General features: G+C 66.4%; 108 protein-coding genes and 1 tRNA gene (2 of these 109 cut by a window edge). 56 read left to right on the top strand and 53 right to left on the bottom strand.

Going from position 1 to position 112155, the window contains the following annotated elements; genetic code table 11:
• Window positions 1-928 carry the 5' portion of a tyrosine--tRNA ligase gene (tyrS, locus tag ABQY74_RS18525; protein WP_039520941.1) on the bottom strand. Its footprint begins 284 nt before the window's first position, so 928 of the gene's 1212 nt are visible here — the first part of the coding sequence; its start codon is at window positions 926-928; the stop codon falls past the left edge of the window.
• Between the two features lie 171 nt (window positions 929-1099).
• Between tyrS and ABQY74_RS18530 the strand changes: the two genes are divergently transcribed.
• Together ABQY74_RS18530 and ABQY74_RS18535 are read left to right on the top strand one after the other, a co-directional pair.
• A complete protein-coding gene (locus tag ABQY74_RS18530; protein WP_016901948.1) occupies window positions 1100-2518 on the top strand; it encodes a M23 family metallopeptidase in 1419 nt (472 codons plus the stop codon).
• Window positions 2519-2798: 280 nt separating this feature from the next.
• Window positions 2799-3941, top strand: a complete 1143-nt coding sequence (locus ABQY74_RS18535; RefSeq protein WP_047127512.1) for an anhydro-N-acetylmuramic acid kinase — start codon at window positions 2799-2801, stop codon at window positions 3939-3941.
• Window positions 3942-4033: 92 nt separating this feature from the next.
• On the opposite strand, the gene ABQY74_RS18540 is transcribed toward ABQY74_RS18535, so the two are convergent.
• The 3 genes from ABQY74_RS18540 to ABQY74_RS18550 form a co-directional block, all read right to left on the bottom strand.
• Entirely contained in the window at window positions 4034-4261 is a 228-nt protein-coding gene (locus ABQY74_RS18540) for a hypothetical protein (protein ID WP_016901952.1), read from the bottom strand.
• Window positions 4262-4319: 58 nt separating this feature from the next.
• On the bottom strand, window positions 4320-5615 hold the full coding sequence (locus ABQY74_RS18545; protein WP_161961289.1) for an MFS transporter: 1296 nt from the start codon (window positions 5613-5615) through the stop codon (window positions 4320-4322).
• Window positions 5616-5856: 241 nt separating this feature from the next.
• Complete coding sequence (locus tag ABQY74_RS18550; protein ID WP_039524873.1) at window positions 5857-6657, bottom strand: exodeoxyribonuclease III; 801 nt, start codon at window positions 6655-6657, stop codon at window positions 5857-5859.
• A 119-nt stretch (window positions 6658-6776) separates the two neighbouring features.
• Between ABQY74_RS18550 and pyrE the strand changes: the two genes are divergently transcribed.
• The 10 genes from pyrE (at window position 6777) to ABQY74_RS18600 (ending at window position 14284) form a co-directional block, all read left to right on the top strand.
• The gene (pyrE, locus tag ABQY74_RS18555) at window positions 6777-7436 is read left to right on the top strand and encodes an orotate phosphoribosyltransferase (RefSeq protein ID WP_349794117.1); all 660 of its coding nucleotides are present in this window, start codon (window positions 6777-6779) and stop codon (window positions 7434-7436) included.
• 22 nt (window positions 7437-7458) lie between these two features.
• The gene (locus ABQY74_RS18560; RefSeq protein ID WP_100224744.1) at window positions 7459-8124 is read left to right on the top strand and encodes a hypothetical protein; all 666 of its coding nucleotides are present in this window, start codon (window positions 7459-7461) and stop codon (window positions 8122-8124) included.
• 115 nt (window positions 8125-8239) lie between these two features.
• Window positions 8240-9037 (top strand): ParA family protein, encoded by a 798-nt coding sequence (locus ABQY74_RS18565; protein ID WP_016901957.1) that lies wholly within the window; start codon window positions 8240-8242, stop codon window positions 9035-9037.
• The gene (locus ABQY74_RS18570; RefSeq protein ID WP_039510312.1) at window positions 9037-9966 is read left to right on the top strand and encodes a ParB/RepB/Spo0J family partition protein; all 930 of its coding nucleotides are present in this window, start codon (window positions 9037-9039) and stop codon (window positions 9964-9966) included. The genes ABQY74_RS18565 and ABQY74_RS18570 overlap by 1 nt, the downstream gene beginning before the upstream one ends.
• Before the next feature lie 33 nt (window positions 9967-9999).
• On the top strand, window positions 10000-10308 hold the full coding sequence (locus ABQY74_RS18575; protein ID WP_016901959.1) for a helix-hairpin-helix domain-containing protein: 309 nt from the start codon (window positions 10000-10002) through the stop codon (window positions 10306-10308).
• Window positions 10309-10351: 43 nt separating this feature from the next.
• Window positions 10352-11077 carry a suppressor of fused domain protein gene (locus ABQY74_RS18580; RefSeq protein ID WP_349794115.1) on the top strand — a complete coding sequence of 242 codons (726 nt, stop codon included), beginning with the start codon at window positions 10352-10354 and terminating at the stop codon, window positions 11075-11077.
• A gap of 48 nt (window positions 11078-11125) precedes the next feature.
• Window positions 11126-12091, top strand: a complete 966-nt coding sequence (locus tag ABQY74_RS18585) for an SDR family NAD(P)-dependent oxidoreductase (RefSeq protein WP_102251042.1) — start codon at window positions 11126-11128, stop codon at window positions 12089-12091.
• A 331-nt stretch (window positions 12092-12422) separates the two neighbouring features.
• A complete protein-coding gene (locus ABQY74_RS18590) occupies window positions 12423-13145 on the top strand; it encodes a glycosyltransferase family 2 protein (RefSeq protein ID WP_024940453.1) in 723 nt (240 codons plus the stop codon).
• Window positions 13145-13486: a lipid-A-disaccharide synthase N-terminal domain-containing protein gene (locus ABQY74_RS18595; protein ID WP_016901963.1), complete on the top strand. Its 342-nt coding sequence runs from the start codon at window positions 13145-13147 to the stop codon at window positions 13484-13486. The genes ABQY74_RS18590 and ABQY74_RS18595 overlap by 1 nt, the downstream gene beginning before the upstream one ends.
• A 264-nt stretch (window positions 13487-13750) precedes the next feature.
• Window positions 13751-14284 carry a hypothetical protein gene (locus tag ABQY74_RS18600; protein WP_349794113.1) on the top strand — a complete coding sequence of 178 codons (534 nt, stop codon included), beginning with the start codon at window positions 13751-13753 and terminating at the stop codon, window positions 14282-14284.
• A gap of 325 nt (window positions 14285-14609) precedes the next feature.
• On the opposite strand, the gene ABQY74_RS18605 is transcribed toward ABQY74_RS18600, so the two are convergent.
• Genes ABQY74_RS18605 through coaBC form a run of 3 tightly spaced genes read right to left on the bottom strand, consistent with a single transcriptional unit; the run spans window position 14610 to window position 18701 of the window.
• The gene (locus tag ABQY74_RS18605) at window positions 14610-16955 is read right to left on the bottom strand and encodes a phosphomannomutase/phosphoglucomutase (protein WP_065048540.1); all 2346 of its coding nucleotides are present in this window, start codon (window positions 16953-16955) and stop codon (window positions 14610-14612) included.
• Between the two features lie 13 nt (window positions 16956-16968).
• A complete protein-coding gene (gene dut, locus ABQY74_RS18610; RefSeq protein WP_016901966.1) occupies window positions 16969-17436 on the bottom strand; it encodes a dUTP diphosphatase in 468 nt (155 codons plus the stop codon).
• A complete protein-coding gene (coaBC, locus tag ABQY74_RS18615; RefSeq protein ID WP_104575419.1) occupies window positions 17433-18701 on the bottom strand; it encodes a bifunctional phosphopantothenoylcysteine decarboxylase/phosphopantothenate--cysteine ligase CoaBC in 1269 nt (422 codons plus the stop codon). The genes dut and coaBC overlap by 4 nt, the downstream gene beginning before the upstream one ends.
• Window positions 18702-18797: 96 nt before the next feature.
• Here coaBC and radC point away from each other — a divergent pair, with 96 nt between their 5' ends.
• The 5 genes from radC to ABQY74_RS18640 all read left to right on the top strand — a co-directional run bounded on the left by radC (window position 18798) and on the right by ABQY74_RS18640 (window position 23527).
• On the top strand, window positions 18798-19475 hold the full coding sequence (gene radC, locus ABQY74_RS18620) for a DNA repair protein RadC (protein WP_039524852.1): 678 nt from the start codon (window positions 18798-18800) through the stop codon (window positions 19473-19475).
• Window positions 19476-19561: 86 nt separating this feature from the next.
• The gene (gene argS / locus ABQY74_RS18625; protein WP_016901969.1) at window positions 19562-21250 is read left to right on the top strand and encodes an arginine--tRNA ligase; all 1689 of its coding nucleotides are present in this window, start codon (window positions 19562-19564) and stop codon (window positions 21248-21250) included.
• Window positions 21251-21295: 45 nt separating this feature from the next.
• Entirely contained in the window at window positions 21296-22177 is an 882-nt protein-coding gene (locus ABQY74_RS18630; protein WP_349794110.1) for an SPOR domain-containing protein, read from the top strand.
• 5 nt (window positions 22178-22182) lie between these two features.
• Window positions 22183-22731, top strand: coding sequence for a hypothetical protein (locus tag ABQY74_RS18635; RefSeq protein WP_349794108.1), 549 nt, complete (start codon window positions 22183-22185; stop codon window positions 22729-22731).
• Between the two features lie 40 nt (window positions 22732-22771).
• Window positions 22772-23527 (top strand): SDR family NAD(P)-dependent oxidoreductase, encoded by a 756-nt coding sequence (locus tag ABQY74_RS18640; RefSeq protein WP_349794106.1) that lies wholly within the window; start codon window positions 22772-22774, stop codon window positions 23525-23527.
• A gap of 165 nt (window positions 23528-23692) precedes the next feature.
• On the opposite strand, the gene ABQY74_RS18645 is transcribed toward ABQY74_RS18640, so the two are convergent.
• From ABQY74_RS18645 to speA, 4 genes are all read right to left on the bottom strand, one after another.
• Complete coding sequence (locus tag ABQY74_RS18645; RefSeq protein ID WP_349794104.1) at window positions 23693-24820, bottom strand: acyltransferase; 1128 nt, start codon at window positions 24818-24820, stop codon at window positions 23693-23695.
• A gap of 294 nt (window positions 24821-25114) precedes the next feature.
• Window positions 25115-26452 carry a glycosyltransferase gene (locus ABQY74_RS18650; protein ID WP_349794102.1) on the bottom strand — a complete coding sequence of 446 codons (1338 nt, stop codon included), beginning with the start codon at window positions 26450-26452 and terminating at the stop codon, window positions 25115-25117.
• Window positions 26445-30428, bottom strand: a complete 3984-nt coding sequence (locus ABQY74_RS18655; RefSeq protein ID WP_349794100.1) for an amino acid adenylation domain-containing protein — start codon at window positions 30426-30428, stop codon at window positions 26445-26447. The genes ABQY74_RS18650 and ABQY74_RS18655 overlap by 8 nt, the downstream gene beginning before the upstream one ends.
• A gap of 895 nt (window positions 30429-31323) precedes the next feature.
• On the bottom strand, window positions 31324-33210 hold the full coding sequence (gene speA / locus ABQY74_RS18660; protein WP_039524835.1) for an arginine decarboxylase: 1887 nt from the start codon (window positions 33208-33210) through the stop codon (window positions 31324-31326).
• Between the two features lie 233 nt (window positions 33211-33443).
• Here speA and speE point away from each other — a divergent pair, with 233 nt between their 5' ends.
• Window positions 33444-34301, top strand: a complete 858-nt coding sequence (speE, locus tag ABQY74_RS18665) for a polyamine aminopropyltransferase (protein WP_024939717.1) — start codon at window positions 33444-33446, stop codon at window positions 34299-34301.
• Window positions 34302-34395: 94 nt separating this feature from the next.
• Here speE and ABQY74_RS18670 read toward each other — a convergent pair whose 3' ends face one another.
• Window positions 34396-35007 (bottom strand): PH domain-containing protein, encoded by a 612-nt coding sequence (locus ABQY74_RS18670; protein WP_102584083.1) that lies wholly within the window; start codon window positions 35005-35007, stop codon window positions 34396-34398.
• Between the two features lie 206 nt (window positions 35008-35213).
• A complete protein-coding gene (locus ABQY74_RS18675) occupies window positions 35214-36041 on the bottom strand; it encodes a hypothetical protein (protein ID WP_228600083.1) in 828 nt (275 codons plus the stop codon).
• Window positions 36042-36650: 609 nt separating this feature from the next.
• On the opposite strand from ABQY74_RS18675, the gene ABQY74_RS18680 reads away from it, so the two are divergent.
• Window positions 36651-37325, top strand: a complete 675-nt coding sequence (locus ABQY74_RS18680) for an RIO1 family regulatory kinase/ATPase (RefSeq protein WP_039520988.1) — start codon at window positions 36651-36653, stop codon at window positions 37323-37325.
• Between the two features lie 358 nt (window positions 37326-37683).
• On the opposite strand, the gene ABQY74_RS18685 is transcribed toward ABQY74_RS18680, so the two are convergent.
• Window positions 37684-39666 carry a beta-N-acetylglucosaminidase domain-containing protein gene (locus ABQY74_RS18685; RefSeq protein WP_349794097.1) on the bottom strand — a complete coding sequence of 661 codons (1983 nt, stop codon included), beginning with the start codon at window positions 39664-39666 and terminating at the stop codon, window positions 37684-37686.
• Window positions 39667-40121: 455 nt separating this feature from the next.
• Window positions 40122-40460, bottom strand: coding sequence for a P-II family nitrogen regulator (locus tag ABQY74_RS18690; protein ID WP_016904463.1), 339 nt, complete (start codon window positions 40458-40460; stop codon window positions 40122-40124).
• Between the two features lie 191 nt (window positions 40461-40651).
• Between ABQY74_RS18690 and ABQY74_RS18695 the strand changes: the two genes are divergently transcribed.
• The 3 genes from ABQY74_RS18695 to ABQY74_RS18705 all read left to right on the top strand — a co-directional run bounded on the left by ABQY74_RS18695 (window position 40652) and on the right by ABQY74_RS18705 (window position 43257).
• Window positions 40652-40930, top strand: coding sequence for an accessory factor UbiK family protein (locus ABQY74_RS18695; RefSeq protein ID WP_039816672.1), 279 nt, complete (start codon window positions 40652-40654; stop codon window positions 40928-40930).
• 15 nt (window positions 40931-40945) lie between these two features.
• On the top strand, window positions 40946-42466 hold the full coding sequence (locus ABQY74_RS18700; protein WP_349794095.1) for a YifB family Mg chelatase-like AAA ATPase: 1521 nt from the start codon (window positions 40946-40948) through the stop codon (window positions 42464-42466).
• A gap of 281 nt (window positions 42467-42747) precedes the next feature.
• Window positions 42748-43257: a lipocalin family protein gene (locus tag ABQY74_RS18705; RefSeq protein WP_016904460.1), complete on the top strand. Its 510-nt coding sequence runs from the start codon at window positions 42748-42750 to the stop codon at window positions 43255-43257.
• A 595-nt stretch (window positions 43258-43852) separates the two neighbouring features.
• Here the strand turns inward: ABQY74_RS18705 and ABQY74_RS18710 are convergent.
• Window positions 43853-44029: a hypothetical protein gene (locus ABQY74_RS18710; protein WP_010374782.1), complete on the bottom strand. Its 177-nt coding sequence runs from the start codon at window positions 44027-44029 to the stop codon at window positions 43853-43855.
• A gap of 382 nt (window positions 44030-44411) precedes the next feature.
• On the opposite strand from ABQY74_RS18710, the gene ABQY74_RS18715 reads away from it, so the two are divergent.
• Window positions 44412-45971 carry an EAL domain-containing protein gene (locus ABQY74_RS18715; protein WP_104571139.1) on the top strand — a complete coding sequence of 520 codons (1560 nt, stop codon included), beginning with the start codon at window positions 44412-44414 and terminating at the stop codon, window positions 45969-45971.
• Between the two features lie 315 nt (window positions 45972-46286).
• Here ABQY74_RS18715 and ABQY74_RS18720 read toward each other — a convergent pair whose 3' ends face one another.
• Complete coding sequence (locus ABQY74_RS18720) at window positions 46287-47411, bottom strand: acyl-CoA desaturase (protein WP_024939708.1); 1125 nt, start codon at window positions 47409-47411, stop codon at window positions 46287-46289.
• Window positions 47412-47420: 9 nt separating this feature from the next.
• Entirely contained in the window at window positions 47421-48497 is a 1077-nt protein-coding gene (locus ABQY74_RS18725) for a ferredoxin reductase (protein WP_349794093.1), read from the bottom strand.
• A gap of 93 nt (window positions 48498-48590) precedes the next feature.
• On the opposite strand from ABQY74_RS18725, the gene fabR reads away from it, so the two are divergent.
• Both fabR and ABQY74_RS18735 read left to right on the top strand, forming a co-directional pair.
• Complete coding sequence (gene fabR, locus ABQY74_RS18730) at window positions 48591-49238, top strand: HTH-type transcriptional repressor FabR (protein ID WP_016902665.1); 648 nt, start codon at window positions 48591-48593, stop codon at window positions 49236-49238.
• Window positions 49239-49873: 635 nt separating this feature from the next.
• Window positions 49874-50686, top strand: a complete 813-nt coding sequence (locus ABQY74_RS18735) for a hypothetical protein (RefSeq protein ID WP_016902664.1) — start codon at window positions 49874-49876, stop codon at window positions 50684-50686.
• A 115-nt stretch (window positions 50687-50801) separates the two neighbouring features.
• On the opposite strand, the gene ABQY74_RS18740 is transcribed toward ABQY74_RS18735, so the two are convergent.
• Window positions 50802-51668 (bottom strand): alpha/beta fold hydrolase, encoded by an 867-nt coding sequence (locus ABQY74_RS18740; protein ID WP_349794091.1) that lies wholly within the window; start codon window positions 51666-51668, stop codon window positions 50802-50804.
• Entirely contained in the window at window positions 51668-52768 is a 1101-nt protein-coding gene (locus ABQY74_RS18745) for a DUF3182 family protein (protein ID WP_349794089.1), read from the bottom strand. Before ABQY74_RS18745 ends, ABQY74_RS18740 begins: the two co-directional genes overlap by 1 nt.
• On the opposite strand from ABQY74_RS18745, the gene ABQY74_RS18750 reads away from it, so the two are divergent.
• The 9 genes from ABQY74_RS18750 (at window position 52733) to ABQY74_RS18790 (ending at window position 58930) form a co-directional block, all read left to right on the top strand.
• Window positions 52733-52954 (top strand): hypothetical protein, encoded by a 222-nt coding sequence (locus ABQY74_RS18750; RefSeq protein WP_166769495.1) that lies wholly within the window; start codon window positions 52733-52735, stop codon window positions 52952-52954. The two genes, ABQY74_RS18745 and ABQY74_RS18750, sit on opposite strands and share 36 nt — an antisense overlap.
• Before the next feature lie 497 nt (window positions 52955-53451).
• Window positions 53452-53733: a hypothetical protein gene (locus tag ABQY74_RS18755; RefSeq protein WP_016902660.1), complete on the top strand. Its 282-nt coding sequence runs from the start codon at window positions 53452-53454 to the stop codon at window positions 53731-53733.
• A 42-nt stretch (window positions 53734-53775) separates the two neighbouring features.
• Window positions 53776-54042: a hypothetical protein gene (locus tag ABQY74_RS18760; protein WP_024939703.1), complete on the top strand. Its 267-nt coding sequence runs from the start codon at window positions 53776-53778 to the stop codon at window positions 54040-54042.
• A 94-nt stretch (window positions 54043-54136) separates the two neighbouring features.
• Complete coding sequence (locus ABQY74_RS18765; protein ID WP_024939702.1) at window positions 54137-54730, top strand: DUF4142 domain-containing protein; 594 nt, start codon at window positions 54137-54139, stop codon at window positions 54728-54730.
• 208 nt (window positions 54731-54938) lie between these two features.
• Complete coding sequence (locus tag ABQY74_RS18770; RefSeq protein ID WP_349794086.1) at window positions 54939-55826, top strand: TIGR01777 family oxidoreductase; 888 nt, start codon at window positions 54939-54941, stop codon at window positions 55824-55826.
• A 145-nt stretch (window positions 55827-55971) separates the two neighbouring features.
• Window positions 55972-56637 (top strand): response regulator transcription factor, encoded by a 666-nt coding sequence (locus ABQY74_RS18775; RefSeq protein ID WP_016902656.1) that lies wholly within the window; start codon window positions 55972-55974, stop codon window positions 56635-56637.
• The gene (locus ABQY74_RS18780; protein WP_024939700.1) at window positions 56634-57818 is read left to right on the top strand and encodes a HAMP domain-containing sensor histidine kinase; all 1185 of its coding nucleotides are present in this window, start codon (window positions 56634-56636) and stop codon (window positions 57816-57818) included. Before ABQY74_RS18775 ends, ABQY74_RS18780 begins: the two co-directional genes overlap by 4 nt.
• Window positions 57819-57917: 99 nt before the next feature.
• Complete coding sequence (locus ABQY74_RS18785) at window positions 57918-58208, top strand: hypothetical protein (RefSeq protein WP_024939699.1); 291 nt, start codon at window positions 57918-57920, stop codon at window positions 58206-58208.
• Window positions 58209-58267: 59 nt separating this feature from the next.
• On the top strand, window positions 58268-58930 hold the full coding sequence (locus ABQY74_RS18790; RefSeq protein ID WP_349794083.1) for a DUF3313 domain-containing protein: 663 nt from the start codon (window positions 58268-58270) through the stop codon (window positions 58928-58930).
• Window positions 58931-59427: 497 nt separating this feature from the next.
• Here ABQY74_RS18790 and ABQY74_RS18795 read toward each other — a convergent pair whose 3' ends face one another.
• Window positions 59428-60246 (bottom strand): histidine biosynthesis protein HisIE, encoded by an 819-nt coding sequence (locus ABQY74_RS18795; RefSeq protein WP_024939697.1) that lies wholly within the window; start codon window positions 60244-60246, stop codon window positions 59428-59430.
• A 242-nt stretch (window positions 60247-60488) separates the two neighbouring features.
• Here ABQY74_RS18795 and ABQY74_RS18800 point away from each other — a divergent pair, with 242 nt between their 5' ends.
• The 7 genes from ABQY74_RS18800 to ABQY74_RS18830 all read left to right on the top strand — a co-directional run bounded on the left by ABQY74_RS18800 (window position 60489) and on the right by ABQY74_RS18830 (window position 66821).
• Window positions 60489-61928: a Do family serine endopeptidase gene (locus ABQY74_RS18800; protein ID WP_024939696.1), complete on the top strand. Its 1440-nt coding sequence runs from the start codon at window positions 60489-60491 to the stop codon at window positions 61926-61928.
• Window positions 61929-62043: 115 nt separating this feature from the next.
• A complete protein-coding gene (locus tag ABQY74_RS18805; protein ID WP_006450942.1) occupies window positions 62044-62406 on the top strand; it encodes a hypothetical protein in 363 nt (120 codons plus the stop codon).
• A 3-nt stretch (window positions 62407-62409) separates the two neighbouring features.
• Window positions 62410-62898 (top strand): hypothetical protein, encoded by a 489-nt coding sequence (locus ABQY74_RS18810; protein ID WP_016902650.1) that lies wholly within the window; start codon window positions 62410-62412, stop codon window positions 62896-62898.
• On the top strand, window positions 62895-63278 hold the full coding sequence (locus ABQY74_RS18815) for a hypothetical protein (protein WP_016902649.1): 384 nt from the start codon (window positions 62895-62897) through the stop codon (window positions 63276-63278). The genes ABQY74_RS18810 and ABQY74_RS18815 overlap by 4 nt, the downstream gene beginning before the upstream one ends.
• A gap of 184 nt (window positions 63279-63462) precedes the next feature.
• Complete coding sequence (locus ABQY74_RS18820; protein ID WP_039521022.1) at window positions 63463-64569, top strand: AI-2E family transporter; 1107 nt, start codon at window positions 63463-63465, stop codon at window positions 64567-64569.
• A 100-nt stretch (window positions 64570-64669) separates the two neighbouring features.
• Window positions 64670-65407 carry an HAD family hydrolase gene (locus tag ABQY74_RS18825; protein WP_349794080.1) on the top strand — a complete coding sequence of 246 codons (738 nt, stop codon included), beginning with the start codon at window positions 64670-64672 and terminating at the stop codon, window positions 65405-65407.
• Window positions 65408-65450: 43 nt separating this feature from the next.
• Complete coding sequence (locus ABQY74_RS18830; RefSeq protein WP_016902646.1) at window positions 65451-66821, top strand: M17 family metallopeptidase; 1371 nt, start codon at window positions 65451-65453, stop codon at window positions 66819-66821.
• A gap of 56 nt (window positions 66822-66877) precedes the next feature.
• On the opposite strand, the gene ABQY74_RS18835 is transcribed toward ABQY74_RS18830, so the two are convergent.
• Window positions 66878-67633, bottom strand: coding sequence for an anti-sigma factor (locus ABQY74_RS18835; RefSeq protein WP_349794078.1), 756 nt, complete (start codon window positions 67631-67633; stop codon window positions 66878-66880).
• A complete protein-coding gene (locus tag ABQY74_RS18840) occupies window positions 67630-68145 on the bottom strand; it encodes an RNA polymerase sigma factor (RefSeq protein WP_016902644.1) in 516 nt (171 codons plus the stop codon). The genes ABQY74_RS18835 and ABQY74_RS18840 overlap by 4 nt, the downstream gene beginning before the upstream one ends.
• A 162-nt stretch (window positions 68146-68307) precedes the next feature.
• Here ABQY74_RS18840 and ABQY74_RS18845 point away from each other — a divergent pair, with 162 nt between their 5' ends.
• Both ABQY74_RS18845 and ABQY74_RS18850 read left to right on the top strand, forming a co-directional pair.
• Window positions 68308-69405: a catalase family peroxidase gene (locus ABQY74_RS18845; RefSeq protein ID WP_102584071.1), complete on the top strand. Its 1098-nt coding sequence runs from the start codon at window positions 68308-68310 to the stop codon at window positions 69403-69405.
• A complete protein-coding gene (locus ABQY74_RS18850) occupies window positions 69402-69944 on the top strand; it encodes a cytochrome b (RefSeq protein WP_016902642.1) in 543 nt (180 codons plus the stop codon). Before ABQY74_RS18845 ends, ABQY74_RS18850 begins: the two co-directional genes overlap by 4 nt.
• Before the next feature lie 154 nt (window positions 69945-70098).
• Here ABQY74_RS18850 and ABQY74_RS18855 read toward each other — a convergent pair whose 3' ends face one another.
• The 3 genes from ABQY74_RS18855 to ABQY74_RS18865 all read right to left on the bottom strand — a co-directional run bounded on the left by ABQY74_RS18855 (window position 70099) and on the right by ABQY74_RS18865 (window position 72938).
• Complete coding sequence (locus tag ABQY74_RS18855; RefSeq protein WP_104623848.1) at window positions 70099-70887, bottom strand: ThuA domain-containing protein; 789 nt, start codon at window positions 70885-70887, stop codon at window positions 70099-70101.
• Window positions 70888-71056: 169 nt separating this feature from the next.
• On the bottom strand, window positions 71057-71659 hold the full coding sequence (locus tag ABQY74_RS18860) for a response regulator transcription factor (protein WP_016902640.1): 603 nt from the start codon (window positions 71657-71659) through the stop codon (window positions 71057-71059).
• A gap of 91 nt (window positions 71660-71750) precedes the next feature.
• Window positions 71751-72938, bottom strand: a complete 1188-nt coding sequence (locus ABQY74_RS18865) for a sensor histidine kinase (RefSeq protein ID WP_184353561.1) — start codon at window positions 72936-72938, stop codon at window positions 71751-71753.
• A gap of 291 nt (window positions 72939-73229) precedes the next feature.
• On the opposite strand from ABQY74_RS18865, the gene ABQY74_RS18870 reads away from it, so the two are divergent.
• The 5 genes from ABQY74_RS18870 to ABQY74_RS18890 all read left to right on the top strand — a co-directional run bounded on the left by ABQY74_RS18870 (window position 73230) and on the right by ABQY74_RS18890 (window position 79356).
• Window positions 73230-74474 carry an efflux RND transporter periplasmic adaptor subunit gene (locus tag ABQY74_RS18870; RefSeq protein WP_349794075.1) on the top strand — a complete coding sequence of 415 codons (1245 nt, stop codon included), beginning with the start codon at window positions 73230-73232 and terminating at the stop codon, window positions 74472-74474.
• A 383-nt stretch (window positions 74475-74857) separates the two neighbouring features.
• Window positions 74858-75547 carry an ABC transporter ATP-binding protein gene (locus ABQY74_RS18875; RefSeq protein WP_024939051.1) on the top strand — a complete coding sequence of 230 codons (690 nt, stop codon included), beginning with the start codon at window positions 74858-74860 and terminating at the stop codon, window positions 75545-75547.
• Window positions 75548-75559: 12 nt separating this feature from the next.
• Entirely contained in the window at window positions 75560-76720 is a 1161-nt protein-coding gene (locus tag ABQY74_RS18880; RefSeq protein ID WP_039521041.1) for an ABC transporter permease, read from the top strand.
• 7 nt (window positions 76721-76727) lie between these two features.
• Window positions 76728-78053 (top strand): ABC transporter permease, encoded by a 1326-nt coding sequence (locus ABQY74_RS18885; RefSeq protein WP_372469974.1) that lies wholly within the window; start codon window positions 76728-76730, stop codon window positions 78051-78053.
• A gap of 187 nt (window positions 78054-78240) precedes the next feature.
• Complete coding sequence (locus ABQY74_RS18890; protein ID WP_349794071.1) at window positions 78241-79356, top strand: alpha/beta fold hydrolase; 1116 nt, start codon at window positions 78241-78243, stop codon at window positions 79354-79356.
• Between the two features lie 240 nt (window positions 79357-79596).
• Here the strand turns inward: ABQY74_RS18890 and rarD are convergent, their stop codons facing one another.
• Entirely contained in the window at window positions 79597-80508 is a 912-nt protein-coding gene (rarD, locus tag ABQY74_RS18895; RefSeq protein ID WP_349794069.1) for an EamA family transporter RarD, read from the bottom strand.
• On the bottom strand, window positions 80505-81401 hold the full coding sequence (gene yedA, locus ABQY74_RS18900) for a drug/metabolite exporter YedA (RefSeq protein ID WP_024939056.1): 897 nt from the start codon (window positions 81399-81401) through the stop codon (window positions 80505-80507). The genes rarD and yedA overlap by 4 nt, the downstream gene beginning before the upstream one ends.
• A gap of 86 nt (window positions 81402-81487) precedes the next feature.
• Between yedA and ABQY74_RS18905 the strand changes: the two genes are divergently transcribed.
• Window positions 81488-81904 (top strand): Rap1a/Tai family immunity protein, encoded by a 417-nt coding sequence (locus ABQY74_RS18905; RefSeq protein ID WP_046344903.1) that lies wholly within the window; start codon window positions 81488-81490, stop codon window positions 81902-81904.
• Window positions 81905-82029: 125 nt separating this feature from the next.
• Here ABQY74_RS18905 and ABQY74_RS18910 read toward each other — a convergent pair whose 3' ends face one another.
• The 7 genes from ABQY74_RS18910 to rocF all read right to left on the bottom strand — a co-directional run bounded on the left by ABQY74_RS18910 (window position 82030) and on the right by rocF (window position 88865).
• The gene (locus ABQY74_RS18910; protein ID WP_372470104.1) at window positions 82030-83682 is read right to left on the bottom strand and encodes a M28 family metallopeptidase; all 1653 of its coding nucleotides are present in this window, start codon (window positions 83680-83682) and stop codon (window positions 82030-82032) included.
• Between the two features lie 847 nt (window positions 83683-84529).
• The gene (locus ABQY74_RS18915; RefSeq protein ID WP_126968651.1) at window positions 84530-85474 is read right to left on the bottom strand and encodes an MBL fold metallo-hydrolase; all 945 of its coding nucleotides are present in this window, start codon (window positions 85472-85474) and stop codon (window positions 84530-84532) included.
• Between the two features lie 57 nt (window positions 85475-85531).
• Window positions 85532-86821, bottom strand: a complete 1290-nt coding sequence (locus ABQY74_RS18920; RefSeq protein ID WP_349794067.1) for a tryptophan--tRNA ligase — start codon at window positions 86819-86821, stop codon at window positions 85532-85534.
• 181 nt (window positions 86822-87002) lie between these two features.
• Window positions 87003-87212, bottom strand: coding sequence for a CsbD family protein (locus tag ABQY74_RS18925; RefSeq protein ID WP_016904514.1), 210 nt, complete (start codon window positions 87210-87212; stop codon window positions 87003-87005).
• 250 nt (window positions 87213-87462) lie between these two features.
• Complete coding sequence (locus ABQY74_RS18930; protein WP_016904515.1) at window positions 87463-87597, bottom strand: entericidin A/B family lipoprotein; 135 nt, start codon at window positions 87595-87597, stop codon at window positions 87463-87465.
• Window positions 87598-87679: 82 nt separating this feature from the next.
• Entirely contained in the window at window positions 87680-87832 is a 153-nt protein-coding gene (locus tag ABQY74_RS18935) for an entericidin A/B family lipoprotein (protein ID WP_006451340.1), read from the bottom strand.
• Between the two features lie 109 nt (window positions 87833-87941).
• Window positions 87942-88865 (bottom strand): arginase, encoded by a 924-nt coding sequence (rocF, locus tag ABQY74_RS18940; protein ID WP_026064823.1) that lies wholly within the window; start codon window positions 88863-88865, stop codon window positions 87942-87944.
• A gap of 482 nt (window positions 88866-89347) precedes the next feature.
• On the opposite strand from rocF, the gene ABQY74_RS18945 reads away from it, so the two are divergent.
• From ABQY74_RS18945 to tmk, 5 genes are all read left to right on the top strand, one after another.
• Complete coding sequence (locus ABQY74_RS18945) at window positions 89348-89800, top strand: roadblock/LC7 domain-containing protein (RefSeq protein WP_016904517.1); 453 nt, start codon at window positions 89348-89350, stop codon at window positions 89798-89800.
• A gap of 63 nt (window positions 89801-89863) precedes the next feature.
• Window positions 89864-90223, top strand: coding sequence for a hypothetical protein (locus ABQY74_RS18950; RefSeq protein WP_016904518.1), 360 nt, complete (start codon window positions 89864-89866; stop codon window positions 90221-90223).
• A 104-nt stretch (window positions 90224-90327) separates the two neighbouring features.
• A complete protein-coding gene (locus tag ABQY74_RS18955; RefSeq protein WP_349794064.1) occupies window positions 90328-91245 on the top strand; it encodes a hypothetical protein in 918 nt (305 codons plus the stop codon).
• A complete protein-coding gene (locus ABQY74_RS18960; RefSeq protein ID WP_016904520.1) occupies window positions 91242-91784 on the top strand; it encodes an ATP/GTP-binding protein in 543 nt (180 codons plus the stop codon). The genes ABQY74_RS18955 and ABQY74_RS18960 overlap by 4 nt, the downstream gene beginning before the upstream one ends.
• Window positions 91785-92290: 506 nt before the next feature.
• A complete protein-coding gene (gene tmk / locus ABQY74_RS18965; RefSeq protein WP_016904521.1) occupies window positions 92291-92968 on the top strand; it encodes a dTMP kinase in 678 nt (225 codons plus the stop codon).
• 180 nt (window positions 92969-93148) lie between these two features.
• Here the strand turns inward: tmk and ABQY74_RS18970 are convergent.
• From ABQY74_RS18970 to birA, 4 genes are all read right to left on the bottom strand, one after another.
• Window positions 93149-93224: transfer RNA gene (locus ABQY74_RS18970), tRNA-Thr, on the bottom strand.
• 32 nt (window positions 93225-93256) lie between these two features.
• Entirely contained in the window at window positions 93257-94150 is an 894-nt protein-coding gene (locus ABQY74_RS18975) for an SPOR domain-containing protein (protein WP_349794063.1), read from the bottom strand.
• A 153-nt stretch (window positions 94151-94303) separates the two neighbouring features.
• Complete coding sequence (locus ABQY74_RS18980) at window positions 94304-95032, bottom strand: type III pantothenate kinase (RefSeq protein WP_047127559.1); 729 nt, start codon at window positions 95030-95032, stop codon at window positions 94304-94306.
• Window positions 95029-96042: a bifunctional biotin--[acetyl-CoA-carboxylase] ligase/biotin operon repressor BirA gene (gene birA / locus ABQY74_RS18985; RefSeq protein WP_349794061.1), complete on the bottom strand. Its 1014-nt coding sequence runs from the start codon at window positions 96040-96042 to the stop codon at window positions 95029-95031. The genes ABQY74_RS18980 and birA overlap by 4 nt, the downstream gene beginning before the upstream one ends.
• Window positions 96043-96082: 40 nt before the next feature.
• Between birA and ABQY74_RS18990 the strand changes: the two genes are divergently transcribed.
• Complete coding sequence (locus tag ABQY74_RS18990; RefSeq protein ID WP_016902777.1) at window positions 96083-96397, top strand: hypothetical protein; 315 nt, start codon at window positions 96083-96085, stop codon at window positions 96395-96397.
• A gap of 8 nt (window positions 96398-96405) precedes the next feature.
• On the top strand, window positions 96406-97161 hold the full coding sequence (locus ABQY74_RS18995; RefSeq protein WP_349794059.1) for a M90 family metallopeptidase: 756 nt from the start codon (window positions 96406-96408) through the stop codon (window positions 97159-97161).
• Between the two features lie 147 nt (window positions 97162-97308).
• Here the strand turns inward: ABQY74_RS18995 and ABQY74_RS19000 are convergent, their stop codons facing one another.
• The 14 genes from ABQY74_RS19000 to aroE form a co-directional block, all read right to left on the bottom strand.
• Complete coding sequence (locus tag ABQY74_RS19000; protein ID WP_349780568.1) at window positions 97309-98496, bottom strand: DUF1501 domain-containing protein; 1188 nt, start codon at window positions 98494-98496, stop codon at window positions 97309-97311.
• An 84-nt stretch (window positions 98497-98580) separates the two neighbouring features.
• Window positions 98581-100062 (bottom strand): DUF1800 domain-containing protein, encoded by a 1482-nt coding sequence (locus ABQY74_RS19005; RefSeq protein ID WP_372470105.1) that lies wholly within the window; start codon window positions 100060-100062, stop codon window positions 98581-98583.
• Between the two features lie 231 nt (window positions 100063-100293).
• Window positions 100294-101664 carry an ATP-binding protein gene (locus ABQY74_RS19010; protein ID WP_024939071.1) on the bottom strand — a complete coding sequence of 457 codons (1371 nt, stop codon included), beginning with the start codon at window positions 101662-101664 and terminating at the stop codon, window positions 100294-100296.
• A 74-nt stretch (window positions 101665-101738) separates the two neighbouring features.
• A complete protein-coding gene (locus tag ABQY74_RS19015) occupies window positions 101739-102422 on the bottom strand; it encodes a response regulator transcription factor (protein WP_002808458.1) in 684 nt (227 codons plus the stop codon).
• A 71-nt stretch (window positions 102423-102493) separates the two neighbouring features.
• On the bottom strand, window positions 102494-102883 hold the full coding sequence (locus ABQY74_RS19020; protein WP_172641750.1) for a hypothetical protein: 390 nt from the start codon (window positions 102881-102883) through the stop codon (window positions 102494-102496).
• A 247-nt stretch (window positions 102884-103130) separates the two neighbouring features.
• Complete coding sequence (gene dusA / locus ABQY74_RS19025) at window positions 103131-104135, bottom strand: tRNA dihydrouridine(20/20a) synthase DusA (protein ID WP_349794055.1); 1005 nt, start codon at window positions 104133-104135, stop codon at window positions 103131-103133.
• Between the two features lie 451 nt (window positions 104136-104586).
• Complete coding sequence (locus ABQY74_RS19030; protein WP_016902784.1) at window positions 104587-104811, bottom strand: hypothetical protein; 225 nt, start codon at window positions 104809-104811, stop codon at window positions 104587-104589.
• Window positions 104812-105685: 874 nt separating this feature from the next.
• On the bottom strand, window positions 105686-106261 hold the full coding sequence (locus ABQY74_RS19035) for an ankyrin repeat domain-containing protein (RefSeq protein ID WP_349794054.1): 576 nt from the start codon (window positions 106259-106261) through the stop codon (window positions 105686-105688).
• 57 nt (window positions 106262-106318) lie between these two features.
• Window positions 106319-107824: a catalase KatB gene (gene katB, locus ABQY74_RS19040; RefSeq protein ID WP_172454273.1), complete on the bottom strand. Its 1506-nt coding sequence runs from the start codon at window positions 107822-107824 to the stop codon at window positions 106319-106321.
• Window positions 107825-108256: 432 nt separating this feature from the next.
• Complete coding sequence (locus ABQY74_RS19045) at window positions 108257-108766, bottom strand: DUF6624 domain-containing protein (protein WP_372470106.1); 510 nt, start codon at window positions 108764-108766, stop codon at window positions 108257-108259.
• A gap of 276 nt (window positions 108767-109042) precedes the next feature.
• Window positions 109043-111175, bottom strand: coding sequence for an ATP-dependent DNA helicase DinG (dinG, locus tag ABQY74_RS19050; RefSeq protein WP_349794051.1), 2133 nt, complete (start codon window positions 111173-111175; stop codon window positions 109043-109045).
• 255 nt (window positions 111176-111430) lie between these two features.
• Window positions 111431-111667, bottom strand: coding sequence for a hypothetical protein (locus ABQY74_RS19055; RefSeq protein WP_104555869.1), 237 nt, complete (start codon window positions 111665-111667; stop codon window positions 111431-111433).
• The gene (locus ABQY74_RS19060) at window positions 111664-112038 is read right to left on the bottom strand and encodes a hypothetical protein (protein WP_016902791.1); all 375 of its coding nucleotides are present in this window, start codon (window positions 112036-112038) and stop codon (window positions 111664-111666) included. The genes ABQY74_RS19055 and ABQY74_RS19060 overlap by 4 nt, the downstream gene beginning before the upstream one ends.
• Window positions 112028-112155, bottom strand: the final stretch of a protein-coding gene (gene aroE / locus ABQY74_RS19065; protein ID WP_349794049.1) for a shikimate dehydrogenase. The gene runs 724 nt beyond the window's last position; only the last 128 of its 852 coding nucleotides appear in the window; its start codon lies beyond the right edge, outside the window — the gene reads right to left on this strand; it ends in the stop codon at window positions 112028-112030. The genes ABQY74_RS19060 and aroE overlap by 11 nt, the downstream gene beginning before the upstream one ends.

A 112155-nucleotide genomic window follows, 5' to 3' on the forward strand; every position in this document is an offset into this window, starting at 1 on the left:
CCTGCTCCGCGGTAGCAGCGTCATGGAAACGCGCGGTGAGTTCGCGCGCCAGCCGCAATTTGACCTCACGCGGGTGCAGTTCACCCGAGGCGACCTGCGCCTTCAGGCGCTCTGCTTCGGCCACGCTGATGTCGAAAGACAGCAGATCGATCCAGCGCCAGGTCAGCTCGTCGCCGATCTTCATGGTCTTGGTGACGATGTCGATGGCCGGCTCGTTGATGCCGATGTAGTTGCCCAGCGACTTGGACATCTTGGCCACGCCGTCCAGGCCTTCCAGCAGCGGCATTGTCAGCACGACCTGCGGGGCCTGGCCGTAGTGCTCCTGCAGGCCACGGCCCATCAACAGGTTGAACTTCTGGTCGGTACCGCCCAGTTCGACATCCGCCTTCAGGGCGACCGAGTCGTAGCCCTGGACCAGCGGATACAGGAATTCGTGGATGGCGATCGGCTGCTGGCCAGTGAAGCGCTTGGCGAAGTCGTCGCGCTCGAGCATGCGCGCCACCGTGTGCTGCGCGGACAGCTTGATCATGTCCGCCGCGCTCATCTGGCCGAACCACTCGGAGTTGAAGCGCACCTCGGTGCGTTCGCGGTCCAGGATCTTGAAGACCTGCTCCTCATAGGTACGCGCATTGGCCAGCACATCGTCGCGGCTCAGCGGCTTGCGGGTGACGTTCTTGCCGCTCGGGTCGCCGATCATGCCGGTGAAGTCGCCGATCAGGAAGATCACCTGGTGCCCGAGCTGCTGGAACTGCCGCATCTTGTTGAGCAGCACGGTATGGCCCAGATGCAGATCCGGCGCGGTGGGATCAAAACCGGCCTTGACCCGCAGGGGCACACCTGATTTCAGTCGCGCTTCGAGCTGATCGAGCTTGAGGATCTCCTCGGCGCCGCGACCGATGAGTGCGAGGGATTCTTCGATAGTGGCCAACCACAGACTCCAGCGGCGTTTGCCGTCAACAACGTGAACGATGTTAAACGCGGGTTAATTCCGCGCCAAATGTAAATAAACGAACAGGCTCAATGGTTTGACGCGCTGTTACAGGCTGTCTATGGTACCGGCGATTGGGCTCGCACTTCGAGCCAGCGAGGAATTTGAACGATGCAGAACTCAGAGCAGGGCCGTGCACGCAAGCGGCGCTTCCACGAACGCCTCCACGTCCTCCACGACACTGCCCTGCATCGCAAGCTCAAGGCGCATCTCCCGGCGGCATTCAACGACCAATGGACACGCCGTCATTGGATCCATGCCAGCCTGTTCGCGACCATCGGTGCGCTGGTGGCCACGATTGTGCCGGGCTTCTCCAACGCCATCGACACCCCGCTGTCCAGCCATTCCACGCTGGCCTTGCCGCTGCCGCCGTTGGTGCCGAGCCGCAAGCAGCTGGCGCCGAGCACCGATTGGGAAATCCTGCAGGTCAAATCCGGGCAGACGCTGAGCACCTTGTTCGGCGAGTTGGGAATCCCGACCGCGGTGATGTACCAGGTACTGGCGCATCCGGGCACCAAGGAGGCGCTGACCAAGCTGCGTCCGGGTGCCGAGATTGCCTTCGATATGCCGACGCCGGGCGAGTTGCGCGCATTGCGCTTCGACCGCGACGACAGCCACCGCGTGGAGCTGCGCCTGCTGGGCGACAGCGTGCGCGAGAACGTCACCGAGCGGGCGACGACCACGCGCACGGTGGTGGCAAGCGGGGAAATCAGCAGCTCGCTGTACGCCTCGGCCGGCAAGTCGGGGCTGTCCCCGGCGGCGGTGTCGGTCATGACCGACGAGATCTTCAAGTACGACATCGACTTCGACAAGGATCTGCAGCCGGGCGATCGCTTCAGCGTGGTGATGGACGAAACCTGGCGCGAGGGCGAGCGGATCAATACCGGCGACATCCTGGCGGCGACCTTTACCACCGGCGGCAAGACCTACACCGGCTTCCGCTTCGAGCGTGCCGGCAAGCCGGCCGAGTATTTCGACATCACCGGCCGGCCGTTGAAGAAGAGCTTCATCCGTATGCCGGTGGCCTACAGCCGCATCAGCTCGACCTTTGGCGCACGCAAGCATCCGGTGCTGGGCACCATGCGCATGCACAAGGGCGTGGACTATGCGGCAGCCTCGGGCACGCCGATCATGGCTGCCGGCGATGCGCGGGTGGTGTTCGTCGGCACCCAGCGCGGCTACGGCAATGTGGTGATCCTGGATCACGGCAGGAACTTCAGCACGCTCTACGGGCACATGTCGCGCTTCGGCAAGATCAAGGCCGGCCAGCGCATCAACCAGGGTACGGTGATCGGCTATGTCGGCATGACCGGCCTGGCGACAGGCCCGCATCTGCATTACGAATTCCGCGTCGCCGGGCAGCAGCGCAACCCGATGTCGGTGACCATGCCGCCGCCCGAGCCCTTGCAGGGTGCCGAGCTGGCCGCCTTCCGCGCGCAGACGGCGCCGGCGCTGGCGCGTATCGAAGGCATGGAGAAGTTGATCTATGCCGACGCCGGCAAGCCTGCCAAGGGCAAGCCGCGCGGTTGATTAGGTACGGCTGATTTCTCAGCCGCCGACCTGGCCATCGCCGGTCGGATGGCTGCGGAGCGGTTCACGAAGGGTTTAGCTCACGCGATATCCCGGCCAGCGCCGGGGTAAGGTTGGCTACGAGTGGGAACCCGGACGCCGATGCGACAGTCGGCGCTGCGCGTGGAGCGCTGCCTGGCGAGCGCACAACCCATTGGCCCTGCCGCGAGACGTGCAGGGCCGGTTGACTCTCCCACCCCGGCTGCACAAGCTGCATGACCACTGTGCAACTGGCTCTGGCATGTCTGCTCCGGAACACCTGGAATCCCCGCTCTACCTGGGCCTGATGTCGGGCACCAGCGCCGACGGCATCGATGCCGCACTGGTGCGCTTTGCCGATGACAGCCATCGCCGCTGCGAACTGGTTGCCGGCACGACCGTGGCCTGGGAGCCGCAACTGCGCGAAACGCTGGTGATGCTGGGCCAGGGCGCCGACGTGATCGCCATCGATGCGCTTGGACACCTGGATGCGCAGGTGGGGCTGGCGTTTGCGGCCGCGGCCAATCAACTGATCCGCGACAGCGGCATCGCGCGTGGGCGCGTTCGCGCGATCGGCTCGCATGGGCAGACCATTCGGCATCGCCCCAAGGCCGATCCGGCCTTCACCTGGCAGATCGGCGATGCCAGCCGGATTGCCGAGCACACCGGCATCACCACGGTGGCCGATTTCCGCCGTCGCGATGTGGCTGCCGGCGGTCAGGGCGCGCCGCTGATGCCGGCCTTCCATCTGGCCATGCTGGGCACTGGCGATGAAGACCGCGCAGTGCTCAATCTGGGTGGCATCGGCAACCTGACGCTGATCCCGCGCGATGGCGCGGTGCTGGGCTTCGATACCGGGCCGGCCAATGCATTGCTGGACAGCTGGTGCCAGCAGCATCGCGGCACCCCGTTCGATGCCGACGGTGCATTTGCCGCCAGCGGGCGCGTCGATACCGCACTGCTGCAGGCGTTGCTGGCCGACCCGTGGTTTGCGCTGGCACCGCCTAAGAGCACCGGACGCGAGCAGTTCCATCTGGACTGGGCGATGCAGGCAATGCGGTCACTGGGAGACGTGGCGCTATCTGCGGCCGATGTGCAGGCGACCCTGCTCGAACTGACCGCGGCCAGTGTCGCCGACGCGTTGCTGCGGCTGCAGCCCGATACCCGCCGGGTGCTGGTGTGCGGTGGCGGGGTGCGCAATCCGGTATTGATGGCACGACTGGCGGCGCGATTGCCGGGCGTGGTGGTGGAATCCAGCGCGCGGCATGGGCTGGATCCGGACTATCTGGAGGCGATGGGATTCGCATGGTTAGCCGCGGAACTGCTCGCAGGCCGTGCGGCCAATCTGCCGTCGGTGACCGGGGCAGCCGGGCCGCGGTTGCTGGGAGCGATCTATCCGGCGTGACAGGCCTGGGTCAGTGCGAGCGCCCGCATTCGCACAGCATCCTCGCGCCGAGCGGATTGGCACGCGAGGCAGCGCTGGCTGACCGTTTGCAGCTAGGGACTATTCCCTGCCGGCAGCGCCTTGAGCGCGGCAATCGCTTCGGCCAGGGCATCGACTTCCGGGTGTTGCAGGCCGCCGGTGACTTCGTATTCGCTGGCGAACAGGCCCTGTTCGAGCAGATGCATCACGGTCTGATGCTGGGTCCAGCCGCGAGCGACGGAGATGCGACGAATCCTGTCCACCAGCAATGGATCGATGTCCCGCAACACCAGATCGGTCATGCCCTGCCTCGTGCACTGCGCTGCCCCGCCTGCATCATCGGCAACCTTGGCGGCCGTTTCAATCCGGGCGCCCATCGCGGGCATCCAGCCGCGGCCACAGCCAGGCGAGCAGGGCCAGCGTGGGAACCACGGTCAGGGCGCTGAGGATGAAGAAGGTGCTGTAGGAGGTGGCCTCGACCAGGAACCCGGACACACCTCCGGCGAATTTACCCGGCAAATTGGCCAGCGACACCAGCAGGGCGTACTGGGTGGCAGTGAAATTGCGATTTGTCAGCGATGACATGAAGGCCACCAGCACGGTGCCGGCGAACCCTTGAAACAGATTGTCGGCACTGAGTGCGGCGTAGAACGCCCACAATTTGCCGGGGTTCTGCGCCATCAGCAAAAACGCCAGGTTGGACAGCGCCACGCCCAGTGCGGCCACCAGCAGCATGCGACGGAAGCCGAACGCCGCCACCGCCGCACCGCCGGCGAACGCGCCGACGATGCCCATCCACACGCCGAACAGCTTGGACACTGTGGCGATGTCGGCCTTGGTGTAGCCAGAATCCAGATAGAACGGCCCGGCCATCACGCCGATCACCTGATCCGGGAATTTGAACAGGCCGACAAATGCCAGCAGGACGATGCCCAGCGCCAGCCCGTTGCTGGAGAAGAAACTGGAAATGGGCTGCCAGAATGCGCCGGCCACGTCGATGCGACGCACCACTGTGACCAGCGGCCGGTCCGGCTCGCGGCATACCAGGGTGGTGATGATCGGCAGCAGCATCAGCGCCGACATGGCTAGGTACGCGGAGGTCCAGTTGAGGTATTCGGCCAGGTACAACGCCCCGGCGCCACCGAGGATCAGGCCGATCCGATAGCCCAGGGTGTAAGTCGCCGCCAAGGCGGCCTGCGCCGTGTCCGGGGCGATTTCGATGCGGTAGGCATCCACCACCGAATCCTGCGTGGCGCCCCAGAACGAGGCGAACAGCACCCAGGTGACCAGGCCGGTGACACTCATGTCCGGGCGCGAAAACGCCAGTGCGAACAGGCCGGCGGTGACGCCGAGTTGCGAGACCAGCAGCCAGGAACGCCGGCGGCCCAGAAACGCGGTGATCGGGAACGCATAGCGGTCGATCAGCGGAGCCCACAGGAACTTGAGCAGGTAGAAGAAGCTGGCCAGGCTGATCAGACCGATGCTGCCCAGATCCAGCCCGACGTCGCGCAGCCGGGTGGACAGGGTCTGCGAGGCGATCAACAGGAACGGCAGACCGCTGCCGAAACCCAGCAGTGCCATGGTTGCAGCCGATGGCGTGGCGAAGGCCTGCCGGATGCCACGCAGTCCTTTGTAGTTGGGTACAGGCTTGGTCATGCGTGTGGCCGCTGGGAACGAGTGCTGATTGTTGCCGGGCGGGCAGTATCGCTAGCCTCTGCGCGGATTGACCTGCCGGAAACGCATGATTGGCTCCATGAAGGATCCACCGCCATCAGGCTGCGGCCAGGCACAGCCTGCACGCACTCGAGGTTGATCTCCACGCAGTGGCTGGAAGCACACCACTGGGGGGCCTGGCCAACCGTCCCCATGCTCGTCACTGCCAGCTGCGCGCCCTCACTCACTCCGCGTAATCCACGATGTACGGCGCGTGGTCGGAGAAGCGCTGCTCGCGGTAGATGGAGCAGGCCTTCACCTTGTCGCGCAGGCCGGGGGTGACCAGTTGGTAGTCGATGCGCCAACCGACGTTGTTGGTGCGCGCTGCGCCGCGGTTGCTCCACCAGGTGTAGTCCTGGCCCTGGGGATGCAGCACGCGGTAGGTGTCGACCCAGCCGCGGCCGCTGGCGGCGTTGGCGTCTTCCAGCGCATCGGCGCACAGGCCGTTGAGCCAGTCGCGCTCGGGCGGCAGGCAGCCGGAATTCTTCTGGTTGGACTTCCAGTTCTTGATGTCCAGCGCCGAGCGCACGATGTTCCAGTCGCCGCACAGCACGTACTGCCGGCCGCTGGCCAGCCACTGCTCCAGGATCGGCCGCAGCCATTCCATCACCTGGAACTTGTAGCCCTGGCGCAACTCGCCCGACGAGCCGGACGGGATATAGAAGGACACCACGCTGAGGTTGCCGAAGCGCGCTTCGACATAGCGGCCTTCTTCGTCGAACTCGGGCCAGCCCAGCGCGGTGCGCACTTCATCGGGCTCGTGCCTGCTGTAGATGGCCACGCCGCTGTAGCCCTTCTTGGTGCTGGCGTCGCGGAACCAGGCCTTGTAGCCGGTGGGCAGAAACTTGGGACCGGCCAGCTGATGCTCCTGGGCCTTGGTCTCCTGCACGCACAGCACGTCGGCGTCCTGGTCGGCGAACCACTCGAAGAAACCCTTGGTGACGGCCGAGCGCAGGCCGTTGGCGTTGAAACTGATGATGCGCATAGGCCGGGAATGGGGAGTCGGGAATAGGGAATCGTAAAGCCTACCCCAGCGCAGCTGCGAAGGCTGCCGAGGCGCGATGCGTTTACCATTCCCGATTCTCCATTCCCCCATTCCCGTCAATGACCGACCACCGCACCCGTTTCCTGCAGCTGGCCCTGGGCGCCGATGCCCTGCGCTTTGGCGAGTTCAAGCTCAAGTCCGGGCGGCTCAGCCCGTATTTCTTCAATGCCGGGCGCTTCGATTCGGGCGCCAAGACTGCGCAGCTGGCGCAGTGCTACGCCGATGCGATCGACGCGGCCGGGGTGGAGTTCGACCTGTTGTTCGGGCCGGCCTACAAGGGCATCCCGCTGGCGACCGCACTGGCCTGCGCCTATGCCGGACGCGGGCGTGACCTGCCGCTGGCGTTCAACCGCAAGGAAGCCAAGGACCATGGCGAGGGCGGCAGCCTGATCGGCGCGCCGCTTGAAGGCCGCAAGGTGCTGATCGTCGACGACGTGATCACCGCCGGCACCGCGATCCGCGAGGCACTGGGCATCATCCGTGGCGCCGGCGGCATTCCGTCCGGGATCGTGGTGGCGCTGGACCGGCAGGAGATCGCCTCCGAGCAGGATCGCCGCTCGGCTGCGCAGGCGGTGGCGGCCGAGGCCGGCATCCCGGTGATCGCGGTGGCCAACCTGGGCGACCTGCTTGCTTTTGCGGCAGGAAACGCCGACCTTGTCGGCTTCCGGGAACCGCTGCTGGCCTATCGTGGCCGCTACGGTACCGACACCACAGGCTGACGGCAGGCGACAGGGGGCTGCGATGATGCCGAGACACACCCGTTTGGCGTTACTCGCCGCCGTTGCGGCAGCCGTGGCCGCCGCGCCTGCCATCGCGCAGGACAAGCCGGCCGCGAAGAAGCTGTATTGCTGGAACCAGAACGGCGCCCGGGTGTGCAGCGATACGCTGCCGCCGGAGGCGGTCAATCAGGCGCGCGACGAATTCAACGCCAAGAGCGGCCTGCGCAGCGCCGAGGTGCAGCGCGCCATGAACAGCGACGAGCGCGCCGCAGCAGCCGCCAGCGAGCAGCAACGCCAGGCCGACCTGGCCGCCGAGCAGATGCGCCAGCGCACCGACCAGGCGATGTTGATGTCCTACCAGAGCGAGGACGACCTGCGCCGGGTGTTCAACGAGCGCATCGCCATCGTCGACAACAACATCCACACCGCGCGCTTCAACGTGACCAGCCTGCGCGAAGGGCTGGCCAGCATGCTGCGCAGCGCCGGCGACCGCGAACTGGCCGGCCAGGCGGTGGCCGACAAGCTGGCCGCCGACATCCAGCAACGCCATCGCGAGCTGATGGCGCAATTGCGTCTGCAGACCAGCTTCGAGCAGCAACGGGTGGCGCTGGACGGCGAGATCGCCGACATCCTGCAGCGCTACCGGGCGATGAAGGAGCCGCCGGCCGGCGCGGCGCCCACCGGCTGACCGGCGCAGCCGTCATTCCCGCCCGTGCAGCGCACTGCCGCGGGCGGCATTTCCCGATCCGACGCCCTGCCCGCATAATGGCCGGTCTTACTCCCTGCCCACGAGGCTCTCCCGCATGGCCCGGATCATCGCCATTGCCAACCAGAAAGGCGGCGTCGGCAAGACCACGACCGCGGTCAATCTGGCGGCCGGCCTGGCGCGCGCGCCCAAGCGTGTGTTGCTGGTGGATCTGGACTCGCAGGGCAACGCGACCATGGGCAGCGGCATCGACAAGCGCGATGTGGCCGCCTCGACCTGCGACCTGTTGCTGGGCGAAAACACCGCGGCCGAAATCCGGGTCACCGCGCCGGAAGGCTTCGACCTGCTGCCGGGCAACATCGACCTGACCGCAGCCGAGATCCAGCTGATGGATCAGGGCGAGCGCGAGCAGCGGCTCAAGCGCGCCCTGGCGCCGATCCGCGACGAGTACGACTTCATCCTGATCGACTGCCCGCCGGCGTTGTCGCTGCTGACGCTCAATGCCTTGACCGCTGCCGATTCGATCATCGTGCCGATGCAGTGCGAGTACTACGCGCTGGAAGGACTGACCGCGCTGCTGGAAACCATCGAGGCGTTGCGCGCCAACCTCAATCCGGCGCTGGAAATCGAAGGCGTGCTGCGCACGATGTTCGATATCCGCAACAACCTTGCCAATGCGGTGTCGGCAGAGCTGACCGAGCATTTCGGCGACAAGGTGTTCCGCACCATCGTGCCGCGCAACGTGCGCCTGGCCGAAGCACCCAGCCATGGCCAGAGCATCGTCGGTTACGACCGCACCTCGCGCGGTGGCGTGGCCTACCTGGGGCTGGCCGGCGAAATCGTGCGCCGCCAGAACGACCGCAACAAGGCCTACCGGCCCGTGGAGACCGTCTGATGAACAAGCCGATCCCCGCAAAGAAGCGCGGCCTGGGCCGTGGCCTGGAAGCGCTGCTGGGGCCGAAGGGCGCGGCCGCCGCCGCGGCGCCGAGCGCGGCCAGCGAGGAAGCCTTGCAGCCGGGCGACAGCCTGCGCCGGTTGCCGGTCACCCAATTGCAGCCGGGCAAGTACCAGCCGCGCAAGGAGATGGACGAGGTCAAGCTGGCCGAGCTGGCGGAGTCGATCAAGGCGCAGGGGGTGATCCAGCCGATCGTGGCGCGCGAGCTGGCACCGGGGCAGTTCGAGATCGTGGCCGGCGAACGTCGCTGGCGCGCCTCGCAGCTGGCCGGGCTAAGCGAAGTCCCAGTGGTGGTGCGCGAGCTGGACGACCGCACCGTCATCGCGATGGCGCTGATCGAGAACATCCAGCGCGAAGACCTCAACCCGCTGGAAGAAGCGCAGGCGCTGCAGCGCTTGATCGACGAATTTTCGCTGACCCACGCCGAGGCCGCCGGTGCGGTGGGCCGCTCGCGTGCGTCGGTGTCCAACCTGCTGCGGCTGCTGGAATTGCCGGTGGCGATCCGCGTGCTGCTGGAAACCCGACGCCTGGAAATGGGCCATGCGCGTGCGCTGCTCACCCTGGCGCCGGAGCTGGCCAGCAAGCTGGCGCAGGAAGCCGCCGACCAGGGCTGGTCGGTGCGCGAGGTCGAACACCGTGCGCAGCAGTTCGCCGCCGGCAAGGTGCCCGGCGCATTGCGCAAGGGCAAGCCGGCCGCCGCTGCGCCTCAGGCCGATATCGCCTCGCTGGAAACCGAACTGTCCGAATCGCTGGGCACCAAGGTGGTGTTCAACCACGGGCGCGGCGGCAAGGGCAAGCTGGTGATCCACTACACCGACCTGGACACGCTGGACGGCGTGCTCGAACGCCTGCGCCTGCAGCGCAGCTGAGCCTGTGCACCCGCACCAGGAGCATCCCCGGCAATGAATCCCGCCAAGGTCGATCGCAAGCACCTGCTGCATCTGACCGACCTGCCGAACGTGGGGCCGGCCTGCGAAAAGGATCTGCAGCGGATCGGCATCCGGGTTGCCGCGCAACTGCGCGGTCGCGATGCCTACGACATGTATGCGCAGCTGTGTCTGCGCACCGGCGTGCTGCACGACCCCTGCGTGATCGACGTGTTCCTGTCGATCACGCGCTTCATGCAAGGCGAGGCGCCACGGCCGTGGTGGGCGTTCAGCGCCGAACGCAAGGCAACCCTGGCCAGCGAAGCACCGCTCAGTCTGGGGTGAGTGCGCGCATGCGATCAGGTGCGGCCATCAACCGGAGCAACCCATGAGCACTGAAGACGACCAGATCAGCCCGGGCGGCAGCACGCTGATGCTGCACGCGCAGGAAAAGGCATTCGAGCCGGCACACGGCGGCGACTGCATCGAGCAGATCAGCGCACATATCGAGCAGCACCTGGGGCCGATCTCGGGAGTCCTGCACGAAATCATCTCCGACGCCGTGCATCTGGACGTGCATGTGGTGCCCGCCACCGCGGATGTCCCGTACCTGCGGCTGGTGACCTCGGGCATGAGCGACCGGCCGATGACCCTGCCCGAGGGTGTGGAAGCGCCGCAGTACATGGAGCTGATGCTGAGCCTGCCCGCCGATTGGCCGATGGACCAGCGCGACTTCGAAGACCCGCGCCACTACTGGCCGATCCGCCTGCTCAAGACCCTGGCCCGGCTGCCGCACAAGTTCGAGACCTGGCTGGGCTTCGGCCACACCATTCCCAATGGCCATCCGGCCGAACCCTACGCACCCGGCGTGCGTTTCGACGGCGCCATCGTGCTGCCACCGGTGAGCACGCCCGAGGGATTTGCGCGCCTGTCCATCGATGCCGACAAGACCATCGTGTTCATGACGGTGGTGCCGCTGTATCCGGAGGAGATGGCGCTGAAACTGAAGGACGGCAGCGATGCGCTGCTGGATCGCTTCGATGCCAGGGGGATTGGGGACATCATTGCGCTCGATCGCGTCAACGTCGCCAAAAAGCGCTTCGGGCTGTTCTGAGCGCCACCTGCCTGCCCGCCCGCTTCCGATATCTCCAGGACCACTGCAATGACCATTCTCGTCACCGGCGCCGCCGGTTTCATCGGGGCCTACACCTGCCGCGCGCTGGCTGCGCGCGGTGAATCGGTGGTGGGCCTGGACAACTACAACAGCTACTACGACCCGCAGCTCAAGCGCGACCGGGTAGCGGCGCTGTGCCCGGGCATCGACATCCGCACGCTGGACCTGACCGACCGCGACGGCCTGGCCGCGTTGTTCGACCAGATCCGGCCTACGCGCGTGGTGCATCTGGCCGCGCAGGCGGGGGTGCGTTACTCGTTGGAAAACCCGTCCGCCTACGTCGACAGCAACCTGGTCGGCTTCGTCAACATGCTCGAACTGTGCCGGCATCGGGGCGTGCAGCACCTGGTGTATGCCTCGAGCAGTTCGGTGTACGGCGATTCGGCCACCCCGCCGTTTTCCGAAGACCAGCGCGTGGACCAGCCGCGCTCGCTGTATGCGGCGACCAAGGCCGCCAACGAGCTGATGGGCTATACCTATGCGCAGCTGTACGGCCTGCGCGCGACCGGGCTGCGGTTCTTCACCGTGTACGGGCCGTGGGGCCGGCCGGACATGGCGCCGCTGATCTTCAGCCGCGCGGTGCTGGCGGGGCGGCCGATCGAAGTGTTCAACCACGGCAGGATGCAGCGCGACTTCACCTTCGTCGACGACATCGTGGCCGGCGTGCTGGGCGCGCTGGACACTCCCAGCGGCGAGCCAGTGCCGCACCGGGTGTTCAACCTGGGCAACCACACACCGGTGGAGCTGGAATACTTCATCGACGTGATCGCCCAGGCCGCCGGGCGCCCGGCCGAGAAGGTCTACCGACCGATGCAGCCGGGCGACATGATCCGCACCATGGCCGATACGCAGCGCGCGCACGCCGCCTTCGGCTTCGAGCCGGCCACTCCGGTCGAGCACGGCCTGCCGCAGGTGGTGGACTGGTGCCGCAGTTATTTCGGCGAGCGCGCCTAGGGCGCGCTTGCCACGTCAGCGCAGCGGCGCAGCGGCGCAGCGGCCAGGCAATCGCATATCGACGCGAGGTCGCGCCCGCAGCGACGGGCGTATCGGCAGGGCGGCGTGCTGGAGCGTTGAGCTTTCCGCGCCCTACCTGCACCATCCGGGCGAGGATCGCGATCTCCTCCAGGCTGCGCGAGTCCGGTTATTTAACGCGCTCGCACACGCTACAGGCCGCTTGGCGCTCGCTCCAGCGCACACAACGCAGGTTCGCTTCATGCCTGACTCAGACAGTCAGGGCACAATGCGCGATCTTTTTCGCTCAGCCTTCATCTGGCACCACGAATCCATGAGCCAACCCCAGCTTTCCGTCGTCGTCCCGGTGTTCAACGAGCGCGATAACGTCGCCGCCCTGGTCGGCGAGATCGTCGCCGCCTTGCGCGGGCTGGTGGCGTTCGAGATCGTCTATGTCGACGACCACTCGCGCGACGACACCCTGGCGGTACTGCAAGGCCTGAAGACCACCACGCCGGAACTGCGCGTGCTGCATCACGTGACCCAGAGCGGCCAGAGCACGGCGGTGCGCAACGGCGTCAAGGCCGCGCGTGCGAGCTGGATCGCAACGCTCGACGGCGACGGCCAGAACGATCCGGCCGACATTCCCAAATTGCTGACCGCACGCGCCAGTGCCGAGCCGCAGGTAAAGCTGTTCGCCGGCTGGCGGGTCAACCGCCAGGATTCGGGGTCCAAGCGCTGGGCCAGCAAGTGGGCCAACGCGATCCGTTCGCGCATGCTGCACGACAACACCCCCGATACCGGCTGTGGCATCAAGCTGTTCGAGCGCGAGGCGTTCCTCGACCTGCCCTACTTCGATCATATGCACCGCTATCTGCCGGCATTGATGCAGCGTGCCGGCTGGCGCACGGTGAGCGTACCCGTGCATCACCGCCATCGCACCGCCGGAGTGTCCAAGTACAACAACCTCAATCGCGCGCTGGTCGGCATCCGCGACCTGCGCGGCGTGGCCTGGTTGATCACCCGCAGCAAGCGCACCGTGGTGCAGGAGCGCTGATGGAACTGCATTGGCTGGACCAACCGCTGACCTGGCTGTACTGGACCGGGCTGCATGTCACCGGCTGGAAGCTGATCGGCTATGTGGGCGCACTGATGTTCGGCGGCCGCTGGCTGGTGCAGTTTGTCGCTTCCAAGCGCGCCGGCAAGCCGGTGATCCCGCGCATGTTCTGGTACATGAGCGTGGTCGGCAGCCTGATGACGCTGAGCTATTTCGTGTTCTCGGCCAAGCAGGATTCGGTGGGGGTGCTGCAGAACCTGTTCCCGGCGTTTACCGCGTTCTACAGCCTGTATCTGGATGTGAAGCATCGCGGCTGGAGGCGGGATCGGGCGGTGCATTGAGCGGGGAATCGGGAATCGGGAATGGGGAGTGGGGATTCGTCAGTGCGGCACGTCTGATCCAAGTCTCCAGCCTTTGAAGTGATGCTGGCTTCGTCACTGAGCCGATGGGGCACGCTGCATTGGCTCTGCTTTCGGTGGATAACGTCAGGGGCTCGCTAGTTGGGGTCAACGCGTTTTTTCGTACGTCGCGATGCGCTGGTTACCGACCTGGAATGAGGCCCGTGGCCGATGCCGCGGCTGTTTGCTCATCGGCATGCTGTGCCTATGTCCAGCGCGCTCCTCCATCGTCCGTTGTCCGGGTCGGCGCCGATTGCGGCGCATTGGCACCTGCAGCTGTACACGCATCAGCAGGTGCCGTTGTTTGCCGACTGGCGTTGCGCGCGGGCGGCCGCGGCCAGCCTTGCGGCGGCCGGTCATTGGCAGGGTGCGCAGTTGCTGTGCTGGGTGCTGCTGCCGGACAGTTGGTGCGCGCTGTTGCAGGCACCGGGCAAGGCTGCGCTGCTGCAACTGGCTGCGGTCGCACGACAGGCGGCTGCCGAGGCGGTCAATCGCGCGCGCGGCCGTGGCGGGACGGTGTGGCAGCCGCAGATGCAGGCGTCGGCGCTTGCGCCGACTGAGGACCACCGACAGTTCGCGCGCGCGCTGGTGGCGTTGCCAGTACGCGCAGGGCTGGCCGCGCAGATCGGCGGGTATCCGTACTGGGATGCGGTCTGGCTGCTGCACGGCCACGCTGCACACGGCGCCGCGATTGCAGCGCCTGATGATCGCGCACGTACGCCGGGTCCGGAAGGCGGGTGACCGTGATCGCGTGCATTCGTGCGGCTTGAGTCGGAAAGACTGATACGCGTCTTCGCCTGTCAGCCTTGCGGGATATCTGTGCGAGCGACGTCTGCTCGATCAACATTTGACGTCCAGCGGCGCCTGCTCGATCAACGTCTGACGTCCAGCGGCGCCTGTTCGGGCGGCGTCTGACGTCGACCGCCTACGCCTGTCGGAGCGGGCTGCGCACTGCGGTGATGGCCTGCATCTGCCAGCGCCCAGCACGGTGTGGTCGGCAGCTGTGGCGACGCGACCTGCCCTGCCAGTAAGCCGGCAGGGCAGTCGCCCGTGACGCACCGGCCGGTCAAAATTCCAGTGGATGATCCGGCAGCAGGGCCTGCAACTGGCTGCGGAACAACCCGCGAATCCGCTGCAGTGCGTCTTCGGTATCGGCCTCGAAGCGCAGCACCAGGATCGGCGTGGTGTTGGAGGCACGCACCAGGCCCCAGCCGTCGGCGAAGTCCGCACGCAGCCCGTCGATCGTCGACAGCCGCGCCGACTCGAACGGCGATTCCTCACCAGCCTGGGCACGCTCGACAATGCGCGCGACCAGCGCGTGCGCATCGCCATCCACCGGCACCTTGATTTCCGGGGTGGACACGCTTTCGGGCAGGGCGTCCAACACCTCCGAGGGGGTTTCCTCGCGCTGGGCCAGGATTTCCAGCAGGCGTGCGGCCGCATAGATGCCGTCGTCGAAACCGTACCAGCGCTCCTTGAAGAAGAAGTGCCCGCTCATCTCGCCGGCCAGTTCGGCGTCGGTCTCGCGCATCTTGGCCTTGATCAGCGAGTGCCCGGTCTTCCACATCAACGGGCTGCCGCCGTTGCGCAGCACGTGATCGGACAACTTGCCGGTGCACTTGACGTCGTAGATCACCAGCGCGCCGGGATTGCGCTGCAGCACATCGGCAGCGAACAGCATCAGCAGACGGTCCGGGAACACCATGGCGCCCTGCTTGGTGACCACGCCCAGACGATCGGCATCGCCATCGAAGGCCACGCCGATATCGGCATCGAAGCGCTGCACCATCTTGACCAGGTCGTCGAGGTTGTGCGGCTCGCTCGGGTCGGGATGATGATTGGGGAAGGTGCCGTCGATCTCGCAATACAGCGGGATGACCTCGGCGCCGATCGCTTCCAGCAGGCGCGGTGCGATATCGCCGGCCACGCCGTTGCCGGCATCCACCACCACCTTGATCGGGCGGTCCAGTTGCACGTCGTCGGCGATGCGCTGGATGTAGGCGTCGCTGATGTCGCGCTGTTCCAGATCGCCAGGCGTTGCCGCGGTGTGCAGGCGGCCTTCGTTGATGCGCTGGTGCAGTTCGGCGATCGCCGCCCCGGACAGGGTCTCGCCACCGATCACGATCTTGAAGCCGTTGTAGTCGGGCGGATTGTGGCTGCCGGTGACCGCCACGCAGCTGCCGGCGCGTAATTCGTAGGCGCCGAAATACACCACCGGGGTGGGCGCCAGGCCGATGTCGATCACCTGGCAGCCGGCGCGGCGCAGGCCGTCGATCAGGCCGTTGGCGAGCTCCGGGCCCGACAGCCGCCCATCGCGGCCGACCACCACCTCGCGCAGGCCCTGCGCCTGCATCACGCTGCCGATGGCCTGGCCGATCAACGCGGCGACGCCGGGGTTGAGGTCCTTGCCGACCACGCCACGGATGTCGTAGGCGCGGAACATCTCGGTGGCGACCTGCACGGCCGGCACCAGCGCCGGCGGCGCGGGCGGCGCATCTGCCTCCAGCGCGCGCGCTTGGCTGGCGAGGCTGGCGTCGTGCTGCAGGCTCTGGCTGAAGGTGGGTTCGTCGGCGGTTGGCTCGCCGGCCACGCGGCGACGCGGCAAGGCAACGCGGCCACGGCTGGCCAGCACCAACAGCACGGCGATGACGAGCAGCAGCGCGGCCACGATCGCACAGCCCACGGCGCCCAGACCCAGCGGGCCGTCATCGCGTTGCGGCACCGCGGCGGCCACGCGCAGGCCGCTGTTTCCCAATGGCCTGGCCAGGGTTTCGGCGGCATCAGCCAGCACCACATCGCCTTGCTGGGCGACGTTGTAGCTGCCCTGACGCAAGGCCAGGTACGCGCTGCCGGGCACTGCGATCGCATCCAGCGGGCCGGTCAGACGCAACAACGGCAGGCGCGCGTACGCCACCGCCGGCTGCGCGCCCAGGCGCACCGCTGCCGCCACACCGAGACGGACCTGCTTGGCATCGCGCACCACGTGCACCTGCGCACGCTCGGCCACCAGTGCCGACTCGAGCAGGCTCAGCCGCGCGTAACCGAAGTCCTTGGGATTGTCGTAGGCCGCAGCGAGGTCGCCAGACAGGACCTGCACATCCTCGGCGCCCTTGAAGCGCTCGCGGATGCTCGAGGCGGCGGCCAGCGCGTCGCCATTGGCCAACGCGGCGATGACCTGTGGCTGCTTGAGCACGGCGTCGAGCTGGCTGGCCTGCTGGGCCATTGCTCGGCTGATGTCCTGCACGGCGCGGTCGCGCGCCTGTTCCAGTTCCTGTGCAACCGCATCCTGGCGCCATTGCGTATAGCTGCTCCAGCCGAACCAGGCAGCCAGCAGCACCAACACCCCCCCCAACACCGGACCACTCGTACGCACGCTGGACATCGACTGCCTGCGCTCGTTCGCCTTGCTCATGTGACGTCCCCCGTCAGCGCACGCCGGTGTGGCCGAATCCACCCGCTCCCCGCGCGCTGTCGACGAAAGTATCCACCACTTGCAAGCCCACGCGCACGATCGGCAGGATCACCAGCTGTGCGATGCGGTCGCCCGGCTCGATGGTGAAGGCCTCACGGCCGCGATTCCAGGTGCTGATCAGCAGCGGCCCCTGGTAATCGGCATCGATGAGTCCGGTGCCGTTGCCGAGCACGATGCCGTGGCGATGGCCAAGGCCCGAGCGCGGCAGGATCACCGCGCACAGCTGCGGGTCGGCCAGATGGATCGCGATGCCGCTGGGAATCAGCGCCGCATCGCCGGGTTCCAGCGTCATCGGCGCTTCCAGCGCAGCGCGCAGGTCCATACCGGCGCTGGCGTCGGTGGCGTAGGCCGGCAGCGGCCACAGATCGCCAAAGCGCGGGTCGAGCAGCTTCACCTGCAAGGACTGGGTCGGGGTACTCATGCCTGCAATCTCTCCGCGATCAGGGCCAACAGCTGGTCGGCCAGTTCGGTCTTGCTGCTGCTGGGGAAGGCGCGCTCGCCGCCCTGCCAGTAAGCGGTGGCGGCGTTGTTGTCGCTTTCGAAGCCGCCGCCCTCGATCCCCACCTGGTTGGCGATGATCAGGTCCAGCCGCTTGGCGGCCAGCTTGCCACGCGCGTAATGCTCCACGTCGTGCGTTTCGGCGGCAAAGCCGACCACCAGCTTCAGCGCGCCGGTCTGCGCGGCGACCTCGGCCAGGATGTCCGGGGTGCGTACCAGTTCCAGGGTCAGCGTCTCGCCGGTCTTCTTGATCTTCTGCGCGACCACCCGCTTGGGGGTGTAGTCGGCCACTGCGGCGGCGCCGATGTAGATGTCGGCCGGGAACGCGCCCAGCACCGCATCGCGCATCTGCGCAGCCGAGCGCACGTCGATCCGCCGCACCCCGGCCGGGGTGGTCTGGTGCACCGGGCCGCTGACCAGCACCACGTCGGCGCCCTGGCTGGCGGCGGCAGCGGCCAGGGCATAGCCCATCTTGCCGCTACTACGGTTGCCCACGTAGCGCACCGGGTCCAGGTCCTCGAAGGTGGGGCCGGCGCTGATCACGATGCGCAGGCCGTCCAGTTGCGCGCTGCTGGGCACGAACGCCGGGGCGGCAGCAGCCTTGGAGGCGAGCGGCGCGGCGCGGCCGGCACCGCCGGCCAGGGCGGCGATGATCGTCGCCGGCTCGGCCAGCCGGCCGGGGCCGGACTCGCCTTCGGCCAGCGGGCCGTCCTCGGGACCGACCACGCGCACGCCGCGTGCGGACAGGGTCGCCACATTCGCCTGCGTGGCCGGGTGCAGCCACATGCGGTGGTTCATTGCCGGGGCCACGGTCAGCGGCGCGGTGGTGGCCAGGCACAGCGTGCTGACCAGATCGTCGGCCAGGCCGTGCGCCAGCCGCGCCAGCAGGTCGGCGGTGGCCGGGGCGACGATCACCTGATCGGCCCAGCGCGCCAGTTCGATATGTCCCATTGCCTGCTCGGCAGCGCTGTCCCACAGCGTGGTGCGGGTGGGCTGCCCGGACAGGGCCTGGAAGCTGAGCGGGGTGACGAATTGTTGCGCGCCGCTGGTCATGGCGACCTGCACCTGCGCACCGGCGTCGCGCAGGCGACGGACCAGTTCGAGCGATTTGTAAGCGGCAATGCCTCCGCCGACGCACAGCAGCAAGCGCTGTCCGTCCAGGGGGCGGGCCTGAGTGGAGCCGATCACGTCGGAGTCGTCCTACGGTTACAAGGACAACTAGATTAGCCGATGCCCCCGTCCGGCCTGATAGGCGTGAGCGATGAGCACCGGCAATCTCGCCATATGCACATTCACGACTGGCCCACCCACGAACGCCCGCGCGAGAAACTTCTGGCGCGCGGGGCGCCTGCCCTGTCCGATGCCGAGTTGCTGGCGATCTTTGTCGGCTCCGGCCTGCGCGGCCAGGACGCCGTCCAGACCGGACGCAATCTGCTGCTGCGCCACGGCCCGCTGCGCGTGCTGCTGGATCGCACGGCGCCCGCCCTGGCGCGCCTGCCCGGCCTGGGCCCGGCTTCGGCCTGCAAGCTCAGTGCAGCGCTGGAACTGGCGCACCGCCACCTGCTGAGCGCACTGGAACGCGGCGACGCGCTCAGCGACCCGCCCAGCGTCGGCCGCTACTTTTCGCAGCGGCTGCGTGCGCGCCCCTACGAGGTGTTCGCGGTGCTGTACCTGGACACCCGCCATCACGCCATCGCCTTCGAGGAAGTGTTCACCGGCACCATCGACGGGGCCGACATCCACCCGCGCGAAGTGGTGCGGCGGGCGCTACTGCACAACGCCGCGGCGGTGATCGTCGGGCACAACCACCCTTCAGGCAATCCGGAGCCGTCCGAGGCCGACCGCGCGGTCACCCGGCGCCTGCTGGATGCGTTTGAGCTGGTGGATATCCGCCTGCTGGACCACTTCGTGATCGGCGACGGGCGTCCGGTCTCGCTGGCCGAGCGCGGCTGGCTGGGATGAGCGCGCGGCGGTGACCTGAACCATCGGCCCGACCCCGGGGCGCGCGGTCGGGTAAAATCGGTGGTTTCGTTCCAAGCAGATCCCACGTGAAAGCCCAACTCCGCGCACTGATCGGCCAAGGCATTGAAGCCTTGCGCGCCAACGGCACCCTGCCTGCCGACACCCTGCCGCCGGATTTTGTGGTCGAGCGGCCCAAGACGCGCGAGCACGGCGACTTCGCCACCAATGCCGCGATGCTGCTGGCCAAGCCGGCGCGCAGCAACCCGCGCGCGCTGGCCCAGGCGCTGGTCGCCGCATTGCCGGCCAGCGACGACGTGGCCAAGGTGGAGATCGCCGGCCCGGGCTTCATCAACTTCCATCTCGCCCCCACCGCCTACCAGCGCGAAGTGGCGCATGTGCTCAAGCAGGGCCACGACTACGGCCGCGGGCTGGCCGGCAACGGCCGCTCGGTGGGCGTGGAATACGTCTCGGCCAACCCGACCGGCCCGCTGCACGTCGGCCACGGCCGCGCCGCGGCGATCGGCGACAGCCTGGCGCGCGTGCTCGATGCCAACGGCTGGAACGTCAAGCGCGAGTTCTACTACAACGATGCCGGCGTGCAGATCGAGAACCTGGCCCTGTCGGTGCAGGCGCGCGCGCAGGGGCTCACCCCCGACAGCGACGGCTGGCCGGAGAACGGCTACCGCGGCGACTACATCGCCGATGTGGCCACCGCCTACCTGGCCGGCGACACCGTCGACCTGGAAGGCCATCTGGTCACCGGCGGCAAGGACCCTGCCGACTTCGACGCGATCCGCCGCTTTGCCGTGGCCTACCTGCGTAACGAGCAGAACCACGACTTGGCTGCGTTCCGCGTCGATTTCGATATCTATTTCCTGGAAAGCTCGCTGTACAAGGACGGCAAGGTCGAAGAGGCGGTGCAGAAGCTGATCGCCTCCGGCCATACCTACGAGGAAGGCGGCGCGTTGTGGTTGAAGTCCACCGACTTCGGCGACGACAAGGACCGGGTGATGCGCAAGTCCGACGGCACCTACACCTACTTCGTGCCGGACGTGGCCTATCACCTGACCAAGTGGCAGCGCGGCTACGAGCGCGCGATCACCGAGCTGGGTGCCGATCACCACGGCTCGCTGACGCGCGTGCGCGCCGGCCTGCAGGCGCTGGAACTGGGCATCCCGCAAGGCTGGCCGGAGTACGTGCTGCACCAGATGGTCACGGTGATGCGCGGCGGCGAGGAAGTGAAACTGTCCAAGCGTGCCGGCAGCTACGTCACCCTGCGCGATCTGATCGAGGAAACCAGCGCCGATGCGGTGCGCTGGTTCCTGATCGCGCGCAAGCCCGACTCACAGCTCACCTTCGACATCGACCTGGCCCGTCAGCAGAGCAACGACAACCCGGTGTTCTACGTGCAGTACGCGCATGCCCGCGTCTGCAGCGTGCTGCGGCAGGCGCAGGAGAAGGGCTACAAGTACGAGCAGGCGCATGGACTGGCCGAGCTGGCGCGCCTGGACGACGAGCATTCGCTCAACGTCATGGTCGAGCTGTCGCGCTATGCGGAGGTGGTGGAAATCGCCGGGCAGACGCTGGAGCCGTACCAGATCGCGCAATACCTGCGTGAATTGGCGCACGCCTTCCACACGTGGTATCACAACACCAAACTGCTGGTGGACGATGCCGCAGAGCGCGACGCCAAGCTCACCCTCGCCGTCGCCACGCAACAGGTGCTTGCCAACGGCCTGGAACTGCTTGGCGTCAGCGCCCCAGAAAAGATGTAAGCCGGGCCGCATGGCCCGCAACGACGTGATTCGGAGAAGTGGTAGATGGCAGCACGACGCGGTAAGAGTCAGGCGCGACGCAACACCAGCAATGGCACCCCCGGTTGGGTGTGGTTGGTGGCGGGCGCTGCGATTGCGGCAGTGATCTTTCTGGCCGCGCCCAACCTGTTCAAGAAGGACGGCGACGGCTTCCTGCGCGTAGGCCCGCGCGCCAACCCCGACGCGCAGCCCGAGCCGGTGGCCGATGCCGACGTGGATACGCCGGCCGAGCTGCCCAAGCCCAGCGCACAACCGCCCAAGCCGCAGGCCAAGCCGGGCGATGCGCAGACCCAGTACGACTTCTACACCTTGCTGCCCGGCAAGGAAGTGCAGATGTCCGATGCCGAACTGGCGGCCAGTGCGCGCGCCGAGGAAGCCGCACGTGCGCGCGCCGCATTGGAAGGCAAGCCGGTCGCGCCGGCACCGGGCGCGAGCGTGGCGGCAGCCACGCCGGCCGCCAGCGTGCCGGTCCCGTTGACCGAAACGGCCGCCAGCGCACCGAAGCCATTGACCGAGACCGCTCCGGCACGCCCGGCCGCCACGCCGGCGCCGGCCAGCACTGCGGCACTGAGCACGCCGGCTGCAACCGCTGCGCCGAAGCAGGCAGCGACAGCAGCAGCTGCCACTCCGGCAGCTGCCTCTGCAGTGACCGACAACACCCGCTACATCCTGCAGGCCGGCTCGTTCGGCGCCTCCGGTGATGCCGAATCGACCAAGGCCAAGTTGGCGATGATGGGCCTGGCCGCACGCGTGGAGTCGGCCGACATCAGCGGCAAGACCGTCTACCGCGTGCGCATGGGGCCGTACGGCAGCGCCAGCGAACTGGCCGAAGCCAAGCAGAAACTGACCGGTAGCGGCTTGCCCGCCATCGCGATCAAGGCACAGTAGCCGCAGTGCTGCAGCGCGCCGCCGGCCTGTGGTTGTGGTGGGGACTGATCGGCGCGGCGCACGCCACCGAGCAGATTCCCGACCGCATCCGGATCGACGGGCAGGACGCGGTGCTGCTGGCCGAGCCATTGGCGCCGGTGCTGGACGACCAGGCCACCTGGCAACGGTTCGTGGCGCACGCGCGGCCGGCGCTGGGCAGTTGCAGTGCAAACTGGCGCGGCTACCAGGCCGACTGGCGCGTGGAGCAGGCGCAGGTGCTGCTGGATCGCATCGTCATCGGTGCCTGCGACACCGCGCCGCCGACGTTACCGCTCGAAGTGTTGTTCCCCGGGCGAACCGCCCCGGTCGCCGCGGACTGGATCGATGGCGAGCTGGTGGTCGCCCTGCCAATCGCCACGAACACCGGCGACACCGCACCCGGCGCCGCAGAAGCACCGTATCTGCTCCTGCAGGTGCAACACGGCCGCGTGGTGACGCGCGAGCCGCTCAGTGAGGCAGGGTTGCGCGCGCTTCGCGCCCAGGCCAACACACCTGGTCCTGCCACCACACCCTGATCCCTTTGCCTGATCCCCTCGTTCGCAGGAGTTATCCCCCATGTCCAAGACCGTTCTGATCACCGGTGCCACCTCCGGATTCGGCAGCGCCGCCGTGCGCCGTTTTGCCACCGCCGGCTGGAAGATCATCGCCACCGGCCGCCGCGCCGAGCGCCTGGATGCGTTGGCGGCCGAGCTGCCCGCCGGCCAGGTGCACACCGCTGCTTTCGACATGCGCGATGCGCAGGCCCTGTCGGCTGCGATCGACGCATTGCCGGCCGAGTTTACCGACATCGATGTGCTGGTCAACAACGCCGGGCTGGCGCTGGGCACCGCGCCTGCGCAGCAGGCCGACCTGACCCAGTGGCAGCAGATGATCGACACCAATGTCACCGCGCTGGTCACCCTCACCCACCGCCTGCTGCCGGCGCTGATCGCACGCCGTGGCGCCATCATCAACATCGCCTCGGTCGCGGCGACCTACCCCTACACCGGCGGCAATGTGTACGGCGGCACCAAGGCGTTCGTGCAGCAGTTTTCGCTGGGCCTGCGCGCGGACCTGCACGGCACCGGCGTACGCGTGACCTCGATCGAACCGGGCATGGCCGAAACCGAATTCACCCTGGTGCGCACCGGCGGCAACCAGGCCGCCTCGGACACGCTGTACCGCGGCGCCACCCCGATGACCGCCGTGGACATCGCCGAGCAGATCTTCTATGTCGCCAGCCTGCCGGCACATCTGAACATCAATCGGCTGGAAATCATGCCGGTCACGCAGTCGTTCGCCGGTTTCCAGGTTGCGCGCGACGCGCAGTAACGATGGCCTGCAACGCCAGTGCCCCGGTCGCGCCGCGATCCGATGGTGTGGCGGCCGGCGCGTGAGCAGATCGCGCCGCATCCAAGCTGGGTGCGGCGCGGCAACCGGCGTACCGCCAGGGCTGATGACAACGCCGCGCATTGCGCGGCGTTTTGCTTTGCCCGGTCAGCCGCGATCGGCGGCAACCAACGGCTGCGCGCCTGGCCGCAGCATCCTGTCGCGCAGTTGCAGGAACGGGCACTCCACCGCGTAGTGCAACAGCGCGCCGCCCAGCACTGCCACCAGGCCATACACCGCAAATGCCAGCACGCCCCGCCCCTCCAGCGCCGGGCCGAACCAGCCCTGGGTGAGATGGAAGACGGCCTTGTGGGTCAGATACAGGCTGTAGGAGATGGCCGCCAGCCATGCCGCGCCCGGCACGCGCAAACCTCCAAGCACACCGCTGCTGGCGGTGCCGGCGAGCACCAGCAAGGCCAGCCCCAGCGACAGCACCGGCCAGCCCACCGCATTGCCGAGCAGGCCGGTGCGCTCGCGGAACAGCCACAGTGCCAGCGCCAGAATCGCCACGCCCGCACACAGGATGGCGTTGCCGTGTTGCTGCAGCCGTTGCCACTTCATCGGGCGAAACACCTTCAGCACCGCCAGCACGACACCGGCCAGCAGACCGTCCAGACGATTCCAGGTCGGGTAGTAGATGTCTTCGATAAACCAGTTGCGCTGCAGCCCGGCGCCAGCGCCGTCCAGGGCAGTGTTGTGCCACCAGATGCCGGCACGCAGCGCGATGCCGGCAACCACGACCAGCACGCAGAGCACCCCAAAGCGTGCGGCCGAGGGCCGACGCAGCAGCAGCGTCGCCAGCAACGGAAATACCAGATAGAAATGTTCTTCCACGCACAGCGACCAGGCGTGCGAGAACGCGGCATCACGGCCGTAGTCGACGAACAGATTCAGGGTGAAGGTGACGAACATCCACCACGGCGCCAGCCCGGGCGACTCGCGAAAGTCCGGCCACGCCATGTAGATCACCAGCACCAGCAAGAACGCCGGCAGGATGCGAAACGCGCGGCGCAGATAGAACTCCTTGAAGTCCAGGCGTTGCCCGCGCGCCAGCGGCCTCAGCACCTGCGTGCCGATCAGAAAGCCGCTCAGGACGAAGAACAGGTCCACGCCCATCCAGCCGTAGCGCGACAACCACGCCCAGTCCGGCCCCAGACCGCCGACCACGAAGGAATGGAACAGCATCACCCAGACAATGGCGATGCCACGCAGCAGATCGAGAGCGGGATAGCGCATGCGGGCGATGCAAAGCCGAGGGAGCCCGATTGTGCCGCATCCCGCCGATGCGACGATGCGGGCTCCGGCGCTGGCCGCATTCGCCAGCTCGGATCAGCAACGCAGACGCTGTTTCCACATCACTCAGTCGTACAGGCCGGGTCCGGTCGACCACCTATCGGCGACAGCGACACCCCAGCGCCCCACCCGTGCAGCAGCCGAAGGTCTTCGGTGAGGCCAGCCGCATTGCTGCAGCCAATCCAATATTGACGCTGTGGCTCCCCCACAGCGTCAACCATCACGCATCGGCCTGTGTCACGCAACGGCCTGCTGCTCGATTCGCACGGCCGGCGCCACCGACAGCGCCGGTTGCAGCAATCCCCAGGCTTCCAGTTGCTCCACTGCACGGCCGATTCCGTCCTCCTCGCGGATGCGCTGCCCCAAAGTGCGTGCCGCTGCGCGCATGCTCGGCGCGCTGGCCTGGCTGATGGCATCGGCCAGGGTCTCCGGCTGTAATCCGACCCGTGCGAGCGCCGGCGGAGCGACGCCGCGTTGGGCCAGGCAGTGCGCCCAGAACGGCTGGTCGTAGCCGAACGGCAGCACCACCGACGGAATCCCCGCAGCCAGCGCCGCACCGGTGGTGCCGGCACCGCCGTGATGCACCGCCACCGACACCCGCGGAAACAGCCAATCGTGCGGTGCCTGCTCCAACTGGAAGAAGCGCGCGGCATCGTCGGATGCGTCTTCCGCGGCCGCTAGCCCGCCCCAGCCGCTGGCCAGCAGCGCGCGTTGACCGGTCAGACGCACCGCCGCCTTGACGATGGCGGTGAGCTGGGCCGCATCGCTGCTGATCATGCTGCCGAAGCCGATATACAGCGGCGGCGGGCCGGCCTGCAGAAACGCCTGCAGCGCGGCCGGCGGCTGCCACTGCGGCTGCGGCAACTGCCAGAAACCGCTGACCTGGGCCCGGTCCGGCCAGTCCGGCGGACGTGGGCACAGATGCTCGCTGTAGCCATACACCACGCGCTGCGCGCTGCGATCGGGCCCGCTCCACGGATACGCCGGCAGCCCCAAGGCCGGGCGCACGATGCCATTGAGCGCCGGGCGCATCAGCTGCCAGCCGGCAAAGCGCACCGCGTGATGCAGCGCCACACTCACCAGCCCGGGCAGGCGCACGGTGGGCATCACCATCAACGGCACATGCCGCGAGGCGGTCAGCGGCTGCAATTGCGTGAATACCACCGGCAGGCCGTAGGCCTGGCCCAGGCTATGCGCCAGCAGGCTGGCGCTGCCGACGCCAAGAATCAGCCCGGCATCGGCACAGGCCGCGCGGCCCTGCTCGGCCCAGTCGCGCGCCCACTCCAGCAGCTGCGCACGCAAGGTGCCCCAGATGCCGCGCCAGCCACCGCGCATCTCGGCGACATCCGGATGGCCCTGCAGCAGTTTCTGGTGGTCGCCGCTGAGCGGGAAGAAGTCCAGCCCATTGGCGCGGATCAGCGCTTCGAAGTTGGCGCTGGTCAGCACCCGCACCGGGTAACCGCGCTCCTGTAAGCCACGGCCCAGCGCGATGATCGGGCGCACATCGCCATGCGTGCCCAGGGTGGCGATCAGCACCGGGCGTTGGCGTCCTGCGTTGAAGGAAGACTCAGGCATATTCGGCCACCCCGTCACTGGCGGTGGCGATGCTGCCATCGCGTTGTGCGGCTTTCGTGGTGGCCGCGTGCAGCAGTGCGCTGAGCGTGGCCGAATGCGTGGACGACAGCATCGAGTGGTGGTCGCTGTCCAGCACATGCAACTGCAGGTTGCGCACATACGGGCGCCAGGCCTGCGGCCGGTAATCCACCCACACCGTATCGTCGCCGCCGGAGGTCATGCGCACGCTCGCTTCGACGAACACCACGTCCTGGTCCAGCGGCTTGGGACGGTGACGCCGCGCCAGATGCAGATGGTGTTGGGTCATGCCGCCCATGTCGTCCAGCAACGTGGGGCGTTGCTCGAGCAGCTGGCGCACTGCGGGCAGGTCATTCAAGCCGTAGTGATCGCACAGCAGGCTGGCCAGTTCGGCCACCGTGGTCGGCATCGGCTGGCCGTGTGCCAGATGCAGGCCCAGCGCATGCACCGATGCACGCACGTTTTCCGATTCCGGCAGCGACGCGGCCTGCTCCAGGTGCGGGTAGCTGTCGAGCATCGCCAGCAATTCGACTTCTTCGCCCAGCGCATGCAGTTCGGCGGTGATGGCATGCGCGATCAAGCCGCCCAGCGACCAGCCGATCAATCGATACGGCCCCTGCGGCTGTACCGTGCGCAGCCGCGCAAGATAGTCACGCGCGATCGCCTCAATGCTTTCCGGGCGATGCTGCGGGTCGCTCAAGCCCGGCGACTGCAAGGCATACACCGGCCACTGCGGATCCAGCTGGCCGAGCAAGGTGAGATACGACCAGCCCAGGCCGACCACCGGGTGGATGCAGAACAGCGGCGGCGTACCCGGGGTGCCCGCACGCAACGGCAACAGCACGCCGAGCGGGTCGTTCGGGATCTGCGCGTTGCGCTTGATCACTTCGGCCAGGCCGGCAATCGTCGGCGCATGGAACAGGGTACCCAGCGGCAGTTCGACACCGAACGTCTGCGGGAAGCGTGCGGCCATTTCCGCCGCGCGCAGCGAGTCACCGCCGAGCTCGAAGAAGTTGTCTTCGACACCCACCACTTCGATGCCCAGCACGTCCTGCAGCATCGCTGCCAGCTGATGTTCGAGCGCATCGCGCGGCGCCACATGCGCGCGCTGCGGCAGCGCACCCGGCGACGGCAAGGCGCGGCGATCCAGCTTGCCATTGGGTGTCAGCGGCAGTGCCTGCAATGGCACCCACAAGGCGGGAATCATCGACGCCGGCAGGCGCTGCTGCAGATGGGCGCGCAACAGCTCGGGTGATGGCGTCGCGCCATGCTTGCCCACCACATACGCCAGCAACTGCAGCGCGTCGTGGTCGCCATCGCGATGACCGACCACCACCGCCTGCGCCACTTGCGAATGCAGCAGCAAGGCGTTTTCGATTTCGGCCGGCTCCACGCGATGGCCGCGGATCTTCAGTTGCGCATCGGCGCGGCCGATGAATTCCAGCATGCCGTCGCGGCGCTGACGCACGCGGTCGCCGGTGCGGTACATGTTGCTGCCGTCGTCGGCGAACGGGTCGCGCACAAAGCGCTCGCTGGTCAGCTGGCGCTTGCCGCGATAGCCCTTGGCCACGCCCGCGCCGCCGATGTACAACTCGCCAATCGCGCCGGTCGGCAGCGGTTGCCGCTGCGCATCGAGCACATAGACGCGGGTATTGAGTAGCGGCCTGCCGATCGGCGGGGCGGCAGCGTCGGTGAGCTGCAACGGCATGATGGTCGACCAGATCGTGGTTTCGGTCGGCCCGTACAACTGGGTCAGGCGCCCGACCCGGCTCAGCAACTGGGTCGCCAGTTCCGGCACCAGGGCTTCGCCGCCGACCAGGGCGTGGATACGGTCCAGCGCCAGATCCTGATTGGCCAGCAGGATGCGCCACAGCGACGGAGTGGCCTGCACCATGCTGATCTGCTCCTGCGCGATCAGCCGCGACAGGCTACGTGGATCGTGGGTGATGCCGGCCGGTGCGATGACCACGCGCGCACCCACCAGCAACGGCAGATACAGCTCCAGCCCGGCGATATCGAAGGTGATGGTGGTGACCGCCAGCACGCGGTCGCGCGGACGCAACGCAAGCTCATGCTCCATCGCATGCAGGAAATTGAACAGGTTGCGATGGCTGATTTCCACGCCCTTGGGCGCACCGGTCGAGCCGGAGGTGTACAGCACATAGGCCGTACCGTCCGGCATGGCTAGCGGCGCGATTGCCGCCGGCAACACGGCCGGGCGCGGATCCAGCCAGACCATGCCGCCGAGCAGATAGCGCTCGCACAACGCCGGCTCGCAGACCAGCGCGATGGCACCGGAATCGTTGAGCATCTGCCGGTTGCGTGCGGCCGGGCTTTCCGGGTCCAGCGGCAGATACGCCGCCCCGCTCCACATCACCGCCAGCAAGGCCACCAGCAATTGTTCGCTGCGCGGCAGCGCGATGGCGACCACATCGCCGGGGCGGACGCCATCGGCCACCCATTGCGCGGCGATGCGCGAGGCCAGTTCGCACAGCGTGGCGTAGTCCAGGGTGCGGTTGTCGTATTGCACCACCACTGCCGCCGGCATCAGCTCGGCACGCTGCAGCATGCCGTGCAGCAGCGTGGCCGGTTCCGGCAGCGCTGCGTCGGTGGCGTTCCAGGTCTGCAACAGGCGGCGGCGTTCCGCATCGCCCAGCACATCGATCTGGCCCAGCGCGCATTCCGGATCGGCCAGCACCGCATCGGCCAGATGGGTCAGGCGGCGGCAGTGCTCGGCCAGCTCGTCGCTGTCGTACAGCGCCGGATTGGCATCCAGATCGAAGCGCAACGCGGCACCATCGCCGCGCTCGTAGCAGAAGATGGTCAGATCATCCGCCGGGCCGTTGGAGAGGTTATGCGGCATCGCATAGGCCTGGCCAAAGCGCAGTGCGTAATCGAAGGCTTCGATGTTCACTGCCAGGCGTGCGAACTTCTGATCGATCCCGAACATGCCCAGATCGCGGCGCACGTCCTCGAAGCGGTATTGCTGATGACGCAGCGCATGCCTGACCACCGAGGATACCTGCGCGAACAGCGCATGCACCGGCTGCTGCGGATCCATTTTCAGGCGCAGCGAAATCACATTGGCCACCAGGCCTGCGGTCTGCCGGTAACGCGCATTGATGCGGCCGGTTACCGGCATGGCCAGCACCAAATCTTCGGCACCGGTGCAGCGGTAGTAATACGCGGCGATCAGCGAAATCAGCATCTGCGGCAGGCTGGCGCCATAGTCCTTGCCGAGCGCGCGCAGCCGCACCACCTGCTGTGGCGAGAACTGTCCGGTGCCACGCAACAAGCCGGTCGATAGGTGATTGCCCGGACGCGCCAGGGTCGCCGGCGGCGGCAGATCGGCCAGCTGCTGCATCCAGTAGCTGCGGTCGCGCTGAAAACGATCGGAGTCGCGATACTGCTGTTCCAGCTCGATCAGCGACAGCGCGCTGCCGTATTGCGCAGGCTCCGGCTCGATGTTTTCTGCGTAGGCGTTATACAGCACCGCCATGCGCTGCATCATGATCGAGGCGCAATAGCCATCCATCACCAGATGGCTGACGCATTGCACCCACATATGGTGGTCTTCGCCAAGGCGGAACACCGCGCAATGCCATAACGGCCCGTTCTGCAGATCTTCCGGCTTGCGGATTTCTTCGTCGACCCAATGCTCGGCGGCGTTGCGCGGGGAAGGATCTTCGCTGACGTTGAAATACGGAATCGCGGCGGTGTATTCGGGCAGGACCACCTGATGCGGCACGCCGTCGTGCTCGGCGATGCATAGCCGCAGCGTGTCGAATTCGCGCGTCAGTTGCATGCTGGCGCGGATCAGCAGCTGCGGATCCAGCGGGCCGAACATTTCCAGGGCTTCGGACAACATCAAGGTGTTGTCGGTATGCAACTTGCTGGCGACCCACAGGCCGCGTTGCGCTTTGGTCAGGGGAAACACGGGAGAGGCGTCGGTGTGCATTGCGTGCATCCTTCTTGTGTGGCGCGCAGTCGCCCGGTGCGCCATGTCCGCAATGCGGTCAGTGGGACGCCGGATCAGCACCTGGCCTTGAAACGTGGGGTAAGAGACACCGACGACCGCCAGCGCATGCCGGCGATATACGATGGAAACGCACAATGGGAACGCATCACGAAGCGGCGTGCAGCGTCGATACAACGACGTGCACTGACTTTCCTAAAACACTTGTTTCCCGACAAGTTAAACAAACACTAACAATTAGCCGCCGCGATAAACCGTGCAAAAATCACGAAATCCGCGTCGCCCGCAAAAATTTTTTGCCGAAGTGTGATTTCAACTAGTGTTCTGGATGCATACGTCTACAGATCGCGTTTTTTCGCGCGTTGCACGCTACGGAACAGACTGCCATGCATCGCGCAGCAATCCGGCGAAGGCGTTTTTGCCGGGAATTTTGCGTGTTTCATGGCGCATCCTGGACAGCATGCACCAAGACCACTGCATGCAGCGGCATTGATTTTATTGCGTTACAGGGACAACCATTCCGCAAGACACAGCGCTTTTTTTGAATGCCGTCTGCAACCGCACGGTCACACGACGGTTATTTGATTGTCAGTGCCACGCCGCGTCGATCACGCATGCACAGGTGCTGCTGCTGATCGCCTGGCCTTGGCTTGAGCGGATGGTACTGGTCGTCGCACGTCGTCGTCGGGGCAGGACGTTACCGGGCTCGGCCAGAGCGCGCAGAAGCCATGGCGTCCGGCAATGGCGCCGGGTTCGGACCCTGAGCCACGCCGCACTACGGCCGCACAGCGGTGCTGCGGGCCGTCTCGTCAATGCATTACGCGCGAAGGTGAAACAGAAATGGCGCGCCACGGCCTCGGCCGCAGCGCGCAGTGCCTTAGCCCAACGGTTCGTCGGACAGATAGGTGTAACCGGTCAACCCTGCTTCCAGCGCATCGCTCAATTCCTGTGCGCGCTCGGGCGGTAGCTGCGCGGCGGCAATGCGCTCGGCATAGGTCGCACGTAGCGTGTCCAGCTGATAGCCCACGTAGTCCAGCATCACATCGGTGGTATCGCCGCGGCGCTGCTGCGCGATGCGATAGCCATCGCCGTCCACGGCCACTTCCACCGCATCGGTATCGCCGAACAGGTTATGGATATCGCCCAGGATTTCCTGGTAGGCACCGACCAGGAAGAAGCCGATGCGATAACTCTCGCCCGGATTCAACGTGTGCAGCGGCATCGAGCTGTCCAGGCTTTCGTTCTCGACGTAGGTCTTGACCATGCCGTCGGAGTCGCAGGTCATGTCGGCGATGATGCCGCGCCGCTGCGGCGCTTCGTTCAAGCGTTCGATCGGCACGATCGGGAACACCTGGTCGATCGCCCACACATCCGGAATCGACTCGAACACGCTGAAGTTGACGAAGTACTTGTCGACCAGCCGCTCGTTGAGCTCGTCCAGCACCGGGCGATGGCTCTTCTCGTCGAAGCTCAGGCGTGCACGCACGCCATGCGCAATCGCATAGAACAGGTCGTCGATACGCGCGCGGTGGGTCAGGTCGATCTGGCCCAGTGCGTACGCACTCAAGCCTTCGGCATGGAAGTGCTGCGCCTCCTGGAACAGTTCCACCGCCGGGCGCACATCGAGCTCGTCGTGGATCTCGCGCAGGTGGCGGATCGCTGCCGGCTCGTCGTCGTGCGCGTCCGGCACGCGGCCTTCCGGCGCCTGCTCCACTTCGGACACGTTGGCGATCAGCACCGCGTGGTGGGCGGTCATCGCGCGGCCGCATTCGGTGACGATGCGCGGCGGGGTCAGGCCGTGCTCCTCGCAGGCGCTGGCCAGCGGCTGCACGATGTTGCTGGCGTAGGAATGCAGGCCGTAGTTGATCGAGCAATAGCTGCGCGAGCGCGTGCCTTCGTAATCGATGCCCAGGCCGCCGCCGACGTCCACATGACTGATCCTGGCGCCCAGCCGCGACAGCTCCACGAAGTAGCGCGTGGCCTCGCGCATGCCGTTGGCGATGTCGCGCACGTTGGAGATCTGCGAGCCCATGTGGAAATGCAGCAACTGCAGGCTGTCGGCGTACTCGGTGTCGCGCAGCGTCTTCCACAGGTCCAGCACCTGCCGTGGCGACAGCCCGAACTTGGCCTTGTCGCCACCGCTATTCTGCCACTTGCCCGCGCCAAGCGAAGCCAGGCGCATGCGCACGCCCAGACCGGGCTTGACGTCCAGCGCGCGCGCTTCTTCCAGCACCAGCTTCAGCTCGGAGGGCTTTTCGATGACGATGAAGGTCTGCAGGCCGAGCTTGCGGCCGATCAGCGCCAGGCGGATGTATTCGCGGTCCTTGTAGCCGTTGCAGACGATCAGCCCGCCCGGGCGCGACAGCGCCAGCACCGCCATCAGCTCCGGCTTGCTGCCCGCTTCCAGGCCGAAGCCGTCACCGTGGTGGCTGGCCAGCGTGCCGGCCACGCCGCGATGCTGGTTGACCTTGATCGGGTACACGGCCGTGTAGCCGCCTGCGTAATCCCATTCGGACTGCGCCTGCGCGAACGCCGCCTGCAGCTTGCCCAGGCGCTGGCCCAGGATGTCCGGGAAACGCACCAGCAGCGGCAGCTTGGCGCCGGCTGCGCGCGCGGCGTCCACCACCTCGGGCAACGACACCGACGGACCGTCGCTGGTCGGCGTGACCACCACATGTCCGGCGTCGTTCACATCGAAATACCCGTCGGCCCAATGCGGGATCGAATAGGTCTTGCGGGCTTGGTCGAGGGACCAATCGCTCATTTCGCTGACTCGGCTGGGGCAAAAAGGGCGTGAAGTGTAACGCCTGGCACGCGCAGGGTCCGTTACAATCCGCGCCGACTTCACGCCCTGCTCCTGATTGGAGCGGGGTTGGCGGGGGTTCGGGATGGCCGCCAGCAGCTTGCCTGTGCGCGGCTGCGCCCGACCCTCATCCGGCGCTTTGCGCCACCTTTTCCCGCTGGGAGAAGGAACAGCCCCATCTTTTAGGACTTTGCATGAGCGCCAACGACAACTGGTACATCGAACATTTCCAGCCGACCGGCTCGGCGATCGGCTTCCGCATCAGCGGCAAGCTGGACGAGGTGCAGTCCCCGTTCCAGAAGATCGAGATCTACCAGACCACCGACTGGGGCAAGCTGATGCTGATCGACGGCGCGGTGATGCTGACCAGCCGCGACAATTTCTTCTATCACGAGATGATCAGCCACCCGGCGCTGTTCACCCACGCCGCGCCCAAGCGCGTGGTGATTATCGGCGGCGGCGACTGCGGCACCCTGCGCGAGGTGCTCAAGCACCCGGGCGTGGAAAGCGCCACCCAGTGCGACATCGACGAGCAGGTCACCCGCATGTCGGAGAAGTATTTCCCCGAGCTGTGCGATTCCAACCACGATGCGCGTGCCGAGCTGCTGTTCGACGACGGCGTGGCCTACATGGCCAACTGCCCGGCCGGCAGCGTGGACATCGTGATCGTCGATTCCACCGACCCGGTCGGCCCGGCCGAGGGCCTGTTCAACAAGGCCTTCTACGAGAGCTGCTTCAAGGCATTGAAGGACGACGGCATTCTGGTGCAGCAGTCCGAGTCGCCGCTGGCGCTGCTGGAGCTGATCAAGGAAATGCGCACCGAAATGGGCAAGGCCGGCTTCCAGTCGTTCAAGACCCTGCCCTTCCCGCAGCCGTGCTACCCCACCGGCTGGTGGAGCGTGACCATGGCCAGCAAGCAGGCCAACGCCGATTTCGCCTTCCGCCAGGACGCTGCGCAGGCCAAGGGCTTCGAGACGCTGTACTACACCGCGCACCTGCATACCGGCGTGCTGGTCGCACCGCCGTTCGTGGCCAAGGCGCTGGGCGAGTAAGCAAGGCTCACGCACCGTAGCGCGCCGCCAGCGGATGCGGGCGGCGCGCCAGTAATCGCGGCCAGGCCGTGACCAGGCAACCGTGCCGAGCGCCCTACAACCGCGCCAGCACCTCGGCCTTCTTGGCGTCGAACTCTTCCTGGGTCACCAGCCCCGCATCCAGCAGCTGCTTGAGCTTGCTCAGCACCTGGATCGGATCGTCCGCGGCCAGAGCCGTGCTCGGCGGTGACGAGGACGCGCTGCCCTGCGAGGTGGGTGCGTGCACCACCACGCCACCTGCCGATGCGCGCAACTTGTCGAACTCAAGCTGCTGGCGCTTTTCGTAGGCCGATTCCTCCACCTGCTGCGCATAGGCGTAGACCCGCCGCGCCTGCTTCTTGGGCAGGCTGTCGATGGACAGGTAACCGCCCTGCGTGGTGCGGCACATGATCGTCGCTCCCAGCATCTGCTCGCTCATGTGCACGTCGAGCACCTCGCGCCAGGGGACATCGCGAAACGTCATCCCGAACAGCGTGGGGTGCACTACGATGAATCTGCGCGTGGTCAGCACCACCGCGGCCGGCGACAGGTTCACCACCATTTTCTTCTGCACCGCGATGTACTCGACCTGCTCGTCCCGCGTCAGCAGCTCGTTCACCTTGGGCAGGATCTTGCCCACGGCCGTCGGGTCCTGCTCGTCCGTCAAAAACTGCGCCAATGCGTCCATCTGCCCTCGCCAACGGCTGAGTCAATGCGTTGACCGTGACACTACAACAACCCGCATGGATGCCCGTGCAACGCCAATGACCGTATGCGGCGCGGCTACAAGGTGCGGCCTCAAACAGAATTGCCGTCTGCCAAGTCGCTGTTGAACTACATCTGACGCAGAAGGGCGGACGCTGCCGCCCGCCGTTCCTGGATCGTTCGCTTACATTAGAAGCGGACTTCGAGTGCCGCGTTCAGTACTTCGGCACGATTGATGGTGGTGTCTTCGGCGTAGTCATAGTAATCGTTGGCGTAAATGTAGTTGGTGTACATCGCGCTCACACTCGCGTGCTTGCCGATATCGACGCCCAGGCCGAGGCTCGCGTAGCCACCGTAGATTTCATCACTCATTTCTGCGACCTCCGCATACCATGAGCCAATACGCACCACAGCAAACAGTGGAGTGTCACCAAAGTTGAAGCGGGCCGTACCGCCGATGCCGCCAAACTTCACTGCTGGAATAAAGACATCGTCGGTCGAGTCTCCGCGGTCCAGGCGCCCAACCGATCCCTCGAGCCCGATCAACGTCACCGAGCCGGCACGCCAGCGATAGCCGGCACTGAGGCCAAGCATGTCCTGCTTGTAGCCACTGAACACCTCGCCCCTACCACGCTGCACGCTGATAAACGCGCCGCTGTCGATACGCGATTGCTCGGTCCGCGCAGTGCCCGTTGCTGGTACTGGCGCTGCTGCGTACGCCGGCGCAGGCGGCGCATCTACCGCAGGCGTCTGCGCCGTGACGGTGGCAAATCCGCCGGTCTGGTCGACCACACCTGCACTTCCGCTTCCACCGACGGCGGTCGGCGCGCCGCCGCTGCCGGCTTGCGACGGACGCGACTGCGGCGCTGCCGGCGCAGGGGCCTCCTGCGTACCGGCCTGCGGCTGCCTTTGCTGCTGCCGGTAGCTGTCCCAGCCGCGCGACAGCGATTGCGCTGAAGCCTGTGCCGTGACGCCAAGCGCCGTGCAGGCCAATAGCAGTGTTGCAGTCCTTTTCATCGTATTCCCCATGAGTGGTCCCCCATCGTTCCCGCATCCGTGCGCGCGCGGGCGAACCCGACGGCGTCTGGAAGTGGCGCAGTTGCTGTCATCTCTCCGGGGGCGTCCCCGCATCACTGCAATGCCCAAGGCACCGGCCGTGGCACACCGGCGTGGATGTGCGCGACGCGCGCGTGATGCAGCCCCCTGACCGCAGCGCGCACAGTGTCTGGAGTCTCATTGCCTGTCAAGAAGCGGCGAGACGCATATCCAACCGCGCTCTGCCGGGGTGAGCTTCGACATGTTCCGCCACTACCGATCCGCCGCGAGCCGATCGCCAGCTCACATTGCGATCGAGCGAGATCGCACCGCGGCCGTGGTGCCGCGTGTGGCCGCCCAGTGCATCGGCAGAGCGCTCCCGCGTGCCGTCCAATCCGGTGATTTTGCAAAACCCGAATGCTTCAACCGTTTGAATAGCAAGGCTGTTCCATGTCCGGAACATTTCATTTGTTAAACAAATGCAATTTCAGTACTCGCAAGTTCTAAAATTCACCGGACCGATCCCTCGCGATCATCGTGAACCTGCCAGACGCGTGATTCCTCCGCGCCGCCAAGGTCCGGAGACTTGCCATGCATTACCAGCCGCTGGACACCTCCAGCCTGCAAATCGTCACGCCCGTGCTGCTCAAGCAGGGCACCCGGCTGCTCGAGCCCAACGTCTATCGCACGCATCTGGATGGGCAACTGGCGGTGGTCAAGGACTACAGCCGCTACCGCCGTACGCTGCTGGCGCCGATCGCGCGGCTGATGGTGCGGCACGAGGCCAAGATGCTGGCCCGCCTGCACGGCTGGCGGCACGCGCCGGCCCTGCTCGGCACGCTGGGCAGCCTGGCGCTGGGCATGGAGTTCATTCCGGGCGACACGCTCAGCGCCAGTGCGGTGGTGGGCCAGGAAGTGTTCCAACAATTGCAGCAGGCGCTGCGCCGCCTGCACGCCGTCGGCATCACCCACAACGATCTGCACGGCACCAATGTGGTGATCAGTGCCGGCGTGCCGGTGCTGATCGATTTCACCTCGGCCTGGCGCTTCCCGCGCTGGTTGCGGCGCGGCACGCTGGCGCGGCAACTGCAGCGCAGCGACCTGGCCAATTTCCAGAAGATGCGCCAGCGCCTGGCCGGGATCGCGCCGACCGCCGACGAGGCCGCACGCAGCGCCGAGCCGCGCTGGGTACGCACCATCCGCGGCAGCTGGAAGCGACTGTATCGGCACCTGAAGCGCGATGCGCAGCCAACCAGTGCCGACTGAAACCTGCTGACCGGCAGGCCGCGGCCACCCGCCGCCAATGCAACGGGCGCCGGGCGCGATGCCTTGCCGGTGACGTGCAACCGCGCCCTGCATCCAGCACCGGCGCCGGCACCTGCGCAACAACGCATATCGATCTGCGTCCCGCATGCTGATCCGGCGTCGTGGGCCACACCCGCCGGGCTGCAAGCCTGGCCATCCCGATGCCACGCCAACGGTGCGCCGATCTTCCTGGCGAGCAATCGCCAGCTGGTGCGCAACGGCACGGGGAAACCACAATGGACAGGGTCACGCGCCGCTGCCGTGCACCGGCGGCGCCCTCCAGGCGGCTAGCCGGTCGTCCGGTCGCCGCCCCGGCTACTCACTGCGCGCCGGCCGCTTTGGCTGCCGACGGCGCGCGGTAGGCGATCAATTGCGGCGCGTCGGCGACGAAGCGGTCCAGCACGCCATCGGCGATCTTGACCGGGCCACCGAAGCGCGTGGCGCCGGGGATCGAGGGGATCGCCGCGGCGTCGGCGGCGATCCGCTTGGCATCGGCAAACGCAACTGCTGCCTGCGCGTCACCGCGATTGGCGGCATCCAGCCCGGCTGCGGTCTGCTGCAGCGCGCGGCCCCAGCCTTCCATCGCCTCCAGCCAGGGGCGCGATTGTTCCGCAAAGCCCTTGTCGGCCACGCCTGCGCGAATGGTCTGCGGCGCCGCTGCGAACGCATCGGCCGTGCGCACCAGCTCGGCGATGGCCTGGCTGCGCGCCGCTGCATCGCCCAGCGCAATCGCCTCGCGCACATGGTCGAGCACCGCCTTCAGCCGCGGCGCCTGTTCCTGCCACGGCTGGCTGCCAAAGGTCGGCGCCAGATGCTGGGTATCGAAGAAGGTCAGCAGCGCGGCGGTCACCTGCGCGTCACCACCGGCCAGGTCGCGTGCGGCCGCATGCCAGGTGCGCTGGGCGTCGTAGCCGGTGTCGTTCCAGGCGAAGGCGGTCAGCCCCATCACCGCCACCCGGCTGGGCACTTCCTGATTCATCGGGTTGGAGACGATGCCGGACAACTCCGCCGACAGGCCGGCCTCGCGCCGCGCATACGGCGCCATCAGCAGGCGCCCGGCCGAGGTTTCGAAATCGTTGACCGGATAGTTGTCCCACAGCAGCGTCTTGCGGCCGAATGCCTTGGTCGCCGCGCGTGCATCGGGAATGGAAATGGCCGGCGGCACCACGTCGGTGCCGGTCCACTGCACCACGATCTTCGGGTCCAGATGCTTGCGCAGCGCTTCCTTGTACGGGCTTTCCTTGGCGTCGTAATACTCGGTCGGCACCATGATCAGCTCCGAGGCTGCATCGTGGCGGGCGACCAGGTCGGCCTGCACCAGGTTGAGCAGATGCGACTGCGCGATACCGGCCGCCTGCGCGCCGGACGCGCCGAAGGTGGTCTTGTCGCGCTCGCAGTTCCACTTGGTGTATTCGATATCGTCCAGCGCCACGTAGAAGCTGCGGACGCCCAGCGCACGGAAGGCATCGAACTTGCGCAGCAGCGCCTTGGCATCGGCCGGATCGGAAAAGCACACCGTCGGCCCCGGCGAGATCGCATAGACGAAGTCGACATGGTTGCGCCTGGCGGTGGCCGCCAGTTTGCCCAGCGCCTTCAGCGTCGCGGCCGGATACGCCTCGCGCCAGCGGTCGCGCGCGTACGGGTCGTCCTTGGGGCTGTAGATGAAGGTATTGGCCTTGCTGCGGGCGAGAAACTCGATGTGCTTGCTGCGGTCGGCCATCGACCACGGCGCACCGTAGAAACCTTCGATGGTGCCGCGGATCGGCATCACCGGATGATCCTGGATCGCCAGGGTCGGAATGGCCGGACGCTCGACCAGCTGGCGCAGCGTCTGCGCCGCATGGAACAGCCCGTCGTTGTCATGACCAGCCAGCGTGATCAGGCTGCCGGTGCCGAGCGCCACGCTGGCGAGCGTATAGCCCTCCTTGTGGGTGTCCTGCATCGCCTTGCTGCGGGTCAGCGCATCGCGCACCACTGCCGCCTCGCCGGTGCCGAGCACGATGTGCGGGCGGTCGAGCGTGGCCGGCAGACGCGCCGCGGTGGCGATCTTGGTGACGCCGGCCGTACCGAGAATGCGGCGTACCAACGCGATCGACTCCGGATCTGCGCCCGGCGCCACCACCAGCACCACTGATTGCCCCAGCGTGACGGTGCCACCCTCGAGCGTGATCGAGACCGGGGCGGGGAAGATCGCCGGCTGGGTCACCGGCTGTGCCAGCGCGGGGACTGTTGCCGCTGCCAGGCCTGCTGCCAGCCAGAGCGAGAGCGGGCGCAAGCCCGACTTCCTATCGCGTCGCTTCATCCCCGAACTCCGGTATTGAAATGGTATTAGGCCCTAGAGTAGGCAAGTCGTCGCGTGGCGACAAGCGGGCCGGTCTTGGGACACTCAAATCAGAACGGAAGCCGAAAAGCTTGGTCGCGGGCATGACGCCTGTGCCGCTGCTGGCCCCAGGTGCTGGGTCCACTCTTCGGTATTGAAATGGTATGAGCAGGCTGCGTGGCATGGCACCGCTCGGGTCGTGTGGCAGGCCAGCTGCTCGAGTGAAATCGAGCCGGCTCAAGGCTTCGCAGACGCGTCGGCCGTCGACAGCCAAAGGCTGCTCGCCCACAAGTGACTATTTAGCCAAGATGCAATTGTGGACGCCATGGCGCTGCGTCGCGGCAATCCGCCGATGACGGATGCGGTATCTCAGCAATCAGCCAATCACCTGAGCACCAACGGCGCGATATCGGCCGAAGGCGCTGCCCGCTGACGCCTTACAGCGCGTCGCTGTCCAGTTCGCCGGTGCGGATGCGCACCACGCTGCCCAGGTCGTAGACGAACACCTTGCCGTCGCCGATCTTGCCGGTCCCGGCCGCGGTCACGATGGCTTCGACCACGCGCTCGGCCTGGTCGTCGGTCACCGCCACTTCGATCTTCACCTTGGGCAGGAAATCGACCACGTATTCGGCACCGCGATACAGCTCGGTGTGCCCCTTCTGGCGCCCGAAGCCCTTGACCTCGGTGACCGTGATGCCTGCCACCCCGCAGCCGGCGAGCGCTTCGCGCACATCGTCGAGCTTGAACGGTTTGACGATGGCCATGATCATTTTCATCAGTGCAGATCCAGCGGCATGACAGGGCGCGCAGCATACCGTGGACGGCCGTAACACTCACCCCGTGGCGCGCGGCCGTCACCGCGGCCGACAGCCGAATGGGACTATCCTTACCGCCTGCCGACTGCCTTGCCGATGTCCCGCGTGTCCCGGCCTGCACTAGGCTTCCTACGGACCTGCGGAGAACACCCATGATCGATTTCAACCAGCTCGACGACCTCGCCCGCCGCCTCAGCGACCTGGTGCCGCCTGGCCTGCGCCAATCGCGCGAAGAACTGCAGAGCACCTTCAAGGGCGCGCTGCAGGCCGGCCTGGGCAAGCTGGACCTGGTCACCCGCGAAGAGTTCGACGTGCAGCGCGCGGTGCTGCTGCGCACGCGCGAGAAACTCGACGCGCTGGAGCAGGCCGTGGCCGCGCTGGAGGCCCGTGCGCCTGCGACGCCGCCCACAGCACCGCCTGCCGCTCCCTGACCAGGGCCTTCCACCATGAGTCTAGCGCTGGTGCACAGCCGCGCCCGCGTGGGGGTGCATGCGCCTGAGGTTCGGGTGGAGGTGCATCTCTCCGGCGGGCTTCCCTCCACCCAGATCGTGGGCCTGCCCGAGGCCGCGGTGCGCGAATCGCGCGAACGCGTGCGTGCGGCGCTGCTGTGCGCACAATTCGAATTTCCCGCCCGGCGCATCACCATCAATCTGGCGCCGGCCGACTTGCCGAAGGAAGGCGGCCGCTTCGACCTGCCGATCGCCCTCGGCATCCTGGCCGCCAGCGGGCAGATCGACCGCCAAGCGCTGGCCGAGTACGAGTTTCTCGGCGAGCTGGCGTTGACCGGCGAGTTGCGTGGCGTCGATGGCGTGCTGCCGGCCGCGCTGGCTGCCGCGCAGGCCGGGCGACGGCTGATCGTGCCGCTGGCCAACGGTGCAGAAGCGGCCATCGCCGGGCACGTCGAGGCCTTCACCGCGCGCACGCTGCTGGAAGTCTGCGCCGCGCTCAACGGCAGCCAACGGGCGCCCGCTGCCGAGGTGGCGATCCCGGCGCTCGGCGCGCGTGCGCTGCCCGACATGGCCGACGTGCGCGGCCAGCCGCACGCACGCCGCGCGCTGGAGATCGCCGCTGCCGGCGGTCACCATTTATTGCTGGTCGGCAGCCCGGGCTGCGGCAAGACCCTGCTCGCCTCCCGCCTGCCCGGCCTGTTGCCGGAATCCAGTGAGGCCGAGGCACTGGAAACCGCTGCCATTACCTCGGTCAGCGGCCGCGGGCTGGATCTTGCGCGCTGGCGGCAGCGGCCCTATCGCGCCCCGCATCACACCGCCAGCGCGGTTGCGTTGGTCGGTGGCGGCACGCATCCGCGCCCCGGCGAGATCTCGCTGGCCCACAACGGCGTGCTGTTTCTGGACGAATTGCCCGAATGGCAACGGCAGACGCTGGAAGTGTTGCGCGAGCCCCTGGAATCGGGCCTGGTGACGATCTCGCGCGCCGCGCGCAGCGTGGATTTCCCCGCACGCTTCCAGCTGGTTGCTGCCATGAACCCATGCCCATGCGGTTGGGCCGGCGATGGCAGCGGGCGTTGCCGCTGCAGCAGCGACAGCATCCGCCGCTACCGCAGCCGCATCTCCGGCCCATTGCTGGACCGGATCGACCTGCATGTCGAAGTGCCGCGACTGCCCCCGCAAGCCTTGCGCAGCGGCAATCTCGGCGAAGACAGCGCCAGCATGCGTACCCGCGTGGTTGCCGCACGCGAACGGCAACTTGCGCGTGCCGGCGCACCCAACGCACAACTGGATCAGGCACAGACCGATCATCATTGCCGCCTGGAGGGCGACGATCAGGTGCTGCTGGAACGTGCCATCGAACACCTGCAGCTGTCCGCACGCTCGATGCATCGCATCCTGCGCGTGGCCCGCACCATTGCCGATCTCGACGACAGTGCGGCCATTGCCACCCGGCATCTGACTGAGGCCATTGGCTACCGCAAACTGGATCGCGCCATGGGTACGGCGAGCGCGGCGTAGCAGCGCCGATCCAAACGCCTCAACGTGGTGGCATTGGTCCACCGTACGACGATGCCGCGCTGTTTCGTTAGGACGTTGAGGAGTTCGAGACGGCCATGCGATCGACCGCTGCGTCCATCGCAGAACTATCTGCTGCCGGTTCGGCGGCAAGGTGCGTGCACGTGCTTGCATCGGGCAGCACTGCATTCGCCGGTACGTCCACACGCTCTCTCCAGCGTCGCAACATCCATTTCATGGCAATGCACGTACAACGTCCGCCACACCACTGCGCAGAGGCCGCCATGAGCCGACTCCCCGACCTAGTCACCGTCCCGTCCCTGGATCTGAATCGCTATCTGGGCACCTGGTACGAAATCGCACGGCTGCCGATTCGCTTCGAGGATGCCGATTGCACCGACGTGTCGGCGCACTATTCGCTGCAGGACGATGGCACGGTGCGGGTGCAGAACCGCTGCCTGACCGCCGAGGGCGAACTGGAAGAAGCAATCGGGCAGGCGCGCGCCATCGACGACAGCAACGCGCGGCTGGAAGTCACCTTCCTCCCCGAAGGCCTGCGCTGGATTCCTTTCACCAAAGGCGATTACTGGGTGATGCGCATCGATGCGGACTACACCGCCGCGCTGGTCGGTGGCCCCGACCGCAAGTACCTGTGGCTGCTGGCAAGGCTGCCGCAGCTGGACGAAAACATCACCCAGGCCTATCTGGCGCATGCGCGCGAGCAGGGCTTCGATTTGGCCCCGCTGATCCACACCCCGCACACCGGGCGGCTGACGGAGCAGCCACTTCCCTGACTGCTGCGCAGAGCTGGCAAAGCAGCCTTCAACCTGCTCGCTAGGGCACGCACTCCGGGCCAGCGAAGGTCTTGTGTCTTTGAGGATCGGGGTTACGGGTAGCTCGACTGTAGAGCCAGACCAACTCTAGAGCGGCTGATCTGCGACTTGGCTGCAGGGCCCTTGCCCGCCTACCATCGCGGGACACGCCGCAAGTACGTCCATGTAGGCTCTTACGCGATGGTAGGCAGGCAAGGACCAGTCGAGATGGTCGGTGTGCATGGAGCAAGCAGGGCAAGACATGGTTGGTCGGATCACTGCATGTGCCACCGGCTTCCCATCCCAAGCCGCGCAGCACACAGGTTTTCAACGCGCAACCGACAAACGTCTCCTCTGCCCGCCACAAGCTCAGGAACACGCTTTCGAGAAAGCAGCCGACCAACTTGCTAGTGCGGGACCCCTGCCGGTTGCGGGACCCTTGGCGGCATCAATGCCGCCAAGGAGCCTATACGGACAGATGCACGGCGTGTCCCGCAAGCGGTGAGGGCGCCGCGCCCTCGATCTACCCCCTCGCCTATCTGGTATTCGACGATTGGCGACCGGATTGAAGCCCGGCTCAACCGTTGAGCGTGCCCAGATCCTTGGCCGCAGCCTGCGCGCCTTCCAGGCTGTCGAAGGCGACGCCGGTGTCGCCGACCACGTACTTGGTCAGCTCGCCATCGCGGGTGGTTTCCTGCATCTTGAAGATCGGCACTGCATCGGTGCCGCCGACGCGTTCTTTCTGCGTTGTCATGGTGATTCCTCCAGGAAAGTGCCTTGCACGGGGCCGGATGGCGCCGCGGCTCCCGCTTGGGAGCACAGACCACCCGACCCTAGCGCGCTGCCTGGTGCAGGCGCGTGAATCCATTGACGAGGCCGATTACCACACCTGCCGGCACCGTCATTTGCAGAAAATCACATCTGCTTCGCCCCGCGGACGCGCGCAACCCGCGCGTCTGTCGTACATTCGCGACGTGCAGCCTCATCAGTCCACCGTCACTGTCTCTAGCGTCCTCGCGCGGCACGTCCATGCGCGGCGCAAATACGCCACGCCATTCGTGGGGCGATGCATGTCAGCGCCGCTCTGCACGGGCTGTTGTGCGTGAGCACGCCTCCACGCAGATGTGGGTGGTGAGGTGAAGCGTCAACGCATCATCAGTCTGACCGTGTTGCTGGTAGTGCTGTGCGCAACGCTTCCGGTCAGCCTGTCCTACTACCTGGCATGGCGGCTTGCGCTGGACCGCGAGGAAAGTAAGCTCGCGCAGCTCGCGGCACTGTCGATCCGGCGCACCGACACCGCCTTCGACGAGGCGCATGGTGCGCTCCTGAGCATGGCCGCGTCGCAGCTGCAGCCCTGCTCCCAATCGCATCTGGGGCAGATGCGCGCGCTGGTGCTGGCCAGTCACTACATCGTCGAACTGGGATACATGCAGCAGGGCCGGTTGCGCTGCACCTCGTGGGGACCATCGCCGGCGACCGTTGCCCACAGCACGGCCGACTTCGTGGTCAAGCGCGGCATCGCGGTCACCACGCGGCTGCGTCCGCTGGCCAATCCGCAACACCCGCTGATGGCCTTGCAGCTGCGCGACTACAACGTCCTGATCAATCCGACCACGCTGACCGACATCAATTTGCCGCCCGGCCTGCAGCTGGCGATCGGCACGCCGGACGGGCAGATCCTGAGCAGCACCGGCACTGCCGCCGAGCGGCTGCTGATCGCACCGCCGACCGATGCATCCGGCACCGACGCAGATGGCCAGGTGTTGTCCGGCCGCGACCGCCGCGGCGACTGGGCCGCGGTCGTCACCGAGCCGGCGGCGTATCTGCGCGGGCCGCTGGCGGCCGCGCGGCTGCAGGTGGTACCGGTCGGCATTGCGCTGGCGCTGCTGTTGGTCAGCCTGGTGATCTGGGTGTCGCGGCGGCGGTTGTCGCCGCTGGCACGGCTGGAAATCGCCGTCCAGCGCAACGAGTTCGTCGTGCATTACCAGCCGATCATCGCGCTGGACACCGGCGCCTGCGTCGGTGCCGAGGCGCTGGTACGCTGGCAGCAACCCGATGGCGTGCTGATCCCGCCCGATGCCTTCATCCCGCTGGCCGAAGAAAGCGGCTTGATCCTGCCGATCACCGACCTAGTGGTGGCCGAAGTCATCCGCGACCTCGGCCCCACCCTGGCGACCGACCCCTCCCTGCACGTGGCTATCAATGTCTCCGCCGAAGACATCAAGAGCGGCCGTGTGCAGACCGTGCTTGCGCAGGCGCTGCACGGCACCAGCGTGGACAGCGGGCAGTTGTGGGTGGAGGCGACCGAACGCAGCCTGATGGACATCGAAGCGGCACGTACCACCATCACCCACCTGCGCGGTGCCGGCCACACGGTGTCGATCGACGACTTCGGCACCGGGTACTCGAGCCTGCAGTACCTGCAAGGCTTGCCGCTGGACGCGCTGAAGATCGACAAGTCGTTCGTGGATACCATCGGCACCCACTCGGCCACCAGCGCGGTGACCTCGCACATCATCGACATGGCCAAGACGCTGCAGTTGCGCACCATTGCCGAAGGGGTGGAACGGCAGGAGCAGCTGGACTATCTGCGCGCACACGGCGTGGATCTGGCGCAGGGCTGGCTGTTCTCGCGCGCGCTGCCAGCCACCGGCTTCATCGCCTACCACGCGCTGATGCGTGGCGTCGCGCACTGACCAGCGCCGGGACGGCGCCCTGCGCTGACCTGGACCGTCAGGACGCGCAGTCGACCAACAGCCACGGCGATCCGGGCACCGCAATAAACGTTGTGCGCACGGCATGCTCGAATCGCAGCGCAGGTGCTGATCTCGTCCGCACGCAAGCTCAAATTGCCCGAACGCGTGTTGCCCGAGCTGGCGCTACCGCTTTGCGTTCACCCCCTGCCGCAAGCACCGATGCTAAGCACCCGGCAAGGCGCAATCTCGTGTGGCGATCCGGCAGGGACTGACTGCACCCCAAAAAAAAAGGGCCGCCAATGGCGGCCCTTTCGATCAGGCGCTCTGCAAGGCGCCTTCGCGTTGGCGGCGTACCGGCTTGGGCCGGCTCGGGAACGCGTGCCGCACGATCCGCCACATCACCTGGCCGAACTGACGCGGCAGCGAGCCGGTGTTGTAGTGCTGGCCGTAGCGCGCACAGACCTGCTTCACCTCGACCGCAATCTGCGCGTAGCGATTGGCCGGCAGGTCCGGGTAGAAGTGATGCTCGATCTGGTGGCTCAGATTGCCCGACAGCACGTTCATCAGCTTGCCGCCGGTGAGGTTCGAGGAACCCCGCAGCTGACGCAGATACCAGTGGCCGCGCGACTCGTTGCGGATCGACTCCTTCGGGAACACTTCCGCATCAGCGGTGAAGTGGCCGCAGAAGATGATCACGAAGGTCCAGATGCTGCGCAGCACGTTGGCAGCCAGGTTGCCCAGCAGCACGGTCAGGAAGAACGGGCCGGCCAGCAGCGGGAACACGATGTAGTCCTTGAGCATCTGGCGGCCCATCTTGCGGCCGACCGGCAGGAACGAGGCGCGCAATTCGGCCGCCTTCATCTTGCCGGCGAACCAGCGGCCCAGGCGCAGGTCCTGGATGGCCACGCCCCATTCGAACAGCAGCGCAAAGAACACCGCCACGAACGGCTGCAGCAGGTAGAACGGGCGCCAGCGCTGCTCGGGGAAGATGCGCAGCAGGCCGTAGCCGATGTCGTCGTCCATGCCGCGCACATTGGTGTAAGTGTGGTGCTTGAAGTTGTGCGTCTTGCGCCAGTTGTCGCCGGTGGCAACGATGTCCCACTCGTAGGTGTTGCCGTTGAGCTGCGGGTCGCCCATCCAGTCGTACTGGCCGTGCATGACGTTGTGGCCCAGCTCCATGTTCTCCAGGATCTTGGACAGGGTCAGCAACACCACGCCGGCGATCCAGGCCGGGATCAGCACGCTGTGCACGAACGCACCCAGGAACAGCAGCGCGCGACCGGCCACGCCGGTCCAGCGCACCGCCGCCACGATGCGGCGGATGTAACGCGCATCGGCGGCGCCGACCTGGCTCTGCACGCGGGCGCGGATGGCATCGAGCTCGTCGCCGAAGGACTGCAGTTCGGCAGCGGACAGGGCGCGGTTATGGACTCGGCTCATGAAGATTCCTTACAGATCCAGGATCAGGTCAGTGCTCGGGGCACTGATGCACAGGCGGACCTGTGCGGTGGGTTCGTTGCTGCGCTCACCGGTCAACAGGTGGCGCGTGGTGCCGGACTGGCGCGCGCAGGCGCAGCTGTTGCAGATGCCCATGCGGCAGCCGTATTTCGGGCGCAGGCCTTGTGCTTCCAGCCCTTCCAGCAGCGACTGGCCGCGCGGCAGGCTGAGCGTACGGCCGCTGCGTGACAGCTGAACCTGCACGTCACCGGTTTCGCCGTCTTCCAGCGTCGGCACGCTGAAGGCTTCGGCCTGCAACGCGGCCACGCGGCCCTGCAGGCGCGCACGCGCCGCCTGCACGAAACCGCCCGGGCCACAGACCATGACGTGACGGCTGGAGAGATCGGCAATCTGCTCCAACGGATAGGTATCGATGCGCGCCGCCGGCGTGGCGCCTTCGCGGGTGGTCAGCAGCCGTACGCGCAAGCGCGGATGGGCGGCGGCCATCGCCTCGAATTCGTCGACGAAGCAGGCTTCGTCGCGCTGGCGCACCCAGTACAGCAGGTCCACGTCCATCGGCATGCCGGCCTGCGCGGCGGCCTGCAGCAGCGCGCGCATCGGGGTAACGCCCGAGCCGGCCGCCAGCAACAACAGCGGCGTCGGGGTGGTCGGCAGCAGCATGTCGCCGAAGGCCGGATCCAGCGACACCACCGTCCCAATCGGCGCAGCGCCGGCCAGGTAGCGGCTGACCAGCCCGCCCTCGATCGCCTTGACGGTGATGGCCAGGCGGCCATCGGCCAGCACGGTCGGGCTGTAGCTGCGCAGCAAGCGGCGGCCGTCGATCTCCACGCCCAGGCTCACGTGCTGGCCGGCCTGCAGGCCCTGCCAGTGGCCATTGGGCCGCAGCACCAGGGTCACCGCGTCGCGGCTGGCCGCCGTGCGCGCGACCAGGCGGGCCATCGGCCGTTCCAGCGTCCACAGCGGGTTGAGCCGGGTTGCCCAGAAGTCGAACAGCTGCGGCGACACCAGCCGGCGCGCCAGACGCGTCGGCAACGGGGACTTGGACTTGGGAGGAGATGCCAGGTTCATGGATTGCACTATACGCATGCATGCACAGCCGTGTATACAGTTGTATATCGATCAGAGGAGCTATGATTCAGGCCCACGCCCGGCTGCCGCCTCATGACCTCCATCGCCCTGCCTTCCCAAGACGCGCCGCCGTCGCGCAAGCCGGCGATTTCACGCGAGGACCTGATCGCCGCGGCGCTGTCGCTGATCGGACCGCACCGCAGCCTGTCCACGCTGAGCCTGCGCGAGGTGGCACGCGAAGCCGGCATCGCGCCGAACAGCTTCTATCGCCAGTTCCGTGACATGGACGAGTTGGCGGTGGCCTTGATCGATCTGGCCGGGCGTTCGTTGCGTACCATCATCGGCCAGGCCCGCCAGCGCGCCACCTCCACCGACCGCAGCGTCATCCGCGTGTCGGTCGAGGCCTTCATGGAACAGCTGCGCGCCGACGACAAGTTGCTGCATGTGCTGCTGCGCGAGGGCGCAGTGGGCTCGGATGCATTCAAGCAGGCGGTGGAGCGCGAGCTCAGCTATTTCGAAGACGAGCTGCGGGTGGATCTGATCCGCCTGGCCGCCGCCGACAACGCCAAGCTGCATGCACCGGCATTGGTGTCCAAGGCGATCACCCGGCTGGTGTTTGCAATGGGCGCGGTGGCGATGGACTCGCCGCCGGAAAAAGACCCCGAATTGATCGAACAGATCTCGCAGATGCTGCGCATGATATTGACCGGCGCACGTACCTTGGGCACGCACGGCGGGTAAGCGTGGTTTGACGTTGGAAGCTGCGTGCCTGCCCCGCTTTCATCTATGACGCTTGATCGTTGAGTGTTGAGTGTTGAGTGTTGCAGCCTGGCTGGCTGCGTATGGATTGCATCGCACGTTTGCACTGTCAGTGCGTCAATGACTTTTTGGTCATGATGGCGCAGTCCACTTGCGTTGCCGCGTCGAGCGTCATTCGAGCGCCCGTGCATCGACATGGCCGCAGGTACTGCGTTTCGCACAGACAACCAGAAATAGTGATCGCTGCAACAGCTGCAGTGCCTGCTTGCATCGGGAGGTATTTCAACGACCTGCAGCGCGCTACGGTCGCACGTTCTGCAGACCACCGCTTTGCGGAGAAAAGCTTGGCGTTATCGGCTGACGACGTGGTCGAGATTATCCGTCCACACTAATAAGTCGAGGTCACGCGTAATAAACGACCCGCACGATGAACTTGCTTGGAGCGCGATGTTGCAAGCTGACATCAGCAACCTCATCCATACCGACAGATGCACAGTTCAGTCTTGTCGCGACGTTACTCACATCCAAGCACACGCGTTTCACTCCGCCCTGTCCAAGGTGGCGCCACGTTCGCGATCTGTCTCGACAGACGCACCTACAGGCACCCCGGAGACGACATGAGCAACCACGATACCCCTCTCGACAAGCAGGAACGCAAGGCCGAAGCGCAGGATCTGAATCGTGATCCGATCTCCGGTGCACCCGGTTCGCATCCGGTGGGTGTGGGTGTGGGCGGCATCGCAGGCGGCGCTGCCGCAGGCGCGCTGGCCGGCACGGTGTTCGGCCCGCTGGGCACCTTGATCGGCGCTGCGGTGGGCGTGGTGGCCGGCGCTGCAGCAGGCAAGGGCGTGGCCGAGCGCCTGGACCCGACGGTGGAAACCGAATACTGGCGCCAGGAACATCAGAACCGTCCTTACTACAAGGAAGGCACCGATTACGACCGCGATTACGCCACCGTTTACGGCTTCGGCCTGCAGGCGCGCGAAACGCGGCCCACCAGCACCTGGGAAGAAACCGAAGCGACCCTGGCCGGCGAATGGCCGCGCAATCGCGGCGAATCGCGGCTGGAATGGGAAGAAGCGCGCCTTGCCGCGCGCGATGCCTGGGAGCGCGCCGATCGCACGCATAGCGTCTATCGCGAGGGCGATACGCATTACGAGGGCCGCTTTGATAGCGCGAGCTATCGCGATGCCGAGTATTCCTATGACGATTATCGTCCAGCCTACCGTTATGGCATGCAGGCGCGCCAGCAACATGCCGGCCGCCAATGGGACGACCATCTGGAACGCGACCTGGGCGATGGCTGGGACCGGTTCAAGTCCAACTCGCGGCTGAGCTGGGAAAAGGCCAAGCACGCAGTGCGCGAAGCCTTCGATTCCGAGAATCACGATGAGGCGGCACGTCGTAATCCGACCGACCCGCGCGTCTAAGTCATGACAGCCTGGCGTTAAACAACGCTCAAGCTGGAAAAAGAACGGGCCCGAGGGGTCCGTTCTTTTTTGTCGAAAGCGCCATCAGGCACGAGGCGCCTTGGCGAACGCGTGATCAGCTGGAGCTGTTCTCCACCGCGCGGATATCGCCACGGAACTCGTTCGCGCCTTGCCCAGGCGAGGATGGCGCATCGCTCTGCTGCTTGAGCCTCTGCTTGCGCGCGGCCACCACTTCCTTGGCCAGGGCGATGCGCCGGCCGACCACCATTTCGGTGAGCCAGTCGATCAGCGTGCGCGTGTATTCCTGTTGGTGTTCCTTGACGCTCAATGCATGGTCGGCACCGGCAATCACGCGCGCGCTCAGTGAGCGCGCATTGACGAAGGCATTGGCGTAGTTACGCAACACCGGATGCGGCACGATCACGTCATGTTGTGCCTCCACCAACAGTACATCGCCCTTGTAATCGGCACAGGCCGCCAGGGCGATATTGTCGTCAGGGGTCAACACGCGTTGCCGGTATTCCATCAGCTCCGGATCGGCGTTGAGGCTGACCTTGGGGTGATCCCAGTGCTCGTCCTTGTAGAGCGCGGGCGAACGCAACGCCAGCCATTCCACCGGGCGCTCGCGCGTCAGCAATGCCGACAGATAGCCGCCGTAACTGAGCCCGACCACGGCGATTGACTGCGGATCGACATACGGCAGGCCGGCCAGCTGATCGTAGGCGGCCTTGATGTCGTCCAGGTTCTGCGCGCGTGTCACGCTCTGGCGCATCGACGCATAGCCTTCGTGACCGCGCAGGTCGAAGGTCATGCAGATGCAGCCCAGGCCGACCGCTTCGCGCGCACGCACCAGGCTGTGATGCTGGCTGCCGCCCCAACCGTGGACGAACAACACCGCGGGAATGCCGGTGGGCGTCAGCAAGGTGCCGCTGAGTTCGTCCTGGTCGACCGGGATCTGGATGCTGGAAAGTTTGGCTTCCATTATGGGGTGGATACCCTCCTGTATTTGAAGCGTGGACCCGGCCCGGCGCGCTCTGCGCGGTAGTAGATCTGCGCATCCGCGGGCGGTTCGCCCTGATAGATCTCATGCGTGGATGCGTGCACCCACTGCAGGTTGGCGTCATCCTGAAAGCTGGAGATCGCGGCAAGCTCGGCCGGTGTCGCGCCGCCGACGCGCCAGGATTGCTCCAGCACACCGCAGACCGGACCGGCCTGCCCATCGTCGCCGCTGACCACGTCGTAGTTGCGCCGCGAGATGTGCAACCCAGGATAGGCGGCGGTGATGAATCGATCGTATCTGCAGGCCTGCTCGACCACGCGCTGTTGCAGCGACGGTAGCGCGGTCATGGCCAGTGCCTCGAGCGATCCGCGATACACATGCAGCGACGAGCCGCCGTAGACCTCCTCATCCTGCATGTTGCGCACGCTGCATTGCGTGCCGTAATAGGCAATCTGGACACCAGCCACGCAGAGCTCGCCCACGCTGTGCGTCACGGGCTGCAGGATATTGCGCTCCAGCACCGCGCCATGCGTGCCCAGATAGTGCTCCGGCAAGCTATCCAGCACCTGCGCGAGGTGCGCTGCACCGGCGATACGCCATTGGCCATTGCCACCCACGCCGGTCGGCAGTTTGAGTCGCACACCACCATCCGGAAGCAGGATCTCCAATGCACGCAGGGCATCGATGCGCGAAAACACCGTATAGCCCGCAAGTGTTGCCGGGACCAGCGCGGTGGCCAGTGCCTGGTTCCATCCAGCGATGCTGGCTGCGTGGTCGCCAATCAGCGGGTGGCCGATCACCTTGGTCGCCAGGAAGGCATGCGGCACGATGCCGCCCAGCAGGTCCGCCGCGTCATCGATACCGAGTCCATGCGCCTGTTCCGAGGTCAAGGTCTCATCGGGCACATGAAACACCGTCTCAGGGACAGCATGATTGGAGTCACTGGCGTGCCCCGCGCCGCGCACGCCCAGCAACCGCGCAATTTCGCCGCAGACCCAGGCATGCGTGGCGCGCTCGTGGCCGTACTCGGGCACCGGACGCGTGACATGCCCCACGACCTGGCAGTACTGCTTGTGCGCCATCACGTCTCCCCTCGCAGCGTCGAGCCGCGTGCCGTTGCTGGCCTGTTCAAACAGTTGAGACGCACGCAGGCATTGATGCAGCGCTACGCGATGCCCAGGAGAACCGGCTTATTTCAGCGTCAGATAGAACGCAAATACGATCGCAAGGACGACGATCAAGCTGATGGCGACACGTCCCCCTCGTAGCTCCACCAAGGCATGCCACCACACGCGTGCTTCGGAGGTACCGCTGGCGGCTTGCGGCTTACGGCTGCTTTCGCTGTCCTGCATCCTGAGTACTCTCATCTCCCTAAAGTCATCCCACATCCTAAGCATCAGACGTTACACAAGTGTGGAACGATTCAGAATCTTCCGTAAATTGCGGCATTGCGCAGCGGTTTTCTCGCTCATCAACGCAGCTACCAGCCGATGCGCGATGGCAAACCTCACATCTCGATGGCCGACATTTCGGCCAATGCAATCGATTGCTGACTATGGCTCAGCATGACGCTACGGCTTCGATCACAACTGCAGTCCACGCGCGACATTGCCTGCATACGTAGCGTGTAGAGGCGCAAATGCAAGCTGACCAGTTAAGCACGCACCACTGCAGTGCGTTGAATAGTCGGGTTCGATGATCATTCGTTGACACAGCCGCAGTTACCCTGCGTGTCAAGTTTGTTTAACCCGGACCACGCGAAGTCATGAGCAGAGACCCATCCGTCATCGATGTACAAGCCGAAATCGCGCATTGGCAGGCGCGGCACGCGCAGGGCAACCTGGGTGCAGGCAAGTTCAGCGAATTGTCCCCGGTGGTGAAAATGGCCTGCGATATCTACCTGCAGGCGCCGCGTTCGAGCGATCAGGAACGTCTGCGCCTGTTTCGCGACCGCCTAGAGCATCACTTCATCTCATCCAGCACCCAGTCCAACTACGAACAGTTGGCTACCGATTGCTGGCAGCGGCTGGGCACACGCAATAGTTGAGCAGCACGTATTGAGCAGGACCGTTACTCATTGGAGAGCATCATGAAAACCCCGTATCAAGTGCAGCAGGAGCTGGAGCGATTGGAGCGGTTGGTTCCGCACATCGTCAGCGACCAGGGCGACCGCGCGGAGGACATCCTAGGCTTCCATGTCGCCAGCTTGCTGGGCAGTGCCCCGGCCAGTGAACACGCGCTGATTCGCGAGCGCACCGCACGCATGGCGCGCGTGTGCCGCACCGCACAGGAGAGCGTGCGTACGCCAGCCAGATCGTTGGGCCTTGGCGCAGCCGCCCAGGCGCAGCTGGCCTGACCGGCAGGCGCCGATCCACGCATCACCGGAGCCGCGTAGCGGCTCCTTTGCATTTCACCGTCGGCAGTATTGGCCGCATTCTTTTAGGACCTCCATGAAATCCCTTCTTGTCGCGACATCGCTCCTTGCCGTGCTCTCCCTGACTGCCTGCGATCGCCCCGGCGGCGATGCCTCGCGGACTGCGCCGGCAGTATCGCCCGAGCCGACTGCTGCACCGGTCAGCGGCACCGGCGCTGCCGAACTGGCCAAGGGCGATCCCGCCGTGCTCGGCGTGCTGGCGGCGCTGGATGAAAACGAAATCGCGCTGGCCAAGCAGGCCATCTCCCAGGATCTGGGTGGTGCCACCGACACCTTCGCCAAGCAGCTGCTGCACGACCACGAAGCCAACCTGGAAAAGAGCAAGGCACTGGGTGCCACCGACAGCCCGCGTGCCGATGCAATGCGCGCCAAGGGCAAGGCAGCGGTGGACGCACTGGCAAAGACGGCGACCCTGCCCGATGGCAAGGACGCCTACCGCAATGCCTTCCTGCGCACGATGGTCAGCGACCACGGCGACACCATCAAGATCATCGACGCCGAACTGCTGCCCGCCGCCGAAAGCGCGCCGGTCAAGCAGCATCTGGAAGAAAGCCGGCGCGTGGTGTCGGCGCACTTCGAGCGTGCCCACGCGGTGTCCTCCTCGCGCTAAGCCCGTTGCAGCGTCTGCAAGCACCCAACGCGCCGGCCTGTCCGGCGCGTTGGCGTTTGGGCCTTGCCGGTCTTGCCGATCGGACACGCCCTCCGCGCGGCCGCCGTCCTGGCGCCGCACGCGGCCATCGCAGCGTGTGCAGCGACTTCACTTTGCAGCAGGTAGCGCTGGCCTATCGTGCCGCATCGATTCAGCGCAGGAATGTCCCATGCAGTTGCTCATCACCGGCGGCACCGGCTTCATCGGCGAGGCCTTGTGTCCGGCACTCGTGCAGGCCGGGCACCAGGTCAGCGTGCTGACCCGCGACCTGCGGCGCGCAGCGCGTCGCCTGCCCGGCATGACCGTGGTGGACACGCTGGACGGCGTGCAGGCCGATGCGGTCATCAATCTGGCGGGCGAGCCGCTGGCGGCCGGCCGCTGGACCGATGCGCGCAAACAGCGCTTCCGCGCATCGCGCCTGGGCATCACCGGCCAGCTGCATGCCTGGATCGCGCAGCAGCCGGCCGAACGGCGCCCGGCGGTGCTGATTTCCGGCTCGGCGGTGGGCTATTACGGCGAGCGTGGCGACAGCGTCCTGACCGAGGCGGACCACGCAGGCGACGATTTCTCTGCACAGCTGTGCCGCGACTGGGAAGCCGAAGCGGCAAAGATCGCCGCGCTCGGCCCGCGCGTGAGCTGGGTGCGCACCGGTATCGTGCTCGACCGCGACGGCGGCGCCCTGGCGCGCATGCTGCCGGCGTTCCGCTTCGGCGGCGGCGGCCCGTTCGGCGATGGCCGCCACTGGATGAGCTGGATCCACCGCGCCGACATGGTGGCCTTGCTGCTGTGGTTGCTGGAACACGGCCAGGCCGGCGCCTACAACGCCACCGCGCCGACCCCGGTTACCAATGCCGAGTTCGCGCGCACCCTGGCCCACGTGCTGCATCGCCCGGCACTGCTGGTGCTGCCTGCCAGCCTGCTGCGGCTGGGCTTTGGCGAGATGGCCGAGCTGCTGCTGGTCAGCCAGCGCGTGCTGCCGCAACGCGCCCTGGATGCCGGCTTCCGGTTCCAGTACGTCCACCTGGAAGCGGCATTGCGCGCCATCCTGCAGCGCTAGCGCCTGCGCGGCCCTGGGCCTTGCGCAACGGCAGGGCTGCCGGCCGCCTGTAACGGCCTGGCGGGCCATGCACTAATATTTGCCTAACGACCATCTCCGACAGTGCTGCCGATCTCGGACTGGCCCTGGGCCCGGCGGAACACCTATGCACCTGCTGCTTGTCGAAGACGACACCATGCTGGCCAACGCGATCTGCGATGGCGTCCGCCAGCAGTCCTGGACCATCGACCACGTCGGCAGCGCCAATGCCGCCAAGACCGTGCTGGTGGACCACCGCTACACCGCTGTGCTGCTGGATATCGGACTGCCGGGCGAGTCCGGGCTGACGGTGATCCGCTTCATGCGCGGCCATTACGACGCCACGCCGGTGATCGCACTGACCGCGCGCGGCCAGCTCACCGACCGCATCCGCGGCCTGGATGCCGGTGCCGACGACTACCTGGTCAAGCCGTTCCAGTTCGACGAGTTGATGGCGCGGCTGCGTGCGATCACCCGGCGCAGCCAGGGCCGCGTGGTGCCGCTGCTCACGCAGGGCGATGTCTGTGTGGACCCGAGCAGCCGCAAGGTCACCCGCGACGGCAAGTGGGTGGCGCTGAGCGCGCACGAATACCGCCTGCTGCTGGCGCTGATGGAACGCGCCGGGCGCGTGGTCACCAAGGATCAACTGGAAGAAGGCGTCTACGGCGGTCCGTCCGAAGGCGGCAGCAACATGATTGCAGTGTACGTGCACCAGCTGCGCCGCAAGCTGGGCGACGAGCTGATCTCCACGGTGTATGGCCAGGGCTACATGGTCGGCAAGGCACCGGAATGAAATCGCTGCAGGCACGCATGCTGGCGGCGCTGGCCGCAATCGTGTTGTTGAGCTGGTCCACCTCGTTGTGGATCCTGGTCGCCCTGGTCACCCAGGGCCATCACAGCGTGTTCGAGCAGGAGCTCAACATGTTCGGCGACCAGTTGATCAGCGCCCTGCCCGATGCGCTGGAGCACCGCTTCGATACGCAACCGGAGCCGCCGGCCGCGGTCGACGCGCACACCCCGATCGGCAATGTGTCCTCGCGCATGAGCTTCAAGCAGACCTTGATTGCGATGGTGCTCAACACCTTGCAACTGGGGGTATTGGGCGTGCTGGTGTGGTGGGCGGTCCGCACCTCGCTCGCACCGCTGCGCGCCATCTCCGGCGCCATCGCGCAACGCACCGGGCTGGAAACCGAGCCGGTGCCGCTGGCGCAGGTGCCGGACGAGATTCGCCCGCTGATCGGCTCCTTCAATTCGCTGCTGGCCCGCGTGGAAAAGACAGTGCAGGCCGAGCGCGATTTCGTGGCAGACGCCGCGCACGAACTGCGCACCCCGCTGTCTGCGCTGCATGCCTACGCCGAGGTCGCGCTGCGCGCACCCACGCTGGAGGCCAAGGACGCGGCGCTGCAGCAGCTGCTGGAAACCGCGCGCCGCAGCAATCGGCTGGCCGAGCAATTGCTGGATCTGGCGCGGCTGGATGCAGGCATCAGTTCGGCGGCGTACCAGCAGGTGGACATGGGCGAGCTGATCTCGCATGTGCTGGACGAATTCAGCGTGCAGGCCGAGGCCCGCCACATCAATCTGCAGGTGGAAGCATCGCCCTGCCTGCTGCGTTGCGACGTGGATGCGGTGGGCATCCTGATCCGCAATCTGGTCGACAACGCCATCCGCTATGGCCGGCCTCACGGCATGGTGGAAGTAAGTTGCGGCTACTGCCTGCGCGCCGATGCGCTGCATCCGTTCGTGCAGGTCAGCGATGACGGCCCGGGCGTGCCGGAGAGTGCCCACGCGTCCATCTTCGAACGCTTCTACCGGGTTGCCGGCAGTCAGGTGCAGGGCAGCGGGATCGGGCTGTCGCTGGTGGCCGGCATCGCGCGCCTGCACGAGGCCAGCATCGAAACCTGCGAAGGCCACGAGGGCCGCGGCCTGTGCGTGCGCGTGGTGTTCGCCAGCGAGGGCGTGCGCCGCACCGGCTGAACGCAGGCGGCGTGCGGCGATCGTCCATCGCCCAACCAATAAGTTTCCAACACCCGCTGCCTACAGTGCACTCACCGCACGCATCCAGGATGCATGGTGATGTTTCACTCGATCCGTTCCACCCCGCTCCCCCCCGCCGCCATCGCGCTGCTGGCGCCGCATACGGCCGCCAACGACAGCGTTGCCCCTGCCCCTGTCGCCGATGTCCTGCTGCTGGACTTTCGCTGTGGCCGCACCGGCACGCGCAATCGCGACATCTGGAGCGAACTGCCGGATATCCGCAGCGCGCGGCAGGCGCGCCGGCTGCAGCACTGGGCCAAGAGCGGGGTGTTGTTCACTGCCGCCGCAGTGGTGTTTGCGCTGGCGGTGGCCAGCTATCTGATGCATTGAGCGCGCGGCCCCGCTCGCGCGTGCCTGTCCCTATCTGCTTCCTCTCCAGGTATTTGCCCATGTCGTCGCATTCCCTTGTCCGTTGCTGCGCGCTGCTGGTCGTCGGCGTGACGCTGATCGGTTGTGCCAGTACGCGCCCGATGCCGTACAGCCAGCTGCCGTCTTCAAGCTATCTGCGCCCGCACGATGGCAGCCGTGGTGACCGCATGCCGTACGCCTACCAGGGCGAGGTGGATTGGACGCGCTACCGCGCCGCACTGGTCGAGCCGGTCAGCATCTATCGCGGTCCGGACACGCAATTCGAAGACGTGCCCGAGCAGGACAAACGCATGCTCGCCGATTACATGCAACAGGAGTTCGGCAATGCGATCGGGCAGCGTTGGCAGCGCGCGACGGTGGCCGATCGCGACACCTTGCGCGTGCGCATCAGCCTGACCGGTGCCAAGCCCAGCAAGCGGGTGCTGGGCACCTTCATGAAGGTGGATCTGGGCGGCGGTTCCTATAACGCGGTGCAGGCCGCGCGCGGCAAGGAAGGCGCGTTTTCCGGCTCGGTCAGCTACGCGGTGGAAATCTTCGACGCGCAGAGCAACCGCCTGCTCGCCGCCTATGTCGAAAAACAGTATCCGAGCGCAATGAACATCAAGGCCAGCCTGGGCGCCTACGACGCGGCCAAGGCCGGTATTCGCAAGGGCGCCGAGCAGTTGGTCAAGGGAATGGAGTAGCTGGGATTCGGGATTCGGGATTCGGGAATCGGGAATCGGGAATCGGGAATCGGATTAGCGTAAGCGATGGCTTCCAGTTTCCGTCCCCCATCGGGAGAAGGTGCCCCGCAGGGCGGATGAGGGTACGGGCGAAGCCTCGCGAATGCGGGACGACATGCGGCTTCGTCGGTTTCACGCTACCGCCGCTGCACACCCAACCCATTCTTGCATCGCAGGCGCTCAAGGACGCGCGCCCATGGCGCGCAAGCCGTACCTTCTCGCTCCGTGAGGAGAGTGGCTTGATGTCCCGCATCTGGCGAGCGCTATGGACAGATGCCCATATGGCTCAGATATCAGATCCAGTCACTCGCCCGATCAGATGAGCGCAGCAGGAAAGCGATCATCTCGTTAACAGTCACACCACAAAAAAGGCCGGCGCTGTACCAACAGCGCCGGCCTTTGTCAGTCTGCACGGCCAACGCATCGTCAGCGTGCAATGCCATCTTGGTGCTGCAGCATCAACGCGTCACGCGCTTGGCCACTTTCTTGCCCACCGCCTTGCGGGCGGCGGTGGTCTTGGCCACGGCGCGCGTGGCCGGGGTCTTGGTGACCTTGGCGGCCTTCTTCAGGGTGGTCTTGGTCACCGCCTTCTTGAGCGGGGCCTTTTTCACTGCGGCCTGTTTGGTGGCGGTCTGTTTGGCCACTGGTGCCTTCTTGGCGGCGGGCTTGACGATGGTCTTGGCGACCGGCTTCTTGACCGGCGCCGCCTTGGCCGCAGCCTTCTTCGCTGCCGTACGCGCGCCCACTGTGGCCACTGCGCTCTTGCGCGCTGCGCTCTTGGCCGCGGTCTTGGCGCTCAGTGCTGCGGCTTCGGCCTTGGCATTGGCCTTGGCGGTTTCCAGCTTCTGCTTGGCGCTGGCCTTGGTGTTGGCCAGTTTCTTCTTGGCAGCATCGGTGGTGCTGCTCAGCTTCTGCTTGGCGGCATCCTTGGTGGATGCGAGCTTCTGCTTGGCAGCGTCCTTGGTGGCGGTCAACTTGTCCTTGGCGGCCTCCTTGCCCGACACCAGCGAGCGCTTGGTCTTGGCCACACTGCGCTTGACCGCGGTGGCTGCATCGCCGGCCTTTTCGACGACGCGCTGTTCGACCTTGACCACGGCCTTGCGGGCCTTGGCGACGCGGGTCTTGGCCTCTGCCACCACCGTGCCGGCCGCGTCCTGCACGCTGGCCACCGCGTCGCTGGTGGTGCTGGCGATGGTCTCGCCCAATTCGGTGGCAGTGCTCTTGACGCTATCGACAGCCTCGGACAGGGTTGCCGTCACACCATTGCCGTTGCTCATAGGACCCTCCTTAAGGGCATCAGTGCTGAAAACGCGGGCGATGCGCAGCGGCATGCGTATGCTGAACAGGCATCGGATCAAGCGGACGCTACGCCGGGCTCAAGCGACTGTCAACGCAGCGCCGGCAAGGGCTCGGCGGCGCTTTCACCAGGCGTTAAATTGCCCGCTGGCACTCTCGTTCAGCTTGATTTACGCAGTCAGACGCCCTATTCCTCTTCCACCGCGTAACCCGGACTCGTTGCATGCGCCCGCTGCCCACCTTGCTGACCCTTTCCCTGGCCGCTGCCTTCGGCGGATTTGCCGCCACCGGCATCAATGCCTGGATGGACAACCGCGCCGAGGCCGCACCGGCCGGTGTCTCAACTACCTTTAGCCTGCCCGCGGCCGCCGCGTTGCCGGCCACCGTCGCCGGGCAACCGGTGCCGTCGCTGGCGCCGATGCTGCAACAGGCAATGCCGGCGGTGGTGAGCGTCAATACCAAGCAGGTGGTGCGCGTGCGCAACCCGTTCTTCAACGACCCGATCCTGCGCCGGCTGTTTCCGCAGGTGCCGCAGGACCGCATCAATGAGTCGCTGGGTTCGGGCGTGATCATCGATGCGCAAAAAGGCTATGTGCTGACCAATCACCACGTCATCGAAAATGCCGACGATGTGCAGGTGACGCTTGGCGACGGGCGCACGGTCAAGGCCGATTTCATCGGCTCCGATGCCGATACCGATATCGCGCTGATCCGCATCAAGGCCGACAACCTCACCGACATCAAGTTGGCCGACAGCAATGCGCTGCGCGTGGGCGACTTCGTGGTGGCGATCGGCAACCCGTTCGGCTTCACCCAGACGGTGACCTCCGGCATCGTCTCGGCGGTGGGCCGCAGCGGTATTCGCGGGCTGGGCTACCAGAACTTCATCCAGACCGATGCCTCGATCAATCCGGGCAACTCCGGTGGTGCGCTGGTCAACCTGCAGGGCCAGTTGGTGGGCATCAATACCGCCAGCTTCAATCCCCAGGGCAGCATGGCGGGCAATATCGGCCTGGGCCTGGCGATTCCCTCCAACCTGGCGCGCAATGTGGTGGAGCAACTGGTGACCAAGGGCGTGGTGGTGCGCGGCACGCTCGGGCTGGAAACCCAGAACCTCACCCAGCAGATGCTGCAGGGCCTGGGTGTGGATTCGTTGCGCGGTGCGCTGGTGACGCGCGTGTTGCCAGGGTCCGCTGCGGCCGCCGCAGGCGTGCAGCCGGGCGATGTGGTGGTGGCCGCCAATGACCAGCGCGTGGACAGCGCAGAGGCGCTGCACAACTACGAAGGCCTGCAGGCGGTCGGTAGCGCGGTCAGGCTGGAGATTCGCCGCGACGGCAAACCGCTCACGCTCACCGCCAAACTGAAGGAGCAGGACCGCGCAGTCACCGGCGACATGCTCGACCCGCGCCTGGGCGGCGCCACCTTCGTGGATCTGCCCGAATCGCTGCGCCAATCCGGCATTACTGGCGTCATGGTCAGCGAGGTCAAACGCGGCGGTCGCGCTGCAGCCAATGGGCTGGTCAGCGGCGATGTGATCGTGGCCAGCAGCGTGGGCGAGTTTGCCGATCTGGCCAGCTGGCGCGCCAATTTCCAGCGCAAGCCGCAGCAACTGGTCGTGCGCATTCTGCGTGGCAACGCGCAGTACGACGCGTTGATGCGTTGACGTGGCGTGCACTGCCATCGGCGTGCACTAACACCTCCTACACCGCAGCGATGCTATTGCTGCACCACGCCCGCATGCTATCGCGGCTGCCATCAATGACCGAAGGAGATATCGCATGAGCCCCACCAATACCGACCAGCTGAAAGAAAATCTGAGCGAAGCCAGCACCCACCTGAAGTCTGCCGCCAGCGCTGCAGGCGAGGCTGTCAAAGGCGCCACCAGTGCTGCAGGCGATGAGCTCAAGCTCGGTCGCGCCAACGTCAAGGCTGAGCTCTCCGATACCGCACTGGCTGGTATGGCTGCTGCCGAGTTCGGCGGCGCCGCTGCCAAGGAACAGCTCGACGTGCTGGTCAGCAAGGGCAACGACCTGCTGGAAAGCGCAACCGATCTGATTCGTGAGCGCCCGCTGGCTGCGTTTGGCGTTGCGTTTGCGACCGGCTGGATCATTGCCAAGCTGGCACGCAGCAACGACAACTAAGTCGTGAGCGACCAGGCCTCTACAGCTGCCGCCTCCGACGCGCCCAACGCGCGTCCGGAAACGCCAGGACTGGACGAAAGCGTACGTGCGGTCGGCGCAGCCGGCCGCGCAACGCTGGGCTCGGCCAAGGACACCAGCCGCGCGTTGCGCCGGCTGGTGTCGGCTGACTTGCAACTTGCACGCAGTGCCTTCGGGCGCGGACTGGCCTGGGCATGCGTTGCCGTGGTCTTCGGTGCGTCGTCGTGGTTGTTGCTGGCAGGTGCGATCATCGCGCTGCTGCAACGCGCCGGCCTGTCGTGGTTCCAGGCGATGTTTTTCACCGCGTTGGCCAGCTTGTTGGTCACCGGCATTGCGGCGTGGCGGGTGTTCTTCTACTTCGACCACACCGGCCTGAATGCAACACGTCGTCAGCTGGTCAAGCTGGGCATCTTCGATGACAGCAGCGACGACGACGATGCCCACGCATCGGCTGCCAATGGAGCACGCACATGAAGTTTGGCACCTTGCGTCAGCGCGTGGAACGCGCCGAATTCCTGGTGGAAGGGCGCGCCCAGGAAACACGCCTGCATTGGGGAGAATTGCGTGACACCTGGCGTGCCGGGTGGTCTCCGCTGCGAATCATGGTGGTTGGTTTCGGCCTGGGGTTTGTCACCGGCCGCAACGAACCGCAGGCGGCATTGGGCAGCATCGCCAGCAAGCTCGGCGGTATCCCGAAGATTCTGCAGATGATCAGCACGATCTCTGCGCTGTTCACCGCACACCGTGCGCAGGAAGCCTCCGAGCAGGCCGAACGTGCCGCAGACAGTGCCGAAGAGGTCGCTGCCGATCCACCGGTGACGGTGGTGCAGGCGCCGATCGACCGCGCTGCGTAATGGCGGGTTCCCGAGCATCGCTCGGGATCGCGCTGCGGGTGTCTGCCGCCAGATGCGCGGCAGAGCCCGCCACTCATGCTCTGACGGACTGACGTTACGCGCACACCCTCTGTGCGCTGCGTTGACGCGTTCGGCTGATAATGGCCCACCGCTGGCAGCACGCCAGTCTGCTGCCAGGGCGCGCATGACTCTTCCCGTCGATTCTATGGATGCTGCCATCGCGGCAGATTCGCTCCCGCCGCCACCGGCACCGCGCCCGCGCGCACCGGTCTCGCTGGTGGTGCTGGCCACGCTTGCGGTTGGTTATACGCTGTGGGCTGCACAGACGATCATCCTGCCGGTGATGTTGGCAGCCTTCTTTGCCTTGATCGGCAACCCCATCCTGCGCGGTCTGCGCAAGCTGTATATCCCCCGCTTCCTTGGCGCCTTGATGGTGTTGTGCCTGGGCCTGGCCGGTACCGTGACACTGGCCGCGCAGCTGGCCGGGCCGGCCGCCGAATGGGTGCAGCAGGCGCCCCGGCAGATGCGCCAGATCGCCCGCGACGTGCGCGATTTCACCAAGCCGGTGATGCAGGCCAACCAAGCCGCGGAAAACTTTGCACGCGCGGCCGGCGGCGATGGCCAGCGCAGCGTGCAGATCGTGCGCACGCAGATGGACGACCCCTACAAGGCGCTGGTGCGCACGCCGAAGCTGGCCGCATCGGTGCTTGCGGTGGTGCTGCTGACGTTCTTCTTCATGGTCTATGGCGAAAGCCTGCAACGGCATGCGATCGCCTTGCTGCCCAATCGACAGCAGCAACGCTTCACCACAGAAATCATGCTGGACATCGAGCGCGAGGTCTCGCGCTACGTACTCACCATCAGCGTGATCAATACGCTGGTCGGGCTGGTCTTCGCCGGCATTCTCTACGTGCTCAAGATTCCGCTGCCCGAAGCGCTGCTATGGGGCACGGTGGTGGCGCTGCTCAACTTCGCGCCGTATGTGGGCCCGTTGATCGGCGTGATGCTGATGCTGCTGATGGGCTTTGTGGAATTCCGCACCACCTTGTCGGCGATGCTGCCGGCGATCCTGTACCTGGCGCTGCACACCATCGAAGGCCAGGTGGTCACCCCGATCGTGCTCGGCCGCCGCATGGCGATCTCGCCGCTGATGCTGATCCTGGCGCTGATGCTGTTCGGCTGGCTATGGGGCATGGTCGGTTTGCTGCTGGCGGTACCGCTGCTGGTCTGCATCAAGATGGTGCTGAGCCGGGTGGAGGGAATGCAGCGTTGGGCCAGGCTGTTGGAGTAGCCGGGAATCGGGAGTTGGGAATCGGGAATCGCAAGAGCAGTGGCTGCGCTCTACCCATTCTCGATTCCCGACTCCCCATTCCCGGCATTACAATCTGGCGATGAGCTTCCACATCAGCGCCATCACCCTCGACCTCGACGATACGTTGTGGCCCTTTGCGCCGATCGGGGCGCGGATCGACCAGGTGTTGTACGACTGGATGCGCGAGCACAGCCCGGTCACCGCCGAGCGGTTTCCGGTGGAGGCGATGCGCGAACTGCGCGAGCGCAGCTTTGCCGACAACCCGCACCTGCATCATGACCTCAGCGCGCTGCGGCGATTGACGCTGGAAATGGCGCTGCGCGAGAGCGGCGGCGATCTGGCCTTGCTGGAGCCTGCGTACGAAGTCTTCTATGCCGCGCGCAACCAGGTGGAGTACTACCCGGATGCACTGGACGCGCTGGCGCGTATCGCCGCGCATGTGCCGGTGGCCGCGCTCAGCAATGGCAATGCCGATCTGCAACGCATCGGGCTGATGCATCACTTCGCGTTTCAGTTGGGCTCGCGCGAGCACGGCAGCGCCAAGCCGGATCCGAGCATCTTCCTGGCCGCATGCGCGCGGCTGGAAGTGCCGCCGGCGCAGGTGCTACATGTGGGCGACCACGTGCGCATGGACGTGCTGGGCGCGCTGGATGCCGGGCTGCGCGCCTGCTGGATCAACCGTGATGGAGCGCAGTGGTCGCACCCGACCCAGCAACCGGATCTGGAGTTCGACTCCATGACCGGGCTGGCGGACTGGCTGGACGCGCAGCAGCCGCACCCCGACCCCGCACACGCCGGCATCCGCCTTCCCGCCTGAGCCACTTTTTGCTCGGCGCATGGCGCCGCCTCCGAGGATTTCCATGTCGCAGCTCACCGGTTTCATCGATCCCAACGCCGCAGCCTTGCCGCTGCATGTGCTCGACCGCGAAGGCTTTGCACGTTGGTGCGCCGAACAGCCCACGCGCGTGCTGGCGTGGGCACAGGCGCAACGGTTCGATGCCGCGCCAGGCAGCGTGCTGTTGCTGCCGGGCGAACAGGGGCTGGCCGGCGCGGTGCTGGGCATCGGCGACCGCGCCGATGCCTACGCCTACGCGCATGCACCGATGGCGCTGCCGCCGGCCAGCCGCTGGACTCTGGCCAACACGCTGAGCGAGAGCGAGCAGGCGCTGCTGCACCTGGGCTGGGGCCTGGGTGCGTACCGCTTCTCGCGCTACCGCAAGGTACCGCGCGCACCGGCCGAACTGGCCGCCACGCCGACACCGCAGACACGCGCCTTGATCGAGGCCTGCATCCGCGTGCGCGACTGGGTCAATACGCCGACCGAGGACATGGGCCCGCAGCATCTGGAAGAGGCCACGCGCGCACTGGCGCAAACACATGGCGCCCAGGTCGATGCCATCGTCGGCGAGCAATTGCTGGCGCAGAACTTCCCCACCATCCACGCGGTCGGGCGTGCCTCGCACCGGGCGCCGCGGCTGATCCAGCTGCAATGGGGCGATGCGGCGCATCCGCATCTGGTGCTGGTCGGCAAGGGCGTGTGCTTTGACACCGGCGGGCTGGATCTGAAGCCGGCCGATGGCATGCGCAACATGAAGAAGGATATGGGCGGCGCGGCGCATGCCTTGGCGCTGGCCGGCCTGGTGATGGCGCAGCAGCTGCCGGTGCGACTGACCCTGTTGATTGCCGCGGTGGAAAACGCGGTCGGACCGGATGCGTTCCGCCCGGGCGAAGTCATCACCACCCGCGCCGGCGTCACGGTGGAAGTGGACAACACCGATGCCGAAGGCCGCCTGGTGCTGTGCGATGCACTGAGCTACGCCACCGAGCAGCGCCCCGATCTGATCCTGGATTTCGCAACGCTGACCGGTGCCGCACGCATCGCCTTGGGGCCGGACCTGCCCGCGCTGTTCGCCAACGACGATGCGCTGGCGCAGGCCTGGCTGCGTGCCGGCGAGCAGACCCGCGACCCGGTCTGGCGCATGCCGCTGTGGCGCCCGTATCTGCGTTACCTCAACAGCCATGTCGCCGACATGGCCAACGCCGGCTCGCGCATGGCCGGTGCGGTCACCGCCGCGCTGTACCTGGAGCGCTTTGTCGCGCCGGGCCAGCTGTGGGCGCATCTGGACGTGTACGCCTGGAACGACAGCGACCGCCCCGGCCGCCCGGCGGGCGGCGAGGCACTGGCGCTGCGCTCGGCCTTTGCGATGCTCCAGCAACGCTACGGCGGCTGAGCTCGCCGCACACGCAGCGCGCGCCAGCCATCAGCACGCGCCTCAAGTCGCGCCGGTCATCCCTGGCTGCGCAGCAACGGCGCGATCGTGCGCATGCGTGTCTGCGTCGCCGGGCCGACCAGCGCAAACGCGGTCTCGCCTTCGGCCCAGTACTGCGCCAGTAGACGGCCATCGCGACGTTCGCCGGTGGGCATCGGCCCGCTGCGCGGACGCAGATACAGGCCGATACGCGCGCCGTCGGCATCGCTGTAGACCAGCATCGCTGCCGCGCCTTCGGGTGTGGAAAGCAACTGCCCGCCGCGTAGCACATAGCCCTGCGCACGCAGATCCGGCACCACACCGGCATTGCCGAAATGCGTGCGCAACCACGGCTCCAACTCTGCGTGGCGCCGCACGTCCAATATAAGGCCCGGGTGCGCGTCGACATCGGCAAACAGGCGATAGGCGGCCACCGCATCGGCCATCGGCACGCGCTGAATGGCGAGCCGGCTCTCGCGCAACTGCCAGCCCAGCCCGGTGCCCAGGCCCAGCGCCAGCACGCAACTGGCGGCCATGGCCGCCAGGGTCCGGCGGCGTTGCTGCAGACCGCGGCGAATCGCTGCAGGCGTCAGCGCCAGCGTGGCCAACTCCGGCTCCAGTCCGGCATGCGCGGCGCGCAGCGCTTCGGCATCGCGTTTCCAGCCCGCCACGCGCGCGGCCTGCGCCGGGTGCGCCTGCAACCAGGCGGCCACCGCTGCGCGTTGCGCCGGCTCCAGCCGGCCATCGACATAGGCGTGCAGTGCGTGTTCGTCAGGCGGCGACGTGCTGGTCATTTCAGGATCCTCAATGCAGGTGCGTGGCGCACGTGGCCTTCGTTCAATGCACGCAGGCGTTCGCGCGCACGCGACAGCCGCGACATCACCGTGCCGATCGGGATGCCGAGGGTGTCGGCCACCTCGCGGTAGCTGAAACCCTCCACGCTGACCAGGAGCAGCAAGGCGCGCTGTTCCGGCGGCAGCAACGCCAGGCTGGCCAGCATGGCGCGGCCGTCGTGCACCTGCTCGGCCGATGCGGACTGGCTGGGCTGCTGCGGTGCGAACAGGCCCACCACGCGCTGCCAGCGCGCGGCGCGGCGCTGCCCGTCCAGAAACTGCCGGTACAGGATGGCGAACAGCCACGGCTGCAGGGCCTCGGCGGTATGGCGGGTACGCCAACGCCGCAGCGCACGTTCCAGCGTGGCCTGCACCAGGTCGTCGGCGCTGGCGGGCTCGCCGCTCAGCGAGCGCGCGAAGCGACGCAGCGCCGGCAGCACGGCACGCAGTTGGTCATCGTCCAGAGCATCCATCGGCAGGTTTGGTGGTGGCATCACACAGTAGACGCGCTGGAGCGTGGACTATTCCCACGTTCGATGCGCGTGCCACAACGCCTGGGCGATCACGGGAATAAGTCGGCCTGCACGTCGTCTCACTGCATCGACCACTCACCGCACCGACCCCTGGAGCCAGCCATGACCTTGCCACCTCCTTCCCCACCGCCGCAGCATGGACGCGTCCGCGTCGCGCCCTTGCTGGGGATCGCCGCGATTGCCGGCGGCCTGGCGGTTGCGTTCGCCTGGACCGCCGGCTGGATCGGTGGCGACCGGCTCACCGCCGCGCGCATGACCGACACCATCGAGGCCAGCGGGCCGCCGCATCCGGGCTTTCGCCGCGCGCATACCAAGGGCGTGTGTGTGAGCGGGGACTTCAAGTCCAGCGGCAAGGCCACCTGGCTGTCGTCGGCACGCATCTTCAGCCAGGCCAGCACGCCGGTGCTCGGGCGCCTGTCGATCGGCGGCGGCGACCCGCATGGCGCCGATGGTGCGGCACGCGTACGCAGCATGGCATTGCTGTTGCGCAGCGACGACGGGCAGGAATGGCGCACCGCGATGAACAGTTTTCCGTTCTTCGTGGTGGCCACCCCAGCCGGTTTTCAGGCACTGAATGTGGCATCCCGGCCGGACCCGGCCACCGGCAAGCCCGACCCGGCCAAGCTGGCCGCGTTCGGCAAGCAGTATCCGGAAGCAGCCAAGTTCCAGCAGTGGGCCAAGACCGCACCGTGGTCCAACAGCTGGGCCAACACGCAATACAACGGGGTGAATGCGTTCCGCGCGATTGCCGCCGATGGACGCGAGCGCTACATCCGCTGGTCGATGCGTCCGCATACCCCGTTCCAGGAGCTCAGCGCCGAACAGCGCGCGCAAGCCGATGGCGATTTTCTCGCCACCGATCTAAACACGCGCCTGGCGCAGGGACCGCTGCGTTGGGACCTGGTGCTGACCGTGGCCGAGCCGGGCGACGCGGTGGACGATCCCTCGCAGCCATGGCCGGAAAGCCGCAAGCAGATCGTCGCCGGCACGGTGTCGATCGATCATGCCGAGCCGCAGGCCACCGGCCCGTGCCGCGACCTGAATTACGACCCGCTGATCCTGCCCAAGGGCATCGCCGGATCCAACGACCCGATCCTGGCGGCGCGCTCGTCGGTGTATTCGCAATCGTTCAACCGGCGCGAGCATGAGATCGCCAATGGCACAGGCAGCGCCGCCACCGGCCAGGGAGCACGCCAATGAGCAGCCATACCCACTTCAATCTGCCCGCACGCGTGCTGCATTGGTTGATGGCCGCGATGATCCTGACCATGCTGTTCGTCGGCGTGGGCATGGTGGCTTCGGTGACGCAGCGGCCGTGGTTGATCGATCTGCATCGCCCCTTGGGCATTGCGATCCTGATCCTTGCGGTGCTGCGCCTGATCAATCGCCTGCGCAACCGCCCGCCGCCGCTGCCCGCCGACCTGCCGGCCTGGCAGAAGGCCGCGGCGACCGCTTCGCACTGGTTGTTGTATGCGCTGATGCTGGGCATGCCCTTGATTGGCTGGGCGATGCTGTCGGCCGGCGCTTATCCGATCGTGCTGTGGCCGGGCGCGAACCTGCCGGCGATCGCGCCGCACGATCCTGCGCTGTACGCCTGGTTGCGGAGCGCACACGGCTGGTTGGCGTACCTGTTGTTCGCCACCGTGCTGGGGCATCTGAGCGCGGCGCTGTTCCATGCCTGGGTGCGCCGGGATGGCGTGTTTTCCAGCATGGCGCGTGGCGAGCGATCTGCGCGTTGATGGATGGGTGTCGGCTCCCTTCTCCTGCCGGGAGAAGGTGCCCCCGCAGGGGCGGATGCGGGTACGGGCGAAGCATCGGGTTCGCCGCCATCTGGAGTGGCGTTGCCGCGCACCCTCACCCTCACCCCTCTCCCGGCGGGAGAGGGGCTAGGATTTAACGCTGGCGTTTTGTCTTGGCCGCTGGCGCGGACGCTTCGATGCCCTTGCCGGTGGCGGCCCAGTAAATCCCGCCGTACAGATGCTCCAGATAACGTGGGTCGTTGTAGCCCTCGGCCAGGTGGCCGAGCGCGGTGGCGAACACGCGGCCGCCTTCGAAGTGGTGGTACCACGCCACCGGGTGCTGTTTGCCCATGCCCTTGGCGACCTGGCCCGGCCAGATCAGCGTGGGGTCGTAGCTGGTTTCGTCCACCGTCATCAGCGTGACCAGGTCATCGCTGTACGGCGGATCGTATTCGTACCATTCGTCGGTCCACACCCAACGCGCGGGCAGGCCGGCAGTGGCCGGGAAGTTGGCGTCCACCACGTCGACCATCGCGGTCTGCATGTACGGATGGGTGCGGAACGAGCGGCCGATCAGGTGGTCGTACCACTCCCAGTCGCCGCGCTTGATCGCAAACGCCTTGTGCACCGCCACCACGCCGCCGCCGTTGCGCACGTAGGCCTGAAAGTTCGCACGCTGCGTGGGATCCAGATCGGTGGCCGGCGTATTGAGCAGCACGATCGCCGCGTATTGCGATAGATCGCCATCGAAGGCCTTGGCATTCCACGCCCATACCAACTCGACATAATGCTTGCGCGCCATCGCTTCGAATTGCGACTTGGCGACCGGGATATAGTCGTGGTGATACTGGTTAGGAATCGCTGCCACCAGGATCTTGAACTGCTCGGCAGACGCGTTGAATGCGCACACCATCAGCAGGCCTAACAGCCACAGGGATTTCATGCCGTTCGCTCGCAGGGATCGTTCTGGCCCGGCAGTGTACCCGCGCCTGCGCGGCATGCATTTCGCGTCATTTGGAATAGCGGCAGGCGGCAATGCACAACGGATACGCGACGCAGCATGCCATCCATTGCCGCGCTCGCTGACAGCGCAACGCGTCTGCGTCACCGCATCACAGCCAGCCTTTCTGCCGCGCCAGCCGATACGCTTCGATGCGATTGGCCACGCCCAGCTTGCCGATGCATTCGGACAGGTAATTGCGCACCGTGCCATGCGACAACTGCAACTGCTGCGCGATCTCGCTGGCCGAGCGGCCTTCGCCGGCCAGCCGCAACACCGTGCGCTCGCGTTCGCTCAAGGGATCGGCTTCGACCCAGGCGTCCAGCGCCAGTTGCGGGTCGATCACCCGCCCGCCACGCTGCACCTGACGCAGGGCGCCGACCAGTTGTTCGGCCGGCGCGTCCTTGAGCAGATACGCCGCCACACCGGCATCCAGCGCGCGGCGTAAAAATCCCGGGCGGGCGAAGGTGGTGACGATCATCACCCGCAGCGGCAGCGCCTGGCGCTGGATGCGCTGGGCCAGTTCCAGGCCGGTCAGGCCGGGCATTTCGATATCGGTGATCAGCACGTCCGGCTGCAGGCGTTGCAGCTCGCGCCAGGCAGTTTCGCCATCGCCTGCGCTGCCGACCACCTCGATATCGTCTTCCAGCCCAAGCAAGGCGACCAACGCGCCACGCAGCAGCGCCTGGTCTTCGGCCAACAACACCCGGATCATCGCGCGCGCTCGTCTGCAGACTACGGTGGCGCACGATAGCAGCGCTTGGGGCCGCCGTGCAGTGTGTGCAATGCAGTCAGCGTGTGCGCGATCAGCGCGACGGTGGCAGCAGCGGCACCGGCACTGGCGGCTGCGCGATCGCCAGCGTGGGCTGCGGCAACGGCACGCTGGCGCGCAGGCGCATGCCGCGCGGCAGTGCTTCCACCTCCAGCGCGCCGCCCAGGCCGTGCAGACGCGTGCGCATGCCATCCAGGCCATTACCGGGCACGATCACCCCGCCACGCCCGTCGTCGCTGATGTCCAGTACCGCCTGCTCGCCCTGCGCGCGCAGGCTCACGCGCATACGCCTGGCCTGCGCATGCCGTTGCACATTGGTGGCCGCTTCGCGCACCACCAGTGCCAATGCAGTTTCGTGTTCGGGCGGCAAGGCCAGCGTTTCCAGTGCGTGTTCCAGCACGATGCCGTCCATCTCCAGCAATACCCGCGCCGACGCCAGCTCGGCCACCAGCCCGGCGGCGCGAATGCCGGTGACCGCGCGCCGCACCTGCGCCAGGGCATCGCGCGAAATCTGCGCCACCGCATCGATCTCGCTGCGCGCGGCCTGCGGATCGCGCGCGATCAGGCGCGCGGCCAGATCGGATTTGAGCGCCACCAGCGACAAGGTGTGGCCGAGCAGATCGTGCAGGTCGCGGCCGATACGCTCGCGCTCGGCGGTGGCGGCCAGCCGGCGTACTTCGTCCTGCGACAGGCGCAGCAACGCGTCCTTGCGTTCGTTGATGCTGTAGACCGCACCGACACCGGCCATGCCCAGCACCGACACCGGCAACCACACCAGCGATTGCAGGCGCATTCCCAGCCAGTGCGCCCAGCCCAGGTAGAGCACGTTCATCACCACCAGCATCGCGAAGTGCCGCCACAGGGCCTGCCGTGTGGACGGGGGCAGGCTCAGGCAGGCGAAGACGAAATAGCTGATTCCCGAGGGATACACCGGCAGCAACGCGGCACTGAGCACACCCATCGCCCAGGCATAGCGATACAGGGTGCCGCGCGGCGCCAGCAACATGCGCGCGTACAACAGCAGGAAGACCGGATACGACAGCAGGGTGCACAGCAGCCAGGTGCTGTCGTACCCGCGCGGGGAAAACACCGGCACCACGAACACCCAGCTCGACCACAGCAGATGCACACCATCCATCCACGGCGACTGGCCCTGCGCCAGCCGCGCGGCAACCTGCGAATTGGCAGCGGGGCGAAGCCAGGCGGGAAGCGACACGCGCATCGGGATGGGTCCATGTGGGTGATCGGATTCTGCCACTGCCGGGCCCGACTGGGCGCCCGATGCTGCAGCCTCGCCCATCCTGAAGGGCGCGGCCAGTTGCCGCTGTCATGCACGGCAGGTGACAGCTGTCACTGGTGGATGCCGCCATCGCGGTCGCATGCTGCGCAGCACCTGGCAGCAGCGTTGGTCGCGCTACCGTTCGTCGCCGCAACCGCATTGGTGACTTCCGGCAGCTTGCGGCGCCGCCCGCGGCCGGTCACATTTTCGCGCAGCATCCCGTCCTGGTCATCGATGAATACTTCCGCCGATCTGCTCAAGCAACTCCGCATCGACCGCCAGCGTCCTGCCGCCCCCGAACCTGCACGGCGCGGCGGCTGGATCATCGCCGCCGTGATCGTCATCGTGCTGCTGGCGGCCGCGGCGTGGTGGTTCACCCGCCGCCCGGTGGCGAAGGTACAGACCGCAGCGGTGGTGGCGATCAGCGCCGGCAGCAGCAGTGCCTCGGTGCTGGACGCATCGGGCTACGTGGTGGCGCGGCGCATGGCCACGGTGTCGGCGCAGGTCACCGGCAAGGTGCGCGAGGTGATGATCGAAGAAGGCATGCGCGTCGAACAAGGCCAGGTGATGGCCACGCTGGACCCGCTGGATGCCGATGCGCAGCGCACGCTGTCGGCCTCGCAGCTTTCGGCCGCACGCAGCCAGGTCGACAACATGCAGGCGCAACTGGCAGTGGCCAATGCCGATGCGGCGCGGCTGCAATCGCTGGTCGGTGCGCAACTGGTGTCGCGCTCGCAGTACGAGCAGGCCACCGCACAGCGCGATGCCTTGCGCGCACAGCTGCAGAATGCGCAACGCAATGTGCGCGTGGCATCAGACCAGCTGGCGATCTCGGCGATCCGCTCGGACTTCAACGTGGTGCGCGCGCCGTTTGCCGGCGTGGTCACCGCCAAAGCCGCGCAGCCCGGCGAAATCGTCTCGCCGCTGTCGGCCGGCGGCGGCTTCACCCGCACCGGCATCGGCACCATCGTGGACATGGAATCGCTGGAGATCGAAGTGGAAGTGGGCGAGTCCTACATCGGCCGCGTGCAGCCGAAGATGCCGGTGGAAGCGGTGCTCAACGCGTACCCGGAATGGAAAATTCCCGGCGAGGTGATCGCCATCATTCCCACTGCCGACCGCGGCAAGGCCACGGTGAAGGTGCGCGTAGCGCTCAAGCTCAAGGACCCGCGCATCGTGCCGGAAATGGGCGTGCGGGTGAGCTTTCTGGAACGGGCCAATACGCAGGAGGCCAGCAAGCCGCAGGGCGTGCGCGTGCCGGCTGCGGCACTGGTCGAACGCGACACGCGCACGGTCGCGTTCGTGGTCGGCGAGCGCAACACCGTCGGCATGAAGACAGTCACTCCCGGGATGGTGATGGGCGAGGACCGCCAGGTGGTGTCGGGTTTGAGTGCGGGCGACAGCGTGGTGCTGGATCCGCCGCAAGGCCTGAAAGAAGGCGACACGGTGGCCGAAGCCGACGCGGCCGCTGCCGAGTGACTGCGCCGGTAACTGCAGTCAGCACGTGGGCAGCGACGCCGCTCCGGGGAGCGCGGCGCCCACGGTGGCAGCAATGGCTGATGCGGTCGTGGCACCTGGATGGCGCTGCGATCGCGCAAGGCGCTGCAACCACATAGCAACGATCACAGCGGCGTTGGTGATCCACAGCCAGCGGCGTCATCGGTCAGTGCAGACCTAGCCGCCTGGCTTGTCGCCGCCATGCGTCGTCGCGCACGTCACCCAGCAATTGCGTCTGTCGTCATCCAGCCTCGCACCGTCTTGCCGCCTCACCGTCACCGCATCGCCGTGTTGCCGCCTCATGCAATCGCGGTCGCCATGCCGCATCGCGTCTGCCTCTTTCCATTGCACCGTCAGGAGTCGCCATGACCGCTCTCGTCAGCTTGCGCAACATCACCAAGACCTACCAACGCGGCCCCGAGCAGGTGCAGGTGCTGCACGGCATCGACCTGGAGATCGCCAGCGGCGACTTTGTCGCGTTGATGGGTCCGTCCGGCTCGGGCAAGACCACCTTGCTCAATCTGATCGGCGGGCTGGACAACCCCAGCGGTGGCGAGATTGAGATCCAGGGCGAGCGCATCGACCGCATGAGCGGCGGCCAGCTCGCGACCTGGCGCAGTCACCACGTCGGCTTCGTGTTCCAGTTCTACAACCTGATGCCGATGCTCACCGCGCAAAAGAACGTGGAGCTGCCGCTGCTGCTCACCGCGCTCAACGCCGCGCAACGCAAGCGCAATGCGGAAATCGCCCTGACCCTGGTCGGCCTGCAGGAACGCCGCAACCACAAGCCCAGCGAACTGTCCGGCGGCCAGCAGCAGCGCGTGGCGATTGCACGCGCGATCGTGTCCGACCCCACCTTCCTGATCTGCGACGAACCCACCGGCGATCTGGACCGCCATAACGCCGAAGAGATCCTGCGCCTGCTGCAGGAACTCAATCGCGAACACGGCAAGACCATCGTGATGGTGACCCACGACCCCAAGGCCGCCGAGTACGCCACCCATACCATCCATCTGGACAAGGGCGAGCTGGCCGATGCGCCGCTCGTGCTCTAAGGGAGTGCTGCCATGAAGTATCTCTGGCTGGTGTGGGCGCAGTTGTTCCGCAGCAAGACCCGCACCTTGTTGACCTTGCTGTCGGTGGTGGCGGCGTTCCTGCTGTTCGGCATGCTCGATTCGGTGCGCGTGGCCTTCACTTCCGGCGGCAGCGTCAGCGGCGTGAACCGCCTGGTGGTGGCCTCGCGCCTGTCGATCACCCAATCGCTGCCGATCAGCCTGGAGCCGCAGATCCGCAGCGTGCCAGGCGTGCGCGATGTGACCTCGGCGATGTGGTTCGGCGGCATCTACCGCGACCCGAAGAATTTCTTTCCGAATTTTTCGGTGGCGCCCAATTTCTTCGACGTCTACAGCGAGTACGAGCTGCCCAAGGAACAGCTCAAGGCGTTCCAGACCACGCGCACCGGCGCCATCGTCGGCGAGACCCTTGCCAAGGCCAATGGCTGGAAGATCGGCGACACCATTCCGCTGCAGGCCACCATCTTCCCGCGTGGCGGCAGCAACGACTGGCCGCTGCAACTGGTCGGCATCTTCCGCATGAAGGACCGCGCAGTGGCGGCCAACCAGGAACGCCAGTTGATGATGAACTGGAAATACTTCGACGAGTCCAACGACTACATCAAGAGCAAGGTCAGCTGGTACACGGTGACGTTGCGCAGTGCCGACCAGGCCTCGCGCGTGGCGCAGGCGATCGACGCGTTGTCGGCCAACTCCGATCATGAAACCAAGTCGCAGACCGAATCGGCGTTCCAGCAGGCCTTCATCAAACAGTTCGCCGATATCGGCCTGATCGTCACCTCGATCATGGCCGCGGTGTTCTTCACCTTGTTGCTGCTGACCGGCAACACCATGGCGCAGGCGGTGCGCGAGCGCATACCGGAGCTGGCCACGCTCAAGACGCTGGGCTTTCAGGACCGCACCGTGTTGAGTCTGGTGATGGTGGAGTCGGTGCTGTTGATCGGCCTGGGCGGGTTGATCGGCATGGGTCTGGCGTCGCTGGTGATCCCGCTGGTGGCAGCACGCAGCGGCGGGGTGATGCCGGTGCAGGGCGTGCCGCTGCAGACCTGGTTGGTCGGGCTGGGCCTGATGGCCGGCATCGGCATCGTGGTGGGTGTGCTGCCGGCGCGACGCGCGCAGCGCTTGAAGATCGTCGATGCCCTCGCCGGCCGCTGACAGGAGCATGCAGATGCAAACCCAATGGAAGAACCGTCTGGTCAATCTGCTGTCGGTCGTGTCGCTGGCCGTCGGGTTGGCTGTGTGGATCGCGCTGCCGTGGATCGGCGTGCTGGTCGCCGCCGCCTTGCTGGCGGTGTGGCTGGTTGTCACGCGCAGCGGCCGGCTGTCGTTGGCCGCTGCACGTATCGGCATCGCCACGCTGCCGCAACGCTGGGGTGCCAGCTCGGTGATCGTGGTCGGCATCGCCGGTGTGGTCGGCGTGCTGGTGGCGATGCTGGCGATGGGCCAGGGGTTTCAGGCCACGCTCAACAGCACCGGCAACGACACCACCGCGATTGTTCTGCGCGGCGGCTCGCAGGCCGAAACCAACTCGGTGATCACCCGCGACCTGGTGCCGCTGATCGGCAGCTTGCCCGGCATCGCCGCCGATGCCAGAGGCCGCCCGCTGCTGTCGCCGGAGCTCTCGCAGGTGGTCAACATCGCCTCCAGATCCGATGGCACCGACGTCAACGCGCAACTACGTGGCGTGGGCGAACAGGCCTGGGCGGTGCACGACAAGGTCAGGCTGGTGCAGGGCCGGCGCTTCACCCCCGGCCTGCGCGAGATCGTGGTCGGCAAGGGCGCGTTGACTCAGTTCCGCGGACTGCAGCTGGGCAAGACGCTCACCCTCGGCAGCCAGCAATGGACCGTGGTCGGCGTGTTCGCCTCCGGCGATGCGCACGATTCGGAGCTGTGGACCGATGCGCAGACGCTGGCCACCACCTACAACCGCAGCGCCTACCAGTCGATCAGCGTGCGCACCGCAGGCAAGGCCGGTTTCAGCCAGTTCAAGACCGCCATGGCCGCCGATCCGCGGCTCAAACTGGATGTGGAAACCACCCGTGCCTACTACGGCAAACAGGGCGGTGGCTTGAACAGGTTGATCAGCATCCTGGGCACGGTGATCGGCGCGATCATGGCGGTGGGCGCGGTGTTCGGCGCGCTCAACACCATGTATGCGGCGGTGGCCACGCGCGCGCGCGAGATCGCCACGATGCGCGCGATCGGCTTCCGCGGCACGCCTGTGATCATGGCGCTGATGCTGGAGACCATGCTGCTGGCGCTGCTGGGCGGCTTGCTCGGTGGCCTGATCGCCTGGGCCATCTTCAATGGCTACAGCGTGTCCACGCTGGGCAGCAACTTCAGCCAGATCGTGTTCCAGTTCAAGGTCTCGCCGGAGCTGTTGTGGAGCGGGCTCAAATGGGCGCTGGGCATTGGCCTGGTCGGCGGGCTGTTCCCGGCCTTGCGCGCGGCGCGGTTGCCGATCACGACGGCGTTGCGTGAGGTTTAGGCGGGCCGCTGGCCCGCCCGGGAATGGGGAATCGGGAGTGGGGATTCGTGACAGCCAAAGCGGAGCAAGTGCGCTGCTGCGGCTGAACGTAATGCAGGCTGTCATCGTTCTGTCACTGCACTGCGGTAGATGCGCGGGTCGGGCAGGTCGTAGGCTGCCCGGCCGTTGCATCCATCGATCTTCGCCCATGACGCGCCTGATTCTGCTGGCCTGCGCCTGCCTGTGGCTGGCCGGCTGTTCCTCGTCCTCCACCTCGCTCAGCGAGCGCCTGGTTGCGCCCGGTGGCACCTCGCCGTTGCTGGACGAGGAGCGCATTGCCGCCACCATCGCCACGGTGCCCAACCGCAGCGGGCATGTGGTCACGCGCGACCAGGTGCCGATCTTCTGGCGCGCGATCGACCCCGGCCAGTACGCCATGCACTACCGCTATCTCGGCCAGCGCCACGATCCGGCGCATGCGCTGGATGTCGATTTCAGTTTCAAGGTGCCCACCACGGCCCCACCGACGCCGCGCGGCACCGTGGTGCTGTTGCATGGCTGGATGATGGATGGCGATTCGCTGCTGCCATGGTCGCTGGAGCTGGCGCAGGCCGGCTACCGGGTGATCACCATCGACCTGCGCAACCACGGCCATTCCGGCGGTGGCCCGTCCGGGTACGGGACGCGCGAATCCGACGACGTCATCGACGTGCTCGACGCGCTGCAACCGCGTGGCGAAATCCGTGGCCCGCTGTACCTGTTCGGCATTTCCTACGGCGCCGCCACCGCGCTGTTCACCGCCGACAAGCTCGGGCCGCGTGTGACCGGCGTGGTAGCGATGGAATCCTTCGCCAACGCCGGGCGCGGCATTCGCGACATGGTCCCGCACCTGCTCGCCAGCCAACCGGATGGCTGGAGTGGGCAGGCGGTGGCCGCGTATGCGCGCTGGCGCTATGCCGACCAGAATATCGATGCGGTGATCGCCGCCGCCGACCGCCAGCTGCAGCTGGACCTGGACCACGTCGATGTCACGCAGGCCTTGGCCGACACCCGCAGCTGCGTGCTGCTGGTGCATGGCGATGCCGATCAGCACATCCCGGTCGCGCATGGGCGTGCGCTGGCGCTGGCCAGCCCGCGCGCGCACTACGTCGAGCTGCCTGGGGAAACCCATCTGAGCCTGCCGCTGCGGCTGGATCTGCTGGGCGCGCCGATCGACCAGTGGCTGGCGCAGACGCAACAGGATCCAGGCCACTGCCCCGCGCCGCAGGCACTGCCGACCTCCACGCTGGCGGTGGCGACACCGGCGTTGGCGCCGCGCGGCTGAGAGCGGTGGACGAAGGTCGCGAACGGTCGTCAGGCGGGAGCGGACCGCGCGTTCCGAAACGGTGGGTATGAATGACATGCCGATGACCGCATCTGCACCGCGGTGAGCGCAGTCGTCTGTTGCTCGCCCTACCTCCAGGCAGGAGCTGCGCAACGGCGGGCTGTCGAAGCGCGCACCGCGCGGCTGCCCACCGCGCAACGCAGCCGCTGCGCGATCGCCCGGATCGCGCGGCGACCGATGCTAAGGCGTCACCACCACCGGCCGCCGCGGCCGCCACAGGCTATCGCCGACGAACAGCAGCAGCCCCACCCAGATCGCGGCAAATCCGATCGCGCGCCCCTGATCGAACGGCTCGTGGAAGAACCACACGCCCAGCAGCAACTGCAGGCTCGGCGCGATGTATTGCAGGATGCCCACCAGCGACAGCGGAATCCGCCGCACGCCATACGCAAACCCGATCAGCGGTACCGCGGTCAGCACGCCGCCCAAGATCAGCAGCAGATCGGTACGCAGGTCCCAGCCGCTCAGGAAGGCGCCGCCATGGCCCTGCTCGCCCCAGCCCGCCAGCAGCAGCGCCGGCACGAACAGGTACACGCTTTCCACGCCCAGCCCGGCCACCGGATCCACCGCCACCAGCTTGCGCAGCAGGCCGTAGGCACCGAACGAGAACGCCAGCCCCAGCGCAATCCATGGCGGTGCACCGGCATCGAGGGTCAGCCACAGCACGCCCACCGCCGCACACACCACCGCCACCCACTGGATGCGCTGCAGGCGTTCCTTCAGCACCAGCACGCCCAGCAACACGCTCAGCAGCGGATTGATGAAATAGCCCAGGCTGGCCTCGATCACATGCCCGGCGTTGATCGCCCAGATATACAGGCCCCAATTGAACGCGATCGCCACGCTGCTGCCGGCCAGCATCCACAGTGCGCGTGGCTGCGCGGCGATGGCGCGCCACCAGCGCAGGCCCGATGTTGCCAGCAACCACGCCACCACCAGCAGCGCGCTCCAGACGATGCGGTGCGCGATGATCTGCAGCGACGGCACCGCCTTGAGCAGATGCCAGTACAGCGGCACCAGGCCCCAGATCACGAAGGTCGATGCAGTGATCAACAGCCCGCGACGCGCCTCGGTCGGCGAGACCGCCGTCATCGCCGCGCCTTGGCCAGGGTCACCACCAGCACGCCGGACAGGATCACCGCCATCGCGCCGATGTCGTGCGCGCTGAAACGCTCATGCCCCAGCCACGCACCCAACGCCACCGCGATCACCGGGTTGACGTAGGCGTAGCTGCCGGCCAACGCCGGGCGCACGTGATGCAGCAGCCACACGTAGGCGGTAAACGCCACGATCGAGCCGAACACGCACAGGTAGGCCACGGCCAGCAGCCCCTGCGAGGTCGGCAGGCTCTGTGGGCGCTCGCCGATCAGCAGGCCGGTGCTGACCAGCAACACGCCGCCGCACAGCATCTGCCCGGCGGCAGTCATGAACGGCGACGGTAGGTCGCGTCCGCGCGACCACACCGAGCCGAAGGCCCAGCCGATCGGCGCGATCAGCAACAACACCAGCCCGCCCGGCGTGGCGGTCAGGCTGCTGCCGGCGTTGAGCCAGACCACGCCCAGAAAGCCGATCACGATACCCAGCCATTCGCCACGGCTGGCGTGCTGCCCGCGCAAGGCGCCGAACAAGGCCATCCACAGCGGCACCGATGCCACCGAGGTGGCGGCCAGGCCCGACGACACGCTGCGCTCGGCCAGCACCACCATGCCGTTGCCCAGCAGCAACAGGGCCGCGCCCATCATCGCCACGTTCTTCCATTGCGCGCGCGTCGGCGCAGCCACACCGCGCCAGCGCAGTACCGCATACAGCACCGTGCCGGCCACGATGAAGCGCGCCCCGGACACCATGGTCAGCGGCAACGCGCCGCCTTCCAACGCAAAGCGGATCGCCAGATAGGTCGAGCCCCAGACCACATAGACCAGCAACAACGCGACAACGACCAGGCCGCTGCGCGCAGGCGCCACAGCATCGTGTGAAGAGGACATCGAAGATTGCCAAATACAGCGGAAGCTTCAATTCTAGATCACCTGCCCACGCCAACGTCGTACGCCTCTCGGGCGCCTGCCGCGGTATGGTGCGCATTGATCCCCGGCCCGGAGTGCATATGCAGCGTCGCGTCCCCTGGTTGATGTTGGCCGCCCTGACCGTGCTGTCGGCCAGCGCATTGGCACGCGTACCCGAACCCTGGGAGCCCAGCGGGCGCAAACTCCTCGAGGCCGGGCTGGACGGTTCGTTGGCGCCGGAGATCGCGCCCGAACAAACCGAGCTCAAGGTCATGCTCTCGGCAAACCGCGCCGGTGCTTACCTGCTCGGCGTCGCCAGCAGCAGCTACCGCACACAATGGTGCATGCCGGCCGGCAAGAGCGGCCCGCCGGATATGCAGGCGATCATCAGCGATATCGGCGCGCTACCCGATGCACGCCTGGACGAAGCCGCACCTGCGTTGATCGTGCAGGCGTTGGCCAAGCGCTACCCGTGCCGCAAATAAGCGGCGCGGTCGCCGCAAGCCGGCTCGACCAACTGCCACGCAATGGCCCAATGCAATGACCGCCCGCATCGCCGGGCGCTAGACGCCCGCGCTCGAAAGCAGCAGGCGTTTGCACACCGCCGGCCCTACTTGCGCGCGGCGTCGCTGCTGGCGCGGATCGCCTTGAACTCCGAACCGTCCTGCCAGCTCGGCCACTGCCGGCCGTTGGCCAGCGCCACGCCGACGTCGTAGACCAGGGTGGTGTCGGCCGCGTGGCCGCTGGCATCCCATTGCGGGGTCCAGCGATCGCAGGGCTGGTGGTAGCACTCGGCAAAATACTTGTCGCGCAGCGCCTTGCCGGCCGCTACGCCGCCTTCGAGCATGTCCAGCCCGGGACCGGCGGTGATCGCCGGCACGCCCATGCGCGCAAAGGCGAAATGGTCGGCGCGGTAGAAGAAACCCGCTTCCAGATTCGGGTCCGGCGAATAGCTGCGGCCGCGCGCCTTGGCCGCGGTTTCCAGATCGCCTTCCAGCGACACCCGTCCGCGTCCCCACGAGGCGATATCGCGGGTGGGGCCATCGGGGCTGAACATCTCCATGTTGAGTACCGCCACGGTCTTGTCCAGCGGCGCCAGCGGATGCGCGGCGTAATAATTGGCGCCGAGCAGGCCCTTCTCTTCCGCCGTCAACGCGATGAAATACAGCGTGCGCTGCGGCTTGGGGCCGGCAGCGAACACGCGCGCCAGTTCCAGCACGCTGGCCACGCCGGTGGCGTTGTCCACCGCGCCACGCCGCACCGTGTCGCCGCCGGCATCGGCCTTGCCCACGCCGAACGCATCCCAGTGCGCGGAGAAGATCACCGTCTCGTCCGGATGCTGGCTGCCGGTGAGCTTGGCCACCACGTTGTGCGTGACCACACGCTCGCGCTTGAGCTTGAAGTCCACCGACAGCGTCGCATCGCCCAACGCCATCGGGGCGAAGTCGCGCTGCTGCGCGCGCTGCTTGGCCTGCGCAAAATCCAGCCCGGCGCGCTGGAACAGCGACACCGCCAACGCCTGCTGCATCCAGCCACGCACCGGCACATGCTGCGCCTTCGCATCGGCATCGCTGCGTTCGATATCGAACAACGGCGACAGGCCCGAACTCTGCACCGTCGCCCAGCCGTACGCGGCCGGCGCGGTTTCGTGCACGATCAACACGCCGGCGGCACCACGACGCGCGGCCTCTTCGTACTTGTAGGTCCAGCGGCCGTAGTAGGTCACCGCCTTGCCATCGAAGGCGCCAGGCTGGCTGGATTCGAAGTCGGCATCGTTGATCAGCACCACCGCGATCTTGCCGCGCAGGTCCACACCCTTGTAGTCGTCCCACTGCCGCTCCGGTGCGCTGATGCCGTAGCCCACGAACACCAGCGGTGCATTCTTCAAGCGCACCGCGTCCTGTGGACGCAGGCTCTGCAGGGTCACATCGGTACCGTTGACCAGCGTCTGGCTCTTGCCGCCGACACGCAGGCTGGCGCGCACCGGGCCATCGACCTGGGCGCGTACCAACGGCACCGCCTGGGTCCAACTGCCCTGCTCGCCACCCGGCTGCAGGCCGCCAGCCTTGAACTGCTCGACCAGGTAATCGACCGTGCGCTGCTCGCCGGCACTAGCCGGCGCACGGCCCTTGAACTCGTCCGAGGCCAGCAGGCGCACATGCCGCGACAACGCTTCGGCATCGATGCCGCCACCGGGCAGATCGTTGGCGGCCTGCGCCACGCCCCCCACGAACAGGCAAGCGGACAACAACAGGATGCGCATCGGATTCACGGCATGGCCTTGCAACAGATAGATGACACACAGTTTACAAGCGCGCGGCCGCCACGGGAGTGCTTTGAGCCGCGTTGGCAAACGCGATGTCTTCCTTTCTAGCAGGCCTCTTGGGCTGCATGGATGCTGTCACGGAGCTGCATGGGGGTGTACGGAATGTCATGCGCGTGGTGATGGCATCGCGCTTTCGACTCACTGGGTTTTTTGAACCGAGACTCTTTTCGCGCCTAGACGCGGCTACGGTTCGAAATCTCGATTGCTTTGGCATTGTTTTTCTGAGGCCTGTGCAGTGCGGACAGATCGGCTGCAGGGCGACTGGTCTGCGGCTTGGCTGCACGGCCCTTGCCCGCCCACCATCGCGGGACACGCCGCAAGTACGTCCATGTAGGCTCTTACGCGGCATCCATGCCGCGTAAGGTCCCGCGACGGTGAGCGGACAAGGACCCGTCGGGATGGTCGGTGTGCATGGTTGCAAGCGGGGCATGACGTGCACTGGTCGGATCACTTGTTCGTTCGATTAGCGCCTCATCATCTTCCCATCGCGAGCCGAGCGGCAGGCAGGCTTCAACACGCAACTTAAAACGTCTCAGCTACTACCGCTAGCCGAGCAACAAGCTTTCAAAAGCAGCCGACCAACTGTCTGGTGCGATGTACTCGCCGATTGCGGGGGCCGTGTGGCGGCATGGATGCCGCCACCGCGCCTCCACGGACGGATTTACGGCGTGTCACGCAAGCGGTGAGGACACCGCGTGCTCGACTGACGCGGCTTTTGACTGTTGCCGAACCACGCGACGACTCGCTGCAGCGTTCTAGTGGGGTGTTACCCACTCCAGTGGCGCTAATTGGTGCGCGTCGCGCGATCCAGCCAGCACGCCAGGCCCTGCGCGTTGAGTTCGATATCGGTGCCCAGTAGCTGCGCCACGCGTGCATCGTCCAGCCGGCAGCCGTGCAGGCGGGCGCGCTGCAGATACAGGTCAGTCAGCGCCACCACCATGCAGCGATGGCGGTCCGCATCCTGCGCGCAGTCCAGCGCGATGGCGGTCATCGCATGGATCTGCTCGACCAGCGCCTGCGCCAGTGGCGCCGGCGATTCGACCCGGCCGTAATGGGTGAGATACATCGCCTGCGGCGCGGTCTCCATCAGCCGCGCGATCGAGTGCAGCATCGCCTCGGGTTCGAATTGCACCGGCGAGGAGGTCGGCAGGATGAAGGCGCCTTGCGCGCTATCGAGCTGGCGATACGACAGGCCGAAGGTGTCGCCAGTGAACCAGCTGCGGCTGCGCGCATCCCACACGCACAGATGATGGCGTGCGTGGCCCGGCGTCTCGATGGTGCGCAGCGCGCGCTCGCCCAGCGCCACGGTCTGTCCGTCGGCCGCTTCCACCACGCGCTCGGCCGGCACCGGCACGATCGCGCCGTAACTGCGCGCCATTTCCGCCGCGCCGTACACCGCCGTGGCACCGGCGATCAGTCGGGCGGGGTCGATCATGTGCGGCGCGCCGCGCGGATGCACCAGCAGCCGCGCATTGGGCAGATGCTGCAGCAAGGCTCCCGCCCCGCCGGCGTGATCCAGATGCACGTGGGTCAGGATCAGCCAGTCCACCTGCGCCGGCGTCAGCCCGGCCGACTGCAATGCGGCCAGCATCTGCGGCACCGACAGTGAAGTGCCGCAATCGACGAAGGCGCCGCGCTGCGCCTCGACGATCAGGTACGCCGCATCGAACTGCACACCGCCAAAGCCGGTGTCGATGGTGTGGATGCTGGAATCGGCGGTCGCTGTCATTGCTCCCCCACGGCTATGCGAGAGGCCACAGTCTAGCTACCGGCTCCACGGGTGTCGTTACGCCTCGCGCAACACGCGCAGCGCCGCCAGGATCAACTCCGCCTCCACCTGCGCATGCACGCCCGGCAATTGCAGGTCGCTGCCCTGCTCGGCCTGCTTCAGCCGCGCAATCAGCTGGCCCGCATCGCGTGGCGAGGCGAAGCCGTCGCTCTGCAGCAACAACGCACCGGCGCCATCGGTCAACTTGAAATAGAACTGCCCGTCGCTCTCGCGGTATTGCTTGAACACCGGCGGCGCGCTCTTCTCGCCCACCGGCGTCGCAGCCGCATCGCCCTGGCTGGACAGATCGCGCAGCCCCACCGCAGCACGCAGCTCGGCCAAAAACGGCGTGGCGTAGCGTGCGCGCAGACGTGCGCCACCGGCGCGCAGGATCGCCTCGATCTTGGCCGGTTCGGCCATCAGCGCCTCGTAGCGCGTGCGCAGCGGTGCGATCTCCTGGTCGATACGCTCGAACAGCTGTTGCTTGGCATCGCCCCAGCCGATGCCATCGGCAAAAGCCTGCGCAAAGGCCGCCGTTTCCTGCGGCGTGGCAAAGGCCTGGTACAGCTGGAACAATGCCGACCCCTGGGTGTCCTTGGCCTCGCCCGGCGCGCGCGAATCTGTGAGGATGGAGAACACCAGCTTGCGCAGTTCCTCGCGCGGTGAGAACAGCGGAATCGTGTTGCCGTAGCTCTTGCTCATCTTGCGGCCGTCCAGACCCGGCAAGGTCGAGACCTGCTCGTCGATCACCGCCTCGGGCAGGGTGAAGAAGTCACGGCCATACACGTGGTTGAAGCGCTGGGCGAAATCGCGCGCCATCTCGATATGCTGGATCTGGTCGCGCCCCACCGGCACCTTGTGCGCGTTGAAGATCAGGATGTCTGCAGCCATCAGCACCGGGTACATGAACAAGCCGGCGGTCACGCCCGCATCGTCGTCTTCGCCGTCGGCGCGATTCTTGTCCACCGCTGCCTTGTAGGCATGCGCACGGTTGAGGATGCCCTTGCCGGCCACGCAGGTCAGCAGCCACAGCAACTCGGTGGTCTCCGGCACATCGGACTGGCGATAGAACCACACCGTTTCCGGGTCCAGGCCGCAGGCCAGCCAGCTGGCGGCGATCTCCAGCGTGGAGCGCTGCGTCCGCGCCGGGTCCTGCGCCTTGATCAGGCTGTGCAGGTCGGCCAGGAAGTAGAAGCTTTCCGCATCGGCAGCCGCACTGGCCTGGATGGCCGGGCGGATCGCGCCGACGTAATTGCCCAGATGCGGGGTGCCGGAAGTGGTGATGCCGGTAAGGACGCGAGTGGTCATCTGCGTAAGGCCAGGGAGTCAGCACGCAAGTTTAGCGGTTCCGTGCCCCTGGCATGACCGCGACGGTGTCTCGTACCTGCCGCTACCGGTTTCTGCGGCAGACGCAGAACGGGCCGCATCGAGCGGCCCGTCCTGTGCAGTTGCGCTCACCACGTCGGGTGGGCGCGGTTACGCGGCACCCTCAGGTGTCGTCGCGCAACGACTTTTCGAAGGCGCGCACCTCGGTCTGGGCGCGGTCGCGATCCCAGCCATAGCGCTCCTGGAGCTTGCCCTGCAGATATTCGGCATTGCCCTCGGCAACCTTGAAATCGTCGTCGGTGAGGTCGCCCCACTTGGCCTGCGCCTTGCCCTTGAGCTGGGTCCACTTGCCGGAAATGATGTCAGTGTTCATTGCGTCAACTCCGCTGATGCGGCCGCGATTGACCGTCTGCGCAGGTTGCCCACGGCGCCGTTCGCCGCAGATCAAAAGCCGTCAAATCGGCACTCACCGCACTGAACGGTTGCCTACGCTTGCCGCGCAGTTTTTTCGCATGGCTGCGCCGTCGCATGCCCAGATGCGTCGCCGCGCTGCGCTGCCTGCGCAAGGCATCAGGCAAAAAAAACGGGCCTTGCGGCCCGTTTTTTCTGCATGCAGCGCTAGATTACTTGCGCGCAGCGTCTTCCACCTTCTCGCCAGCGCCCTGCACGTCCTTGCCGGCACCTGCGACGGTGTTGCAACCCGACAGCATACCGACCGACAACACCGACAGCACCAGCAGCACAATTGCACGCTTCATAACAGACTCCTTCGTGGGTAAAGCGGCGGCTTGCCGCAGATCAATCAAATCAAACAACTAGGGTTCAAACAAAACGCAAGGATCAGCACTTACCGTCGCTGCAATTGTCGGCCTTCTTTTCGACCTTCTCACCTGCACCCTGCATGTCCTTGCCAGCGCCGGCCATGGTGTTGCAGCCAGTCATCACGCCGGCCGAAAACAGGCCCAGTACCATCAGTGTCAGCAGTCGCTTCATCGGTCTTCCTCAGTTCTGCGTTCGGTGCAGACGCACCGTGTCTGGCGACAAATCTGACTGCGCGGCCGTGGATTTGATGTGAACGCGGCGTGCTGCGTTCAGCGATCGATCAATCTCGCATCAGTGTCGACTTGCCAAACAGGCTCTCGACCAGATCCACCGCCAGCTCGGCGGTGGCGTTGCGATTGTCCAGGACCGGATTGAGCTCGACGATGTCCAGCGACCCCATGCGCCCGGTGTCGGCGATCATCTCCATCACCAGCTGCGCCTCGCGGTAGTTGGGCCCACCCGGCACGGTGGTGCCCACGCCCGGTGCGATGCTCGGGTCCAGGAAATCCACGTCGAAGCTCACATGCAGATGGGTGTCCTCGCTCATGCCCTGCAGGGCGGTCTCCATGGTGCGCTTCATGCCGGCCTCGTCGATGTAGCGCATGTCGTAGACATCGATGCGGTGCTGCTTGATCAGGCGCTTCTCCTCCGGGTCCACCGAGCGGATGCCGATCTGCCGCACCTGCTCGGGCAGCAACGCCGGTGCGCTGCCGCCCAGATGCGTCAACGCCTGCGGGCCCAGCCCGCACAGGCAGGCCACCGGCATGCCGTGGACGTTGCCCGACGGCGTCACCTCGCTGGTATTGAAGTCCGAGTGCGCATCCAGCCACAGCACCCGCAGCGGGCGTTGCTGCTCGCGGCAGTACTTGGCCACCGCGGTGATCGAGCCGATGCCCAGGCAGTGGTCGCCACCGAGCATGATCGGCATGCGGCCGGCGCGCAGCTGCGCATAGCTGGCCTCCATCAGCGCCTGGTTCCAGGCGACCACCTCGTCCAGATGCCGGTAGCCGGCCTGCGGGGCTTGCCAGGGATTGCGCGGGCCGTCCAGGTTGCCCAGGTCGTGCACCTCCACGCCACGGCCGATCAAGGCCTCCTGCAGCCCGGCGATGCGCAACGCCTCCGGCCCCATCCGCGCACCACGGTGGCCGGCACCGATGTCGGTGGGAACGCCAATCAGGGAAACCGGCAGGTACTGCGTCGCCATGCATTGCTCCAGCATCGAGAAAGCGCTGCAGTCTAGTCGCCGGCTCGCGCACTGACGCGCGGCAGCGCAGCACGGCGCCCGGCCTGCGTCACCGATCACGCAATCGCATTTGCCACTGCAGCAATCCAAAGTGCGGCCGATACTGCGTAGCGGGTAATCGTCGGACCGGTACGGACGGCAGGCGCAACGCCGCGGTACAGGCGCGCTGCAGTTCGGCCGGAGCAGTGGCAGTGCATCGGCCGCGCCCGCTTGGCGGCAGCAAAAAACGCGGTCCTGATGGCTGCTTGAAGTGACGTGGTTGGGCAGTTTGTGGCGTATCTGCGTTTTGCGGAATGTGCTTGTCTGACCGCACAGTTAAGACATTGAGGGTGCTATGACGATGACGGAAGGTGCCGATGCTACTGTTCGCCCGCCAGCGCGGGACCCGGTGTCATCGGCAAGGTCTTTCATCGCGCAGTGCGTTTCGTACAGGGGAGGAGTTCATGCCGCATAACGCCGTCAACCAGGTCGTCAAGGCTGCCGTGGGCGAGGTCGCGCGGGCGTCGCACCAATACGATCTGCAGCGCATCGGGCGCGAGTTCGCGCAGACCATCGAGCGCGAGCCGGGCATCCGTCTGCTGATGCTGTCCACTGCCGACGGGCGTGCCATCGCCGAACAATCCAGCCTGGATGTGGACGGCCGCCGGCTGGCAGCGATGGCCAATTCGTTCCTGACCCTGGGCGAGACCCTGGCACGCGAATCCAGTCTGAGCGAAGCCGACTACGCCACCATCAGTACGCGTGGCGGGCAGCTGGTGCTGATCCGCATTCGCGCCGACAAACCGCTGACGCTCACCGCGGTGGGCGGCAGCGACCTCAACGCCGCGGCGCTGCTGTTCAACGCACGCGACTGCGCCGGCCGCCTGGCAACTGCACTGGCGCAGCCGGCCAACTGAGCGTTTGGCACTGTTCGTGCTTGTGCCAGTGCACTGATTTCTCACCGCTCGTAAGGACGACCCGTGTCAAAACTCAACCTGGAACACCTGCATTCGATCGCCGGCTTCGTCGGCGCTGCCCTGGTCGATAGCGACAGCGGCATGGCGCTGGGCATGACCGGCGGCACCGATCTCAACCTGGAACTTGCCGCGGCCGGCAATACCGAAGTGGTGCGTGCCAAGCGCCGTATTGCCGAGCAGCTCGGCCTCAACGACACCATCGAAGACATCCTGATCACCCTGGCGCGTCAATACCACCTGCTGCGCCCGCTGGAGAGCAACGGCACCTTGTTCCTGTACGTCGTGCTGGATCGCGCCAAGGCCAATCTGGCCATGGCCCGTCACGAGCTCAAGGCGTTCGAGAAGACCCTGGACTTCGGTTGATGCCAACCAGGCGGCGCGCACGCGTCGCCTGCCCCGCCTGCCGGTGCGCACCGGCAGGCACCGGCAGGCACCGCACTTGCTACGCGCCAACGCGGCGCCCTGTCATGACCTCACCCATTCACACCATGCGGGTCGCCACGGCCGGCCTGGACCTGCTGCACACCACGCGCCTCAAACTGGCGTGTTCGTTGCTGCTGGCCGAGCGCATCGACGTGCAGTTGGGGCAATGGCCGCATCACGCCGCCGAGGTGGTGGTGCTGGGGCTGGAAAGCCCCGACGGCCTGGCCGCCTGGCAGACCTTGCAGGGGCAACCCGTGCGCGTGCTGGTGGTGTCGCGGACACCGGTCGGCGGCGCATGGCTCAAGCACGGCGCCACCGTGCGCGAACTCAACGAGCAGATGCGCCTGCTGCTGTCGTCCTCCGCGCACGCGCAGGTCGCCGAGCCGGCCTTGCTGGTCCGCCATTGCCGCGGCGAATTCGGCACCGCTGCGGTGCTGCTGCGCAACGCGCACCTGCAAGTGCGCGTGGACCCGGCCAACAGCTGCGTGCAGCTGCCCGCCGGCATCGCCTTGACCGAGCTGCTGGCAGCCCTGGATCGCCCCGGCTGGCAGATTGCGCCGGACACTGCCGATAGCGCACTGAGCCAACGTATTTCCTTCGAAGCGCTGTATTTCGCCTTGCCCGAGCACCTGCGCCCCGCGCTGCCGGCGGTCGAACCCAGCCATGCGCTGCGGTTGCGGCAATGGCCGGAGCTGAGCGCCGAGACCAGTTCGCCGGCGCATCTGCTTGCCATTGCCCACCTGCATGCGCGCCCGTGGCGCCCGCAGGCGCTGGCCAATGCTTGCAAGCTGCCGCTGCAAACGGTGGAATGCCTGTTCGCCGCTGCACTCGCCAGCGGCCTTGCCCAGACTGCGGAGATTCCCGTGCCTGCAACGCAGCCCCGTCCGGACAGCAGCAACTCCCGGTTTTTCTCCTGGGTCGCACGTCGCTTTGGCCTCTCTCTCTTTCAGGCGCAGTCATGAGTCTTCCGGCCAACAAACTGGTGTTCGTTGGCGGCATGGGCGCCGGCAAGACCACCGCCGTGCGCGCCATCTCCGACGTGGAGCCGGTCAGCACCGAGATGCCGCTCAGCCAGGATGCCTACGGCGACAAGACCTACACCACAGTCGCGCTGGACTACAGCTCGATCGAACTGGAAGACGGCGAGTTGCTGCACGTCTATGGCGTGCCCGGGCAGAAATACCTGGATTTCATGTGGCCGCTGGTGTGCGACGGCGCGTTGGGCGTGATCGTGCTGGTCAGCGCGCGCGATCCGCAGATGCGCGATGCCACCGTGGCCCTGCTGCGCGAGTTTTCGCAGATCGCACCTGCGGCAAGCCTGGCGGTGGGTATCACCATGACCGACGAAATGCAGGACTTTTTGCTGCCGCCGTTCCGCGATGCGCTGGTGGCCGAAGGCTTCCGCATCCCGGTCATGCGCGTGGACGCGCGCTCGGCCACCCAGATCACGTTCCTGGTGAAGTCGCTGCTGTCCTATCGTTACACCTCGGCGACCAGCTGAGCGGCCGCGCGCGTGGCGCATGCCGACATGGTCGGCGAACGAGCAAAACAAGGAATCCGGTCACGACGGTGCCTGATCGGGCGTCACGCGGGGGATGCCGCCTCTAGGGTGGCGGCGACGCGTCCATCTTCCTTGATGCCAGACACGCGACGCGAACGTCATACATTCGAGCGCTTTGCCTGACTTGTTCAGTATGGCGCGCGATCAATAACCAGGGCATCGGGACGTTCCCGACATCGCACAGGACATACCGGTCATACGGCGTAAGCAATAGCGCAGCCGGTCGCGCCTGCAACCGGCGATCGTGATGCGATTGTCGTGCGCGCCCGGCACTGCGTTGCACAGACTCTCGTCAAGCTATCTCGCACAGGCATCGACGCGCGGCAGCGGCGGTGCCATCGGTGACGCGCAGCGGAGACCCGATACGCCGGGATCGGCAACTGCAGGGCGGCTTCCACGCCGATGCCAGGTGCTGATCCAGCACCACGATCGGATAAAGTAGCGCGATGACAATCGAACTGAAGCCCGGCGGTCTGCTGATCGCGATCGAAGGCATCGACGGCGCCGGCAAGACCACCCTCGCCCGCAGCCTGGCCACCACGCTGGAAGCGGCCGGCGCGCGCGTGGTGCTGAGCAAGGAGCCGACCAACGGCCCCTGGGGCACCCAGCTGCGCCAATCCGCCGCCACCGGCCGCCTCAGCGCCGACGAAGAAGCCGAGCTGCTGATCCGCGACCGCCACGAACACGTGGACACCCTGATCGCGCCGGCGCTGGCACGCGGCGACATCGTGATCCTGGACCGCTATTTCCCCTCGATGGTCGCCTACCAGGGCGCCGCCGGCCTGCCGCTGGACGATCTGCTGGAGCGCAACGCCTTCGCGCCGCGCCCGGACGTGTTGCTGCTGCTCGACCTGCCCCCACCCACCGGCCTGGCGCGTATCCGCGCCCGCGGCGATGCACCCAATCACTTCGAAACCCAGGACAACCTGGAACGCTGCCGCAGCATCTTTGCGCAGCTGCAGTTGCCGGGGAAGCACGTCGTGGACGCCAGCGCCGATGCGGACAGCGTGCTCCGCCAGGCCCATGCCATCGTCGTTGCCGCTCTGGCCGAACGCCTGCGCGTCGACGCCACCGATGCCGACCAGGCCACGCTGGAACTGCTGTCGGCCGGTCGCCCGGCCTGAGTCGCTGCGCGTCCTGCGCGCAGGCAACAGCGACTGGCGCGCTGTGATTGGCGGGCTGCGGGAAGATAGCTGTTTTCGGCTCGATCAAATCGAGCAAGACGCGTCCCGGAGACGCTGACCCAATAACGCAGTCAGCCCCGAGCTACATGGACATTTCGGGATAGGACGAGAGAACCTTCATGGTGCCGGCACCCGGATTCGAACTGGGGACCTACCGCTTACAAGGCGGTTGCTCTACCAACTGAGCTATGCCGGCAAAGGCAGGCGCATTGCGCGCCGGTGCGCATTCTAGCGCAGCGCGGCGCAATCTAGCGACCGCTGACGCGCCGCACTGGCGGTGCCTTGCAATGTGCCGATCGCGGCCGTGCTGCGCACATCGATCCACCAGCGCGATTGCCCGGTGCCGCTGGGCAGCAACTGCGCCGGAAACCCCGCACGGACCAGGCTGGCCTGACGGCGCTCGGCACGCTCGCGACTCTGGTACTGCCCCAGCGCGATGCTGTTGTCCTCACCCTGGGCAATCACGTAATAGTCGCCCATGCCGGCGGCGGCGATGCGCTTGACCAAGGCCTGCGCAGCCGCACGATCGCCGACATTGGGCAGCATCACCCGGAACGTACTGACCCCGGCGTCCTTGTCCTCGCGCACGCGGGTGCGCGTGGCCTGGCCACGCAGGCGTGCCAGCGCAGCATCGGCATCGGCGCGCGCCGCATACGGCCCCAGGCTGGCGCAGCGTTCCGGCGCAGCGGCGGGAGCAGGTACCGCTGGCGATGGCTTGATCGCCGCTGCCGCAACCTCGTTCGGTGTTGGAGCGACCTTGGATGGTGGTGGAACCTGTGCCGACGTCTGCGACGTTGCGGCCACCTTTGCGGCGGCCGCAGCAGTCGAAGAAGACGCTGCCGTGGGTGCCGTCGATGTCTCAGTCGATGCCGATGTCGGTGCAGGTGCAGGTGCAGGTGCAGGTGCATCCGATGGTGCTATGCCCGCAGCTGCCGGGACCATGCCTGCCTCGCTCGCCTCGCCTGGCGCTGCTGCCGCAGTGCTCGGCAGCACTTCCAGGCGCGCCACACCGGCCGGCTGCGGCGGTGCCGTCACCGCTGCCGGTGCCGGCTGCAATGCCCACCACAAGGCCACACCGGCATTGAGGACGATCAGGACGACGATGAGTGCGCGGACATACATGCGATGGATTCTAAGCGCGGGCAGTCACAACCGGCGAGCGCTGGCCGGCTTGCTGCCCACGCCAGGCGGTAGGCGCAGTGTACGAGCGCGGCCGACCGATCCCGTCTGCCGGCCGCGCCCGCCGCGTGGCCCTGCGATCACGTGGCTCGCCGTTCAAGACGCCGACGCAGACCTTGCCCAGGTCGCCAGCCCATCCAGCACCAGCGCGGCGCGGAAGCTGGCATCGGGCAACAACGGCAGCAGCGGCGGCGCGCCGCCCCCGTGCACCAGCAGCCGCACCGGCACGCCCAGACTGCGTTGCGCGTGCTGCAGGCTGCGCTCGATCAGCGCCACCGCCGCGCCATCGCAGCCGGAGGTCAGAGCGTCGTCGGTGTCGTCGGCCAGCTCGACATAGGTCCCGCCACTGGCCGGCAACTGCACCGCGCGCGCATGCAGCGCCTCGCGCATGGTGGTCGGCGAGGCGGCGATGCGGCCGCCGTGGTGCTGCCCGTCAGCGCCGAGTACATCGATGGTCAGCGCGGTGCCCACGCCGGCCACCAGCACCGGTGCGTCGCCGCGTGCGCCCAGCAGCGCCAGGAAGCGATCGACCCCAAAGCGGCCCGGGTCTGCGTAGGCGATGCGGATGCCGGCGCATTCGGCCGCAGTCCGCACGATGCGCACCTGTTCGAAACGCTCGCGCAGGCAGCCGAGCATGCGCTGCGTCAACGCCGGCGCAGCCACGCTGGCCACATGCGCGATGCGTCCGGTGGGCAAGGCCGACAACGCGGCCGCGTCCATCGCCTCGGCACCGTGCGGCCAGGCCTGCACATCGCCGGCGCGGTCGCCCTGCAGCGGTGCGTACTTGAACCGCGAATTTCCCAGGTCGAACAACCACTCGCTCATGCAGGTCTCACGCTCACTTCTCCGGAGTGGAACAGCCGCACCGTCTCGCCCAATTGCACCCGCAATGCGCCGTCGGCCGCCAGGCCAAGCGCAATGCCGTGATGCCGGGTGCCGGCTTCCTCGACCTGCACCGCGCGGCCGCTCAGGACGTCCAGGTCCGCATAGCGGCCCAGAAACGGGGCCAGCCCCTGCGCCTCGAACAGCTCCAACGCCGGCAGCAGCGCCGACAACACTGCGGCCACCACGGTATCGCGCGACACCGCGTGGCCGGCCAGCGTATCCAGATCCACCCACGGTTGGTCGATCGCAGCGGCCGCTGCCGCCGGCATATGCACGTTCAAACCCAGCCCGATCACCGCGCGCGCGTTGCCGGCCATTTCGCCGCCGCCTTCGATCAGCAGGCCGCCCAGCTTGCGCTCGCGCGCCAGCAGATCGTTGGGCCACTTCAACCCGACATCGGCAAAGCCGCAAGCACGCAGGGCCTCGGCCACCGCCACACCCACGGCCAGGCTGAGCCCGGCCAGCTGGCCCAGTCCGCCGCTGAAACGGCGCGAGGCCGACAGATAGATATGCGCACCCAGTGGCGAGGTCCATTGACGTCCACGCCGGCCGCGCCCGCCGGTCTGCCGCTCGGCCAGCAGCACCGCCACGCCCTGCGCCGGCGCCGGGCGCGCCAGCAAGCTGGTATTGGTGGATTCCAGCGTCCAGGCGACCTCCAGCGCCGCCAGGCCTGCCAGCGCATCGGCCACCATCGCCGCACGAATGCGCGCGTCGTCCAGCAGGTCCAGCGGCGCCGCCAGGCGGTAGCCGTCCCCGGCCCGCCCTTCGATCTCGACCCCGGCCGCGCGCAGATTCTGGATCCGCTTCCACACCGCCGCACGGGTCAACCCGGCATCGCGCGCCAACGCATCGCCGGATAGCCAGCCGCTCGCAAGTTTGGCCAGCAAGGCGCGGTCATCCACGGCAAGTCCCCAAATCGATCCGTGAAAGTATGCGCCAAGCGTCCGCACCCGCCCAGCCTGGCTTGCGTGAGGGAGTGAAAAGCACGTTATGATCGGCGACTCACGCCGCTTGCCCTGGATGTGGACGATGCGCCGAATCACGGTTTGCCTGCTCCTGTTGTTGGCTCCGCTTGCCGCGCTGGCATCGGACCAGCTGGCCGATGGCGATCATGAGAGCTGCGTCAGCAGCAACTCGGCGGCACGCGGCAGAACCCCCAACGGCGAGCCGGCAACCCCGGCACGTGCTCCCGCGCACAAGCCCGCGCCGGCCACCGGCGGCGGTGGCAGTGACGGCGACGGACTGTTCCCCCGCATGCGCACGATGCCGCGCTGGCATAGCTTCCTGCCGGGCATGTTCCGCTGATCCAGTGGTTGTTGCGCCGGCTGCGCCGGCCGCCGGCCGATATTCCTGATGCCTTATGGCTGCCGGTCAGCCGCCGCTGCGCCTGGGTCGCTGCGCTCGATCTGCCCCGCCAGCACCGTCTGCGTGCACTGACCGCGCAGCTCCTGCGGCAAAAAACCATTTCCCCGCTCGATGGGCTGCAGCTGCAACCGCACGATCACGTTCTGCTGGCTGCCATGTGTTGCCTGCCGCTGCTGAACATCGGCGCGGCCGGCTGGCGTGGCTGGTCGCAGCTGATCGTCTACCCGGACGCATTCCGCGTGCAACGCACGCATGTGGATGCGGCAGGGGTGATGCATGCCTGGGACGACACCCTGATTGGCGAGGCCTGGGAACAAGGCCCGCTGATCGTCAGCTGGGCCGACGTACAGGCCGACCTGGACGACCCGCAGGCCGGCTTCAACGTGATCGTGCATGAGATGGCGCACAAGCTCGATGCACTCGATGGCGCGCTCGACGGCACCCCGCCGCTGCCGCGCGCTGCGCAGCGTGCCTGGGCACGCGATTTCCAGCGCGCCTTCGATACGCTCTGCCAACGCGTCGATGCGGGCGAAGACACCGAGATCGACCCGTATGCCGCCGAGGCACCGGAAGAATTCTTCGCGGTCGTAAGCGAATACCACTTCTCCGCGCCACAGCTGCTGGCGCGCGTCATGCCGGATGTCGCTGCACAGCTGACGCGTTTCTATGGGCCTTCGCCGTTTGCGTCGTCAACGCAGCGCTGATGGTGGGGCAACATGCCTGCATGCGTTGGGACTGTCGTCATGCAACGCTGTCGCGCGCATCAATCGCAGGCGTTTCAGGCAACTGACCACACCAATGCGCGATGCCGCGTGCGGCCACACGCGGGACGGATCGACATCGCCACGCACTCACACCAACCCAAGATCGCGCGGCCTGGCACCGGGAAACACCCGTTCCAGCTGCGCAGGCGACAATCCCCACAACCGGCTCAATACACCGCCGAACAGGCTGCGGTAATTGGTGAGCACCGGATAATCGCGGTTCTGCAGCAGCTGCGCCTGCGCAACTTCTACCTGCTCGCCGGCGATCCGGCCGCCGCGCACGCCGCCACCCAGCACCCAATAGGTGGTGCCGTGTCCGTGATCGGTGCCCTTGCTGCCGTTCTCGCGGAAGGTGCGGCCGAACTCGGACAGCACCACCACCACGGTGTCCTTCCATGCCGGTCCCAGGGCGTCGGCGTACGCCGCCAGCCCTTCGCCCAGATTGCGCAGATTGTTCGCCAGGCCACCTTCGACACTGCCCTGATTGGCGTGCGTGTCCCAACCACCGACATCGACAAAGCCCAGCCGATAACGCTCGCGCATCAGGCTTGCCATGCGCCGGGTTTCGTCGGCGAAGGTGCGCGCACTGGCGGCGCCGCGACCGGCCTGCTCCATCTCTTCGCGCAGCTGCGCGGTGACCTGCTGACGCAGTGCCAGTCCCTCGCGCGCAGCGGCCGCCAGCGGGGTTGCGTCGTACATTTGCGACAGGATCTGTGCCTGACGCGCATCCAGACCGCCCTTGCCGATGCCCCGCAACGACACGTTGGGCAAGTCGCCGCCGCCCTGGAAGGTCAGCGGCAAGGAATCGGTGAAGGCAATCGCCGGCACTCCGCTGAGCACACCCGACAGGCGCGCCATGAAGCCGGAACGATAATCGCGGCGCTGCCGGCCGGCCTGACCGGATTCGATATCGTCCTGGGTTTCGAAGTGACTGCGCGACAGATCGTCGGTACCGGCAAACGGCACGAACGCCAGCTGCTGGCGTTGCCATAGCGGCAGCAGCGCATCGCGCATCACCGGGTTGAGACCCCATTGCGTATCCAGTGCAACGGCACTGTTCGGGTTGGCCGCATCCGGCCGCGCAATCGCCAGGGTCGGACGCGCCTGATAATAAAAATCGCTGGCATGCGGCACCAGCAGATTATTGCTGTCGTAGCCGCCGCGCAGAAATACCACCAGCATGCGCGCGCTGTCGCGTGGCGCAGCAAACAGGCGACCGCTCCAGGGCAGACTTGCCGCCGCTGCAGAGGCAAGCAGAAATTGACGTCGTTGCATGGCGCGCTCCTGTGGCGGTGATCGCTAATCGAAGGCTGAAACAGCGGGTTTGAATCGGCAACCGTCGAATCGGCGAGCCTCGAATCAGCGATAGTTGAAGTCAGGCGATGACAGCAGGAATCCATTCCATTCCGCAGGCGAACGCGCCTGCCCCAAGGCATCGCGCGTGCCGCTGGAAAGCGACGGTGCCACCCAGCGATACGATGGGCGCGTGTCGATCTGCGTCAGCGCCGGCAGTGGCGTGTCGTTATCGCCATCCAAGCGGAACAATTGCTTGGGCCCGCTGCCCAGCGAACGTGCCACCTCGAAGCGTCGCGCCAGTTGCCCGGAGCTGGTCCACGCCTGCGATTGCAGCGACCAGCCATCCGGGGTGATGCGCCCGAACAGCGGCTCGCCGAGTTGCTGCAGCCAGCTCGCCATCGGCGCGGCATTGACCACCGGCTGGCCCTCGTACGCCAGCCGCATGGCCGAAACCACGAACCGATTCGGATCCTTGAACTTGCGTGGTTGCGCCTGCGCAAATTCCGGCGCGTCCAGCATGGCCTGCATCACCTTGGCGATATCGCCATCGCTGCGTTGAAACGTGTTCGCCATGCGCTCGACCAGCGCGGCCGGCGGCTTGTCGCTGACAAAGTACTCGGCCAAACGCTGCGAAATGAAATGCGCGCATGCCGGCTGCCGCACCAACAGCTGCACCGCGCGCTCGATCTCATCCAGGCCGCCCGCGGCGATGCGCTGGCCCAGCAAGCTCTTGTCGCCGGGTTGATGGCGTGCGGGATTGAATTCGAACAGCCCCTTGCGCACCACCTGCGGTTGCCCCGGCACGGCAGTCGGCAAGGGCGGAGCGCCCTCGGCCTTGACCGGCACCAGGCCGGCACCGGTGAGTATCAGCGCCAGTTGCTGCACATCCTGCTGGCTGTAACCGCCATGCACGCCCAGCGTGTGCAGTTCCATCAGTTCGCGCGCGTAATTTTCGTTGACCTTGCCCTTGGCGTTCTTGGCGTTGTCCAGATATTCCAGCATCGCCGGGCTTTCCAGCGTCGCCATCACCAGGTCGGCGAACTTGCCGGTGGCATGCGGGCGGATCGCGTTTTCCATGTAGTCGGCCGCCATCCATTTCACCCGCCCCTTGTCGGCGTACACGCTGAAATGATTGAGCCAGAACCACACCAGCTGCTCGCGCGTCTGCTCCGGCGCATACACCGCACGCAACAGCTGCGCCTGGCGCGCCTGGGTCAGCATCTGCCCACCACGCGCTTGCCATGCCTTGCGCAACGCGGTCTTTTCCTCGCCATCGGGCATGTCTTGCAGGTGGATCTTGTCGGCCTCGTACTGCGTGAGCAATGTCAGCAAAGGCGTGTGCAGCGCATCGAAGTGCTGCAGCTGTGCACGGACCGGCGCTGGCAACGCCGCATCGTCGCTGGCCTGCAACAGCGACCTGCCGTAGCGCTTGGGGCCGAGCCGCTGCAGTTGCGCTGCGCTGTCGGCATCCACGCCGTAGGTCGCACGCTGCAGCCAGCGCGTCTGCGCCGGCGTCAGTGCTGAATTGGCAGCACTGCACGACATCGCCAAAGCGCAGCCCGCCAACAGCCATGCCAGCTGCCATCGGTAATGGCGGGGCGCGCCTGCTGGACGTGCGCTCAGCCAGCGCGTCTGTGCATTGCGCTCGAACATGCAGCTCTCCATCGCAACGGCCTGAAACGGGCCCAGTATGGTCAAGCCAACGCGCGGGGCGTTAAACGGTTGTCGGAGTGCGCTGCAGCGTTGACCACGGGTTCATTCCGCGCCCCACACCGGTCACAGTCCCGGCGGCAGGGTCACATCGAAGCGGGCGCCGCCCAGTTCCTGCGAGCGCACCACCTGCAGCTCGCCGCGGTAAGCCTTGATCAGATCCTGCACGATCGACATGCCGATGCCGTGGCCTTGCACGCGCTCGTCGCCACGCACGCCACGCTGCAGGATCTTGGCCACGTCTTCCGGCGCAATGCCGGGGCCGTCGTCTTCCACCGACAGGATCAATCCGGCACGACGGCTGCCGGTGGTGGGGCCGGGCTGCGCGGTCAGCAGCACGCGGCTGCGCGCCCACTTGAAGCCGTTTTCCAGCAGGTTGCCCAGCAGTTCCTGCAGATCGCCCGGCTCGCCATGAAAGCGCGCGTCGGGCGAAATATCGAACTCGCACAACACACCCTTGACCGAATAGACCTTCTCCAGCCCGCGCACGATCTCCTCGGCGGTCGACTCGATCGGCAGCGGTGCGGCAAACAGCTTGTGCCCGCTGGAGGCCGCGCGTGCGAGCTGGTAGGACACCAGATCGTTCATGCGGCGCAACTGCACATCCATTTCCTCGTGCAGGTCGCGCTCGGACTGGCCGCTATCGAGCTGGGTGCGCAACACCGCGATCGGCGTCTTGAGGCTGTGTGCAAGATCGGCCAGCGTGTTGCGCTGGCGGTCCAGATTGTCGCGCTCGCTCTCGATGAAGGCGTTGATGCTTTCGGTCAGCGGCTCCAGTTCGCGCGGATGCTGCTCGCTCATGCGCTGGATCTCGCCGCGCTGCACCTTGGTCAACTCGTTGATGACCCGCCGCAGCGGGCGCAGGCTCCACTGCAGGATGAAGGCCTGCAGCACCAGCAGCACCACACCGGCACTGCCGAGGTAGAACCACACCGCTCCACGGAACACGCGCAGCTGCGCGCCCATCGAGCGCGCATCTTCCATCACGTAGATGGTGTACGGAATCTCGCCGCCGTGTTCGCGCTCGACGTAACTCACGCCCAGGCCGTAGCGGTACAACTGGCCCACGCTGCCGTCGATCTGGGTCATCTCCAGCGGGCCGATGAATTCTTCCTGGCGCGGCTCGAGCATGCGCCCGTGCGGAATGTTCGGGCCTTCGGCCGACATCGAGGTCCAGCTTTCGTCCGGACGCACGACTTCCACATAGAGCCCGCCGCCGGGCACATCGAAACGCGGATCCGGCGGCTGGCCGCCGATGTACAACGAGCCGTCGCGGACGAAATCGATATTGGCGGCGTACGCAGAGGCGTAGTTCTTCAGCCGCTCGCGCAGGTTCTTTTCGGCGGTGTCGGCGAACGCCACATCCAGCGCGTAACCCGCCAGCGCCAGGAAGGCCACCAGACTGAGGCTGGCGGCCAGCAGCTGGCGGGCCTGCAGGGAGCGCGGCCGCCAGCGTCTATACCACTTAGAGCGGCCCGGCACCTGATCTTCCTGTTTGCCGACGCGCGGACTCAGCCTTCGGTACGCGGAATGGCGAAACGGTAGCCGCGACCGCGTACGGTCTCGATCGGCTTGAGTTCACCATCGGGATCGAGCTTCTTGCGCAGGCGGCCGATGAACACTTCCAGCACATTCGAATCGCGATCGAAATCCTGCTGGTAGATGTGCTCGGTCAGATCGGCCTTGGAGACCAGTTCGCCGGCATGCATCATCAAGTACTCCAGCACCTTGTACTCGTAACTGGTCAGGTCCACGTTGGCGCCATTGACGCTAACCGTCTGCGCGGCCAGATCCAGGGCGACCGGGCCGCATTCCAGCGTCGGCTTGCTCCAGCCCGCCGCGCGCCGCAGCAGCGCATTGACGCGCGCCAGCAGCTCTTCGACATGGAACGGCTTGACCAGGTAGTCGTCGGCGCCCTGCTTGAGGCCTTCGACCTTGTCCTGCCAGCTCGAACGCGCGGTCAGGATCAGCACCGGGAATTTCTTGCCTTCGTCGCGCAGCGCCTTGATCAGCTCCATGCCCGACATCTTGGGCAGGCCGAGGTCGATGATGCCGACATCGAACGGGACTTCGCGGCCCATGTACAGGCCTTCTTCGCCGTCTTGTGCAGCGTCGACAGCAAAGCCCTCACGCTTCAGGCGCGCGGCAAGGGTCTCGCGCAGCGGAGCTTCGTCTTCGACCAAAAGGATACGCATGCACTCTCCCTAGTTACGTTGTCGGCCGGTGGCCGGGGAATTTATAAGACTGAACGCAGAACTATCTACGTTTAGTGGTTATCGTCGCGTGGTGGCGCGTCCGGCGGCGCCTGGCTGCGCGGCGGCGCGGCCTGCATCTGCTCGGACTCGTACACGGTGTGCACGCGGCCGTCCTTCATGTACTTGACGCGGTTGAGATTGCCGCCGTCGAACGGCACGCGTTCGGCGCTGAGGATCTGTCCACCAGTGGACCGCTGCACCTGCCGGATGGTGTCCGAAAGCGTGCGCCCGTTGCCGCGCGCGGAGGGCGGCAATGGATCGCGTCCCGCGTGCGACATCGGATATCCCTGACCCCACGCCGACGGCGCTGCCATGGCTAGCCCGAGGGCGACCAGGACGATATAGCGAGCGCGGCAGGACGGCTGGGTCACAATGAATCCTAGCGGGTTGTTCAGGAACATTCAAAATTCGTGAAACCGGCCACCGGTGACAGCATGGTCGAGCCCGAGAATAGAGCCAAATTCTTGATTTTTCGGGGTGAATCCCATCTGAACTTTTTAGCTTTGTGTTAACGCTGTTCAGTGAAATGAATCCCTGGACGCCTGGAAAGGCACTTTTCTGGATCTCACACCCATGCCCGGCAGTTGGCATCCCGGTCAGATGCAGACAGCGGAAATGCCTGTTCAGGTATGCAAGCGGCAGGCCAGTTTAGGCCACCACGCGCCAGCCCTGGGTGTCGGTGCGCTGCAAGGCCTGCTCGACCAGCTCCCAGCCGGCACCTGGCCGGTGTGCGCCCTCGCTCAGGACCTGCCGGAACGCGCGTCCGCCCGGCTGGCCATGGAACAGCCCCAATACGTGCCGGGTCATGTGCTTCAGCGCCAGGCCTTGCTCCAGTTGGGACTCGACGTAGGGCCGCAAGGCGCGCAGCAACTGGTCGCGCGGCTGTTCCGCACGCTGAGTCAGGGCCGCATCCAGGCGATGCAGTACGTAGGGGTCGTGGTAGGCGGCGCGGCCGAGCATGACGCCGTCGGTCTGGTGCAGATGCTCCATTGCGGTCTCCACCGCCGCAATGCCGCCATTGAGCACCACCGGCAGCGCGGGGCGCTCCTGCTTGAGGCGATACGCCCAGTCGTAACGCAGCGGCGGCACTTCGCGGTTTTCCTTGGGCGACAGGCCCTTGAGCCACGCGTTGCGGGCATGCACCACCACCATGGCGGCACCGGCTGCGACCACCTGATCGACGAAGCTAGCGAACACGGCATAGTCGTCATCATCGTCCACGCCGAGGCGGCATTTGACCGTAATCGGCAGCGTGGTCGCCGCACACATGGCGGCAACACAGTCGGCCACCAGGCCCGGCTCGCGCATCAGGCAGGCACCGAAGCGCCCGGCCTGCACGCGGTCAGACGGGCAGCCGCAATTGAGGTTGATCTCGTCGTAGCCCCACTCCTGCGCGATCGCTGCGGCCTGCGCAAGCAGTGCCGGCTCGCTACCGCCCAGTTGCAGCGCCAGCGGGTGTTCGACCGGATCGAAGCCGATCAGCCGCGTGCGATCGCCATGGATCACCGCATTGGCGTGCACCATCTCGGTGTACAGACGTGCCGAGGGTGCCAGCAGGCGATGGAAGACCCGGCAATGGCGGTCGGTCCAATCCATCATCGGGGCGACGGACAGGCGCAGGGAGGCGGCGTAGCGATCGGCGGAAGCGGTCATCGACATGTGGCCGCAGCGGGCAGCCATCGGAATGCGGAGCAGGATCAACAGCTTACACGTGTGTCGATGAATCTGCCGCAGCGCGGCATGGCGTCCTGCGACGCCGACCTGCCGGAGCCCGCTGGTCGATGGCCGATTCACTGCGCCAGGTGGTCGACCCGTACGGGCTAGCTAAGTTCGGCATGACGCGCGTTGATGAAACCCGCTGGTAACGCGCTTCGGCGTCCAGCTTCGCGGCTACTCTGCCATCCGAAGAAACGAAAAATCGCGGCGGCACTGCTGTTGTTGCCCTCGCTCGCCAGGTGCGCGCGTTATCGGGCGGCATCGCTGCAGGATGCGCAGTGCCTGGGCGTTCGCCCATGTCGAGCGAACGCGGTGCATCGTCAATGACGAGCGGAGCTTGTGTCGTCCAGTGCTGGCGTCGCGCACTGCGCCTGGACAGGATCTGCAGTTACGGGTTGCGGAAGCCCACACGCTCTTCGGCGCTCAGCGGCTTGCCGAGGGCATGGTACGAGGCGACCAGGGTGATCAGGGCGGTGCCCAGCACGGTGTAGAAGCTCCACGACGTGGCCAGCACGTGCACCTGACCGAACACCAGGGCGACCACGGCAGTGGCGGTGCACAGCACCATGGCCAGCAGCGACATCAGGAAAGGGATGGAGGGATCGAGCTTCATGGTCCGGGGGTTCCAGTGTGCGATAGCGGAAGCATCGGCGTTCGCAGCGCTTTCTTGAACTGTTTTTTGCGGTTTTTCCAAACAAATTTCAGGCAAGTCAGCGCGCGCTCAGACTTATGTCAAACCCTTGGCGCACAAAGGTTTCAACGTCAGGAGACTCCTGACGCAGTGGTGGAAAAATCACCACCACAGCCAGAGATCCAACGCGCCTGCGGCAGAAAACCGGCGGGGGCGATGGCTACACTTTTCTGCGGGTCGTGGAGGCAAATTGAGCACGTCGGCGGGCCACTAGCGATCCGGGAGCGACGATTCACTGCGCTCGGTGCAAGATGGCTGACCTCCGAACCTGACGGGGCGATGGCTGCGCTTCTCGGCAGGTGCTGAAGGCAGATTGGGCAAGTCGACGCGCGACCAGCCGATCTAAGAGCGAGGATGCGGTGCGCTCGGTGCGCAACGGCTGACCCCCGAACCACGTCGGTGGTCATAACCGAGCGGGTGTCGCCGGTATGCACCGGTGGCGTCAGTACGCGCGGTGGAGTGCTGCAGGCAAGGCCGCCGAGACCCCGGGTATCGAGGTGCAGGACTCAGGCGATGGCGATCAGCGACTAACCAACGGTCACTGTGACTGAGCTGGCGTCGCAACCACGTACAGCGCGTCGAAGATGGCCGAGCGCGAGACGTGCAACCCGCCCGGATGGGGCCTACAGACGGCTGGCCGGTGGATAACAGTGCAGCACGCTGCAGCAAGCATCACCGATGGCTCTCGCCGGCATCGGTAGCCGGACTGGCGCCGGCATCGGCCGCATGGCGCCGATGCGGGCTTGCTGACGCCTGGCGTCACGCTTGCCAGGCGCGCCACGCATGACAGGCGCGCTCAGCGCGCCGGGGACGTCGCAAACTCGCCGCGTTGCAGCTTGGTCACATCGTTGCCCTGCCCGTCCTTGAGGCTGAGGTCCGCGCCCTTGGCGGCCAGATCCTTGAGCACGTCGGTGCGCTGGAACAGCGCTGCGTACATCGCTGCGGTCTGGCCAGCGTTGTTGCGCTGATCCGGCGCGCAGTCGGCCTGCATCAGCCGCTTGGCGATACCCAGCTCGCCCTTGAAGATCGCGCCCATCAGCGCGGTGTTGCCGCGCTTGTCCTGCGCGCAGGGGTCGGCACCGGCGCTGAGCAGCTGCTCCACTGCCGAGCGCTGGCCGTGATAGGCCGCCAGGATCAGGGCCGTGTAGCCCTTCTCGTCACGGGTATTGAGGTCGTAATGCGAGCGGATGAACTCGGCCAGCATGTCCTGCCGCCCTTCGCGTGCCGCGTCGAAGAAGTATTCGCGCAACTGCAGCTTGATCTGCGCCGGGTCGGCGGCGACAGTGGTGGCGCTGGTGGACATCGGCGCGGGCGAGGCAGCATTGGCAGCCGCAGACAGGGTGCCAAGCATCAGAAACAACAGGGTGCGCATATGGCTCTCCCGATAGCGAAACGGCACCGCGGCACAGGCCGCGATGCCGTGGGTGGATCAGTCCTGCAGGCTGGAGGCCAGCTGCTTGACCCGGGCCAGGTCGCCCTTGGCGACACGCGTCACGCCAGTGCCGTACTCGGGGTCGGCCTTGTACAGGAACGACAGCAGGATGTGCTTGCTCTCGGTGTCGGTGGTAGCCAGCGACTCGCCGAAACTCTGCACCAGATCGGCGCGATCCTTCTTGCTGTAGGACCGATACAACTCACCGGCCTGCTTGAAGTTCTGCTCGCGGGTGATCTTGGCCTGCTGGGTGGTGCCCGACAGCGGCAACGCGCTGTAACGCGCAGCGGTGTCCTGCGGCCGCGGCTCCAGCCGGCTCGGCTCGTAGTTCACGCCGCTGGTGGTGTGGCCGTTATTGCCTTCGCCATCCTGGTTGCCGTTGTTGACGGCCACACGCGGGCGGTTGACCGGCAGGTTCAGGCCATTGGCACCGATGCGATACAGCTGGGTGTCGGCGTAGGAGAAGATGCGACCCTGCAGCAAACGATCTTCCGACGGCTCGATGCCCGGCACCAGGTTGGCCGGCGCCATCGCGACCTGCTCGGTTTCCTGGAAGAAGTTGTCGACGTTCTTGTTCAACACCATCTGGCCGACCTTCTGCTCCGGCACGTCCGGCCAGATCTTGGTGGCATCCAGCGGATCGAAATCGAACTTGGCCAGGTCTTCCGGCTTGAGCACCTGCACGTACAGGTCCCACTTCGGGAAGTCGCCCTTCTTGATCGCACCGACCAGATCGTTGGTCAGGTGGCTGTAGTCCTTGGCCTGGACGGCAGCGACCTGCTTGGGATCGAGGTTCTTGATGCCCTGCAGCGTCTTCCAGTGGAACTTGACGTAATGCACTTCGCCCTGGGCATTGACCAGCTTGTAGGCATGCACGCCGTTGCCATCCATGAAGCGATAGCCGGCCGGGGTGCCTTCGTTGGAGTACAGCAGGGTCAGCGTGCGGGTGCCTTCGGGCACGTGCGAGAAGAAATCGAAACGGCGCGAATCGTCGTCCAGATTGGTGCGCGGGTCGGGCTTGAACGCGTGGACCATGTCGGGGAACTTGATCGCATCGCGGATGAAGAAGGTCGGGAAGTTGTTGCCGACCAGATCCCAGTTGCCTTCGCTGGTGTAGAACTTGGTGGCGAAGCCATGCGGGTCGCGCAAGGTTTCCGGCGAGTGGTTGCCGTGCACCACCGAGGAAAAGCGCACGAAAACCGGGGTCTTTTCGCCGGCGCTGAACACCTTGGCCTTGGTCAGGCTGGACAGATCGGCGGTGGCGGTGAACTCGCCTTTGACGCCGGTGCCGCGTGCATGCACAACGCGCTCGGGGATGCGCTCGCGATCGAAACGCTGCAGCTTCTGGATCAGCTGCACATCCTGCAGCAGGGTCGGGCCATTGGCTCCGGCGGTCTGCGAATTCTGGTTATCACCGACCTTGGCGCCGTTGTCGCGGGTCAGAACGGATTGGGCGAAGACCGGCGGGGCGATCAGCGTCGGGGCTAGCAGGGCTAGCACCATGAGGGATCCAGGGCGCATGGCGTCAGCTCGTTTGAGGGAGCTGAATCATGGCCAGCGGACCGAAGCGTGAGAAGTCGTTAGTTATGATCGCTGCGATAGGCGAACATGATGATGACTACAGAGCGTGATATGCATCGCGTTACAAGGCGGCAGCACGTTGAAGATCATGTCGCTTGTGCCACGCATGCGGTGACCAGGCCTGATTTACAGCGACGCACGCTCTGCGTTGACGACTGCAACATACTGCAGTGCACACGATTGGCAAACTTGCAAACGGTAATGGCATGCAGTGAAGCATGCACAGGTGACCGGGTTCATCGCTCAGTGCGAGCAGGACACCAAGATCCCAGAACGCATGTGATCCACACATACACGCACGACCCGTGCGTTGATCAGCAGCCATCGCATCGCACTTGGCGATCTGCGCAAGGTTCAAAGACCACCAGAACCGCCCTGTTCGTCAGGCAAACCGACGTCTGCCCGTCTGCGTGCCAGCTGCGCAGGATCCTCCAGCTCGAACAGGCTGCCGTCCGCCTTACGCTGGGTACCGTAGCGCTGCGGCTTGCCCGACATGATCAGATTACGATCCACGAACAATGCCATGTCCGCGGTGCTGTAAGACCCGCGCGCCACTGCAACCTCGATGCTCTTCAGGAAGCCATCGCGAAACGTGCGGTCAGTGGAGTGCTGCGCGACCAGGAAACCAGCGTGCGCCCCGTCTTCGCCAACCGACACGACATCGGGGAAGCCGAATTTCTCGATCAATGCAGACAGCGCAGCCTGGTTTTCCCGTTGCGACGCAACCAGACGCATTGCCATGTCTTTCGCTGCGCCTTGGTTGGCCTGTAGCTGTTGCGCCGTGAAGGCACCACGAATCTGCTCGCGGATCTTCTGATCTGCATCGGCCAGTGCCAGCAGCTGTTCGCGGCAAGAGGCGTTCATGCCTGGAAGACCTTGCTGCAGAGTGCGATCGGCTCCTGCAATCGCCCATCCCGCAGTCGTCAGCTGCCATAGCAGTACACCGAGCATCACTGTCTTCATCCGCAATCCTCCCGAATCTGGGAAGGTCACGACATCGCGTCGATAAAGCACGGCAGGGAAAGATACCGCTGCCATCGACATGCCACGCGCATTGACGGGCGCGGTCATGCACCGCAAACGCGTGACACCGGCACTCTGCGAGACGGGCATTTCATCCTCTCGACGGGACTGGCGCCGCTATCCAATCACCCGCTTGAATGGCGGCAACGCGTCGATGATGCGTTTGCCGTAGCGACGTGTCAGCAGGCGCGAGTCGAGGATGATCACGCGGCCGTGGTCGCTGGAACTGCGGATCAAGCGGCCTGCGAACTGTGTGAGCGTGCGCAGCGCGTGCGGGATGGCGATCAGGTTGAAGGCGTTATGGCCTCGACTTTCCAACCATTCGCTCAGGGTCGAGGTCTGCGGGTCGGTCGGCACCGCGAACGGCACCTGGGTGATGACCACCGTGGTGCAGGCATCGCCGGGCAGATCCAGGCCTTCGCCGAAGGAATTCAGGCCAAACAGCACCGAGCCTTCGCCGGCGGCGATACGGCGCAGGTGTTCGGTGATCAGCTGCGACTTGTTGCCCTCGCCCTGCACCAATACGCGGTTGCGCTGCGCCAGCGGCATCAGGTCGGCGACCTTTTCCATCTTCCAGCGCGAGGTGAACAGCACGATGCTGCCCTTGGCGGTCCAGTCGAGTTCGCGCACCAGGTAACGCGCAACTTCCTTCGGGTGGCCTTCGCGATCGTCGGGAGTGACCGGGAAATTGGGCACGATCAATTCGGCCTGATTGGGCAGGTCGAACGGTGAGGCCAGCGAGGCCATCTCGGCGTGATCGGGCAGGCCGTTGTCGATCGCGAACGATTGGAAATCGCCGCCGCCGGTGAGTGTGGCCGAGGTCATCACCACCGAATCCACCTCGTTCCAGATCATCGTGCGCAGCACCTGCGCAGCCGACACCGGCGAGCAATGGCAGATCAGATCGCCGTCGCGCGAGAGGGTGATCCAGCGCGCCATCGGCGGCTGGCCTTCCTTGTCTTCGCGCCGCCAGCCGCTCCACAGATTGTGTTGCTGCTCGGCCATCTCCAGGGCCAGGCCGAGGCTGCGCTGCAGGCGTTCGCGCGCCGAGTCGTCCTGCTTGCCCTTGGCGATCGCGCTGTGCGCGGCATGCACCCAGTTGAACAACGCGCGGGTTTCTTCGCCAAGCTCTTCGATGGCCGGGCCCCATTGCGGCGGCAGCTTGCCGTTGGCCGCACGCCACAAGGGATCGCGCTCGCCGGGCTCGGGCTTCCACACGCGTTCGACCTCGGCGTGGAAAGCCTTGAGCATCTTGGACACGCGCGCGGCCACCTCGATGGCCTCGTTGGGTAGCAGGTTGCCGATCTTGTCCTTGTCCACGGCGCGGTAGGCGGCGGCGATGAGGATCTGCAACCGGCCGGTGCGCTTGGCCATCTCGTCCAATGGCAGGTTGGCCGCGCCCTGGTCGATCGCCACGCCGGCGATGTGATGGCCTTCGTCGAGCACCAGCAGCATGTCGGCGGGCGGGGCGATCAAGGGCTGGCCATTTTCGGCATCACCCAGCGACAGCGACGACAGCAGCAATGCATGGTTGGTGACCACGATCTGCGCTTCGCGCACGTCGGTGCGCGCCTTCAACACCGGGCATTGCGCGGCGTAGCTGCAGCGGCGACCGGCACAGCCGGAGGCCGGCGTGGTGATGCGCAGGCGCAGCGGCACCGAGACCTGCTCGGGCGCATCGTCCAGATCGCCGTTCCAGCTGCGCTCGGCGTAGGCCGTGGCCAGGCGCTTGGCCAGATCCGCGTCAGCCGGGCTGAGCGGGCGGTCGTAGAGCACCTGTTCGTCGTCGAACATGCCTTCCTGGCTGGTTTCGCCCTGCAGCTCGGCGGCGTTGCGCGTGCACAGGTAGCGGGTGCGGCCCTTGGCCAGCGCGACCGTGGCCTCCAGCCCGGTGGCCTTGAGGAAGGCCGGGATGTCGCGCTCCACCAACTGCGACTGCAGCGCCACGGTGCCGGTGCTGATCACCAGCTTCTTCTTGGTGGCCAGGGCGATCGGCACGCCGGCGGTGAGATAGCCCAGGCTCTTGCCGACGCCGGTGGGCGCCTCGGCAATGCCGATGCCGCCGGAGGTGGCCAGCGCGCGCGAGACCAGGCCGATCATCTGGCTCTGCGCCCGCCGTGTGGCAAAGCCGGGCGTATTGGCCTGCAGCTTGGCGTAGGCCTCGCGGATGCCGGCCTTGATCGGGTCGGTCAGAACACGCTGGGTGGGAACCGGCGCAGACGGCGCGGCCGGTGGGGCGACTTCATTCATCGCGCTATTTTCGCACGGACCGGCGCAGCGCCTGCGACCGGCGTGGCACTCGGCTGAACGTGTTTGCTGGCGCGGGGCGGCGCCACCGCCAGCCTGGTCCCGGGTGCGCACGCGGCACGGCCACTGCATGCGTCGGATCCGCTCATCGCCGGCGGGCGCTGGCCGCAAGTTCTGACCCGCAGGGTCGCGCAATGGATGCCGGCCCAATCACCCTGCGCCCCCTGCAACGAGTAGGCAGCGTCGCTCCACGTTGTGTCAGCGGCCTTGTGTCCGCGACGGCCATGCATGGCGCGCCCAGACCAGTCCGATGACCACCATTGCGACGCCCATCAGCAACATGCCGGCGCCCACGCCAGTGGGCCCGAAGCGTTCATACAGCAGGCCGCCGCGATTGACCGCAGCCAGCGCCTGCGGATGTAGCAGCGTCCACCCGCCCTGCCCGGCACTGACCAGCCCGAGCACCACCAGCGCGATGGCTTTGAGCGGAATCATGGGCGCGGGCCGGCGGCGGGCGGCACGCGTTGCAGACTGCCTGCCAGCGTCCACACCAGCACGCCGATGCCCACGCCTTGCATCGCCATCAGCACGAAGTGGGCGATGCTGGTCACCATGCTGATCTGACGCACATTGCCTTGCTGCAGCAACAGCATCGGAATCGCCTGGAAGGCAACCTCGGCAAACAAGCAGCCCAGCAGCAGCCAGAGCGCGGCCAGCCCGGCACGCCGCAACGGGCTTTGCGAGGCACGCCACAGCAGAACCAGCCCGAGCAGCAACGCGATCAGCATCGGCACGCGCGACAGCAGGCTGGTGACCAGGGTCAGCAGGATATCGGTGGCGGTGACGCTGCCCACCTCAGTCGGCACTGACCAGGAGGGCCTCGCGCGCGCGCAGCGCGGCGTAGACCGGGTCGGTGTCCGGGCGCACGCCGTGCCACAGCGCGAAACTCTCGGCGGCCTGTTCCACCAGCATGCCCAGGCCAT

Source organism: Xanthomonas sp. WHRI 7064 (assembly GCF_040202355.2).
In the GTDB taxonomy this organism is placed as follows: domain Bacteria; phylum Pseudomonadota; class Gammaproteobacteria; order Xanthomonadales; family Xanthomonadaceae; genus Xanthomonas; species Xanthomonas arboricola.

Excerpts from the sequence above, each read along its gene's own strand:
- ABQY74_RS18530 (WP_016901948.1), top strand. The coding sequence starts at position 1,100 with ATGCAGAACTCAGAGCAGGGCCGTGCACGCAAGCGGCGCTTCCACGAA.
- ABQY74_RS18535 (WP_047127512.1), top strand. The coding sequence starts at position 2,799 with ATGTCTGCTCCGGAACACCTGGAATCCCCGCTCTACCTGGGCCTGATG.
- ABQY74_RS18540 (WP_016901952.1), bottom strand. The coding sequence starts at position 4,261 with ATGACCGATCTGGTGTTGCGGGACATCGATCCATTGCTGGTGGACAGG.
- ABQY74_RS18545 (WP_161961289.1), bottom strand. The coding sequence starts at position 5,615 with ATGACCAAGCCTGTACCCAACTACAAAGGACTGCGTGGCATCCGGCAG.
- ABQY74_RS18550 (WP_039524873.1), bottom strand. The coding sequence starts at position 6,657 with ATGCGCATCATCAGTTTCAACGCCAACGGCCTGCGCTCGGCCGTCACC.
- pyrE (WP_349794117.1), top strand. The coding sequence starts at position 6,777 with ATGACCGACCACCGCACCCGTTTCCTGCAGCTGGCCCTGGGCGCCGAT.
- ABQY74_RS18560 (WP_100224744.1), top strand. The coding sequence starts at position 7,459 with ATGATGCCGAGACACACCCGTTTGGCGTTACTCGCCGCCGTTGCGGCA.
- ABQY74_RS18565 (WP_016901957.1), top strand. The coding sequence starts at position 8,240 with ATGGCCCGGATCATCGCCATTGCCAACCAGAAAGGCGGCGTCGGCAAG.
- ABQY74_RS18570 (WP_039510312.1), top strand. The coding sequence starts at position 9,037 with ATGAACAAGCCGATCCCCGCAAAGAAGCGCGGCCTGGGCCGTGGCCTG.
- ABQY74_RS18575 (WP_016901959.1), top strand. The coding sequence starts at position 10,000 with ATGAATCCCGCCAAGGTCGATCGCAAGCACCTGCTGCATCTGACCGAC.
- ABQY74_RS18580 (WP_349794115.1), top strand. The coding sequence starts at position 10,352 with ATGAGCACTGAAGACGACCAGATCAGCCCGGGCGGCAGCACGCTGATG.
- ABQY74_RS18585 (WP_102251042.1), top strand. The coding sequence starts at position 11,126 with ATGACCATTCTCGTCACCGGCGCCGCCGGTTTCATCGGGGCCTACACC.
- ABQY74_RS18590 (WP_024940453.1), top strand. The coding sequence starts at position 12,423 with ATGAGCCAACCCCAGCTTTCCGTCGTCGTCCCGGTGTTCAACGAGCGC.
- ABQY74_RS18595 (WP_016901963.1), top strand. The coding sequence starts at position 13,145 with ATGGAACTGCATTGGCTGGACCAACCGCTGACCTGGCTGTACTGGACC.
- ABQY74_RS18600 (WP_349794113.1), top strand. The coding sequence starts at position 13,751 with ATGTCCAGCGCGCTCCTCCATCGTCCGTTGTCCGGGTCGGCGCCGATT.
- ABQY74_RS18605 (WP_065048540.1), bottom strand. The coding sequence starts at position 16,955 with ATGAGCAAGGCGAACGAGCGCAGGCAGTCGATGTCCAGCGTGCGTACG.
- dut (WP_016901966.1), bottom strand. The coding sequence starts at position 17,436 with ATGAGTACCCCGACCCAGTCCTTGCAGGTGAAGCTGCTCGACCCGCGC.
- radC (WP_039524852.1), top strand. The coding sequence starts at position 18,798 with ATGCACATTCACGACTGGCCCACCCACGAACGCCCGCGCGAGAAACTT.
- ABQY74_RS18630 (WP_349794110.1), top strand. The coding sequence starts at position 21,296 with ATGGCAGCACGACGCGGTAAGAGTCAGGCGCGACGCAACACCAGCAAT.
- ABQY74_RS18640 (WP_349794106.1), top strand. The coding sequence starts at position 22,772 with ATGTCCAAGACCGTTCTGATCACCGGTGCCACCTCCGGATTCGGCAGC.
- ABQY74_RS18645 (WP_349794104.1), bottom strand. The coding sequence starts at position 24,820 with ATGCGCTATCCCGCTCTCGATCTGCTGCGTGGCATCGCCATTGTCTGG.
- ABQY74_RS18650 (WP_349794102.1), bottom strand. The coding sequence starts at position 26,452 with ATGCCTGAGTCTTCCTTCAACGCAGGACGCCAACGCCCGGTGCTGATC.
- ABQY74_RS18655 (WP_349794100.1), bottom strand. The coding sequence starts at position 30,428 with ATGCACACCGACGCCTCTCCCGTGTTTCCCCTGACCAAAGCGCAACGC.
- speA (WP_039524835.1), bottom strand. The coding sequence starts at position 33,210 with ATGAGCGATTGGTCCCTCGACCAAGCCCGCAAGACCTATTCGATCCCG.
- speE (WP_024939717.1), top strand. The coding sequence starts at position 33,444 with ATGAGCGCCAACGACAACTGGTACATCGAACATTTCCAGCCGACCGGC.
- ABQY74_RS18670 (WP_102584083.1), bottom strand. The coding sequence starts at position 35,007 with ATGGACGCATTGGCGCAGTTTTTGACGGACGAGCAGGACCCGACGGCC.
- ABQY74_RS18675 (WP_228600083.1), bottom strand. The coding sequence starts at position 36,041 with ATGAAAAGGACTGCAACACTGCTATTGGCCTGCACGGCGCTTGGCGTC.
- ABQY74_RS18680 (WP_039520988.1), top strand. The coding sequence starts at position 36,651 with ATGCATTACCAGCCGCTGGACACCTCCAGCCTGCAAATCGTCACGCCC.
- ABQY74_RS18685 (WP_349794097.1), bottom strand. The coding sequence starts at position 39,666 with ATGAAGCGACGCGATAGGAAGTCGGGCTTGCGCCCGCTCTCGCTCTGG.
- ABQY74_RS18690 (WP_016904463.1), bottom strand. The coding sequence starts at position 40,460 with ATGAAAATGATCATGGCCATCGTCAAACCGTTCAAGCTCGACGATGTG.
- ABQY74_RS18695 (WP_039816672.1), top strand. The coding sequence starts at position 40,652 with ATGATCGATTTCAACCAGCTCGACGACCTCGCCCGCCGCCTCAGCGAC.
- ABQY74_RS18700 (WP_349794095.1), top strand. The coding sequence starts at position 40,946 with ATGAGTCTAGCGCTGGTGCACAGCCGCGCCCGCGTGGGGGTGCATGCG.
- ABQY74_RS18705 (WP_016904460.1), top strand. The coding sequence starts at position 42,748 with ATGAGCCGACTCCCCGACCTAGTCACCGTCCCGTCCCTGGATCTGAAT.
- ABQY74_RS18710 (WP_010374782.1), bottom strand. The coding sequence starts at position 44,029 with ATGACAACGCAGAAAGAACGCGTCGGCGGCACCGATGCAGTGCCGATC.
- ABQY74_RS18720 (WP_024939708.1), bottom strand. The coding sequence starts at position 47,411 with ATGAGCCGAGTCCATAACCGCGCCCTGTCCGCTGCCGAACTGCAGTCC.
- ABQY74_RS18725 (WP_349794093.1), bottom strand. The coding sequence starts at position 48,497 with ATGAACCTGGCATCTCCTCCCAAGTCCAAGTCCCCGTTGCCGACGCGT.
- fabR (WP_016902665.1), top strand. The coding sequence starts at position 48,591 with ATGACCTCCATCGCCCTGCCTTCCCAAGACGCGCCGCCGTCGCGCAAG.
- ABQY74_RS18735 (WP_016902664.1), top strand. The coding sequence starts at position 49,874 with ATGAGCAACCACGATACCCCTCTCGACAAGCAGGAACGCAAGGCCGAA.
- ABQY74_RS18740 (WP_349794091.1), bottom strand. The coding sequence starts at position 51,668 with ATGGAAGCCAAACTTTCCAGCATCCAGATCCCGGTCGACCAGGACGAA.
- ABQY74_RS18750 (WP_166769495.1), top strand. The coding sequence starts at position 52,733 with ATGCCCCACGACCTGGCAGTACTGCTTGTGCGCCATCACGTCTCCCCT.
- ABQY74_RS18745 (WP_349794089.1), bottom strand. The coding sequence starts at position 52,768 with ATGGCGCACAAGCAGTACTGCCAGGTCGTGGGGCATGTCACGCGTCCG.
- ABQY74_RS18755 (WP_016902660.1), top strand. The coding sequence starts at position 53,452 with ATGAGCAGAGACCCATCCGTCATCGATGTACAAGCCGAAATCGCGCAT.
- ABQY74_RS18760 (WP_024939703.1), top strand. The coding sequence starts at position 53,776 with ATGAAAACCCCGTATCAAGTGCAGCAGGAGCTGGAGCGATTGGAGCGG.
- ABQY74_RS18765 (WP_024939702.1), top strand. The coding sequence starts at position 54,137 with ATGAAATCCCTTCTTGTCGCGACATCGCTCCTTGCCGTGCTCTCCCTG.
- ABQY74_RS18770 (WP_349794086.1), top strand. The coding sequence starts at position 54,939 with ATGCAGTTGCTCATCACCGGCGGCACCGGCTTCATCGGCGAGGCCTTG.
- ABQY74_RS18775 (WP_016902656.1), top strand. The coding sequence starts at position 55,972 with ATGCACCTGCTGCTTGTCGAAGACGACACCATGCTGGCCAACGCGATC.
- ABQY74_RS18780 (WP_024939700.1), top strand. The coding sequence starts at position 56,634 with ATGAAATCGCTGCAGGCACGCATGCTGGCGGCGCTGGCCGCAATCGTG.
- ABQY74_RS18785 (WP_024939699.1), top strand. The coding sequence starts at position 57,918 with ATGTTTCACTCGATCCGTTCCACCCCGCTCCCCCCCGCCGCCATCGCG.
- ABQY74_RS18790 (WP_349794083.1), top strand. The coding sequence starts at position 58,268 with ATGTCGTCGCATTCCCTTGTCCGTTGCTGCGCGCTGCTGGTCGTCGGC.
- ABQY74_RS18795 (WP_024939697.1), bottom strand. The coding sequence starts at position 60,246 with ATGAGCAACGGCAATGGTGTGACGGCAACCCTGTCCGAGGCTGTCGAT.
- ABQY74_RS18800 (WP_024939696.1), top strand. The coding sequence starts at position 60,489 with ATGCGCCCGCTGCCCACCTTGCTGACCCTTTCCCTGGCCGCTGCCTTC.
- ABQY74_RS18805 (WP_006450942.1), top strand. The coding sequence starts at position 62,044 with ATGAGCCCCACCAATACCGACCAGCTGAAAGAAAATCTGAGCGAAGCC.
- ABQY74_RS18815 (WP_016902649.1), top strand. The coding sequence starts at position 62,895 with ATGAAGTTTGGCACCTTGCGTCAGCGCGTGGAACGCGCCGAATTCCTG.
- ABQY74_RS18820 (WP_039521022.1), top strand. The coding sequence starts at position 63,463 with ATGACTCTTCCCGTCGATTCTATGGATGCTGCCATCGCGGCAGATTCG.
- ABQY74_RS18825 (WP_349794080.1), top strand. The coding sequence starts at position 64,670 with ATGAGCTTCCACATCAGCGCCATCACCCTCGACCTCGACGATACGTTG.
- ABQY74_RS18830 (WP_016902646.1), top strand. The coding sequence starts at position 65,451 with ATGTCGCAGCTCACCGGTTTCATCGATCCCAACGCCGCAGCCTTGCCG.
- ABQY74_RS18835 (WP_349794078.1), bottom strand. The coding sequence starts at position 67,633 with ATGACCAGCACGTCGCCGCCTGACGAACACGCACTGCACGCCTATGTC.
- ABQY74_RS18840 (WP_016902644.1), bottom strand. The coding sequence starts at position 68,145 with ATGGATGCTCTGGACGATGACCAACTGCGTGCCGTGCTGCCGGCGCTG.
- ABQY74_RS18845 (WP_102584071.1), top strand. The coding sequence starts at position 68,308 with ATGACCTTGCCACCTCCTTCCCCACCGCCGCAGCATGGACGCGTCCGC.
- ABQY74_RS18850 (WP_016902642.1), top strand. The coding sequence starts at position 69,402 with ATGAGCAGCCATACCCACTTCAATCTGCCCGCACGCGTGCTGCATTGG.
- ABQY74_RS18855 (WP_104623848.1), bottom strand. The coding sequence starts at position 70,887 with ATGAAATCCCTGTGGCTGTTAGGCCTGCTGATGGTGTGCGCATTCAAC.
- ABQY74_RS18860 (WP_016902640.1), bottom strand. The coding sequence starts at position 71,659 with ATGATCCGGGTGTTGTTGGCCGAAGACCAGGCGCTGCTGCGTGGCGCG.
- ABQY74_RS18865 (WP_184353561.1), bottom strand. The coding sequence starts at position 72,938 with ATGCGCGTGTCGCTTCCCGCCTGGCTTCGCCCCGCTGCCAATTCGCAG.
- ABQY74_RS18870 (WP_349794075.1), top strand. The coding sequence starts at position 73,230 with ATGAATACTTCCGCCGATCTGCTCAAGCAACTCCGCATCGACCGCCAG.
- ABQY74_RS18875 (WP_024939051.1), top strand. The coding sequence starts at position 74,858 with ATGACCGCTCTCGTCAGCTTGCGCAACATCACCAAGACCTACCAACGC.
- ABQY74_RS18880 (WP_039521041.1), top strand. The coding sequence starts at position 75,560 with ATGAAGTATCTCTGGCTGGTGTGGGCGCAGTTGTTCCGCAGCAAGACC.
- ABQY74_RS18885 (WP_372469974.1), top strand. The coding sequence starts at position 76,728 with ATGCAGATGCAAACCCAATGGAAGAACCGTCTGGTCAATCTGCTGTCG.
- ABQY74_RS18890 (WP_349794071.1), top strand. The coding sequence starts at position 78,241 with ATGACGCGCCTGATTCTGCTGGCCTGCGCCTGCCTGTGGCTGGCCGGC.
- rarD (WP_349794069.1), bottom strand. The coding sequence starts at position 80,508 with ATGACGGCGGTCTCGCCGACCGAGGCGCGTCGCGGGCTGTTGATCACT.
- yedA (WP_024939056.1), bottom strand. The coding sequence starts at position 81,401 with ATGTCCTCTTCACACGATGCTGTGGCGCCTGCGCGCAGCGGCCTGGTC.
- ABQY74_RS18905 (WP_046344903.1), top strand. The coding sequence starts at position 81,488 with ATGGTGCGCATTGATCCCCGGCCCGGAGTGCATATGCAGCGTCGCGTC.
- ABQY74_RS18910 (WP_372470104.1), bottom strand. The coding sequence starts at position 83,682 with ATGCGCATCCTGTTGTTGTCCGCTTGCCTGTTCGTGGGGGGCGTGGCG.
- ABQY74_RS18915 (WP_126968651.1), bottom strand. The coding sequence starts at position 85,474 with ATGACAGCGACCGCCGATTCCAGCATCCACACCATCGACACCGGCTTT.
- ABQY74_RS18920 (WP_349794067.1), bottom strand. The coding sequence starts at position 86,821 with ATGACCACTCGCGTCCTTACCGGCATCACCACTTCCGGCACCCCGCAT.
- ABQY74_RS18925 (WP_016904514.1), bottom strand. The coding sequence starts at position 87,212 with ATGAACACTGACATCATTTCCGGCAAGTGGACCCAGCTCAAGGGCAAG.
- ABQY74_RS18930 (WP_016904515.1), bottom strand. The coding sequence starts at position 87,597 with ATGAAGCGTGCAATTGTGCTGCTGGTGCTGTCGGTGTTGTCGGTCGGT.
- ABQY74_RS18935 (WP_006451340.1), bottom strand. The coding sequence starts at position 87,832 with ATGAAGCGACTGCTGACACTGATGGTACTGGGCCTGTTTTCGGCCGGC.
- rocF (WP_026064823.1), bottom strand. The coding sequence starts at position 88,865 with ATGGCGACGCAGTACCTGCCGGTTTCCCTGATTGGCGTTCCCACCGAC.
- ABQY74_RS18945 (WP_016904517.1), top strand. The coding sequence starts at position 89,348 with ATGCCGCATAACGCCGTCAACCAGGTCGTCAAGGCTGCCGTGGGCGAG.
- ABQY74_RS18955 (WP_349794064.1), top strand. The coding sequence starts at position 90,328 with ATGACCTCACCCATTCACACCATGCGGGTCGCCACGGCCGGCCTGGAC.
- ABQY74_RS18960 (WP_016904520.1), top strand. The coding sequence starts at position 91,242 with ATGAGTCTTCCGGCCAACAAACTGGTGTTCGTTGGCGGCATGGGCGCC.
- tmk (WP_016904521.1), top strand. The coding sequence starts at position 92,291 with ATGACAATCGAACTGAAGCCCGGCGGTCTGCTGATCGCGATCGAAGGC.
- ABQY74_RS18975 (WP_349794063.1), bottom strand. The coding sequence starts at position 94,150 with ATGTATGTCCGCGCACTCATCGTCGTCCTGATCGTCCTCAATGCCGGT.
- ABQY74_RS18980 (WP_047127559.1), bottom strand. The coding sequence starts at position 95,032 with ATGAGCGAGTGGTTGTTCGACCTGGGAAATTCGCGGTTCAAGTACGCA.
- ABQY74_RS18990 (WP_016902777.1), top strand. The coding sequence starts at position 96,083 with ATGATCGGCGACTCACGCCGCTTGCCCTGGATGTGGACGATGCGCCGA.
- ABQY74_RS19000 (WP_349780568.1), bottom strand. The coding sequence starts at position 98,496 with ATGCAACGACGTCAATTTCTGCTTGCCTCTGCAGCGGCGGCAAGTCTG.
- ABQY74_RS19005 (WP_372470105.1), bottom strand. The coding sequence starts at position 100,062 with ATGTCGTGCAGTGCTGCCAATTCAGCACTGACGCCGGCGCAGACGCGC.
- ABQY74_RS19015 (WP_002808458.1), bottom strand. The coding sequence starts at position 102,422 with ATGCGTATCCTTTTGGTCGAAGACGAAGCTCCGCTGCGCGAGACCCTT.
- ABQY74_RS19020 (WP_172641750.1), bottom strand. The coding sequence starts at position 102,883 with ATGTTCCTGAACAACCCGCTAGGATTCATTGTGACCCAGCCGTCCTGC.
- dusA (WP_349794055.1), bottom strand. The coding sequence starts at position 104,135 with ATGACCGCTTCCGCCGATCGCTACGCCGCCTCCCTGCGCCTGTCCGTC.
- ABQY74_RS19030 (WP_016902784.1), bottom strand. The coding sequence starts at position 104,811 with ATGAAGCTCGATCCCTCCATCCCTTTCCTGATGTCGCTGCTGGCCATG.
- ABQY74_RS19035 (WP_349794054.1), bottom strand. The coding sequence starts at position 106,261 with ATGCGCACCCTGTTGTTTCTGATGCTTGGCACCCTGTCTGCGGCTGCC.
- katB (WP_172454273.1), bottom strand. The coding sequence starts at position 107,824 with ATGGTGCTAGCCCTGCTAGCCCCGACGCTGATCGCCCCGCCGGTCTTC.
- ABQY74_RS19045 (WP_372470106.1), bottom strand. The coding sequence starts at position 108,766 with ATGAACGCCTCTTGCCGCGAACAGCTGCTGGCACTGGCCGATGCAGAT.
- dinG (WP_349794051.1), bottom strand. The coding sequence starts at position 111,175 with ATGAATGAAGTCGCCCCACCGGCCGCGCCGTCTGCGCCGGTTCCCACC.
- ABQY74_RS19055 (WP_104555869.1), bottom strand. The coding sequence starts at position 111,667 with ATGATTCCGCTCAAAGCCATCGCGCTGGTGGTGCTCGGGCTGGTCAGT.